Here is a 115,343-nt window from a genome sequence, read left to right as displayed (position 1 = left end):
AGCAATTGAAGCGGGGCTTTCGGCTCTTCAGCAGGAAAGTGGTTGCGCGTGTACTCCGCAGATTTTTTATTAGCCGAAGTTATAACTCATTGAAATAAATAACAGATTTATTGGAAAGGTTGTTAAAGTTTATGAATACATCAGTTCAGTCTCAACCCAAAAAACTAACAGAAAGCCATGTACTGATTACCGGCGGTACCGCGGGGGTGGGGCTTGCTACAGCGATCCAGTTTGCCGAAGCAGGCGTTAAAGGTATTGCCATCAATGGGCGCAACGAGGAAAGAGGTGAGAAAGCCCGTCAGGAGGTCTTGTCTCGCTGCCCGGATGCCAATGTAATTTTTATTGCCGGCGATTCAAACATTCCTGCCGAGGCTGAACGAGTTTGTAATTCTGCATGGGAGCAGTTTGGTAGCATTGAAATAGTTGTGAACTCCACAGTTGGCCCTTACGGTCCAACGTTGTTAAAAGATATCGACCCGAAAGAAATTGGAACTATTCTCGATAGCCAATTGCTGGCTCCACTTCTGATTAGCCGGATCATGCTGCCACTCATGACAAAAAATGGCGGCGGTGTGATTACCAACATTGCATCAGATGCTGGCAAGCATACGACGCCTGGCGAGACGGTGCTGGGCGCTGCAATGGCAGGCATTATGATGTTTACACGCGCCATGGCGATGGAGGTCAAGCGCAATGGTATTCGGGTGAATGTGATTACCCCATCTATCATTGAAGGAACTCTCACCAATCAGGCGGTAATGAATCAACCGTTTGGCCAAAAGTTGTTCAGCAAAGCGATAGAGGCCGCGCGACTGGGCGTTGTATTGCCTGAAGATATGGCCGATATGATCGTATTTCTTTCCAGTGAAAAAGCAGGAAAAGTAACCGGTCAGATGATCAGTGTGAATGGCGGCATTTCGGCATAAAAATCAGCAGCACGGACAGTTTTCAGGAATATAACGAATGAGTAGAAGAGAAGAAATTCTAGCCGTATTTTCTCAAGTGTCAGAAAATCCACTTCAGTATGCGGTGGAGTGGAAAGAAAAAAGTGGCAGACCTGTGGTAGGTGTATTGCCGATGAACTTCCCTTCGGAGATGGTGCATGCCGCGGGCGCACTGCCGATGGTGCTGCAAAATGACGAAGAGCCTATTACCGTAGGGCAAAGCAGAATTTTCAATTTCTACTGCGGTTATAACCGCAGCTTAGTCAATCAAACATTAAGTGATAAATTCAATTTTCTTGATGCGATTATGTTGGGCGATCACTGTGTGCAGCTTCTGGGTTCTGCCGACACTATGCGAAACCATATGCCTGATGTGCCGGTGTTGTACGACCAGCTTGTGTCCACCATCAACTCTCCATGGGCCTTCAGCGAAAGTCGACGGGTGCTTAACTTTCTTAAAGTGCAACTGCAGGATGCTTTAGGTGTTGAGATTACGGATGCGGCAATGATGAACAGCATCAAACTCTTTAACAAAAATCGTCAACTATTGCGACAGCTGTACGATATGAGGCAGAACGGCAAGCTGCATATGGCATCGTCGGATGTGCAGAGCATCGTTAAAGCTTGCATGATCATGGATGCCGAAGAGTTCACCCCGCTGTTGGAAGAGTTGATGGCGGAGTGTGTTAGCGGAGAAGCGGGCAAGCGTGGAAACATCCCACTCTATCTTTCTGGTCACATGTGCCACCCGCCCAAGCCTGAAATACTCAGTTTGATCGAAAGTTGTGGCGGTATGGTTGTTGCTGATGATCTTTATACGGGATATCGCTTTTTTTCCACAGATGCCAGTACCGAAGGCGATGCGCTGGATTCCCTGACTCAATGGTATCTTGATCGAAATAAAAATGTACCTTGCCCAACCCGGTCGGCGCGCGATTACGATTGGGATCAGTATCTTGCGGATTCTGTAAAAGCGTCCGGTGCTCAGGGTGTGATCATTCTGATGGTCAAATTTTGTGAGCCTCACATGTATTTTTATCCCGATATCAAGGATAAGTTTGATGAAGAGGGAATTCCCTATCTGCTGCTGGAAACAGAGCATGAAGAGATGCCGATTGAAGCGCTAAAAACGCGTCTCGAAACATTCATGGAAATTGCCGAGCGAAATGCTCTGGTTTAAAGCCGTAAGGTTGCAGCCGTGATTATGTTTGCTAATTTCGTTAGCTCACGGTATCTGTTATGAACAATAGCGCGCGAATATACACGCTTGATACCCAGAGTCTGGATTGTCCCGATCCGATGAGGCGTATACCTCAACAAGAGCGCTCCCGCAGAATGGTTGCCGCGATAGTCGAAGCCGGGTTAAAAATTTTGTGCGAGCACGGCCGGGAAGGGCTTTCGACGACTTCGTTGGAGCTGGTGTCCGGCGTGCCAAAATCTACAATTTACGAATACTTTCCCAACCTCGACGCGGTAGTGGCAGAGGTGTTTCACTTTGTTATTCGCCACTATCACGAGAATGGTTACAGTCTGTATCCTTTACAAGAACCACCAATGTTGCACGAGTTTATGGCGTCGATTGTGGACTGGGTTTTGATAAAACATAAAACCCTGTTGACGCTGGATCGAGGTTTTTATCTTCGTTACAGTCGTTTCTTTGATTTCTGGATGGAGTTTGATAAAAACTTTCTAGGAAAAGATTCTGTTGAAGACTTTTTAACTCGGCAATTGTGCTACTGTCGAGACTTTATATCGGGGCAGAATGATCGTGTTCTCGCACAAGCAACTGCTCACTCTCTATCACTAACAACCTATGTGATGATTCAGGAAACTCCTCGACTTATCGATGATTCTGAATTCCGGAAAATGCTTGTTCGGATGTGCATTGGAATTTGCGCGAAATAAACCCGAACACTGTGTGGTTATTCTATTTTTATTTAATAAAATCAATGAGTTGTTTTTATTTTAACCCGACCTGATGTTCGTTGTGGCACTGCATCCGTCTTGTTTAAATCCCAAGCTGATAACGTAACTGTTCAGTTAAATACAAAATTAATTTTGCAGTAAACGTTGTCTGAAATTTCTTTTTCTTAAAGAAAATTATAACAATGGGGAATTAAGCACGATGAAAATTATAGACAAAAAAATTGCCAGCGGTGGCATCCGTTGCGGCATGCTGGCGCTTGCCGTGTCTGCTGCATTGGCTCCGGTGACGACGTTCGCTGCCCAGCTTGAAGAAGTGATCGTGACGGCACAAAAACGCGCTCAATTGGCATCTGACACACCGCTGTCTCTTACGGCTCTGGACTCAGACATGATGGAGGCCAAGCAGATTAGCAGTATGTCCGATCTGCAAATGGTGTCCCCAGGGTTGCGAGTGGGCATGCAGAACGGGATTAACCGTTTGTTTATTCGTGGTATCGGTCTCTCATCATTTGCTTCCGGTGCCGATGCGAGTTCGGCGTTCCATGTCGATGGTGTTTATATTGGGCGGCCCAGCTTTCAGCTACAGTCATTCTTTGATGTTGATCGGGTGGAGGTTGTTCGCGGTCCTCAGGGTACGCTATATGGCCGAAATGCCACGGGTGGAGCGGTTAACGTGGTTACCAAACGCCCGACCGTAGACACAGAAGGCTACTTGAAATTCACAGCGGGTAATTATGATCTGATTGGAATCGAGGCGGCCGTTGGTGGCTCACTCAGTGGTGATGAGACAATAACTGGTCGACTGGCTGTGAAATCTCTCGATAGAGATGGTTACGGTGAAGACATTGCTCAAGGGTATGATGTCAACGATGCTGACCAAAAATCGATTCGCGCCTCACTTCGGTTTGAGCCTTCTGAATCGGTCAGTATTGATCTTCTTGCCGAGTATCATGAAGAAGACGATAACAACTATTTTACCATGGCTTTTGGTGCATACCCGGGAACCGGAGCTGTACTCACTGGCACAGTAGGGCCATCTGAACCCACTAACCCTGCAGGCCTTCCGGCTGGTATCGCTAAAACATTTTCTCATGATGCCGCCACGGCTTTGCCAAATGGCTCAAATGAGCGGGACTCTACGTCAGTTACGGCAATTGTGAATGTTGATCTCAGCGATGAATTGCAGTTTGAATCTATCACGGGCTGGCGCGATAACGAACGCCACAATAGCTCAAACTCTGATAATACCTCAGCTCCTTTCGGCAATACGTTTTATAACGAGTGGTCAGAGCAATTTTCTCAAGAATTTAAACTCACCTATCAGTCAGATGAGTGGACATTGATTGGCGGCTTGTATTATTACACCGAAGAGATAGAAAACTACGTGTCGGTTCCTTTCTTGCAATTTGGTGTAGGTCCTCTCTATTTCCAGGATGGAAAAATGGATATTGATGCCTACGCGGTATTCGGCGAAGCGACTTACTCGGTAAGCGACACCTTCCGGATAACTTTGGGCGGTCGTTATAGTGAAGAAGAACGTGATACCGAGGGTAATTTCAGCGGACCTTTCGGGCCGGTAGTTAATACGGATGGAAATGAAACCTGGGAATCCTTTACACCAAAACTGGGTCTCGAATACGACCTCTCCGAAGACACATTGATTTATGCTTCGGCAACGGAAGGTTTCAAAAGTGGTACCTTTAACATTGGCCAGGTCAACCCTGCGTTGGACCCGGAACTGGTGACTGCGTATGAAGTCGGTTTTAAATCAAGGCTTTGGGATAATCGTGTAGAAGTTACTGGTGCGGCTTTCTTCTATGATTATAAAGATTTGCAGGTTAACAAGGTTATTGGTTTGGCAACGGTCACCGTTAACGCTGCGGAAGCTGAAAACAAGGGATTTGAATTAGCGGTTCAGGCACAGGTAACCGATAACTTCCGGGTGGACTTTAATGCCACTTACCTCGACGCGGCTTTCACAGCCTTTGATTCAACGAACCCTGTAACCAGTGCTGTGGAAGACTTGACAGGTAATCAACTGCCGGGTGCTTCTGAAAAAGCGATGGGTCTAGGTCTTGAGTACAGCTTGCCGTTGTCTGATGGAGATGCCATTACTGCACGAGTCGATGCTTCTTATACTTCGGAAGTGTTTTTTACCGAGTTTAATGACGACTTTCAGAGAAGAGATGGTGTCACGGTTGTGAATGCCACTGTCCGTTACGATGCCCCGGATGATTCCTGGTATGTCAGTGCCTGGGGTAAGAATATTACGGACGAGTTTGTTGTCAGCAACATGATCGTGAGTGTCGCGTTGTGGGGCTACCCAGTATTTGGTGCGGTTGATCCACCTGCGACTTACGGTATAACGGCAGGTATGAACTTCTAACTTACCGAACCCGATGTCCCTCCCCTCAGGAGGTAAGGATTCCCAGGAGTCCTTGCCTCCTTTTTTAATGAGTGTTAATTATCAAGAAAAGTACGCCAGTTAGTTGTAATCATTTATTTTTATTTTCAATGAATTTTTCTATTGAGGCTCATTCATAAACTGCGCTACTCTGTCCGCTTTGCGGATTGAAAAGGAATATCCAGTTATGAAAATACAAGCTGCCGTCTCTCGTGGACCATCTACCGACTTCTCACTAGAAGATGTTAATCTCGACGAGCCTCGTGCCGATGAAGTGTTAGTGAGGATTGTTGGTGTAGGCATTTGTCATTCAGATATCGCTGCGCGTGACCAGCATATACCGGTTTCCATGCCTGCTGTACTGGGTCATGAAGGCGCGGGGATTGTTGAAAAGGTTGGTGAAGGTGTCACCGATCTGGAAGTAGGTGATCACGTTGTGCTGTCTTACATGTCGTGCGGAACGTGTGACAGGTGTGATGGCGGGATTCCAAGTTATTGTGCTGATCTGCCAGTCTTGAACTTTGTTCACTCCAGAGTCGATGGCAGCAGTCCTCTGAATAACGATAAGGAAGGTGAACTCACGCATTTCTTTGGCCAGTCATCTTTTGCGACTTATGCCATAGCTCATCGCGTGAACACCGTTAAAGTTCGTAAAGACGCACCGCTGGAAAAGCTGGGGCCGTTAGGCTGTGGGGTTCTTACCGGTGCGGGCAGTATCATGCGTGCCCTTAAATGTGAAGCGGGTAGCAGTCTTGCCATTATCGGTGGTGGTTCGCTAGGATTAAGTGCATTGTTGGGAGCGGTGGTTCAGGGGTGTGAGAAAATTGTTGTCGTTGAACCTGTGGCCGCGCGCCGAGATCTGGCGATGCAGTTGGGAGCAACGCATGTGATTGATCCCTTCGCTGTTGAAGATCTGACAGCCGAGCTTCGCTTGGCCGTGCCTGAAGGGCTGAATTACGTTTTCGATAATACGTGTGTTGAATCGGCACTTTCTGCGGCATTGGGAGCATTGGCTCCGAAAGGCACCTTGGCGCTAGCGGGTGTCCCCAAACCTGAGAGTTCTACTTTTTCTCTGGATTTGTTCGGGATGGTGTTGGGTGGATTACGAGTGGTCGGAATTTCTGAGGGGGAGTCTGCACCTCAAGAGTTCATCCCAGCCATGATTGATTTGTTTATGGAAGGGCGTTTTCCCTTCGATAAGTTGCTGAGTTTCTATTCTCTGGATCAAATCAACGAAGCCGTTAAAGCTCATTATGATGGTGCAGCGGTGAAGGTGGTTTTGACACCCTGAATGATGGCAGACAGTTGCTGCAGTTGATGGACCCTGAACCTCTGCTCAGAGGCATTCTTGGTTACCCCGGATCCCTCCGGGGTAATGCGTTCAATAAACGGCTGAGAACACTTTGTAAAAACTTGATGTGTCTTGAATGTCGATAGCCAAGTGAAGTTTTCTGGATATATCACTGGCAGAGAAGATACCTCTAATTTTGTGTGGACCCCTGTCAATTACCAGGCAGTGCTGCTGTCCATTATTTTTCAGCGCAGTAATAACATGAGAGATGGGTACACGGGAAACCTCTTCAATATCTAAAGCGAGCAAGTCTTTTTTTGCTGTCATCAAATCTTTCACCAACAACTCCTGCCTGCTGTAGCCCTCCGATATTTTTTGCACGATCTTTCTGTCAATAAGGTCTTCGGCGCAGATAATACCCAGAAATTGATCGTCTCTGTTGACGACAAACTTTAACCTGACGTGAGACTTTAACATCAATTGTTTAGCCTCAATTGCGGGTGTAGAGTCTTCAATAACCAGCGGTTCAGTGTTGATAAAATCGGTAAAGAATTTCAGAGCAGGTGTATCCAGGGAAAATTCCTGTTTCTCTTCTGGCCAGGCCAGCTCGTCTACATTTGACGTTCTGTAAAAATTGAGTTTTTTCATCGCATATATTCCTGATTGTGAGCTATACGCTTTATTGGATTAACAATGTGCGAAGTGATGGTGCACATGCTGGCGACAACAATTTTGCTGCTACTAGCTTGCTATCCCGGGGGTGCTCGTATGCGATGGTGTGATGTGCAGTGGAATACGCGGGAAGGAAAAGCCTGGGAAGTGATCTCTTGACCAGGCCCCCAGAAGCTGGCGATAACATAACGGGTAAGACATGCGTCTAAGTTGTCAGCCTCGTCATATTTGTTGTCACTATCCTGATCGATAGAGACAATGACTGTCGTATCTTTAGTGTCTGTGAAAGATGAGAGCCCGCGATCACCGTTTGCGATAGCGGTGAGCAGGAGGCTGAGGCATAAAAGTATTTTCAGCATGACAATGCTTTTAGACCATGGGTTCTTTAAAAGGGAGTGAAGCCAGCACTTCGCAACTCCAGATATCTGTCTGCTTTTGATTGTTCAGTTTGGCCTGAATATTTCTGACCACACATTAATGGGCTGCAAACTGTATGACAGTGTGTCAAGAATAATGTTCGCTTGGTTCGATCTTTCTTTTCCTTCACTACGGCTACACAGCTTTACTGCTTGGCCGTAGCTTACAAAGGTGCGCTTCAGCAGTTTACAAATCTTTCACATACAAAAAGTCGTAGCCCAGCCATATAAACAGGCTGCACAGAACCAGCGTGATCAACATGGCAGGAGTTCCTTTTCTGAACCAGAGACCCGGCGTGATAGCCAGTGCCGGATTCTGTTTTTCTCGCGCCAGCCGTTCGGAGATAGTCACGATATAAACATTTGCCGTAGACCCGATATGCGAGCCATTGCCGCCCATTCCTACGCCCATTGCCAGAGCCCACCACATCACACTGACATTCACGCCTTCATGCTGCAAGCCAGCCAGTACCGGGATCATGGCTGCGGTAAAGGGAATATTATCAATCAGCGCTGAAAGAATGGCTGCAGCCCAGAGCAACAGTAGAGCAGCCATCATCGGGTGTTCTATGATGACGGGCTTAAACGCTTCGCCAACCAGCTCTAGCAAACCTGATTGTTCAACACCACCAATCACAATAAACAGGGAAATAAAGAACATTAAAAGGGGCGTTTCAAGAGATTGGGTAACCGCTTCCAGCTCCACTTTCCGGGACATGAATACCAGTAGTGTCAGAGATGCGGCTGAAACCAGCCAGGGTTCCCAGCCAATCTGATGGTGTACAACAAATAACACCACCATTACAGCCATGACAAATAATGACTTTTTCCATAAACGTTTGTTTTTATACTGAGCGACCATATCAAAGGTATGTTCGACTTTTGCACTCAATTCCTTGCTAAACAAAAACTTCATGCCGACAAGAATGCCGAGCCAGGCAAGTATCACGGGAGGGGCCATGTGCAGGAAGAAGGTATTAAAATCAATACCGGCAGCAGAGCCAATCATCAAATTTGGTGGGTCACCTACCAGTGTGGCAACACCTCCGGTATCGGAGAGGAGGGCAGCGGCCAGCAGATAGGGGATCGGGGATACACCCATGGTCTGACAGATCATGATAATCAGTGGTCCAAAAATAATCACGGTTGTCACGTTATCCAGTAGCAGTGAAATCACTGTGACGGCTGTACCAAGCAGGGCAATAAGCCGGAATTGGGAACCACCACTCAATTGCGCAAGATACTGGGCTAGGTGTTCAAATCCGCCAGTGCTGATCATGATTGAGACGATGACCATCATGATGGCGAGTAGAAATACCACATTCCAGTCGATTGCTTCCAGCGCCAGTTCGGGAGAATAGAACCCGTAAAATTGTCCTGCAACAATAATTGCGCCAGCGCCAGCCATGGCAAATTTAGCTCTTTCAATACCGTGAAAGTGCTCAGAAAAGATTCCGATAAAGGTCAGGCAGAGAATCAGCCCTGACACCATCATTCCATCAGTGAGTTCCATTAGCTTCAGGTTCCTAAGGTTTAGTTAAAGGTTAAGGTTTTAAAAAAAATGGATGTTCCAAAACGTGAAGATCGGTTGTGTTGAAAAGCGGGGTTTTGACCTGCTGCCAGTCTATTCAGAACCATGAATATGCCTGGACGAAATGGATTTCGTCGCCAGGATTTGGTAGGGCAGTTGGTATTTACAGCAGGGAGCACGCTATCAAACTCGGATTTGGCTAAAAAGGGTAGCAGTTCGGTCAGGGCGCGGATTCTAACATTATAAAATAAACTGTATATAATTATATTTTTATGTTAATAGTATTAACATAATTAAACTTGTCCAAAGTCAAAGAATGCAAACGGCTTTGCATGGTCTGCCAACCATGCCCAGGCGGATGGGAAATAGATATTTTCATTCGTGTGACTTACGGTTTTAACTGGAGACTTTAAGTCATACAGGCTGTTGTTGCCGGACCTGGGAAGGCGGCAGTCACATGTTACAATGCTGCGCCCGAAAGCCATTAGGTAGATTGAATGGAAAAGAGAACCGCTAGGCTCACCTTGCTTGTTGACCCTAAAAAAAAGGAGGTGTTTGAAAAGCTCTGCAACGCTGAGGATGTCACACCTTCACAGAAAATTCGTCAGTTTATGCGTGAGTATATTGAAGTGCAGATGGGCAGTAACTGGCGTGAAGAAGTCTTTTCGGAGAATGAGGACTGATCCTGTCTCACTAGATGCATGCCTTCCCTGGCATCAACCTATTTTCCTGTGTTTCCGGGTAGTTTTAAATGAATCAGTAGCCGCCCTTCTTGCCATAACCGGCAAATATGAAATCCCACTCTAGATCAATGGGTTGCCACCATTGGTCCACTCCGCTCTCCCTGTCGGTATGCCGGAAAAATCCCGCACGTGGTGGCGGGTCAATGTGGTAACTCAAGTGATACCGGCCAGCGCCATCCAGCTTTATGTTTTGAGCATAGTGTGGGCCATCGGACGCCGCCATTGGCATAAAGGTGCCCACCGTTTGCCAGTCGGAACCCTGCTTGCTAATGGTATAACTGATGGTCAGGTAAGGAATCCAGGCGCCCTCTGGAAAACCGTTGGGGTTATTTTTGAGTGCTTTGATATCCGCTTCCAGATGGATATCTGCTGGCCCCATGCCGGGTAGCATGGGATCCATGGTAACGGGCTGAATATACACCGCAGCGATTTCCATGCCGTTTCTCTCAACACTGCCGATTTCCACGTCACCGGCATGGGTTGTTATGGCTGCTGCGAGAGCAAAGGTGCCTACTAATTGTTTAATCACGGGTGTTCTCCTTTAGTCGTTGTCGAATTTGTTTCATATCGCTGTCGTCCTGAAAATTTCATTTTTTGGCATTAACCACCAAACAGTGCTGGCCACCAAGCGGCGGCAACAATCGAACTTCCGGCAATGCCGGGTATCAGTGGCAGCCAGCGATCACCCTTGTCGATATGCTGGTGCCCCAGAATTCTGTACCCGAGAAAGATGCTCCACAGTAAACTCATGGCAAACAGGGTTAGCTTGACCGAACTGATTCCGAAATGGGTTAGTCCCAGTAACTGCAGGGGTTGAAAAAGCTCTGCCCCCAGCCCTATTACCAGCGATACCAGTGCTACGGGGGTGTATTGATAGCCGAGTTCTATGGCGCTCTTTTTTAAGCTTGTTTCTTCAAAAAACGCCGTGTTTGCCGAGCGCCTTGATTGCACTCTGGACAACCATGCGCTCAGATAAGTGCTCGTCCATAGCATGGCTGCGAGGGTCAGCGCGCAGAAGCTCATAAACCCCACAATCATGATGAAATCGAGCCAGGTAAATACTTCACGACGTTCGGGATGAACACTCATCAGCCACCAGGGTCCTGAGTCGCCAATCCAGAGCAGGTTGTTATCGATAAACCAGCCAGCCACAGTCAGTCTCAGTTGTTGATACAGGTCTAGCGATAGCCACAGAAAACCGCCTAAAGCTGTGCCCGTGCCCAAAAATAGAAACCAGATTTCTGCCGGGTTCGGGTTGTGCTGGCGAATATTTTCTATTTCCAAACCGGGGCGTCTTGCCGCCAGCTTCAAGCCACCTTTTGCCTTTGGGTTCACGCAGCGGAAGCACTCAATACAGTGGCGTGATTCGTTTTTCTGGCTGATGTTAATTAACGTGGGGCAGATGCCTTTTTCGGTGTAGTTCGTACGGCCAGTTTTTGGCCGTTTTGGAATAAACTGGATAGCGCCGATACGCGAGAATACCCCGAGCAATAAACCTATCGGGCAGGCATGTCGACACCATGCGCGTTTCCGGTTGCCAAACAGAAAGCCAATGGCGATGGCGGCCATTAATGTGCCACCAAACACCAGGGCAACTGCCTCCGGGTGGTCGCGAACGCCTAACGTCTGTCCCAGTATGGTGACCAGCAAAAAGCTGACAATGGGGGTGCCTTCCCATCGCAGCCAGCGCGGTATTCTTATTCGAGGCCCATATTTGTTTGCCCATTCTGAAGCCGCACCCATCGGGCATAGCAGCCCACACCAGCTTCGACCTGAAAAAATAACGGATAACAGTGTCAAGGGGAACCAGACGCCCCACAGAATATAGCTGGCAAATTCTGTAAAGTGGCTGAGAGGTGTTGCCTGCGCGGAAGGCTCAGATAAAAATAGCGGTAGAAACAACAGGGCCAGGAAACCCAGAAACATAACCATGTGAACCAGAAATAACCGGTGCCTCTGGGTGACAAAAAAATGCTCAATTTTCTGTACCAGTGATTCTCCCGAATCTTCGTCGATCGGCACAACTGGAATGCGTCGGTTGTTTGGAAAGGGCTCTGGTCTGTTCAAAGTGTCGTCTTGTATTCAATGATCGGGTTTTTATTTGTTTCCAGGCGCCATTATTTCTCGAATAAATACAAATGATAATGATTTGCATCAAGTTATGATGCTATTGATTATTATTTCGCATGGTTGGCAGTCCTTTCCCTGACGGCAGTTTTTCAGCAGTTCGATTATTGTTCTATTGTGATAAAATGCCGCAACCCTACATTCATCCCATGAAGTCCTTTGCGCCACATGAACAACCCCAAATCTGCCCGTATTGCCGAAGAATCCGCTCACTATCAAGTAGTGGAGTCGTATCTTGACCAGATTCACGAAGAGCCCAAATACACTGCTGAAGAGCAGGCGCATTACAAGGCCCGAATTCTTGAGCTGTTGAAAGAAAAGGATGCGGTCATAGTGGCGCATTACTACACCGATCCCGAGATTCAGCAGTTGGCAGAAGAAAGCGGCGGATTTGTTTCCGATTCACTGGAAATGGCCCGCTTTGGGAAAAACCACCCGGCTTCAACATTGCTTGTTGCAGGGGTGAAATTTATGGGCGAAACAGCAAAGATCCTGACGCCGGAGAAAAGGGTGTTGATGCCAACTCTGGAGGCAACGTGCTCTTTGGATCTGGGTTGTCCTGCTGATGACTTCAGTACTTTTTGTGACCAGCATCCGGACCGTACCGTTGTGGTTTACGCTAATACTTCCGCCGCGGTCAAGGCGAGAGCGGACTGGGTGGTGACATCAAGTATTGCTCTGGATGTTGTGGATTATCTCGATTCGATGGGTGAGAAAGTGCTCTGGGCTCCCGATAAGTATCTGGGTAGTTACGTTCAGAAACAGACTGGCGCCGACATGCTGTTATGGGATGGCAGTTGCATCGTTCACGAAGAATTCAAATCGCGTGGCGTGGCGAGCCTGAAGAAGGTTTACCCGGATGCGGCAGTTCTGGTACACCCTGAATCACCTGAGGCTGTGGTTGATATCGCTGATGCGGTGGGCTCCACATCGCAACTTATTCATGCGGCCCAGACACTGCCCAACAAGCAGTTTATTGTGGCAACAGACAGCGGTATTTTTTATAAGATGCAGCAAATGGCTCCAGACAAGGAGCTGATTATTGCGCCGACAGCCGGTGAAGGTGCGACCTGTCGCAGCTGTGCCCACTGCCCCTGGATGGCGATGAATCATCTGGAGAATATGGTAGAGGTGCTTGAACAGGGCTCCAACGAAGTGCTGGTTGATCCAGCTGTAGGGCAGCAGGCGATGATTTCTCTGCAGCGAATGCTGGATTTTCGTGAACAGCAACTGGCTGAGGCGGGTTAACACTCACTGACGAGTATTATGACCGCTTTTTATAACTTTGCAGACTTGTCTTCGAGGTCTTTCAAATCCCTCAGACGCTGACTGATAATAGCGCTTTGCTTGTGATCCTGTTTTGCCAGTCGTGCGGCGTAACCAAGCTGTTCACGCGCCTGATCAAATACACCGATGAGAATAAAATATTCTGCCCGGGCCTGATGTACACCGGAAATGTTGCCCGCGAGTCCACGTACTTCTGCGAGCTGAAACCAGACATTCGGGTCGTTTGGCCTGTCCTTGCTGAGTCTCTCCAAAATAATCTCTGACTGATCATAACGATTTGCTCGCAGGTGATTCTCAGCCTGAGAAAAGAGCAAGGGGTAGTAGGTGGTGTGCGTGGGCAGCAACAGGTCGGCTTTTTTTATGGCCGTGTTCAGGTTGCCTGATTCTCGCTCAAGAGCAATATCTGCCATCAGATAGGCGAGCTTATCGGGTTCTTGCGCCAATAGCTGATCCACTGACTGTCTGGCTTCTGGGAACTGTGATGCCGCAATTTGAGCCAGAGCCAATCCGTATAACGATGCATCTTTGGACAGGCTGTGTCCTTCCAGCTCGCTCTGGAAGCGTTTTATGGACTGCGTGGGGTTGCGGTCCATCGCCAGAAAGGCGCGCGCCTGCATTAAATAATAATCGGCATTGTGGGGGTAATGTCTCACCGGATATTTATTGGCTCTGCCTCGCGCGTCGGCAACGCGATTTTCGGTCAGCGGGTGGGTTAGAAGAAATTCGGGTGGTTTGTGGCCCGTGTAGCGAGTGGCCTGAAGCATTTGCTCGAACATTTCAGGTACTGCCGCAGGGTTCATGCCCGAGGCGTGAATCGTGTCCATGCCAAAGCGATCTGCCTCCTGTTCGTTTTGGCGGCTGTATCTGAGCGCATTTTCAAGCGATGCTGCCTGAGTTGCGGTCATGGCCGCTATGCCAGCATCGCCGCCCACCGTGGCGGCGAGAACCAGACTGGCTAACAGGCCCGCCATTGTGAGTTTTGAGTTTTTGCGTTGCTCGTCTACGCGACGGGCAAAATGTCGCTGACTAAGGTGGGCAATTTCGTGAGCCAGCACTGAAGCCAGTTGATCTTCTGATTTGGCATAACTGAACAGTCCGGTGTGAACCCCGATAACGCCGCCCGGAACAGCGAAGGCATTCATGGTGCGATTGTTAATAAGCAATAGCTCCAGGCGGAAATCGTTCAGTTCACTATTGCTCGCCAGCTTGAATGTCAGTTGCTCAAGATAGTGAAGCAGTTCGGGATCGTTGTGCAGTGGCACACGGCTGCGATACATTCGCAGCCAGCTGCGACCCAGCTCGTATTCCTGCTGTTGTGAAATAATACCAGAGGTGCTGTCTCCCAGAGACGGCAGCTGGACGTCAGCCGACTGTACGTAGGCTGGGGAGGTTACGGCGAGAGCAAACAGGCAAAGCAGGGCCGACAGGCTCTTGGGTAATCGAAACAGCACGATATGTCTTTCATCTCCATTTAATCAGTGCCTGAGCATCAAATTGCTGACCACAGGCAACCAAAAGTATTTGGCAGTCTTTATGACCACAGTAATTGGTAAAGGTGCAGGTGCCATTATGCGTATTTTATCCTTGAAGGCCCAGCAGTCATTCCGTACTCTTGCCAATCGGTAATCTTATAACAAATGCGACGGTAAATAATGATGTGGCAAGTGCTCAGTAGCTGGGTAAATCGTTACCTGGGGGATGAAGAGGCAGTATTGCTGGCTTTACTGTTGATAGCCGCATCGCTGGCGGTGCTGGCACTGGGTGATGTACTAGCGCCATTTCTGGTTGCGCTGGTTGTTGCCTTTCTCTTGCAGGGAGGGGTGGCCAGGCTCTGCCGACGCAAGGTTCCCCGGCTTGCGGCGGTGATTATCATGTTTGCCCTCTGGGTAGGTGCCTTTTTTGCCATGCTGTTGTTTATTGTGCCTTTGGTGGGGCGACAGGCGTCAAATCTGGTGGCCCAGATACCCCGTATGTTGAGTCAGTGGCGCGATACCTTGTCGTTACTGCCGGAAAAGTACCCGGAATTTATTTCTGAGAAACAACTCAGCGAGCTGATCAGTTATGCGTCGGCGGAAGCCGGACAGTTTGCCGAGCGAGCGCTGTCATTTTCAGTCAGCTCGTTTCCCAATGTGGTGGCTATCATGGTTTATTCCATCCTGGTGCCACTGTTGATTTTCTTCATGCTCAAAGATAAGGATGAGCTATTGGCGCTGTTATCGTCATTACTGCCAAGCGAGCGACCGGTTATGCGTCGCATTGGCGTGGAGATGAACGAGCAAATGGCAAACTATGTGCGCGGCAAAGCCATCGAGATCGTGGTGGTGGGTGTGACTACTTATCTGGCCTTCATTGTTCTCGGTATTCAGTACGCGGCATTACTGGCTCTGCTTGTCGGTTTGTCAGTCGTTGTTCCCTATATTGGTGCGGCCGTGGTAACGGTGCCGGTTGCCATGGTGGGCTATTTTCAGTGGGGCTGGACGGCACCATTTTTCTGGCTGATGTTTGTTTACAGTGTTATTCAGGCGCTCGATGGCAATGTTCTCGTACCTCTGCTGTTTTCTGAAGCGGTCAATTTGCATCCCATTGCCATTATCCTTTCGGTGCTGGTATTTGGAGGCCTGTGGGGTTTTTGGGGGGTATTCTTTGCCATTCCTCTGGCAACTCTGGTTAAGGCGCTTTATAACGCCTGGCCGCGAACTGATGACCCGGTATCAATGTCTGAATAAACTCCTTTAATTTATCATCCGAAGTTTTCTATGAAAAAAGTAATAAGATTTCTGTGGTTGTTTGTTTTGCTGGCGGGTTGCGGCACACTGGATAACCGGCGCAGCTTTACTCCTGTTATTCCTGAAACCGATAATCGTGCATACCGTTTCCTGCAACTTGAAAACGATTTACAGGTATTGCTGATCAGTGATGCAGAAGCAGATAAAGCGGCGGCTGCATTATCGGTTTCGGTTGGTAGCGCACAGGACCCTGTGCAGCGAGCTGGGTTGGCGCACTTCCTTGAGCATATGCTGTTTCTCGGTACCGACCAGTTTCCCGACCCCGGGGAATATCAGGCCTATATCAGTGCCCATGGGGGCGCCCATAATGCCTACACGGCATACGAAGAAACTAACTATTTTTTTGATATAGACGTCGGCTACCTTGACGGTGCATTGCAGCGATTTTCCCGTTTTTTTGTCGCGCCGCTGTTTAATGAACAGTATGTCGAGCGTGAGAAGAATGCCGTTCACTCCGAGTATATGGCGAAAATCAAGGACGATTACCGGCGTCGACAGGATGCCCTTCGCGAGATTGTTAACTCCTCGCACCCGGCTTCCCAGTTCAGTGTTGGCAGTCTGGACACGTTGGCCGACCGCCCTGAACGCACCGTCCGGCAAGACTTGCTGGATTTCTATCAGCGACACTACTCTGCGAATCGAATGACACTTGCGGTTATTGCTCCCTTTGATCTTGAGCAGCTTGAAGCCATGGTGAGAGATCGATTTTCGCTGATTCCAAATCATGAAACGCAGTTGCCGGATCAGACACAGCCATTTTTCAAATCCGGACAACTGCCCTTGTTATTGACGGTTCGCCCTGAGCAAGAGCTGCGGGAGCTGGAGGTTATGTTTGAATTACCCTCTGTGAAAGCGCTCTATCGGCGGAAGCCTTTGACTTATATCGGCGATCTTGTTGGCCACGAGGGGGCGGGCAGTTTACTGGCTCGTTTAAAAGGTAAGGGCTGGGCGGAAGGCCTCTCGGCAGGGACAGATCTGGACGATCGCCGCAATAGTCTGTTTCGGGTTGGGGTTATGTTGACGGCAGAGGGAATGGAGCACTGGCCGGAAGTTCTCGGCATGTTGTTTGACGAGATAACCCTGATCAAGCAACAGGGTGTCAATGACTGGCGATATGCCGAACAGAGCGCTCTGGCGGCGATGCAGTTTCGGTTCCGTGAGAAAACATCGCCAACACATTATGTCAGTCGGATCGCCTCAAATATGCATGATTATCCGGTTGACGATTTTCTGCGTGGCCCCTACCGGATGGACCAGTTTGATCAGCAGCTAATCAGTAGCTTACTGAACCGGATGACACTGGAAAATGCGGTAGTTGTGCTCAGTGGTCCGCAGGTCAAAGTGGATCGGGTAACAGAGATGTATGACGTTCCTTTCAGTGTAAAACCCCTGCTGCCGGAGTTGTCCGGACTGAACAATGGTGTTAACGATTCAGGTCTTACACTCCCTGAGCCAAATCCGTATGTGCCGGAAAATTTCGATCTGTTAACTGCAAATGCCGAATCATCGGAGCAGCCGACTCTGGTTAAGAACGGGCATTCGTACCGGCTCTGGCACTATCGAAGCGGAGCTGGCAGCCCTTACCCCGTTCCCAAAGCACATCTGTATCTGTCCATCAAAACTCCGGCGGTGACCACCGTGGAAGGGGCAGCCTTAACCGATCTTTATTTAAGACTGGTACAGGAGAACCTCAATGAAACAGGCTATCAGGCAATGCTGGCGGGGCTGGCATATTCTGTCAGCCGAAGTGCTGACGGTTTTGAAGTGCTGGTTGGCGGGTTTGACGACAAATTGCCAGGCTTTGCCGCTGTTGTTTCCAAAGCTGTGGCCTGCGGCTGCTGGCAGCCGAACGATTTCGAACGCGTTCGCCTGGAGCTTATCCGCCAGTTGAATAACAGCAAAAAAGATCCGCCATATCGACAAGTGTGGAGCGAGGTGCCGCAAATATTGGAAACCACCAGCTTCCCCGTTGAAGACTTATTACGCGTGCTGGAGAGTGCCAATGAGGAGAGGCTTAAGCAGTTTGTTGATGGGGTGTACATTGGTGCAGCAGTTGAAGTATTTGTGGGTGGTAATGTTTCAGAATCGGAGGCATCACAAATTGCAGACCGGTTGTACGCCATTTTTCCGCGTACCGGAACGGTTGCCGATATTTACCCCCGTCCGGTTATCAAACTGAACGACAGCCGTCCGCTGTTTAGCCAGCTGGCACTGGATCACCCGGATAATGCTGTGATTCGTTACTACCAGGGACGTAACGACAGTATTACTGAAAGGGCTCGGATGCTTCTGATGAGGCAGATTATCAAGGCGCCGTTTTTTCACAGTTTACGAACAGAGCAGCAACTGGGTTACATTGTGGCGGCAGTTGATTCTACCTTTCAGCGGGTACCGGGTATGGCGTTGCTGGTTCAATCCCCTGTGGCGGATAGTCGTCAGCTGATCGTTGCCATTGACGAATTTCTGGTTGAATTCGAGCAACAGATAGCAGAACTGTCCGACAGTGAATTCGAGCAGCACCGCTCGGGTCTGCTGGCTATTCTTCAGGAGAAACCCAAAAACCTTGCAGAGCAATCGGCCCGTTTCTGGGGCAGTATCGATTTGCGTGACTGGCAGTTTGATTCAAGAGATAAGCTGATAGAGCAGGTCAAACAACTGAAGCCGGAGGATATTCGCCAATTTTATAAAGCCGTGCTTCTCAGCCAGAAGTTCAGCTTGCAAGTGATCACTGGAGACGAACCAGTGTCGATAAAATCTCTTGATAATGCGGGTCGATATCTGTTGCCAGCATACCCGGTAGCAGGTAGTGATGAGTAAGGCAGCCGGTTCCTGATGTTTTATTGCACCTGAGTATCCCGGATTTCTTCATGAGAGGTCTTATGTATCAGGGGCGACTGTCGTATACTTCGAGAGATAGGGTGCGATGCCTAACTGTTTCGCAAACTGACTATATAAAAAACTAACTGTATAAAAATCTAACCATTTTTGAAGAGACGTTAATGAATAACGACACAGATCCTGTTGAAACCCGGGAATGGCTGGAATCGCTTGATGCTGTACTGAAACATCAGGGAGAAGAGCGGGCCGCTTTTTTGATTCAGGAACTTATCGACAGGGCAACAGGTTTTGGTGTCCCTATGCCGGAAGCAGTCAGAACACCGTTTCGGAACACCATCCCCTCCAATCGTGAACGACGAATGCCGGGCGATCTGTTTATGGAGAGACAAATCCGTTCGCTGGTTCGCTGGAACGCATTGGCAATGGTGATGCGGGCTAACAAAAAACCGGAAGAAGGTATCGGTGGCCACATTGCGTCTTTTGCCTCGGCAGCCACGCTTTACGATGTCGGGTTTAACTATTTTTTTCGTGGCAACGAGGGTGAGCAGCTCGGTGACTTGATCTATTTTCAGGGCCATAGTGCCCCTGGAATCTATGCACGCTCGTATCTGGAAGGGCGCTTTGACGAACACCACCTGGACAATTACCGTCGCGAAGTTGATGGTGGCGGGCTGTCGTCCTATCCCCACCCCTGGTTAATGCCCGATTATTGGCAGTTCCCGACTGTTTCCATGGGGCTCGGCCCCATTCAGGCAATTTATCAGGCGCACGTGATGCGTTACCTGTCTGCGCGGGATTTATCTCCCCGGGGGGAACGTAAAGTGTGGGCCTTTCTCGGTGATGGCGAATGTGATGAGCCGGAAACGCTGGGCGCTATTTCCCTCGCCGGGCGCGAGGGGCTGGAAAATCTGATCTTCGTTATCAACTGTAACTTGCAGCGTTTGGATGGTCCGGTGCGCGGTAACGGTAAAATTATTCAGGAGCTGGAAGGCGTGTTTCGTGGCGCTGGCTGGAATGTGCTCAAGGTTGTCTGGGGACGGTTGTGGGACCCGCTTTTTGAACGCGATAAAACCGGCCTCTTGCAGAAGCGTATGGATGAAGTCTGTGACGGGGAATTCCAGAACTACAAACATAATGGTGGCGCGTACGTTCGGGAGCATTTTTTTGGCAAATATCCCGAGCTGCTGGAGCTGGTTGCTGACCTCAGTGACAATGACATCATGTACCTCAATCGTGGTGGGCACGACCCCTACAAGGTTTATGCGGCCTATGCCGAGGCGATGCAGCACAAAGGGCAGCCCACAGTGATTCTTGCGCATACGGTAAAAGGTTATGGCATGGGAGCTGATGGGGGTGAGGCTGCCAATGATACTCACTCCATTAAAAAACTGGATCTCGAGAGCCTGAAAACTTTCAGGGATCGTTTTGGTGTGCCTATACCAGATGACAAGCTTGAAGAAGTCCCTTATTACCGGCCACCTGCTGACAGTCCGGAAATGACCTATATGCGCCGTCGCAGGGAAGCCCTCAACGGCCCGGTACCGTCTCGCAATCCCGATTTTGAGGCGCTGCAAGCGCCTGATTTGAGTAGCTTCAGCAAATTGCTGGAAGGCAGCGGGGACCGCCAGATATCAACGACCATGGCCTTTGTGCGCCAGTTAAATGCACTGGTAAAAGATAAGACTATTGGCGAAAGAATTGTGCCGATCGTGCCGGACGAGGCGCGCACTTTTGGCATGGAAGGCATGTTCCGGCAACTGGGCATTTACTCCTCTGCAGGACAGCAGTATGTGCCACAGGATCATGACCAGATCATGTATTACAAAGAGGACAAGAAAGGCCAGATTCTGGAAGAGGGCATTAACGAAGCGGGCGCCATGTCTGCCTGGATGGCGCTGGCCACATCCTACAGCAACAACCGCTGCCCGATGATTCCTTTTTACATCTACTATTCCATGTTCGGTTTTCAGCGTATTGGTGATCTGGCCTGGGCTGCGGGCGACATGCAAGCTCGCGGATTTTTGGTGGGCGCTACGTCCGGCAGAACCACGCTGAATGGTGAGGGCTTACAGCACCAGGATGGTCACAGCCATATTCTGGCTAATACCATACCGAATTGCATCAGTTATGATCCGGCATACGGGTATGAGCTGGTTGTGATTATTCAGGATGGTATCAGGCGTATGTTTCAGGAAAAACAGAACTGCTTTTATTACCTTACCACCATGAACGAGAACTATGTTCAGCCGGCGATGCTGGAGGGTGTTGAAGACGGTATTATTAAAGGCATGTACCTGTTGGAAGAGAATGGCGCCGACGAGTCAAAAGCCAAAGTGCAATTGATGGGGGCTGGCGCGATCCTCAATGAAGTTCGCAAAGCGGCGGCAATACTTGACGAAAAATACAGCGTTAGCGCCGATATCTGGAGTCTTACTAGCGTTAATCAGCTGGCAAGGGATGGGCAGGCCGCAGACCGTTGGAATCGGTTGCACCCCACAGATGTACCCAGAGAAGCATATCTGACACAACAGTTAAAGGGTCGACAGGGGCCGGTTGTGGTAGCGACTGATTATATGAAAAGCTACAGCGAACAACTGCGGGCTTATGTTCCAGCCAGTTACCACGTGTTGGGCACTGACGGATTTGGTCGCAGTGACAGCCGTGAACAGTTGCGCTACTTCTTTGAAGTAAATGCCGATTTTATTGTGATCACCGCATTGAAAGCGCTGGCCGACGAAGGGCAGATTGAGGCTGCTGTTGTTGCCGGTGCTATTAGCGATTTCGGCATCAACCCTGAAAAAACCAACCCGCTAGAGAGTTAGAGGAGAGCCTCCAGAGTGTCGATTGAAATCATCCATGTGCCCGATTTGGGGGGCGCAGACAGTGTCGAGGTGATTGAGTTGTCGGTCAGCCCGGGAGAATCTGTTGAGCCGGAGCAATCACTTGTTGTTCTGGAATCGGATAAAGCGACAATGGATATTCCTTGCCCGAAAGCGGGTATCGTAAAAAATCTGCTGGTGAATGTCGGCGACAAAGTGAGCGAAGGCTCGGCGATTGTTGAGATTGAAACAGCTGCCGCAGACACCGAGATTGAGCCAGCAGTTGCCAACAGTAGCGAGGGCGATGTTGCCGATAACCTGAAACAGGAGGCAGACCCTGTTGCCGAAAAGCCCGTGACGACTGTTGACGTTAGTCTGGCAGAGCAAACTGTTCAAGTGCCCGATATTGGCACGGATCAGGCAGTGGAAGTGGTGGAAATATCGGTTTCAGTGGGTGATCAGATTGCGGAAGGTGATGCATTGCTGGTGCTTGAAACCGACAAGGCGACAATGGATATTCCTTCACCTTTTTCCGGTGAGGTCGTAAAGCTCCTGGTGGGGGAAGGCGATAAGATCAAACAGTCAGATGATATTGCCGTGCTGCGGGTTTCCGCACAGATTGCCGCCGATACAACGACGACGCTTGATACCCCTGCAACAGATACGCTGTCAGAACAGACGCCTGCTGCAGTGTCTGTTGCGGTAGCGGGTGATTCATCTGATGTTTCTGATACGCCGGAAGCCAGCGCTGGACTAATGCCTGGCGCAGATGTTTACGCAGGCCCGGCGGCACGTCAGTTGGCTCGCGAGCTGGAATTGGATTTACGTCGAGTCACAGGCACAGGTCCGCGGGGCAGAATTCTTAAAGAAGATCTTAATGAATATTTAAAAAATGCGGTTGCCATTGCTGAGTCAAATGGCGGATCTGGCTCCGGCATTCCCTCAGTACCCGATATCGATTTCAGCAAGTTTGGTGATACAGAGGTAGTCCCTCTTACCAAAATTCAGAAGCTTACCGCGGCGAATATGCAGCGTAGTTGGCTCAATGTTCCCCATGTTACCCAGTTTGACGATGCGGATATTACCGAGCTGGAATCGTTTCGAAAATCCCTCAAACAGGAAGCCGAAAGCCGCGATACAAAAATTACCCCGCTGCCATTCCTGATCAAGGCCTGCGCTCATACATTAAAGGCGCATCCGGAATTTAATCGCTCTATCAGTAGCGACGGTGAGCATTTTATTCAGAAGCACTACATTAATATCGGCATGGCAGTTGATACTCCCAAAGGACTGGTCGTGCCAGTTATCCGTCACGCTGCCGAAAAAGGTATCTGGCAAATCGCCGAAGAAGTTAACGCTCTGGCGCTAAAAGCCAAAGAGGGAAAGCTGACAGCAGCAGATATGCAAGGTGGCTGTTTCACTATTTCCAGCCTGGGTGCTATCGGCGGAAACGGTTTTACACCCATCGTGAATACCCCGGAAGTGGCTATTCTGGGGGTGTCCAAATCGCAAACAAAGCCGGTTTGGAATGGCGAAGAATTTGTGCCAAGGTTGATGCTACCTCTAGCGCTGTCCTACGACCACCGCGCAATAAACGGTGCGGATGGCGGCAGGTTTTTCACTTTCCTGATTGCACAGTTGGCAGATTTGCGGCGACTGGCGCTATAACAGCGATTTAGCTATGTGTAGCTAAACCCGGGCGTCACATGTTGTGAGCGTACGCTGTGCTTGATCGAATACAGGTATGACTTCACAGTATGGTTACGGCAAACAAAAAACCGCATCTTATGATGCGGTTTTTTGTTTGCGCGGGCATGTTGCCGCGTGTCAGCCATTTCCCTTCAGCAGGTTGATATCTGCCACAGTTAGCGCCGTGGTATTGAGTATGCCTCGCTCTGATACAGAAGGAATCATGATGTGAGCCGGTTTCGTGAGGCCACTTAAATAGGGGCCGATAAGCCGGGCATTGGTCAGTGATCGGATCAGGCCCAGCGCGATACTGGCGGTATCCATGTTTGGCATGATCAGCAAGTTGGCCGCACCAGTAATGTTGTTGTTGGCGTTGATGCTGTTACGCAGTGTTTCGTTCATGGCAGAGAGGGAGTGCATTTCTCCATCAATTTCCAGCTCGGGCAGTTCATGGCGCAAGCGTGCAGAAGCTCGTTTCATTTTGTGTGCTTGTGGATCGTCGTAGGTGCCGAAGTTTGAATGTGATAGCAGGGCGACCTTGGGTGTTATGCCAAAGCGTTTGACAAACTCGATAGCATTTTTGGTTGTTGCAACTATTCGGTCTTCTGAAGGATCAACATTGATAAATGGGTCCGCCAAAAACAAAGGGCCGCTTTCGAGCAAGAGAGCGCACACGGAAGATAAGTGCCTTTTGTCGTCCACGGGTCGCAAGATGCTGATCAGGTCCCGCAAGTGTTTGTCAAAGCGGCCAACCTTGCCACAGATAAGCCCGTCGGCATCGCCCAGGGCTACCATGGTTGCTGCAATAACGGTGCTGTTGGTGCGCATGATCGTTTTGGCGGCTTCAACGGAAACACCGGAGCGACCGACACAATCGTGGAAATGTTTCCAGTAGTTGTCATGGTGATCGCCTTCTTCAGGGTTCAGTACTTCGTAGTCGTCGCCCGCCTTCAGACGCAGGTTCATCTCGATTATTTTGTTTTCAATAGCTGTGGGGCGCCCAACCAGAATCGGTTTGGCAACCTGTTCATCAACGACCGCCTGAATGGCTCTCAGGACATCGTCATTTTCACCTTCAGCATAAACAATGCGAGCGGGATGCTTTTTCGCTTGCTCAATCACTGGTTGCATGAACAGTCGGCTGCGGCTGACGTAGGAGTGCAGTTTGGTGCGATAAGCAGCCAGATCATCGATAGGGCGGGTGGCCACGCCGCTTTCCATTGCCGCCTTGACGACGGCAAGAGGTATTTCTTCAATCAGGCGCGGGTCAAAGGGTTTAGGGATGAGGTATTCCGGGCCAAATTTCAGTTCTTCATCATCGTACGCCTGGGCTACCACTGTTGTGGCTTCGCGGTGAGTCAGATCCGCAATTGCCTTGACGCAGGCCTGTTTCATGGCGTCGTTGATGACGGTTGCGCCGCAGTCCAGTGCGCCGCGAAAAATAAAGGGGAAGCACAGTACGTTGTTAACCTGATTCGGGTAGTCCGAGCGTCCGGTGGCAATAATGGCATCAGGGCGTGCGGCCTTGACCTCTTCCGGCATGATTTCCGGCACAGGATTGGACATTGCCAAGATGATGGGTTTGTTGGCCATCTTTTTGACCATATCGCCGGTGAGGATGCCTGGCCCGGAAAGCCCCATGAACAGGTCGCTGTTTTCAATGGCGTCGTCCAGGGTGCGGTCAGTGGTATCGACGGCGTATTTTTCTTTCCACTGGTTCATGCCTTCCTGGCGGCCTGCGTAAATAACGCCGGTGCGATCGAGCATGCGAACGTTATCGCGAGTGAGGCCCATACTCACCAGCAAATCAACGCAGGCAATGCTGGCAGCTCCTGCTCCGGTAACGGTGAGCTTGATGTCGCCAATATTCTTGTTGACGATTCGCAGGGCGTTGTAGACAGCCGCTGCGGCAACGATAGCGGTACCGTGCTGGTCGTCGTGAAACACGGGAATGCTCATGCGTTCACGCAGCTTTTGCTCCACAATAAAGCATTCGGGGGCCTTGATGTCTTCCAGATTGATGCCGCCAAAGGTGGGTTCTAGTGAGGCGATAACTTCAACCAGTTTGTCCGGGTCTGTTTCGCTAATCTCAATATCAAACACATCAATATTGGCAAATTTCTTGAACAGCACGGCCTTGCCTTCCATAACCGGTTTGGAGGCAAGAGGCCCTATTGCGCCAAGTCCGAGTACGGCTGTACCGTTTGTGACTACGCCAACCAGGTTGCCGCGAGAGGTGACGCTGGCAGCGCTGTTGGGATCTTCCACAATAAGCTCACAGGCATAGGCAACACCGGGAGAGTAAGCCAGTGACAGATCCCGTTTATTGGCCAGCGGTTTGGTCGGGCGAATTTCCAGTTTGCCGGGTGTCGGATCTGTATGGTAGCGAAGTGCGCTCTCTTTAAATGAATCGGCCATGGTGTTTCCTGAGTTATTGCTGATCAATTGGTCACTGTTTTGTGGTGCCGTATTCTAACGTGAGCTGATAACAAAAAACCATGTGTAAAAAGCGTTTAGTCGTTTTTAACGGGTGGCATGTCCGGGTTATGAGCTCCAGCCGCCTAATTCCTGCCAGCGATTAACGATGCCGCAAAACAGCTCGGCGGTTTTGTTGGCATCGTAGGCAGCAGAATGGGCGGATTTGTTGCTGAAGCTGATGCCGGCAACTTCGCAGGCTTTGGCCAGAACGGTCTGTCCGTAAGCGAGTCCTGAAAGTGTTGCGGTATCGAAGCAGGAGAATGGGTGAAAGGGGTTTCTTTTGATACCGTTTCTGGTCACGGCCGTGTTGACAAAGCCAAGGTCAAAGTGGGCATTGTGAGCCACCATGATGGCGCGATTACAATGACTTTCTTTTACTGCGGCCCTGATGGGCTGGAATAATTCCTTGAGCGCGATTTCCTCTTCTATCGCCATGCGGTTGGGATCATGCGGGTTGATCCCGGTGATATCGAGCGCCGCTTGTTCGATGTTGGCACCTTCAAAGGGAATAATCGCGTGGCAGTGGGTTTGATCCGGAAAGAGAAATCCATCATCGTCCATGGCCAGGGTTACTGCGGCTACTTCCAGCAAGGCGTCGGTTTCGGAATTAAAACCGCCGGTTTCAACGTCGACAACTACCGGCAGGAAGCCGCGAAAGCGATCGGATATAGGGGGATGCCAGGTCATTATTCGGCTACTGTCCAGTTCAGGGTTTCTCCGGCACAGAGCGGCACCATGTTGTCCGTGCCCAGCTTGACAGTCTGAGGTACTTGCCAGGGAGATCTTTGCAGGGTAATGGTGTCGCTATTGCGCGCCAGACCGTAAAAGTCGGCACCAAAATGGCTGGCAAAGCCTTCCAGCTTGTCCAGTGCATCAGCGCGTTCAAAGGCTTCAGCGTACAGCGCCATTGCTGCATGGTTGGAGTAGCAGCCAGCGCAACCACAAGCCGTTTCTTTGCTGCGTTGTGCGTGCGGCGCGGAATCGGTGCCAAGAAAAAATTGGCTGCTGCCGCTGGTTGCAGCCGTCATTAATGCTTGTTGATGTGTGTTGCGTTTCAGAATGGGTAGGCAGTAGTAGTGGGGCTTTATGCCTCCTGCCAGCATATGATTACGATTAAACAGCAGGTGCTGCGGTGTGATGGTGGCGGCAACATGGTCTGATGCGGATGCAACAAATTCTGCACCCTGCCGGGTGGTGATGTGCTCCAGAACAATTTTTAGCGCCGGGAAGGTTCCGGTCAATTCAGTCAGGTAACGGTCAATAAATACGGCTTCTCTGTCAAAGATATCAATGCCGGGTTCGGTCACTTCTCCATGCAGCAGTAAAGGCAGCCCCTGTTTTTCCATTTCGGCCAGTACCGGGAAGATTTTTTTCAGATCGGTCACGCCCGAATCAGAATTGGTGGTAGCTCCAGCGGGATAATATTTGCAGGCATACACACTACCCGAGCGTTTTGCCGTTGCTATTTCCTGTGGCGAGGTGTTATCCGTTAAGTACAGCACCATTAACGGCTGCCACTGGCTGGTGGCGGGCCTATTTTGGAGAATTCGGTCTCTGTAGTCGAGTGCCTGTTGTGTGGTGACGATCGGCGGCAGCAGATTTGGCATGATGATCGAGCGGCCAAAATCCTTTGCTGCATCGGCAACTGTGGATTTCAGTGCGTCGCCATCGCGCAGATGTACGTGCCAGTCGTCCGGGCGAGTAATAGTCAGTTCTTTCATGGGGCGAATGCTACCGGAAACTGCGCTGGCTTGACAGTAATTGCTGGTTATTAGCAGCAAATTAACATGATGTTTACTGTGCTTTTGCTGTTGAGCATATTAAAATATGCGCCCCAAAAAAATTCATCCAATATTTTCCCCCAGGAGTGCTTGTGTCGGATATTAAAAAAGTGGTGTTGGCTTATTCCGGTGGCCTTGATACGTCTGTAATTGTCCGTTGGTTGCAGGAAACCTATCAGTGTGAGGTTGTGACCTTTACCGCTGATATAGGTCAGGGAGAAGAGGTAGAGCCTGCTCGGGCCAAAGCGAAGGCTCTGGGGGTGAAGCAAATTTATATTGATGATTTGCAGGAAGAGTTTGTGCGTGACTATGTCTACCCGATGTTTCGTGCCAACGCTATTTACGAAGGGGAGTATCTGCTGGGTACGTCCATTGCCCGCCCTCTGATTGCCAAGAGAATGATTGAAATTGCCAATGAAACGGGTGCTGATGCCATCTCGCATGGCGCAACGGGTAAAGGTAATGATCAAGTGCGTTTTGAGTTGGGCGCTTATGCACTGAAGCCGGGTGTGAAGGTGATCGCGCCCTGGCGGGAGTGGAATCTCGGTTCACGGGAAACCCTGATGAACTATTGCGCCGAGCACAATATCCCGGTCGATTTTTCTGGTGGCAAGAAAAAATCACCGTATTCAATGGACGCGAACCTGTTGCATATTTCTTATGAGGGTGATTTGCTCGAAAACCCCTGGAATGAGCCTGAAGAAGATATGTGGCGCTGGAGTGTGTCGCCCGAGAATGCGCCTGATCAGGCGACCTATGTTGAGCTCACTTACAAAAAGGGCGATATCGTTGCTATTGATGATAGACCAATGACGCCAGCGGTTGTGCTTCGACACTTGAATGAAGTCGCTGGTGCCAATGGCATTGGTCGGCTCGATCTTGTTGAAAACCGTTATGTGGGTATGAAGTCCCGTGGCTGTTATGAAACGCCCGGTGGTACCGTGATGCTGAAAGCACACCGCGCTATCGAATCCATTACTCTGGACCGTGAGGTTGCGCACCTGAAAGACAGTCTGATGCCAAAATATGCGGAGCTGATTTACAACGGCTACTGGTGGTCTCCGGAGCGTGAAATGTTGCAGAAAATGATTGATGAATCCCAGCAGTTTGTTAACGGCAAGGTGCGATTGAAGCTCTATAAAGGGAATGTGGTTGTAGTGGGGCGCCAGTCCGAAGACAGCCTTTTCGACGAGAAAATTGCTACCTTCGAAGACGATGCTGGCGCTTACAATCAGAAAGACGCAGAGGGCTTTATCAAGCTGAATGCTTTGCGGTTGAGGATTGCAGCCAATAAAAATCGCAAATTAATTTAGCGGTTGTGGTTTGACTGCCGCTGATTTGATCTGTGTCATTTGCTGCCCGGCACAGAAATAAAATAATACGCGGGCTGAGTTTACTTGGCTCCTAAACAGGACTCTAATCTACGGGAATGCACAATGAGTAGTGATGTGATATCGACCGGTGAGCAGCCGGTGTACAACACAAAAGTCGTCAAGCAGTTCGCCATCATGACGGTGGTGTGGGGCATTGTTGGTATGTTGGTAGGGGTAATCCTTGCTGCCGAGCTGGTTTGGCCGGATATCAATATGCAGCTGCCATGGCTGCACTTTGGTCGCCTGAGACCCCTGCACACTAATGCTGTTATTTTTGCTTTTGGGGGTTGTGCACTGTTTGCGTCGGCTTACCACGTTGTTCAGAGAACCTGCCAGGCTACCCTGTTTGGCGGATTTTTACCGGCGTTCACCTTTTGGGGCTGGCAGCTGGTCATTGTGTCAGCGGCTGTAACATTACCGCTGGGCCTTACCAGCGCGAAAGAGTACGCTGAACTGGAATGGCCGATTGATATACTGATTACGCTGGTTTGGGTGTCCTACGCAGTGGTTTTCTTTGGGACTATCATGAAGCGTAAAACCAAGCATATTTATGTTGCCAACTGGTTTTTTGGTGCATTTATTATCACCGTTGCGGTCTTGCATCTGGGCAACAGTGCGGCAATACCGGTTACTTTCTGGAAATCCTATTCTGCTTACGCGGGAACCATGGATGCCATGGTGCAGTGGTGGTATGGCCACAATGCGGTCGGCTTCTTTCTGACGGCTGGTTTTCTGGGCATGATGTACTATTTCGTGCCAAAGCAGGCAGAACGCCCTGTTTATTCTTACCGCCTGTCGATCGTTCACTTCTGGGCATTGATTGCCGTTTATATCTGGGCAGGTCCGCACCATCTGATGTATTCAGCGCTGCCAGACTGGGCTCAGAGCCTGGGTATGGTGATGTCTCTGATTCTGTTGGCACCTTCCTGGGGCGGCATGATCAACGGCATGATGACGCTTTCAGGCGCCTGGCATAAGCTGCGTAACGACTCAACACTGAGATTTCTGGTGGTGTCGCTATCGTTCTACGGTATGTCCACGTTCGAAGGTCCGATGATGTCGATCAAGACTGTAAATTCGCTGTCGCATAACACTGACTGGACCATTGGCCACGTTCACTCCGGAGCTCTGGGCTGGGTAGCGATGGTTTCTATCGGCGCCATGTATAACCTGATTCCAGTACTGTTTAACCGTGCCAGGATGTACAGCGAAAACCTGATCAACCTGCATTTCTGGTTATCAACGATTGGAACGGTTCTCTATATCGCATCGATGTGGGTCAACGGTATTGCCCAGGGGCTGATGTGGCGCGCATTTAACACTGACGGCACATTGACCTACAGTTTTGTGGAATCTATTGAAGCCAGCTATCCCGGTTATTACGTCCGCTTGCTGGGGGGATCAATCTTCTTCGTCGGGATGTTAATCATGGGTTACAACGTTTGGCGTACCGTGAAGTCTGACAAGCAAGCGGCAAGCAACCCTGTTGCTGAAACAGCCTAAGGGAGATCATCACAGTGAAGCATGAGATTATTGAAAAAAATATCGGCCTGATGATAGTACTTATCGTTGTGGCTATCAGTTTTGGTGCGCTGGCTCAGGTGATCCCCCAGTTCTGGCAAAAGGAAACGACCGAGCCGATAACAGGCCTGAAACCGTTACCTGCGATCGCTCTTGAGGGACGTGATATCTATATTCGGGAAGGCTGTCACGTTTGTCATACCCAGATGGTGAGGCCAATGCGCGCGGAAACCGAGCGCTACGGACACTATTCAGTAGCAGGTGAGCATGTTTATGAACACCCGTTTTTGTGGGGCTCCAAACGCACAGGCCCGGATTTGGCCCGTGTTGGCGCCCGTTACAGTGATGACTGGCATCGTGCGCACTTGTACAACCCTCGTGACGTTGTACCTGAGTCGAATATGCCTGCGTTCCCCTGGTTATTCGAAAATACTGTTACTGGTGAACACACAGCCGCAAAAATGAAAGCCTTGCGTACAGTGGGTGTTCCCTATACGGATGATGATATTGCCTCGGCTGCAGAGCCCTTTGCCGGTGGTGATGTGAAAGAAATCGATGCCCTGGTTGTTTACTTGCAACAGCTCGGCACCTTGCTGAAGCAGAAACGCTAATGGACCAGGGTACTTTACAAGGTATCGGTACCATCATGGCGATGCTCGCTTTTTTGGGCATTTGCTGGTGGGCTTTCAGCAGCCATAAAAAGAAAGATTTTGAAGAGGCGGCGCAGTTGCCATTTGTTGATGGTCAGTCCGCGCCCCAGAAGGACAGTAAAAATAGGCAGAAAGAACTATGACGACTTTTTGGAGTATCTGGATCATCGTTATCACGTTGGGCACCATTGCTGGCTGTACCTGGCTGCTGTTTGCGACCCGTAAAACTCACCAAAGCGGTGATGACAATGGTGAGGCAAAAACAACCGGTCACATTTATGATGGCATTGAAGAGTTGGATAACCCTCTGCCAAAGTGGTGGTTTAACATGTTTGTGGGGACGGTAATTTTCGGATTGATCTATCTGGTACTGTACCCCGGGCTTGGCAGCTTCAAAGGTATTCTGGGTTGGTCTTCTGTTGGTCAGTGGCAGGAGCAGATTGACGAGGCCGATGCCAAGTACGGACCTATCTACGCCCAGTTTTCCAATATGTCAGCGGAAGAGTTGATTGCCAATCCAGAAGCCATGAAGATGGGCAGCAGATTGTTTAATAACAACTGTTCCCTGTGCCATGGGTCGGATGGTGGTGGCAGCTACGGTTTCCCGAATCTGACGGATAACGACTGGCTATACGGTGGTACTGCGGAGGCTATCAAGGCCAGTATTACCCATGGTCGCCAGGGCGCAATGCCTGCGTGGGGTGATGTTATTGGTGCGGAAGGTGTTGATAACGTAGCCGAATACGTGTTCAAACTCAGTGGTCGCGAGCATGATGCAGCAAAGGCGGAGCAAGGCGGCGAGGCCTATGCTACCTATTGTGCAGCTTGCCATGGCGCTGCCGGTAAAGGATTGCAGGCGTTGGGTGCGCCGAACTTGACAGATGGTACATGGCTCTATGGTGGTTCACCTGCTGCGGTCAGGCATTCCATTCGCAATGGCCGTAAAGGCGTGATGCCTGCGCAGGACAAGTTACTGCGCGAGGATAAAATTCACCTGCTGACCGGGTACGTATACAGCTTGTCTAAAAATCGCTAACAGAAGTAGAGGCGTCATCGTATGATGAAGGATGCTGGTGAATCCGCAGTACATGAGGTTGACCCTGCCAAAGCCAAAAATAGCGAAGAAACTATTCGGGTACTGGATCTTTACCAGACTCGTGAAAAGATTCAAACCCGGAAACTCCCCGGGTTTTTCCGGAATCTGCGGCGCTGGACATGGTTCCCCATGCTCGGCGCTTTTTTTCTGATTCCCTGGTTTAATCTTGATGGCCGTCAGTTGGTGTGGTTTGACTTGCCATCCCGTAAATTCTACGTATTCAATATCACTTTCTGGCCACAGGACTTCATGTTGCTCGCCTGGGCTTTGATCATCTGCGCTTTTGCCCTGTTTACGGTTACGGTACTTGTTGGTCGGGTCTGGTGTGGTTTTTCGTGCCCACAGACAGTCTGGACCATGCTGTTCATGAGCCTTGAAGACAAGTTTGAAGGTGATCGCAACCAGCGTATAAAACTCGATAAAGCGCCCTGGACGTTTAACAAAGTTCGCCGCCGGGGAGGAAAGTGGTTGAGCTGGGTTGCGCTGGCATTTCTGACCGGTGTCACATTCGTCGGTTATTTCAACCCGATCAGAGAACTGATTCCCAGCCTGTTTACATTCAGTGCACATCCCGCAGCCGCTTTCTGGACTTTATTGTTCTCGGTGATGACATTTATGAATGCCGGTTTTTTGCGCGAACAGGTTTGCATGTATATGTGCCCTTATGCTCGCTTTCAGTCGGTGATGTTTGATCACGACACGCTGGTCGTTTCTTACGACGAAGCCCGTGGTGAACCCAGAGGTGCCCGTAAAAAGGGGCAGGATCATCATGCCGAGGGCAAGGGAGACTGCGTTGATTGTTCGCTTTGTGTACAGGTTTGCCCAACGGGGATCGATATCAGGCATGGCCTTCAATATGAATGTATAGACTGCGGGTTATGCATTGACGCCTGTAATACCGTGATGGACAAGATGGGTTATGAGCGAGGGCTGATCTCTTTTACTACCGAACATGCTCTGGAGCATGGCAAAACCAATATCATACGTCCCAGAATGATTGGCTATCTGGCGGTGCTGGTCATCATGATACTGGCGTTCGATTACACCATTGTGACCAGAACACCTCTCGTCGTGGATATTATTCGTGATCGCAACGTCCTGTATCGGGAAAACCGTATGGGGCTGGTGGAAAATATCTATACCCTGAAAATCAATAATATGGATGTTGAAGATCACCGTTACCGTATTTCGGTTGAAGGTGAGTACGATTTCCAATACCGTGGTGCGGTGGAAGTAGACGTAGCAGAGGGTGAAGTGTTGAGTATGCCTGTGGGTGTACTACTTGACCCCGGATTGATGAACTCGCCCAATGCTGATGTTACTTTTGTGGTCGAGTCTGTTGACAGTCCGACACTGCGTGCAATCGAAGAAAACCGATTTATTGGTCCACACATGCGGCGTTAGCACATTATTCTCATGCGGGTTAACGTGCCAACCGGCTCTAATCGGGTGGGCTTGAACCCAGTACAAGCAACAGTTAGGTAACAAATTGAGTAAACTTTCAGATCTGGATACCCTTCCCTGGTATCGGCAATTCTGGCCCTGGTTTTTAATTGCATTGCCCGCCAGCATTGTTGTTGCCGGGATTGCAATGGTGTTTGTTGCCTTTGAAAATGCCGATACTCTGGTGAATGACAATTATTATCGTGAAGGCATGGCCATCAATCGTGTTCTGGAGCAGGATCACAAGGCGCGGGAGCTTGGGCTCAGTGCAGAGCTGGTGATTGATCAGCAAACCGGTGAAATCCTGGTGAAGGTTACCGGTCAGCTGACCGCTAATGGACCACTGACATTGTTGTTACTACATCCCACCGATGAAAAAAGAGACCAGCAGCTGGAACTCGGTACCGTGAGTAGTGGTTATTACCGTGCGGATCTGGAAGCACGCTTGAATAACCGCTATTACCTGCGGATTATGCCTCTGGATCAAAGCTGGCGACTTAATGGTGAGATAGACTTTTCTCAAGCCAATCAGGTGACGCTCGCGCCTCAATGAGCTGCTGGCTGATGATGCATACCTCATGAAAAGTGGTGACTGTTATCACTGCGGCTTGCCAATTACCGGTGGCGTTGATTACCCCGTCATTATTGACCAGCAAACACGGGCTATGTGTTGTCCGGGTTGCCAGGCAGTAGCGACTGCTATTCGGGATGGTGGTCTAGAGCAGTTTTATCAGTTTCGTTCCCGCCTTTCCGAGAGGCCGGAGCGTGATCAACAAGCGGCTCTGGAAGCCTATGACCTGGAAGAGGTACAACAGGAATTTGTTGTTATTCTGGACCAGGATCGCAGGCAAATTTCTGTTCAGGTACAAGGTATTACCTGTGCTGCCTGTGCCTGGCTTATTGAGCACCACCTTAAACAGATTCCGGGGGTGATCTCGGCAAGTGTCAATGTTACAACCCATCGGGCATTGCTCGAGTGGCGTTCGTCTGAAACAAAACTGAGTTGTCTGCTGTCAGCGTTCGAGCCTATTGGTTATCAGGCTCGCCCGGTAACCGACGAGCAGGCCGAAGCTATTCGAAGCAAAGAGAATCGTCGCTTTCTGCAACGGCTGGGTATTGCCGGTCTGGCGATGATGCAGGCTGGCATGATAGCGGTGGGTCTCTATGCTGGTTCTTTTCAGGGCATGGATGTGGAGTGGGAAAGCTACCTTCGCTGGGTGAGCCTGATTATTACCTCTCCGGTGGTCTTCTTTTCTGCAGCGCCTTTTTTTAAAGCGGCCATGCGGAGCTTGAAGATGCGTCATCTGACCATGGATGTTCCGGTGTCTATTGCGATAGGGCTGGCGTTCAGTGCCAGTGTCTGGGCTACCATTGCTGGCACGGGCGAAGTGTATTTTGATTCCGTGTCGATGTTCACTTTTTTCCTGTTACTCGGTCGCTATCTGGAAATGCGGGTCCGGCATCGTAATGAACTGAGTGCCGAGGGGCTGGGTCAGCTATTGCCGACGGTGGCAACCCGATTAAACGGAGATGATGTTGTTTCAGTGCCGGTAAAAAGCCTCAGACCGGGTGATCGGATCCGCGTTGCTGTGGGGGATACCATTCCTTGTGATGGTCAAATAGTCAGCGGTGAAAGTGCCGTGGTTGAGGCAGTGCTCACCGGTGAGTATTTGCCGGTGCACAAGCAAGGGGGTGACACGGTCAGCGCCGGGACGATTAACAGTGAGCATCCGTTGATCATTGACGTGGAGGCGGTCGGTACGCAAACCCGCCTTTCTGCGGTGTTGCACCTGGTGGAACGGGCCCAGGCCCAGAAACCATCGCAGGTGTTTTTGGCTGATCGGGTGGCGGGTTATTTTGTCGCGGTTGTGTTGCTGCTGTCATTAGCAGTGGGCTATTGGTGGTGGCAGCATGATCCCGGACGTATGCTCTGGGTGGTTCTTTCTGTGTTGGTGGTGACTTGTCCCTGCGCGCTTTCCCTGGCAACGCCCGCAGCGCTGGCAGTGGCTTCCGGTGAATTGCGACGCCGGGGGTTTCTGATTACTGATGGGCGGGCGCTCGAATCGCTGGCCAGTGTCAATCACGCCGTGTTTGACAAGACTGGCACCCTGACTTTGAGCAGTATGACGATTGCGACCGTTATGCCTCTGACTTCAAGCAGTGTCGAAAGGTTGCAGGCGGTAGCCGCCGCGCTCGAACAGGATTCCCGGCATCCCATAGCTCAGGCATTTCTCAATATTGGCAATATGCCTGTGGTTGAGAATGTCAGGCATCATGTAACCCAGGGTATCAGTGGTGAAATCGGCGGCGAAGAGTGGGCTATTGGTCGAGCAGAATTTGTTGCAGAAACCCTGCATCATGCGTTGCCCGCTGCTCCCGATCTGGTCGCCGGGCAAACGGCATTATTACTTGCCAGCCAGTCCTCGCTTCAAGGCTGGATTGTTCTGCAGGATCAGTTGCGGCCCAACACGCAAGAGGCGATTGCCAGTCTTGAAAAAACAGTCAATGTCTCGCTGTTCAGCGGTGATCGCAGCGCAGCGGTGGCAGTGATGGCGGAACAGTTATCGATACAACACTGGCGTGGTGACATGTCACCCGCAAGCAAGCTAACAGAGTTACAGGCACTGCAGTCCACCGGGCAACGTGTGGTAATGGTCGGTGACGGAATCAATGATGTGCCGGTATTAAGTGGTGCTGATGTGTCTGTTGCCATGGGGGGCGCCACGGATCTTGCCCGGATTCACGCCGACAGTATTTTATTGTCAGGTAACCTACAGACACTGGTAACGGCCTTGTATATGGCGCGTCGTACCAGACGGGTAATCCGGCAAAATCTCGGTTGGGCACTGCTGTATAATTTGACAGCCTTACCGTTGGCAGCGGCCGGCTGGGTGCCGCCCTGGGCTGCAGCGATAGGCATGTCCGGGAGTTCGTTGTTGGTTGTTATGAATGCATTGCGATTGAGGCGGAATATCATCTGAGGGTGATTTTATTAGACGTTTTGTCATTGGCGGCTGTTTTTCAGTCGGGGGGTATGAAGTGGGAAGTCTATATTTGTTGATACCGGTATCACTGATTTTCTGCGTGATTGCGTTGGTGGCTTATTTCTGGGCTGTTAACAGTGGCCAGTATGATGACCTTGATGGAGAGGGGGAGCGCCTGCTGTTTGATCATGATGACAAGCCACAGAAAGGCGAGCTGAAACAGAACGATAATAAAAAGAACCCTGACGAGCAGCGATAGGCGGACAAGCGGACAGTGATGAACCCTTCCGAAGCTCTTTCAATTGGTGCCATGGTTTTGATTGGTCTCATGGGCGCTGGACACTGCGCCGGCATGTGCGGCGGTATCGTGACTGCACTTGGATTTTCCGTGGAAAAAAGTACCACCGGGGAAAAAGTGGCTCGCTGGCCGATCCTGCTGAGTTATAACATTGGCCGCATTACGTCTTATGGGATGGCGGGAATGGCAGTTGGATGGTTAGGTCAGCTGGGCAGCCAGTATCTCGCACTTGGGCCTGTTTTGCGCAGTATTGCGGGTGTGTTACTTATTCTAATGGGTTGTTATCTGGCGGATTGGTGGAAAATTCTCACGCACCTTGAGTGGCTGGGAGCAAAACTCTGGCGAAAACTACAACCTGTAGCAAACGGGTTATTTCAGGTTCGAAGCACCGGCAAAGGGTTTGCTTTTGGTCTGTTGTGGGGGTGGCTGCCCTGTGGACTGGTGTACAGTGCGCTGGCTTATGCGGCGGCATCGGCTGACCCCGTGAGCGGCTTTTTTGTCATGGTGGCTTTTGGCATAGGTACCCTGCCTGCCATGTTGCTGGGGGGGCTTTTTTCTCAACAGTTGCGTTCGCTGCTGCAGAGGCGCTCTTTGCGCTGGCCTATGGCGTTGATTCTGGTTTTATTCGGTCTTTGGACACTCTGGTCTGTTTATTTTGTCGATCACAGTGGTCATACGAACCACGGTTGGCAAAATTCGGGTTCAGCAGAGCATCTACACATGATGCATAGTCATGAATGACAGCTTGATCGTGCCATATAGCGGGATGGATGCCACTGAAGTACAGGTGACGTGGAAACAATACGCCGATTTGATTCAAGTCAGTTGGAACGCGCTGCTGAAATGATATAAAGTTCAAAACGGTTTATCTATTACTGATAACTCACTCACATTAAAAGATAACTCATTTAAAATAAGTTACGGGAATTCATATGTTAGGTCACGCGATTGGGTTGTTGTATGACCCGCAAAAAACCTGGGATGATATTGCTAAATTAGGCTCCAAAGATGCCAGGAAATCTCTGCTTGGTTTTATTTTTATGGGCATGCTGCCAGCAATCGCCTTTTATATCGGTACGACCAAGGTCGGCTGGACCATTATTGGCGATGAACCTGTTCGCATAACGCCGGAAAGTGCCATTCCTCTGGCTGTATTGTTCTACTTTGCGTTAATGGGGGCTGTAGTCTGCGTGGGTGGCATGTTGTCCTGGATGTCCTCTACTTACCAGTCTGATGTGAAGTATTATGTGGGCGTGGCTTTTATGGGCTATTGCTGTACGCCAATATTTCTGGCCGGGATTGCCGCCGCCTATCCAATCTGGTGGCTGGATATACTGCTGGCAACATTGGCTTGCGGTTACGCCATTCGGCTGGTGTATATCGGCTTGCCAAAAGTGGTCAATATACCTGAGGATCAGGGTTTTTTATTCGCCAGTGCAGCGTTTGCGGTTGCTCTGGTTTATGTGGTGGTGGTGCTGACAGCTACCGTCATTCTGTGGGAGTATATTGCTACACCGGTATTTACCAATTAGTAGCATTCAGGATTGTAGAGGCCGGGCACATGCCCGGCCTTTTACTTGAGGCGTCGGGCAAGTTTTACCGGGTGAGTGGGGGAGAAAGCCATGCGCTTATTACATACGATGCTACGGGTGGTGGATCTCAATGCTTCCATTGCCTTCTACACGGATGTGCTGGGCATGACGTTACTGCGACGCAAGGATTATTCCGATGGCCGGTTTACCCTCGCATTTTTGGGGTATGGTCCAGAAGATGAAACCACGGTGCTGGAGCTCACCCACAATTGGGATATCAGTCGTTACCAGTTGGGTGACGCCTACGGTCATATCGCCATTGGTGTTGAAGATGTCTATGCTGCTTGCGAAAAAATCAGGCAAAGTGGCGGCAAAGTAGTGAGAGAGCCCGGTCCCGTGAAACACGGTTCAACTGTTTTGGCGTTTGTGGAAGATCCGGATGGTTATAAAGTGGAGCTATTGTCGGACTGAACGATCATTGTCCAGCCAGCGCTATGCAGTCAGTGTTGGGATAGATGATAAGAAAAGCAATGCTCGCTCGAGCGGTTGAGCCACGATAAAGCCATTCAAAAGGTGTTGTGACAGGTCTCTTGTATTGAACCCTATAGCTACCTATAGTTTCGGCTGTGTAAATTAGATGAGGACTTATGATGGGTCGAATGTCACCTGAAGTCATGATGAGTGAACTGAATCTGGTGTGGCAACACGTTTTCACGTGGGGTAGCTGGGCTATTGTTTTGGTGATGTTACTTGTCGCTTGGCGAATGGGCGTTAAGCAGCGTACCCCTTTTTATGTGCTTGCCTGTTTAGCTGCAGGGCTGGGGGCTTTTGTTGAGCCACTCTACGACGTTGCTTTCGATTTGTGGTTTTTCGATGTACATAATGGTCAGCCGGGGGCCATGTTCTCTCACTTCACTGCGTTCGGTATTGTGCAGCCAAACTGGTCACATAGCGGTTATATTATTCTTTATGCCACGGCTTGCCTGTATGCAGGGCGAATGATTTACGAAGGTCGGCTTTCTGCGAAAACTTTTTTCCTTGTTTGGCTGGCAGAAATTACAGCCTCTTGTGTTTTCGAGGTGATTGGTACCGGTGTAGGTGTTTACACTTATTATGGCCCCTATGTGATGAGGATCTGGAACTATCCTCTGGTGATCGGGGTGCTGGAAGGTACTCAAACCGTGCTGTTTACGCTTGTTGCGGTGTTGTGGTGGCGGCGAACGACCAGCCCTTCCGCTTTGATGGGATTGTTTTTGTTATTTCCCATTACCATGATGGGCGCAAACTGTGGTGTTGGTGGGCCGATTATCATTGCCTTGCACCTGTCCGAGGCTGAATTTAGCGAAGGCATCGTGTGGGCTGCGACAATGTTGACGCTGGTCATGTGTGCACTGGCGGTATACGGCGCATCGAAGTTCCTGCCTGATGTGCCTGTTCGAGCAGCGAAGCAGGTTGACCCTGCGACTGACTCCTATTCGGTTCCGGTGACCGCAGAGTAAGATAAAATTTCAATGAATGTATTGTAAAAGCAGCTGGCAGAGAAGGCTGATAACAAAAATACCCGTGATATTAAGCCATATCCCGGCCCTTGCCATTTGTGGAATCTGAATTAGCTTTGAGCCGAATACTATGGCATTGGGCGGCGTCGCTACCGGCAGCATAAAGGCGCAGCTGGCTGCAAGAGTAGCCGGAATAATGACGCTTAAGGGGTCTATACCCATACCAATAGCCATTGCTGAAAGAATCGGTACCAGTGAGGTGGTTGTCGCTGTATTACTGGTTATTTCAGTGAGAAAGATAATCAGTGTCACCACCAGCAAAGTCATTACGACGGGTTGTACGTTACCAAGTTGACTGAGCTGCAAGGCCAGTAGTTCGCTGATACCGAAACTGCTTATTGCACTGGCCAGCGCAATACCACCACTGAGTAGTAACAAAATCCCCCAGGGCAGACGTTCGACAGTTTGCCAGTCGACCAGAAACTGGCATTTTCGCCCGTTAGCGGGAAGGTTGGCTGGAATAACAAACAACAATAGTGCCGCAATAATGGCTATGCCACTGTCGGTGAGCCCACTCAACCCCGGTAGCTTTACCAGTAATGGGCGGGTGATCCAGGCAGCGGCAGTGAGTAAAAAAACAAGCAGGGTCAGTTTGCCTCCTGTTGACCAGTGAGTTGTGCTCAAGTCAAATTGAGACTCGGCAATGGGTTGCGATCCGGGTGGGTAAATAAACCGGGTCAGTAACAGCCAGGCTAACGGAACCATAACGATCACCATGGGTACACCAATCAGCATCCAGCGGGCAAAGCTGATTGGTGTACCCAGATGATCCGCTATGAAAGACGCGGTAAACATGTTGGGCACTGTACCGATCAGAGTTCCGATACCACCGATGGATGAGGCGTAGGCAATACCCAACAGCAGGCAGAGGGAGAAGTTCTGTTTGCTGTCGTCATCCGGGTGCAAATGAATAATGCTCAGTGCAATGGGTAACATCACCATAGTAGTGGCGGTATTGGTAATCCACATACTTAGCAGTGCGGAGACAAACATAAAGCCGCCGACAACTACTTTTGGCGTGGTACCAACTGTGCGGATGACTCTCAGGGCGAAGCGCTTGTGAAGCTCCCATCGCTCCAGTGCAAGCGCGAGAATAAAGCCGCCAAGAAACAGAAAAATCATCGGGTGAGCGTAACTGGCTGCAGTGACATGGATACTCTGTGCGCCACTAAGTGGCAGAATGGCCATTGGCAGTAGGGCGGTAGCGTATACCGGTATCGCCTCTGTGAGCCACCAGACAGCCATCCATGCAGTAAGGGCTGCAGTGACTTTGCTGGCAGTGCCAAACGCAATGGGTTTACCGTCAAGCCCTACACTCAGGTCGGGCACAAGGTGGTAGGCGAGCAGAGCGACAGCTGGCCCCAGTATCAGGTAGAACAACTGAAATTTTTGGTGTGACTTATTTTTGTGCTTGCCTGTTAAGGTCCTGGTCATTGAGGCCCTTACCCGTTGCTGGGAAAATGTCGAGGTGAGCTACTCTACGAGATATGCCCCGTGGTCCGCACCCGCTTGCTACCTTTTTCTACCGGTATCCTTTGAGCCAGTTGTCGTTGCTGAAGCCTGGTATCAATCACATTTTTCAGCGCGATCAGAAACCCGGTGACCAGGAATGCGCCTGGCGGTAAAATGATCACCAGAAAACTGTAGCCATCCCCGAACAGCTGTAACTTCCAACTCTCTGCCGTTGGCCCAAATATCAGATTCATATTGGCAAACAGTGTACCGCTGCCGATAATTTCACGGATAGCACCCACCACCAGTAATACGATGGCGAAGCCACTGCCCATCATCAGGCCATCCAGTGCCGATGCGGGCACAGTATTCTTGCTGGCAAAAGCTTCAGCACGGCCAAGAATGGTACAGTTGGTAACAATAAGTGGAATAAAGATACCGAGAATCAAGTAAAGCTCGTAGGTAAACGCTTTCATCAGCAGTTCTGTGCAAGTGGTAAAAGCAGCAATAATCATGACAAATGCCGGTATCTTAACGGCGTCGGAGACGCGTTTACGGATCAGCGAGACTGCAATATTCGAACCTGCCAGTACGGCCATGGTAGCCAGTCCCAGTCCCAGGGCGTTGACAACCGAACCGGTAACCGCCAGCAGTGGGCAAAGGCCCAGCAACTGAACGAGGGCAGGGTTGTTTTTCCACAAGCCGTTGTGGGTGATCTCGCGAACAGGGATCAGCTCAGCCATTGTCTGGCTCCTTTGTCTCAGCGTCGGGTTGGCTGGAGATTATTTCTCCGGGTTTGGGTAGATCAGTATCGGGTAGGGTGTTTTTACTCATCGCTTCCTTGATCAACCTCTGTTTGTCTTCCTGGAAATACTGGAGGACTTTGGCTATCTGTTGTACCACAGCACGGGGGGTGATGGTAGCGCCGGTAAACTGGTCGAACTCGCCGCCATCCTTTTTTACTTTCCATTTGTCGATCGTCGGGTTCGCAAGGGATTTTCCATTAAAACCCGTTACCCATTTGCTTTTATTCGTGTCGACTTTATCACCAAGTCCGGGTGTTTCCCGGTGTTCAACAATTCTGACACCGGCAATGGTGTTGTCGTCCAGGTTGATACCGATAATCATTTTTATATCGCCGTTATAGCCGTCGGGGGCTGTGGCAGGAACAATCATGGCAACAAGCTGATTGTCTTTGCGGGCAACCTTGATGTCGCCCGAGTCAATACCCAGCGTTGCCAGAAAATGGTCCGGAATGGTGAGGGTGTCCATCAACAGATCATTATCGTGGCGCTCTTTTGGGACAATTTCCAGCAGAGCCTTCTGTGCGACCTTGCGTTGTGCCTCCGCAATACGTTCTTTTGTGCCGAGATGAGTGCTTGCCAGAATGGAAGAAGTAACCAGTGCAAAAATACCCAGCATTATGCTATTGAAGCGGATTGAGCTAATCAGCATCGGGTTTCTCCGTGGCTTTGCGTCGTTGTTGGTGTCCATAGGTGCGAGGCAGAGTATAGTTGTCAATCAGCGGAGCTGCGAAATTCATTAATAACACCGCAAATGCCACAGCGTCGGGATAGCTTCCCCAGCTGCGAATCAGAAAAACCAGCAATCCTGTCAAGGCGCCATAAATCATTTTGCCGAGCTTGCTGGTAGCAGAGCTGACAGGATCTGTGACAATAAAGAAGGCGCCCAGCATGGTGGCGCCACTGAGTAAATGGAACGGTGGTGAACCGTGACTTGAAGAGCTGCCACCGTCGTAAAACAAGGCGGATATCAGGCTAAGTGATACCAACATGCTGACCGGCGCGTGCCAGGTAAATACACGGTTGTAGAGCAGGAAAATACCTCCTGCCAGAAAGCACAGGTTCACCCATTCCCAGCCTGCACCTGCATATTCTCCGGCAATAAATACCGGTTCGGTCTGGTAAAGCTGTTCAACTAGCAAGCCGGAATTATGCTTGAGTACTTCCAGTGGTGTTGCTGCCGTGAATGCGTCGATGGTGCTGTCACCCAGAAACGGAAAAACTATTTGTAGTGACTGCCATAGCCCCGGAGTAATGGTACCTTCTGGCAATAGTGCGGCAGGTGCAGGCCAGGCTGTCATTTGTACAGGAAATGAAATCAGCAGCACAACATAGCCAACCATAGCCGGGTTAAAGGGGTTGTAGCCCATGCCGCCGTAGAGTTGTTTGGCGATCACAATAGCAAAAGCCGAGCCGGTCACGACCACCCACCAGGGTGCCAGGGGAGGGAGTGCGAGTCCTAACAGTATAGCGGTGACCAATGCGCTGTAATCTTTCAGATAGAACAGTACCGGTCGGTTACGCAGGCGCATGATGGCCGCTTCACAGCTCAGAGCTGTGGTGCTGGCAATAACGATATTGATAAGCGTGCCCCAGCCAAAATGCCAGCTCAGGGCGGCAAAGCCGGGTAGTGTGGCGAGAATAACCAGTTGCATGAGGCGGGCAGTTTTCTGCGGGCCGTGGGCGTGAGGGGATGTAATCTTGAGCAGTGACATGACATTATTCCCCTTCTGTCACAGTGAGTTTTGTATGCTCGACGAGATTGGCTTTGGCTTCTTCAAACTTCAACCTGGCGGCTTCGACTTTATTCTGTGCCTGCTGCTTCTCTTCTTCAGTGCCAGTGCCTTCCAGCGTGATCAGCTTGTCTTCGGCTACTTTCAGGCGTTTTTCTGCACTGGCAGCCAGGCGTTCAAGTTTTGATTGCTGCTGCTCAGGGTTTAGCTCGGCTTTTTTAGGTGGCGGTGTTACTTCAGCCTGTTGTGTAACCTGCACCACAGGCTCATCATAAGCTTCCGATAACCCGGCCAGCTTGCTTCTCGCATCTTCAAGTTTCAGGCGCGCGGCTTCCACTTTGGCTTTGGCTTGTTCCTGTTGTTCGGGGCTGCCGTTCTGGTTCAGCTCCTGTAACTTGCTTGCAGCGACTTCTAGCCGGTTTTCTGCACTTTTTAACAAACGTTCCGCTTTTGCGCGTTGCTGTTCGGGTGTCTCAGCTGCTTTTTTCTCGGCAACTCTGGTGAGCGCAGCCTGAATCAGATCGTCGGCCTTGCCCGTATTGGTGCCTGCTTTTGCCTTGGCTTGCTGGGCCGCTTTGCGACGCTCTTCTTTCTTGGCAATTTTTTCTGCTTCGATGCGATCCTTGCGGGCTTGTTGAAATTCAAAACGTTGACGGGCACGATCGGATTTAATCACATCTTTCCGGTGCTGAATGATTTCACCCTTGGCTGCCCGGTAGTATTGCACCAGAGGAATACTGCTTGGACATACAAAAGAGCAGGCGCCACACTCAATACAGTCAAACAGGTTGTGAGCTTCCAGTTTTTCGTGATTTTGTGACTGCGCGTACCAGTAAAGTTGTTGTGGTAACAAACTAGCGGGGCAGGCCTCGGCACACAGGCCACAGCGAATACAGGCTTGAGCCGGTGGTGGTGCGGGCAGTTCTTCTGGTGTCGCTGCCAGCAGGCAGTTGGTAGTTTTGATCACGGGTACACGGGTATCTTCCAGAGTGAAACCCATCATGGGGCCGCCCATGACCAGTCGGCTACATTTTTCAGGCTGAAAGCCACTGTTTTTCAATACATGACTGACGGGTGTGCCAATGAGTGTGTGGTAATTACGCTGGGTCTGGCAGGCTTCTCCAACGACAGTAGTGATACGGGAAATCAGCGGCTCACCATGAGCAATGGCCCGATAAATAGCGTGGCAGGTGCCGACATTCTGGCAAACGATTCCCAGATCCATGGGTAGTCCACCGCTGGGCACTTCTTTGCCGGTTAATATCTGAATAAGCTGTTTCTCGCCACCGGAAGGGTAGCGTGTGGGGAATTCTACCAATTCAATACTGGAAGAACCCTCTAAGTGAGTTGCTAACGCTTCGTAGGCCTTTGGTTTGTTATCTTCAATGCCAATCAGAATGGTTTCTGGCTGGCCGAGAATGTGTGCCAGCAGCTTGATGCCTTCAATAATTTCTTCCGGGTATGTCTGCATGAGAATATCGTCAGCAGTAATATAAGGCTCACACTCGGTACCATTGATGATCAGTGTATGGATGGGTTTATTAGGCCCCAGTTTTACCGCAGAGGGAAAGCCTGCGCCACCCATTCCGGCGATACCCGCCTCGCGAATTTTTGCCAATAAAACGGAAGGCTCGGCTTGCAGGTAATTCCCAACACCCCGATGTTCTAGCCACTGGTCTTGGCCGTCACTTTTGATTGTGATGCAGGTTTGTGGCATACCTGAAGGGTGGGGAACCGGGTGCAAATCGATAGCAGTGACCGTTCCCGAAGTAGGGGCGTGTGCGGCGGCACTGACGAAGCCACCAGCTTCGGCAATCATCTGGCCTTTCAGTACTTGATCGCCTACAGAGACAACAGGTTTAGCGGGTGCGCCAATATGTTGTTGCATTGGGATCACAACTGCTTCTGGCAGTGGCAATTCACCAATACCTAGCTGCAATGACTGCGACTTGTTCTCTGGTGGATGTACGCCGCCGGTCAATGGATAAATCTTCCTCATGCCGCCTGCTCCTTGTTGGTGGGGCGACGATCGCTGGCAATCATTTCAACACTACTGGGAGGCAGCACCCATTTCCAGTCGCTGATAGAGGTTGCTACCGGAATCATATCGATGCAATCTACCGGGCAGGGTTCTACGCAGAGATCGCAGCCGGTACACTCATCGGCAATAACGGTATGCATTTGCTTGGCTGCACCGAGAATTGCATCAACAGGGCATGCCTGGATGCATTTGGTACAGCCAATACATTCATCTTCACGAATAAACGCAACCTTTTTAACGTCACTCTCTTCACCGTGTTCAGCATCCAGCTCAGGAGCTTCCACCCCCAGCAGGTCGGCAATAGCATTAATGGTCGCCTGGCCGCCGGGAGGACATTTGTTAATTTCCTCTCCATTGGCGATGCCTTCAGCATAGGGTCGACAACCGGGGTGTCCGCACTGTCCGCACTGGGTTTGCGGCAGCAGGTTGTCAATTTGTTCGACAATCGGGTCGCCTTCCACTTTGAACTTGATGGAGGCGAAGCCAAGTACCGCACCGAATACTACGGCCAGCCCGACCAATGCAAACAGGGCGGCTAATAGCGGTTGTTGAATGAGAAAATCCAGCAAAATTGGTCCTTAGCCCTAGACGAGGCCACTAAAGCCCATAAAGGCTAACGACATCAGGCCCGCGGTAATCATGCCAATGGCGGCACCCTTGAAGGGTGCGGGAATATCGGCAACGGCCAATCGCTCACGCATGGCTGCGAACAGAATCAAAACCAGTGAGAACCCCAGCGCGGCACCGGCACCAAAAAGGGTTGATTCAAACAGGTTGTGCGCCTTGGTGGTGTTGATCATGGCGACACCCAGTACCGCACAATTGGTGGTGATCAATGGCAGAAACACACCTAGCACGCGATAGAGCAGTGGGCTGCTCTTCTCGATAAACATTTTGGTGAACTGCACGACCACCGCAATCACCAGGATAAAAGAAATGGTTTTCAGATATTCAAGATCGAGTGGAATCAGAATCCAGGTGTTGACCAGATAGCTCGACATGGCTGCCAATGTGAGTACAAAGGTTGTCGCCCCGGCCATACCAATAGCGCCTTCCAGCTTATTGGAGACCCCCATAAACGGGCACAAACCAAGGAATTGAACCAACACAAAGTTGTTCACCAAAATGGTGCTGATCAAAATAACGGCAAATTCCTGCATGGTAGAACAGGTTCCTGTGCAGTATTTCTAATTAATGGTTCACTTGAGCGCCCGGTCAGGGCTAATTGCCAACGCGCTATTATCAGCCCGGAGGAATCTTAGTTCAACACCCGTTCGCGTTAACTTGGTGCTGGAGTCGCATTGATGGTTAAAAACCGGCTGCTGACCTGTATTCGGCCGGTTTAGTCTTATGGCGGGTGGATTTGCTACGCTGAGTCAGCCCCATGACCGAAGGGAATGTTTTGGGCCTTTGCGGAGAATACGCCGTTCAGGTCTAGCCGGGGGAATATGCTGGCACTCCTAGCCCGCGATGGCTTTGTTAAGGGTTTCTTTTCGAAAAAATATGCAAAAAATGCCCAAAACACCTCCAATAATTGCACCGCTGACATGGGCTACATAATTGATGTAGGAATCGTTCCCTGCTTGTTTCATTCCATAAATATCCCAACCTATATACCATGCAGCAAGGGATAGTGCAGGGATTCGAAATACCCTTATATAAACAAGAAACCAGAAAAAGCACCGGATTTTAATGGTTGGCAGCATGACGGCCAGTGCTGTCATGGCTGCCATTACTACGCCTGAAAGCCCGATGGTTGGCAGAGTACTCTCTATGCCAAACAGGGAATGGCTATATGCCAGACTGGTGCCCACAGAGGTGACTAAAACAAATATTGAGAAAACGAATCCTCCGACAATAATTTCAACTGATGCGGCAAAAATATAAAAAAATAGAAGGTTGCCAGCCAAATGAATGATATCTGCGTGAGAAAATGTTGAAGTCAGCATTTTTTTAAAACTTGGATTTTTCGGATCGTAAGCTAATGTGCTGGTCAGGCTTTTGGGGACGGTTGAATCGTATTGTTTAAACAGTTCCGTCAGTCGGTTGTGGACATATTTGAGATTGTCCGCGTTTGATGAAAATAGAGTGCTGGGTATTGCCTCTTTTGACAGTTCTTCAATTTTTAGCTGAGTGTTTGGCGCTGTGCGAATAGCCTGAAATATTTCCGGGCATTGATTGCCTGATTCTGTTCGGGCAATTTTGCGAAGGAAAGCAATCGCGCCCTTATCTATGTTGTCGTAGCAGAATTTTTCGACAGCTTTGCTGTGATCTTTGTCTATAGAGTACTGCTGCCAGTAAACAAATACACACAGAATACAAACCAGTAGGGTAAGAATTGGTAGCCTGTTTATGCTTGTATCAAGTTTATAGGGTAAAAAAATCACAACACTCCCTGTTGGTTATCGATTATTTTTTTAAAGCCTTGATCAGAGGCAGCCAGTAGCTGAACCCAAAAATCAGGGTTTGAAAAAACGATAGCTGGTTGCTGATTTCCGGTGCAGCCTTGGCTTTAACGGCGATGTACTCACCGGTGTGGGCAGTCAGAACGAAGATACCGAAACCAATGCAGTAGGTTGAGTAAGGGTCCGGGATGATTGATACCAACCCCAGAATCATTGCGATCATTGCGGCGATACAGCCAAATTTTGTGAAAATAATAGTCGCTTGAAATGCCATCGTGTCTACTCTCTTTACTGTAATGATATTTTTATCAATTTTGGTGTCGAATCATGCCAGAGTCGGGATGCACTTTGAACTGTTTCGGGGCCAGTAAACCAGCGTTCCTCAAATTAAGACCGTTGATGATGCCTCAATAAGCTGCTATATACCTATCTGAAAGGATTTGTTGATATAAAAACGCAAACAACAGCAGGATGCATGCTCCCAATATTTGTACTCCTGATATTACCCGAAATCACTTTAGAATGGCTGGTTGCTCATGAAAATACAGCATTTCATTTTTACAACTTTAATATCGTTAATGGCTGTTCAAATAGGCGCGTCCGAAACAGGTGAAACCGTTGTTCTTAATGCAACGATTCGTGATTTTTGTGGTGTGGGTTTTGATAAAAATACCTGTCCAAAAGGCTATATTCCACACCTGGATTTTGAACGCGCGATCAGTCGAGATCGAGGCCTGGTTGATAAGATTCTAGGCGAAGATGGCACCCCTAAACCTGTCGCCCGGTTCCCGACGGCGACGGTTCACAGTGACTGGTCATATGGTTTGTGGTTTCACGATAAACCCGGATTTAACAAATCCAGAAGTATGTCGTTAACTCTTTTGGAGACAACTCCCGGCAGTGGTATCTATGCTTATGAAAATAATAATTTTTTTCCGATTGATGGCCAGTTGTTAGGTAATCAGGGGCGCGAGCATAATTATTCGTTCACCATGTCTATACATAACACCTTTATATATCAGCCCGGGCAGGTATTCGAATTTACGGGCGACGATGATCTCTGGGTGTTTATTGATAAGCGTTTAGTGATTGATTTGGGTGGGGTGCATGCAGCTGAGACCGCCTCGGTTAACCTGGATACGCTGGTTTTAACACCAGGTCAGAAATATGATTTTGATATGTTTTACGCTGAAAGGCATACATCGGAATCCAACCTCAAATTCCAGACATCCATGGTTTTTGAATTACCAATTGGTGGTGGTGTCATCAATACGGTTTTACAAGAAGTGATTTGCGAGAACCTGACTTCGGGACAAAAAGTGACGATTAAAGATGTGGGTGAAAAAAGCACCTGGGATTGCAGTAGCGCAGGGCTGCTTACACAAGCAGGTGATCGGGTGAAAGAAACTTTGACGGGAACTGTCAAGTAAACAGCTATTCATTGTCGAGGGCCATTCAGCAACAGGGCCGAGAAGGTTGCAAGCAACAGGCGCTTGTCGGCGACCAGTCCTCCTGATTTGTGGGCCTTGATGATCCCTGAAGATAAGAGGCAGAGGAATGTGATCAGCGGTTGCCTAAAACGAAAGTGCTACACGAGGAAGCGCGTTGGCTGTTTTATCGATCTTGCCTGCGCAGGCAATCAGTTGTTTTGATTCAACACCTTCTTTTACCAGTGTTTGTTTAACGATTTCACCGCGTTGCCGGGCCAGGGTCAGCGCCTGTTCCCGTGTTTGCGCTTCGTTTAATTGCTCTGGTTGAGGCTGGGCTTCTCGGCCCATGATGTCCGTAGTTACAGCATAACCGCAAATGGTCACTTTTAATGACGGGCGTTTTATGAGCAGGTTTTTCAGGGCATCGAGTTTTTCCTGTTCCGTGCTGCCAACTTCGGCAGATGCGGCTGCAAACAGTATGGGTTTTAACTTCAGGCTGTCGGCAAAATCGAGTGTTTTCGAAGCAGCGGATATCACAGCCAGAGGGCCAAGCTGGGTTATCAATACGCTCTTGGTCGCGTTTAACAGGGCTTTATTGACGATACTGCCGATCTTGAGTTGAGGGTTATCCATGTCACCTTTTAGAGGCAGTGTAAGGGTAATGGTTTCATCACTGTCCCTTAACAGGCTCAGTGCAGTATTCAGAGGCATGCCCAGCTCGTCCAGTATCGAGCTGTCTGTGGTGTGATATTCCCCTCCCAGATACAATTGGTGGGCTTCGATTCTTACAGAAGCGTTTATGTTATCGGCCTCAATCTGAGTGTCGATATCAAGATTCAGGGCACCGCTATCGATATGGCGGCCAAGATAACGTTTGGCATAGCCGCTAAAGGGCACCAAATCGAGTTGATCGACTTTTACGGTGCCTTTGGTGTTCAGGGTTCTTGATTTATCCGGTTCGTTACTGGCTGAAAAACGGCCATTGATATTCAGGGAGCCGTATTCTCCGAGCTTGGTTTGCAGTATCAAGTGGGTGCCGTGTTCTGGTTGATGCAAGTAGAAACGATCTGTAGTCAGGGTTAACTCGGAAAACCTAATGTCTGCGGCTGGCTCAGTGGAGCTTTCGGTAAGGTGGATGTTTTTTGAGTTCAGCGTTAAACCCGCTAACGACAGCTGATTGACACGATACTGTATTTCCTCAGTGGTAATGTCAGCATCAATAATGACTGACAAATATTCAGAAAGCGCGGGCAGCTTCACTTCAGACAGGGCTACGGATATGTTATTCAGGACGATGTCGGGGATGCTGTCATTAAGGCTAATATTCATATTCGTTTTAAGCCGGATATCGCCTTTGGCTTCTTTGATGGATGAGGGCAAGGTGATGTCTGCGGCGGCGGCCGTGGGCAGCCATCGTTCAATTTTGAAATCGTGCAGCGAAACGGCACCATTAATTTTGAATCTGTCACCGAGCGTTGCTACCTGAATCGCTAAATCCAGCTCCGCCTCATGCGCCATCAGCAGCAAATTTATCGGTGTGCCCTTGTGCAACTGGCGAGAATCAATCGCACCTGTATTCAACTCATCCAGATTCAGTGGTATCTGATGGCCGTTAAGGTCCAGTTGTGCCGCAATATTATTCAGTCTTGCGCGTTCAAGGCGCCACACCAGTGGTTTGTCGGTGCCCCCTTTTGTTGTTTCGCTTTGGGGCTGCGCTGATGTAAGAGAGAGCGGGTTGATTCCCGCCAGGTAAAACTTGCCGTCCTTTATGGCTATGGGGAGGCTGGCCTCATCCACGCGGAAATTTTCAATAGCCAATTCACCCGATAACAGTGAACGCATATCGACATCAATAACCACTTCGGCGATTTTTGCTTGCGGCTGCTTATTTTTCATCTGCCCCAATGCAATGTCATTAACCTCAACAACCCCTTTAAACCAATGGATATTCACCTCTTCAACAGTGAATAAAATATCCCGTTCTTCAGCCTTATTCTTTATCAATTCAGGTAAAACAGAAGGAAGCAGCAGAGCAGCAAGCGCCATTACAGCAAAAATAATGACGACAATGATACCGATACCAATGCTTACGCGTTTAAACAGTAAATTCACAAGACTTACCTTTTATGATGGCCTGCAGGGTTGAAGATATTGAGTAATATGAGCCTGTACAGATTTTAGTTTCGCCAGATTATCAGATCGGCCCTGAAGGACCACACGATTATAGGGTAATTAAAAATAATTCCTGTTACAGCTTTGATGCTTTTATACTGGCTCACTTATACGCTTCAGATTAATTATTCGGGAATTTACATTAATTTATGGATTATATTTGGATTGCAGTTGCCTTTGTCTTCGGGTTTTTCGCTAAACAGATAACGTTACCACCTCTCATCGGCTACCTGGCAGCTGGATTTGGTCTTCATGCTCTTGGCGTTCAGCCTGATGACTCACTCCAGACTTTGTCCGATCTTGGCATTACCTTATTGCTCTTCACCATTGGTCTGAAGCTGAATATCCGCAGTTTGTTCAAAACGGAAATATGGGCCGGTGCTTCCGGTCATATGGCTGCCATCGTGTTATTAACCACGGTTAACAGTCTTGTGTTTGGCTATTTAGGGTTCAAGTACTTTGTTGACCTGAACTGGCAATCTGCGGCTTTAATCGGTTTTGCTGTGAGTTTCAGTAGTACTGTCTGCGCGATAAAAATTCTTGAAGAACGGGGTGAGTTGCGTGCGCGCCATGGACAAGTAGCCATTGGTATTCTTGTGATTCAGGATATTGCTGCAGTTATCTTTGTCACACTCGCTTCAGGCAAAGCACCATCAGCGTGGGCGCTTGTTTTGCTCGCTTTACCACTGTTGCGCCCGGTACTCGACAGAGTACTTATTCACTGCGGTCACGGTGAAATACTGACGTTGGCAGGCTTTTTCCTGGCTCTTTCATTTGGAGAGTTGTTTGAATTAGTCGGTTTAAAGGCACACTTGGGGGCGTTGGTGATCGGTGTGCTATTGAGCGGACACGAGAAAGCTGTAGAACTGTCAAAGTCTCTGCTCAGTTTTAAAGATATTTTCCTGATCGGCTTTTTCCTTTCCATTGGGTTTACGGCACTGCCAACGGTCGACATGCTCGGCGTCGCTTTGATTATGGCAATAGCGTTACCCATTAAGGCCGGTATGTTCTTTGTCTGGACAACGCGCCTGAAACTGCGAAGCCGCACCGCATTCCTGAGTGCTGTGAGCCTTGCAAATTACAGTGAATTCGGCCTGATCGTGTGCTCGGTCAGTGTCGGATACGGCCTGTTAGCCAAGGAGTGGCTGGTTATCATGGCGCTTGCTGTTTCCCTGTCGTTTGTATTTTCCGGCATTATTAATGCCAATGCCCACAGATTATACTCACGTCTGAACAGCTACATTAAGCATTTTGAACACCCTGAACGTTTGCCTGAAGACCCTTTTCCGGATGTTGGCAACGCCAGTGTTCTGGTCGTGGGTATGGGGCGTGTGGGCTCAGGTGCTTATGATGCCCTTCATGGGCATCTGCAAAAGAATGTATGTGGCATTGATGTTGACAAAGAGCGAATAGAGGAGCAGCGACAGGCTGGCCGTCGTGTCATTGTGGGCGATGCAGAAGACCCTGATTTCTGGGCAAGTATTAATCTCGAATCTATACGGTTGATTATCTTTTCAATGCCAAATTACCTTGATAGCATCGAGGCGGCAAAGCTGCTCCGTCAGGTTGGCTATCAGGGAAAAACGGCCAGCATAGCCAAGTATAAAGACCAAAAGGCCTTGCTGTTAGAAGCCGGTATTGATGAGGTGTTTAATTACTTCTCTGAAGTAGGTGCCGGACTTGCCGAGCAAAGTATCCACCTTGTTAACAGTTAAAATCAGCCAGATGTACCAGATGCCACCAGAGGCAATAGTGCCCTAAGTCACCCGTTGCCCGGGTTCCGCACCACTATCGGGCGACAACAGATAAATACCTTCGTCATCACCTGCCGCCAGTACCATACCTTCGGACATGCCAAAGCGCATTTTTCGCGGCGCGAGGTTGGCGACCATAACGGTCAGTCGTCCTTCCAGGTCTTCCGGTTGATAGCTGGATTTGATCCCCGAGAAGACATTGCGGGTTTCACCGCCAAGATCCAGAGTGAGTTGCAGCAGTTTGTCGGCACCATCCACATGGGCGGCGCTAATGATTTTGGCAACGCGTAAATCCACTTTGATAAAGTCGTCGAAGCCGATTTCATCAGCAATAGGTTCATCTGCCAGTGGTCCGCTGGCGGGTGCTGAGGCAGACTGAGTGCTGGCCGCTGTTTCTTCTTTTGACGCTTCTATCATGGCGGCTACCTTGTCCGGTTCGATACGCTGCATTAGCGGTTTGAAATTCTCAATTTTATGGTTCAACAGAGGCTGTAGCGGTGCAGTCCAGTCAAGGCTGTCATTCAGAAACAGTTCGGCTTTCTCTGTCATGGCCGGGAGTACGGGCTTCAGGAAGCGAATCAGTGCGCGGAACATGTTGATGCCCAGAGAGCAAACGTCAATCACTTCCGTTTGCTTGCCTTCTTCTTTGGCCAGTTTCCAGGGTTCTTTGGCGGCGATGTATTCGTTTGCGGCATCGGCCAACGCCATAATCTCCCGCATGGCTTTGGCAAATTCCAGATTTTCATAATGGTCTGCAATGCTTTGCTCTGCATCGATAAACCGTTGCCAGAGTTCAGGTTCGGCAATTTGTTCTGCCAGCATGCCGTCATTGAGTTTCTTTACAAACCCGGCACAGCGGCTGGCGATGTTGACTACTTTTCCCACCAGGTCGGAATTTACTTTTTGAATAAAGTCTTCCAGGTTCAGATCGATATCTTCAACCGTTCTGGAAAGCTTTGAGGCGTAGTAATACCGTAAATACTCTGGTTCCAGGTGATCGAGATACGTGCGGGTGTTGATAAAGGTGCCGCGGGATTTTGACATTTTTTTGCCGTTTACCGTGACAAAACCGTGTACGCATACTTTGGTTGGGGTGCGGAAATCCGCGCTTTCCAGCATGGCAGGCCAGAACAGGGCATGGAAATTAACAATGTCCTTGCCGATAAAGTGATACACCTCGGCGGTGCTGTCTTTGCTCCAGTAACTGTCGAAATCAACGCCTTCACGGTCGCAAAAGTTTTTAAAGCTGGCCATGTAGCCAATGGGTGCGTCGAGCCACACGTAGAAATATTTGCCCGGGGCATCGGGAATTTCAAAGCCGAAGTAGGGCGCGTCGCGGCTGATGTCCCATTCCTGCAAGCCGGTATCTAGCCATTCACTGAGTTTGTTCGCTATTTCGGGTTGTATATGGCCAGCGCGGGTCCAGGTTTTTAAAAAGTCGGTGAATTCCGGCAACTTGAAAAAGTAATGGGTCGATTCTTTTTCGACAGGCGTCGCACCGGAAATAGCTGAAACCGGGTTGATCAGATCGGTGGGCGAGTAGGTGGCACCGCAGGCTTCGCAGTTGTCGCCGTATTGATCTTCAGCTTTACATTTAGGACAGGTGCCTTTGATGTAGCGATCTGCCAGGAACAGATTTTTTTCAGGGTCATAGGCCTGGGTAATTTCTCGTTTTGCAATGTGATCATTGGCGACCAGTTTGTTGTAGATTAGCGCGGAGAGCTCGCGGTTCTCCTCGGAATGAGTGGAGTGATAGTTGTCCACACTGATCATGAAATCGCGAAAATCGTCCTCGTGGATCGTTTTCATGGCGGCAATATGTTCTTCCGGGCTGATGCCTTTTTCGTCCGCGCGCAGCATAATAGCTGTGCCGTGAGCATCGTCGGCGCTCATGTAGTAACATTCGTTGCCGCGCATTCTCTGAAAGCGCACCCAGATATCGGTTTGGGTGTATTCCAGCATATGGCCAAGGTGCAGAGCGGCATTGGCATAGGGGAGTGCGTTGGTAACAAGAATTTTGCGCGTTTCGGACATATTGAATAAGGCTCGGTTTGGGCTTGCGATGGGCTGTACGGTTTCGAGTAGCCTGTTCGATTTTTGTGTAAAAAAGTTCAGGTGGTAAGGGGCGCAACTATATAGGTTTTCCCTTTTTATTTCATTAGTTCACAGGGTTATAGAATGTCAGAGTCTCAAATGATTAACACATTGGCCAATGTTAAACATATTGTTGCGGTCGCCTCGGGTAAAGGTGGTGTCGGCAAATCAACAACGGCCATAAACCTGGCGCTGGCGCTGGCCAAAACCGGTGCAGCTGTGGGTATTCTCGATGCAGATATTTATGGCCCCAGCGTGCAGATGATGCTGGGGGTTGCCCCCGATACCAAGCCACAAGTTGAGAATGGCAGTTATTTTCGACCTATTGAAGCGCACGGTTTGAAATCCATGTCGATGGGCTATCTTGCCAGCGATCAAACGCCGATGGTTTGGCGAGGCCCCATGGCAGGCAGCGCTTTGGTGCAAATGTTAACGCAAACCCTGTGGGGCGAATTGGACTATCTGGTGGTGGATATGCCGCCAGGTACCGGCGATATTCAACTGAGCTTGTCGCAAAAAGCGAACCTTTCCGGTGCTGTCATTGTTACCACTCCGCAGGATATCGCGCTGCTGGATGCCCGTAAGGGGATTGAGATGTTTGCCAAGGTGAATGTTCCCATCATTGGCATTGTGGAGAATATGGCGACCCATACGTGCAGTAGCTGTGGTCATGAAGAGCATGTGTTTGGCGAGGGTGGTGGTGATAAGGTGGCAAAAGAGTACAAAACCACCTTGCTGGGTTCCCTGCCCTTAAAACGCGCCATTCGCGAGCAGGTGGGTAGTGGTTCACCGTCGGTTGTTGCCGACCCGGACTCCGCAGAAAGCCAGCGTTATTTGGAAATTGCCCAACGGGTGGCAGCGGTGTTGGAGCACGCTGGTGGCAATCAGATGCCACAGATAGAAATTAGCTAGGGCCTGAATTAGTCATCCTGTGTTTGATCGAGCACAGGATGATCGCGGTGCTTAACTAATCACCGGTTGTTCGGCGTTGCGGTGTCTTGCGCCGACGAATATCGAAAGGGCGCGCTATGGCTGTTCTTGTTGCTCAAGTTCAACCTGATGAATCATTTCGGCGCATTGTCCCATGAGCTTGTTGAGTAATAGCGGCAAAGCGTTCAGATCGATACCGTCGATCAGGTTTTTGATTTCCAGCCCCAGTTCGGTATCGCCCTCAATCCGCAAACGACGCTGAAAAAACAGCGTGTCGGGGTCGGCTTTACGCGCGGCGATAAGCACCAGATCGTTGAGGTTTGCCGAAAACCGCACATCGCTGCCGCAGCGTTGTTTTCGAATCATCAGCTTGTTTCTCACGTTGGTGAAATACCACCTTTGGCCCATATCCCGAACCTCCAGCTCCAGCCAGTATCCTTCAAGAAACTCAAAATCCCCGTCAGCCAGGGCTTCGGCAAACAGCGTGTGTAGTACATGGTCGAGTACGGCTTTGTGCGCAGTGAATGGCACTAGTTTGGCTGGCAGGCTGAACATGCGGGCGGCGTTGTTGACCAACGGACGGGCTAACACCATTGGTAAGGTTGTCGGTAGATTGATTGGCAGGGGCATAACGGTTTTATTTCACCAGAAAACAGGTTGGGTACAGGGTTGGGTGTCAGTATATCGACTTAAAAGTAATTGGAATTAACACAGGTCAAGGAGCCTCGATATAGTTGCCGCTTACAATGCCGAATCGCGGATTTTATTAAGACGTATTTTCATGGAACTCCTTTGTCCGGCAGGTAATCTTCCTGCCTTGCAGGTCGCCATCGATAGTGGTGCCGACGCCGTTTATCTCGGCATGAAAGATGACACCAATGCCCGCCATTTTCCCGGCTTGAACTTCAGCAGTCGAAAGTTGGAGAAAGCTGTGCAGTACGCCCATGATCGCGGTAAAAAAATTCATCTGGCGGTAAATACCTTCGCTCACCCCGGTGGTTGGAACCGATGGAAAAGTGCTATTGATACAGCGGCGGGTTGCGGTGTGGATGCGCTGATTATCTCTGACATAGCGGTGCTTGATTACGCCGCGAACCGATACCCGGATATCGAACGCCATGTGTCGGTACAAGCCTCGACGACCAACCTCAAAGCCATTGAATTTTTCAGTAGTAACTTTGCCGTTCAACGCGTGGTATTGCCACGCGTGCTTTCCATGAAACAGGTGAAATATCTGGCGAAAAATACCGACGTAGATCTGGAGGTTTTCGCTTTTGGCAGTTTGTGCATTATGGCAGAAGGCCGTTGTTATCTCTCATCCTATATGACCGGCGAATCGCCAAATACCGTGGGTGCCTGTTCGCCAGCCCAGTTTGTGCGCTGGGAGGAAACCGAGCGTGGTTTGGAATCGCGATTAAACGATGTGTTGATTGACTGTTACAGCAAAGATGAGAAGGCGGGATACCCAACCTTGTGCAAGGGGCGGTTTGAGGTGGATGGGCAGACCTATCATGCCTTGGAGGAACCAACCAGCTTAAATACGCTGGAGTTGATTCCCGAGCTGGCAGAATGTGGCGTGGTGTCAGTGAAAATCGAAGGGCGGCAGCGCTCGCCAGCGTACGTCGAGCAGGTTGCCAAAACCTGGCGTGCGGCGCTGGATGCGTACCGCTCAAACCCTGGCAGTTTCGCGACCAGGGATTCATGGATGACCACATTGGGCAACCTTTCCGAAGGCAGTCAGACAACACTGGGTGCCTATCATCGACAGTGGCAATAACCTGTCACTATCGAGCTTTCGTATTATCGCACTAGAGACTCAACCATGATGAAGTTTTCCCTTGGCCCTAACCTTTACTTCTGGCCCCGCCACCAGATTGAAGATTTTTACAATCAGGCCAAAAACGCCAGTGCCGATATTGTTTATTTGGGCGAAACGGTGTGCTCAAAAAGACGCGAGATCAGCCTTGATCAATGGCTTGAATTGGGAAGGGAATTGTCATCCGCGGGCAAACAGGTGGTGCTGTCTACGTTGACACTGCTGGAGGCCGCTTCGGAGCTGTCGCAACTGAAACGCTACTGCGATAACGGCGAGTTTATGATTGAAGCCAATGATCTGGGTGCGGTGCAGTTAATGAGCGAACGAAAACTGCCGTTTGTGGTGGGCCCAGCAATCAATTGTTACAACGTGCAAACGCTAAATATTCTGTTGCGTCAGGGAATGCAACGCTGGGTAATGCCTGTGGAGCTGTCAGGTGATTGGCTGAAGCGCTTGCTCGGTGAATGCGAAGATCAGGGCATTCGCGATCAGTTTGAAGTAGAAGTCTTTGCCTATGGCCATTTGCCGTTGGCTTATTCTGCCCGCTGCTTTACCGCGAGATCCGAAAACCGCCCAAAAGATCAGTGCGAGCTTTGCTGTATCAATTATCCGCAGGGCCGCACAGTAAAAAGTCAGGAAGGGCAAAAGGTGTTTGTGCTGAACGGTATTCAGACCCAGTCAGGCTATTGTTATAACCTGATTAACGAAGTACTGAAAATGCAGGGGTTGGTGAATGTCATCAGAATCAGTCCGGAATCTGTTGAAACACTTGAAGTGGTTGAAAAATTCAGAGCTGCGCTGACAACAGCGCCTGAAGTGGCACTGGACCCGGATCTGGAATGCAATGGATTTTGGAACCGCATTGAAGGTATGGCTATCGCTGATTCCGGGCATAAGCATGCCACGCAAGGCGAGATTTGATTAATTGTCGATGACGGTGTGTCTGAACCCTTTTTCCCGCTTGTGCAACAGGGTATGATTCCGCTCTTTCCGAGATAACAACTTGAGGTTAGCGAGCAGATGTCTATCAAATCCGATAAGTGGATTACCCGTATGTCGCAAGAGCACGGCATGATTGAGCCCTTTCAGGGCAGTCAGGTTCGCCAGCCTGACCCCAATGGTCAAAAAGTGATTTCCTACGGTGTTTCCAGTTACGGCTACGATGTACGTTGTGCTGATGAATTCAAAATTTTCACCAATATCCACTCCAAAACAGTTGATCCCAAAAATTTTGACAACGATGCTTTTGTTGATGTGAAAGGGGAATACTGCATTATTCCACCAAACTCTTTTGCACTGGCTCGCACCGTTGAGTACTTCCGGATTCCTCGCAGTGTTTTGACCATTTGCCTGGGTAAATCAACTTATGCCCGTTGCGGCATTATTGTTAACGTGACGCCGCTTGAACCCGAGTGGGAAGGGCATGTAACGCTGGAATTTTCCAATACGACTAACCTGCCAGCAAAAATCTATGCCAACGAAGGGGTGGCACAGATGCTGTTTTTTGAATCAGACGAAGTTTGCGAGATTTCCTATGCTGATCGAGGCGGGAAGTATCAGGGGCAAACGGGGGTTACTTTGCCTCAGGCCTGAATGATCGCGGCACTACCTGCGCATTACGGTGTTGTGCCCGTCATTGTTCGCTCCTCGCCTGGCTTATTGCTGTCTTATTGATAGGTCTCGGACTCTCATTCCAGATGCGTCTTGCGCCGTATCGAGTTATTGCACTATGGAATCGTCGCACTGATTGATAAAATCCTAGGCATTTTAAACCGGCTCTATATCGATCCCAGCCGGGTGACCGCTGCCCAGAGAATAAAACCGAATACGCTGATAGAAAGAAGCGCGAAGACCAGTTTTGACAAAGTGCTCTTCGCGTATTTCAGCGTCACCATACCCAGACCAATATACACCAGCAGCGCGACTACCTTGGCCGTCAACCAGTGATTCACAAAAGGGTATTGCCCGACAGCGATCATTAGATAAATGGCCGCCGACAGCAGCAGCGTGTCGTTGAGATGTGGCAACACTTTCAACCAGCGATTTTGCAGTAAAGGTGCTCCCATTATCGAGAGTGCGGCCCTGAAAACGAACAGGTTGATGCTGATCAGCGCGAAGCCGATATGGGCGTATTTGATAGTGAGATACATATTGTTTGCTGCCCTGGATAAATGAAATGCAGTTTACCGAACCTGTTCGTGGGCGAAAACCGTTGATTCAGGCGTGCTCTAAACGGTGGTAGACAGTCGAGCCTCCTTCCTTACCTGCTGCAGCCAAAGTAGATGGGGCGGCTCTTGCCATGAAAAAAGATATCGCGTTTAATCCAGTAAAGCCAAGAATCAAGCATGCCGCGGCTGTCGTGCAGTGCCAGTAAGACCCTCTAATTCAACCAGGGAAAGGGTTAATCAGCCATCGTTAAAGTCTGTATTTAAAAAATACCGTATCAGCACGCGTGCACCATTGTTTTTCCAAAAAAACAGGGAAGAGATATGAAAGGCCAGCTTAACAAAAACAAGCATATAGCCTACTTGTAAAAACGATTAATAATCAATTGGTTAAGTTGAAAATATGGGCCGCTCTAATATATTGCACGGGCCGCCCGGCAATCATTATTATGAGGCCGAAGGTCTCATTAACGGACTATTCATTGCTGCCAGGCAAAGGCACACAAATTTTTTAGCTGTATTCCAATGATCACCGTGAAAAAAACGGACAACCTAATACAGAAATAACCTACACAACAATAGGATAAGGATGATAGATAAGGAATACTTTTTCAGCTACCGTGACCCGCTGGCGCGGCAAAGATTTCCTGACTATCACTACCCCTTTGTCCGTTACAGCTGCAAGGTCAGTGTTCTTTACTACTGCTGCGAACGAGCTTAATAAGAACGAGATTGGAGTAAAGAAAATTATGGATGCCCACCCACCTTGCAATGAACAAGTCGCTGCAGACGGACATCGCAATCGCTTCGCTCAAGGCGATGCCGCTGAGCTAAATCGTTACGAATACGGAGCTAATTGAGAAAAATGGAGTTATGGATTTCCGTCAACTCAGCCATTATTGCCCTTTCAGCTTTGGGAGTGAGCATTTGGCAAGGGTACTTGCAAAGAAAGCACAACAAATTAAGTGTTTTGCCACACGTAACTGTGGAATTTGATACCCGGATAAACTCAGATATAGCTGTTTTAATTAAATCAGTGGGACTGGGTCCGGCCAAATTTCTAAATTATAAATGGGTAGTCAACGATAAAGAGTTTTATGTTCGAACCAAAAAAGACTATTGGGACCTTTTGAATGGATTAGGACTAGAAAACGAACGGGTAGAATTTTACTGCCCCCAATTGGAGTCGTTTCTTGCTCCAGGTTTTCAAGGGTTTTTGGTCAGATTTCCCGATAGCACTTCAAAGCCGCAGCATAATAAAATTGTGGCTGCGCTTTCGAAATCTAGGATTTATATCCTTTATGAGTCTATGTATGGGGACAAGGTTTATGATTGCCACGCTCAGGAAAATTCGTAAGAAAGCCATCAATTTGATGGCGCAGAAGACGCGCCACAAATTATGGCGACGCTAGGTTGAAAGTAGAGAGCGAGATAACTTTATGGCAATAAGTGAATTTGAAGAAAAAAGATGTGAGCGTGAAGTAAAGAAATTTATGGAAGCTAAGCGGCCTCCACCTCACGTAAGGAATCAGCTTGATTTTGGTTATCGTATCGAAAATCAGAGTGTCGAGATGTTCGAAATAAGGCCGGAATGGGGTAATCCAGAAAAAATAATGCAAATCCCGTTTGCCAAAGCCACTTATGTGAAAAAAGCAAAGATATGGAAGATTTACTGGCAGCGGCAAGATTTAAAATGGCATTCCTATCAGCCGGTTCCTGAAGTAGAGTTCTTAGAAGATTTTTTGGCTGTTGTGAGTGAGGACAAGCATGGGTGCTTCTTCGGATAGCAATCACATAACAAGCAACCACGATAGCCAGCAAAGCTGGCCGGGCCACCTCTCCGTTCCGGGTCGTATTTGCGGCGTCAGCTGAATACCCTCTGTTAATTGGGTGGATGTCCTTTCCGTCGACTTTTGCTATCGGTGTTAGAGATAAAAATTATGAGATGATTTTTATTTGTCAGATTGCTTGTTGTTCGAACAGGCTGCACGATGAGCTGGAAATCAGCCCTTTCAGGGCGTGATACTGACGCTGAATAAAAGGAGGTTTTGTGCCAAAAACGGCAATAACAGATGAGGAGATATTAAGCTGCTTTGATGTGATGGCGGAGCTTCGCCCACACCTTAAACGCGAAGAATTCCTGCGACAGGTTAGAGATATGGAAGCGGATGGCTATCAACTGGCTTATCTTAAAGGTGACGGGGCAGTTGTCGCTGTAGCCGGATATCGGGTTTCTTCAAATTTGTTTATGGGTAAGCATCTTTACGTAGATGATTTGGTCACTTCAAGTACCGTGCGTTCAAAAGGGTATGGAGAAGTAATGATGGCTTGGTTGCGAGACCAGGCTGTCAATGCAGCGTGCCATTACCTCCATCTGGATTCGGGTACGCATAGAGATCAGGCCCATAAATTTTATTTTAGGCAAGGCCTTACTATTGCTAGCTATCATTTCAGTGAAAAACTAAATGTTTTATAACAACGTGCAGCCATTTGTTTTGGGCTTATGGCCGTCCACTGAACCCTGTGGTCTGGCTGCGCGTGGCGTTAGGTACATGAGACAGTTTGGATGAGGCGTGGGGTGTGGGCGCAGTGGGCAAGCGCTTTAAAGAAAAATACTTACGCGCTTTATCTGGCGTCACGTCATCCAAAGGTATCAGCGTTGGCAAAAATCATGATTGTTATGGTGCTGGCGTACGCTTTAAGCCCCATCGACTTGATTCCAGATTTTATTCCGGTAATTGGGTATCTGGATGATATTCTATTGCTGCCAATAGGCATTTGGCTGGCAATAAGGCTTATCCCTCAAAATATTTGGCTGGAGTGCCAGAAGGCAGCACAGGAGCAAACCAGAGAGTTGCCGAAAAACCGGCTAGCCGCTGCCATTATTATCATTATTTGGCTTTTATTAGTGGTTGGCTTTATGGTTTGGCTGCTGCCGCTAATGGCTGGTGTCAACGGTACCTGGTAAACACAATCAGGGGAACGACTGTGGAGCCAGGATCTTGTTTTACCTGCGTTGTCGTCTGCTATTAGAGTGTTATGGCTCCACAGGAGCAGTATATTGAAATAGAGGCAAGCACTTTTATCAGGCCTGGCGGGAATCCTGGTGTTACTAGGTGTTCCAGCTTCCCGTCAGTGACTGTAAAGATTATCTTGCTCACTTCGTTGCTGTTGAAAAACAAGAATACGATTATCAGTTTAGGGCTTGTCCGTTCTTTTGCCATGAGGCATGCCCATACAGGGTAAGACATTGCTGGCCAGTCAATATTTTGAGCGACTTGGTTTTTCTGCCTGCAGTGGGATGATGTTCCGAGCGCGATATAAGGCATCCAGGCAGTTTAATGAGCCGTGTCCACCCACAGCCGTGGTTAGGGTGCTTGATTTATAAATGAATAGGGTCGAATCAGAGTCGCCGGTTTCCCGCTTTGAATTCAGGTAGACGTGTCAGCTACGGTCAAAGCGGTAGAAGAGGTTGGGTTCACTGATAATGAACAGGCTGCCCTGGTTATCGAGTGTAATTCCTTCCGGTTGGGGAATGTTTTCTGTCAGGCCTGAAGAATTTTTGTTGAGGGATATTTCTTCAATTAGATTACCGGTAGTGTCCACTTCATATACGCGTCTGGACTCTTCGCTCAATAATAGCAGGCTGTTTTTCTGGTTGTTAAAGTGCAGACCGGCAAAATCCCGACCATTGATTGCGCTGTCTTCCAGACGCCAGGGTTCGGAGACAGACAATTGCAAACTGTTGTCTATGAAACCGTCAATTTGCAGCAGCTGCCTGGGGGTTTTTTCGTTGACAATATAGAGGCGGTTGTTGACGCGATCTGCAGCAAGGCCTTCCAGCCCTTTGTTATTTCCGATTCCGGCAGGAGGAAGTGACAGACTTCTTTGGCTGTGGCGATCAATGGTGGAGGTGTCATCGTTAATGTTGATTAATACTACCGTGTTGCGGCGTTCTTCAATAATGGCAAACTGCTGATTGCCTAAATAAACGACGCCTTCAGTATCGTGAAAACCGACCAGAGCAATCTGGCGAAAAACATTGCCGTTGCGATCCAGCTCCAGTAATTTTTCGGGTGAGTTAATGACAACGAACAGCGTTTCGGTATCGGGGTTAAACGTGATGCCGGAAGCATTTTTGTCCACACCCTGGATATGAACGGGGTGTGTAGCCAGATGGTAGTTGTTGGTTATCCGGTTGCTATATCCGCCGGGCATTTGCAGGCTAATCTGGACGAAACCGAATGCGGCGCCGGGAATGAGCAGTGATAACCAGAGTTTCCCTTTTATTTTTGTTTGCCGAATACCTGAGGGGGTGTGTGCAAGCGTGATACCGAGGTGGTTGATCAGGCTGACTGCCAGAAGGAAGGTTGAACCCATGTTTATCACCACGGTTGTAACGATGGTGACAGGTTAAGCGTTGGTTATGAAATGGCTGTGTCAGAGGTATGACAGCAGGAAGACAGAGGTTCTGATCGTTCTGTCTTCCTGCTTGGTCAAGCCGCATTCATGAAACAGGTTGTGAGCAGGGTTTGTTTACTGGTCAGATTTTTGCCCGAGTGCGCCGCCTTTGCTTAATATCTGTGCGCGCAGTTCCTGTACTGCCTGTTGTATCTTTCGGGTGTTTTCTGGCCCCATACGAATCAGCAGTTTCTGTATAGGTGGCAATGACTCCAGTGTCGGATCAACAAAGGTGTAGGTGACGGATGTCAGTTTCAGTTGAGCCGGAGCATCCAGTTTTGGTGCTGCAAGAATCTGATCCATCGCGTTGATGACCACTTCGTCGAAAGTGCGATCGGGCACACCCAGCTCGCCGTATGCGGTTTCCATGAGTGGGTGGAGCAAGCGGTAGGTGTCAATCAGCCGGGCTTTATCAGCACTGGTAATCACATTCACCAGATATTCGTAACGCTGGTAGTTATCTTTGCTGATCCAGTACTGCGGTTCTGTCTTATCGCCAGCTTTAATTGCTGTTTTATCTGCACGGAACTGCCCTTTGGGGCCAGGAACTTTTAACAGTTTGCCGAGAATAACACCTTCCCCAAGTCCATTAGCAACAGTAACAGCGCGGCGAATAATATGTTCAATACCCAGCCAGGGTAACAGCTGGTGTGAAGGGTTAAGCTGGGTTATCTGTTCCTGTGCCAGAGCATCGCTGTCATCGAGGGAAGGCAGTACGATGGCTGGTGCAGCTGGTGGAGTTTCCTCAGGGGCCTGTTCGGGTATTTCGGGCTCTGGCGGCAGATGGCTGAGAACCTCATCGTACCAGCCTTCCTTCAACTGACTTTCCGGTACGTCTTCGGGCTCCTCATCGGGTTTCATGAAAGCGAAAATTACCGTGCCGATTAGCGCTACAACGATCAGGGAGGCAATCACCAGACTGCCTTTGCGAGCCTGTTTTTCAGGTTCAGCCATGTTTTTATCGAAGTTGTTCATATACAGGTACCTGTTTAGAAGCAAAGAGTAGTTTATTGCAGCAGTTGCGACTGTTATGGGTTGAACTGGCAGTGAGTACCATCGCAAAGTGGCTGGTTTGGCGTCTGTTTGCAAGTACAGAAAGCGACTTTACCGTTTTTTTCTGCCACCCACTCAAGAGGAGAAAAGTGGCTTCCTTTATGAGAACCATCACAAAAGGGTTGTTTTTTACTTTGCCCGCAGCTGCACCACCAGTAGGATTTATTTGCTTTGACTTCAACCTCAATGGGCTCTCGACCGGCGAGGCAGGGTTGTGGTCTGGTGTCTTCGGTGTCTGCAATTGACTGATCAGTAAACTCGGTCATAACTTTCCCCCATTACTGGTTGTTTGTCTTACCGGTGATTTGTCTTGCGAGTGATTTATTTTACGGCTATTTTTTCATAATTCATTGATTTAGATAATTTATTTAGGTGTTCTGTCAGTGAAATACCCTGGCTGTTACCGTCTTTAATCGATATTTCATATTCTTCTCCATCTTTCTCTCGTTGCCACAGTTTGACCAGTAAATAATCCAGGTCAGGAGCAAACCAGAGAGCAGTTTGTCGGTCATCGTCTTCCCGAATCCGGTCAACGCGAATGGCCCTCACTGCTCCCAGTGGGGTTTCCAGGATTTCCTCACCGGCTTTTTCAAAGAGATAGGTTTTGAGTCGTCCCCGGCTGATAACCTGATATTCGAGTTGTTTGGCACCACTGGCAAGATCACGGCGCAGTTGTACCTGATAGCTCAACCGATTCAGGTAATCTCTCTCGAGTGAAACTTGGCGCGTTTTCTTGTCGCTGGTGTAGGTGGCCGTATTGTTGGCGTGATCATACACAAGATCTTCGGTTTTCTTTTTGCCAAAAACACTGCGTTTGTATTGGTAACCGTAGTTGCGGATACTGCCATTTTTATCAATGCCGAAGGTGCCTTGCTCGCGAATGCTGGCCAGAAAGTTGCTCGCAGTGGTCGCCAGTTCCCACGAGCCGTCAGGCCGTTGTTGCAGCTGCCTGTCGGCATCAATTGGCATGCCGTTATAGGAAGCGCGGTAGATCAGCTGATAAGGCGTTAGTTGGAAGTCTGAGGCGGGGGAGTGGAGACTGATCAGGCATGAAACAGCCAATAGCAGGAGATGAGAAAACCAGCGCGACATACTCTTTCCCTTGGGTGTGCGTGATAAAGTATTTGATGGGTTCAGTCTGTTGGTCACAGCCGGACCTCGTCTTATTATAAATCAGATGTCGGGTTCTTGGACGAATCTTTGGCGGGATCGTTCAATCGCTAAAGCAGATGATGTTCGTGTCGATTTACGCCTGTCCGACTCTGTTTGGGGACGGATTAAGCATAGCTGCAACCATTGGTGGGTAGCCTTTTTCCATCCAGCGTGACGCCTGACGTTGTTAATTCGAGACGACCCTGGCAGAACCACTCGGCCGCCATGGGATAGATCTTGTGCTCTTCCAGCAGTACTCTGGCGGCGAGACTATCGACGTTATCACCCGGTATTACAGGTACGCGCGCTTGCACGATAATGGGGCCGCCGTCGAGTTCCGGCGTGACAAAATGTACGGTGGTTCCGGCTTCCTTATCGCCAGCCTCAATAGCCCGCTGATGGGTGTTGAGGCCTTGATATTTGGGCAACAAAGAGGGGTGTATGTTGAGCATTTTGCCCAGAAAGCGATTGACGAACCCCGGCGTCAAAATACGCATAAACCCTGCAAGAATGACCAGGTCAGGCTGGTAACGCTCAATGCAATCGGCGAGCTGTGCATCGAAACTTTCACGGCTTTCGTATGCGCGATGATCAATAACCTCGGTGGGAATGCCTGCGCTATTGGCGCGCTGCAGGCCTTTGACGCCGTTCTTATTGCTGATAACGGCAGAAATTTCAGCATGTAGCGAGCCGTTTGCTATAGCATCAATAAATGCCTGCAGATTAGTGCCACTACCAGAAATAAGAACCACGATGCGAGGTTTATCCTGTAGTGAAGTCGCTGTCTTCATGGTGCTTTACAAACCTTGCAGAATAACCTGTTCTTCATCAGGTTTTGCGTGCTCAATAGAGCCGATAATAAAGGCTTTTTCACCTGTCAGTTTGAATACTTCCAGGGCCGTTTCTGCGACATTGGCAGGTACGCAGACAATCATGCCTACGCCGCAGTTAAACGTACGGTACATTTCTGTGGCATCTACATTGCCCTTTTCCTGCAACCAGTTAAATACGTCAGGTTGCTGCCAGGACGTGACATCGATAACCGCTTTGGCATTTTCGGGCAGAACACGGGGAATATTCTCCAGTAGGCCTCCGCCAGTAATATGAGCAATGGCGTGAACTGGCACGTGGGCGTGACCGATCAGCGCTTGCAGGGACTTTACGTAAATCCGGGTTGGTGCCAGCAAAGCTTCTGCCAAGGAAGTATCGCCGAGTTTTTCGCTGTGAATATCTGTGCCTGAAATTTCAATGATTTTACGTATCAGTGAATAACCGTTCGAGTGAGGGCCGCTTGAGCCAAGACCTATCAGGGTATCGCCCACATGAACAGCACTGCCGTCAATCAATTCGGATTTTTCCACGATTCCTACGCAGAATCCGGCCAGATCATAGTCGTCGCCTTCGTACATGCCAGGCATTTCAGCGGTTTCGCCGCCTACCAGCGAGCAGCCAGACAACTGGCACCCAGCGCCAATGCCTTCAACGACGGCCGCAGCCATATCGACATTGAGCTTGCCGGTTGCATAATAGTCGAGGAAAAACAGTGGTTCGGCACCGCAGACAATAAGATCATTAACACACATGGCGACGAGATCAATGCCAATGGTGTTGTGTATACCCAGTTCCATCGCCAGTCGCAACTTGGTGCCAACACCATCGGTACCCGATACCAATACGGGCTCTTTATAGCCGGTGGGCAAGTTAAACAGAGCGCCAAAGCCACCCAGTCCTGCCATCACTTCAGGGCGGCGAGTTTTAGCGGCTACGTTTTTTATACGGTCAACAAGGGCGTTACCCGCGTCAATATCAACACCTGCGTCTTTATAGCTTAAGGAAGCAGCAGGTGAAGATTTTCGAGAAGGGGCATTTGCTGTATTTGAAGGAGAGTTGTCAGACATATCAAGGTCAAAGTTGGCAGTTAATGTAAGGTCGGCTATTGATGCGCCGGGAAAGGCGCGTATTCTAGCCCGACTGATCGACAAAAGCACACAATCTCCCACTATTTTGAAAGCTGCTGTTACAATCCGCCTATGATTCCTGATAAATTATTTTCCATGACAAAACTTTTATTCAGCAGACTGTCACAAGTGGCTGTGTTGTTGATTTTCATGATCCCGATGATGGGCTATAGCGTGCAGGTTGAGGATATTTATCTTGCACAGGTGCCTGTGTCTGACCAAAGCGAGGCGGCTCGAGACATGGCCGTGAAAGAAGGCTTATCGCAAGTGCTGGTCAAAGTTTCAGGCAGCAGCCTTGTTTTACAACAGGCCGGGGTTCAGAAAGCCCTTGCCAGGGCCCGGCGCTATGTTTCCGAAGTAGGGTACAGCAAAATTGTGGTGCCGGGTTCTGACCAGCCGGTGTCTGCGTTATCGGTCCGATATGCGCAGCCACAGGTAGACAGGTTGCTGAGGCGAGAGCAACTGCAGGTATGGCCTGCTTCGCGGCCGGAGCTGCTGGTCTGGCTGGTGATTGATACTGCTGATGCAGGCAAACACTTTCTTGAGGCAGAACAATACCCTGAAATGGCCCGGAATCTGGAGTTCCATATGGCGCGCCGCAGTGCGCCACTCCGATGGCCACTGCTGGACTTGCAGGACCGGCTGGCAGTGCCGGTGGATCAGGCATGGCAATTCAATGACGAAGTATTAAAGAGCGCTGCCGCGCGCTACGAATCGGAAAACTGGTTGGTTATCCGGCTCTATCAGACATCGCAGGGTGAGTGGCGTGGCACAAGCTGGCTAAACAGTATGGGCAAGACACGGCTACAAGGCTTTGCCGAACCGGAAGTAGAGGCGCTGATCGCCAGAGCAGTTGATCACGCGGTGGATAATATGGCAGCCAATTACGCATTCATTCCCCAGCTTCGTGACGAGCCGGTAGTGTTGTTGCTGGAAAATATTGTGTCATTTAACGACTTCAACAATGTCAGGGCCTATCTTGAGGCGCTCGAGGTGGTGCGAGAAGTGAAGATCCAGTCTGTTGAGAGTGACCGCCTGTCATTACAGTTACTGGTTGACGGAGACGTGCAATTACTACTCGATACACTGCTGCGCGACCCCCGGTTTTCAGAGGTCGAGTCCTACGGTGTGACAGCTGTTAACCAGTATCGGTTTCGCTGGAGTTCAAGGTAATGGCTAATGGTCTGTCTGGCGCTGAACCTCAGCAGTTAAGCCTGCCTGTGCGTCTTAATGATCAGGCGACGTTTGATAATTTTTGTTGTGTCGAGAGTCATCTCCACCAGCAGATTATTGAGTTGCTTAAAGGTGGCAACGTGCCACTGAGTGAGCGTTCTGTTTTATTGTGGGGTAAACCGGGAAGCGGTGTTTCCCATCTGTTGCAGGCAGCCTGTCAGCATGCCAGAAGCCGGGAGCGCCAGGCTCAATATCTTCCTCTCAGAGACCTGCTGGAGTTCCCGCCGCAGCCATTGTTTGACAACCTGGAACAACTGGACCTGATTTGTCTTGACGACATACAGAGTCTGGCGGGTGACACTCAGTGGCAGCAGGCAGTATTTGATCTTTATAACCGGGTTCGCGACAGTGGCGGTCAATTACTGATGGGTGCCGAAAATCCGCCGAATCATCTGGGGCTGACACTTGCCGATCTGGAGTCGCGTTTGGGCTGGGGGCCGGTCTTCCAGCTACCCGAACTGGATGATGATCAGAAAGCCATCGTCATCCAGTTCCGGGCTGCGCGCCGAGGTATGGAGTTTGCCGATGAGCCAGTCAGATATTTAATCACACATTCTGGCAGGGGTATGAGCGAACTGATGAGTAAGCTCGATACATTGGAACAGTTGGCCATACATGAAAAGCGCAAGCTGACAATACCGTTTTTAAAGAAGACGTTTGGGTGGTGAAAGAGAGCGTGTTTACTTAGCATTTTTACTCCGCGTCTGAATGTCGTCTTATATTTTTCAATTTGCGATTCATCGTCGAGAGCGTGCGTCATGGCATCAACGTCTGCATCCATAGTCCCTATGTAAGACTCTAATGGTTCAAGTGACACCACATCAATTAAAAATATTCGTTTAGATTCTTGCCGTTTCTGTCTATGTGCGCAGTCATTCACTGCCAACTGAACACTACCCATAATTTTAGTGGTTGCTATTGGCTATCTGCCAGTGGCTTTCCTCGACATGATGGTTTTTTGTCAACGACTGGCAACGTTATTGGATCCAATAGTCTATTCAGTTGTCATCATCCTTAGACGCGTTCTTTAAGACTGCTGCGAAGCAGAAAGTAACCGACCAGCCCCGAGGCCAGTGAACCGAGGATAATGCCCAGTCTTTCGTCGAAGAACAGGTTGACGCCGGTTTCTTCGAATGCCAGTGAACCGATAAATAAACTCATGGTAAAGCCAATGCCGCAAAGGGCTGCTGTGCCGTAGAGCGAGCGCCAGTTCATCCCGTTTGGGAGACGGGTAAGGTTAAGTTTTATGGTTAGCCAGCAGAGTCCAAAAACACCAATTTGCTTGCCAAAGAACAACCCTAGAGCGATGCCTATTGGCACACCGTGTAAAACCTGATCGGCAGTTAAACCGGTGAAGTTGATGCCTGCATTGGCAAAGGCAAATACAGGCAATACAAAGAAGGCGACAATGGGGTGCAGGTCGTGTTCAAGATATTTCAGCGGGGAGATACTGGCATCATTTTTATCGCGTATGGGGATAAACATGGCGAGTACGACGCCGGCGAGGGTGGCATGCACGCCTGATTTCAGTGTGGCGATCCACATAACGATGCCAATCAGTATATAAGGGCTTTTGGAAACGACATTGCGGCGGTTAAATTGTGCCAGGATGGGGATACACAAGGCCACGATAACTAATGCGGTAACGGAAATTTTAGAGGTGTAAAAAAAGGCGATGATGATAATTGCGCCGATGTCATCGAAGATAGCCAGGGAGGTGAGAAAAATCTTAAGTGATACGGGTACTCTGGAACCCAAAAGCGATAACACACCCAGCGCAAAAGCGATATCGGTTGCTGCAGGAATTGCCCAGCCTTTTTGCGCAACGCTATTCTCGCTATTGAAGTAGAGGTAAATCAGGGCGGGGGCCAACATGCCGCCGATGGCACCAACGCCTGGTAAAATGATATTGCGTTTATCGGCCAGCTCGCCTTCTACCAGTTCTCTTTTCAGTTCAAGGCCAACGAGGAAGAAAAACAGCGCCATCAGACCATCGTTTACCCACAGTAGCAGGGGTTTGGCAATTTCCAATGCGCCAACACGTATTTCTACAGGTGTTGACAGCAACAGTTCGTAGTAGGCGACGAGCGGGGTGTTGGCGCAGATTAATGCCAGCACAGCTGATATAAAAAGGAGAATGCCGCCAGCACTCTCCATTTTTTGAAAATCCCTTAAAAACTCCGAGATAGGTGAACCGGTCTGATTTTGCATGGTTTTGATGATTTTCCGTTATTGGTCAGCGCATTCATAACACTGCAAATATAACCCTCTCGGGTCGTTTAGTTTCGAGAACAGTTGCAATGCCTGTTCAATGGACTTGGAGGTGGACTGTAACGGCCACACCCAGGATTGCGGCAACCACTGTCGGGTCAAGTTCATGGCCGTGATGCTGACTTCACTTTTTGACAAGGCCTCAATCAGTTGTTCCTGAAAACTGAGTGGAGGCTTGATCGTGCGTACATTGTAGTCACTGGTGCCAGCAAGCCTGGCAGCGGCTGCTATTGCGTCTTTCATACTGCCCAGGTTGTCTACCAGCCCGATTTCTTTGGCTTTTTCGCCGGTCCACACCCGCCCCTGGGCGATGGCGTGAATGTTTTCGGGCGAGCTGTTTCGTGCGTCGGAGACCAACCTCAGAAAGCGTTCATAAATGTTTTCCACGCTTTGCTGCACAATGGCTTTTGCCTGGTCAGACATAGGCCGGTCAAGGCGATAAAAATCGGCCAGCACGGTGGTGCCAACGCCATCACTGTGGATGCCCAGTGATTCAAGTGAGTTTTCCAGTGTCGGGATAATGCCGAATACACCGATAGAGCCAGTTATGGTGGTGGGAGTGGCCCATATTTCACTGGCGGCAGTGGCTATCCAATAGCCCCCGGAAGCGGCAACTGAGCCCATTGAGACAACGACAGGTATACCGCTATTGCGGGTCAGTTCGATTTCGTTGCGAATCACCTCGGAGGCGAAGGCACTACCGCCGGGACTGTCGATACGAATGACCAGTGCGGCAGGGTTTTCATCGCGTGCCTGGCGCAGCAGCGCGCTGAAGTCATCGCTGCCAATACTGCCGTCCCGGTCAAACCCGTCGATAATAGTGCCTTTGGCGACCACAACGCCAATGGTGGGCTTCGATGGATTTTCCGGGGTGAGGGCGTTGGCAGACATCGTCAGTGAGCGGTGAATGTTCAGGTAGTGCTTGTAATCAATGTGCTGATAGCCCTTGTCGTGGTCGCTGCCTGCTACTTGTTGCAGCCGTTTGAGCATTTCGGGACGTGTGGCAATATGATCTACCAGCCCGGTTTCAAGGGCTAACGCGGCTGTGTCGCCATTATTGGCGGCGAGTTTGGTAGCGAAATTATTGACGTAGTCGTCGATGGCATCGGTGGGCAGATTGCGGGACAGCTCAACTCGACTGGTGTAAACATTCCAGAGACTGTTAAGCCATTCCGAGGTATGTTCGCGGGAAGCTTCGGACATACTGTTGCGGGTGAAAGGTTCGATGGCGTCCTTGTAGGTGCCGACCTTGAAAACATGGACATTGACCTTCAGTTTGTCGAGCGCATCTTTCAGGTAGCTCGGGTAGCTGCCATAGCCGGTGAGTAACACTGTGCCCATCGGGTTCAGGTAGATTTCGTCGGCAAAACTGGCCAGTAAGTATTGCTCCTGGCTGAAGTTGTCACCCACGGCAATAATGGGTTTTCCGCTGGTCTTGAACATGTTCAGTGCCGCGCCGATTTCTTCCAGTTTGCTGATGCCTCCGCCCGCCAGATAATCCAGCTCCAGAACCAGAGAGGTAATCCGGTCATCAGTTGCCGCTTTTTCTATGGCTTTGATCAGGTCGCTGACCAGGGTTTCCGAGTCCACAGGGTTATCCGGGTTCATCAGCTGGGCCAGTGGTGGCAAGTGGGTTTTTTCGTCCACCAGTACTCCGCCAAGTGCCAGTCTCAATGCTGCCTTTTCCGGCAGTGGTTGTGCTGTTTCCTGAAAGAAACTTGCAATGATAATCAGAAAGACAATCAGAAAGATCAGATTGAACAGGGTTCGAATACCACTGGCTATCTTGCCAATCAGGGAAAATATGCGTCGAATTACACCGGGTTTTTCACTCATGTTAGTTTCCTTTAACGTTTCCCTTCAGTTTTCAATCTTGCTTCGTCGCGTCGCTTGTTTGGTAGAGCGAATATTGTTTCCAGCGGCTGAATAACATGGCTGCGTTAAATAACACAACGATGAGTACTGTTTCGACAATATCAAACGAGCTTCGGGTTGGGGAAAATAAATTGGTCACTGCAACAATAAAGTAGAGCAGTGTCACAAAACACAGCATGGAGAGACTTTTGTAATGTTCCCTGATGATTCCGGGTATAAAAATCAGCAACGGCAAAAGTGTTATGACGAGCAGTGTCAGGCTGCCAGTCAATTCCAGTGATTGCGTTGTGTAGAGGCTGTTGGCAATCAGAGCGAGAATCAGCAACACAAAACTGGCCCGTGTTACGAGGCGGGCGGTGTTAAGCTTCTGGTATAGATTGGTAATATGTTTCATTGAATAACCGCGCAGCAGGCAAAGCCTAGCCTAGTTTTTTTGCCAGCTCGGCAATTCGGCTGCCGGTAGCGTGGCAGAGTTCTATTTCATCGCCTGACAGCATTGTTGCGGTATCGCCTTCACCTTTGGCAACATGCGTTGGCCCGTAGGGGCTGCCGCCAGTGGTGGTGCGGTGCAGCGCCTGTTCACTGTACGGTAGTCCGGCGATCACCATGCCGTGATGAAGCAGCGGCAACATCATGGACAGCAGGGTCGTTTCCTGGCCGCCATGAAGGGAACTGGTGGATGTAAATACCGAGGCAGGTTTGCCAATCAGATTGCCATTTAGCCACTGGCTTCCTGTGCCATCGATAAAAAATTTCATGGGTGCAGCCATGTTGCCAAACCGGGTAGGGCTGCCGAGAATCAGGCCGCTGCAATGCGTCAGGTCATCTTCTGTACAGTAGATATCACCGGTTTCAGGAATGAGGGGTTCGCAGGCTTCATTGTTAGGTGATACTGCAGGTACCGTGCGGAGCCTACTTTCCATTCCGGCTCTTTCTATACCGGTGGCAATGTGTTCGGCCATGTTGCGCACGCTGCCTGTGCGCGAGTAGTAAAGAACGAGCACGTAGGGCGAGGCCATCAAAATAACTCCAGTACCATTTCCGGGGGCCGACCAATAGCCGCTTTATTGCCGTTGACGACGATAGGGCGTTCAATCAGTTTTGGGTGCTTGACCATGGCGTTAATCAGATCTGTTTCGCTGAGGGTTTTGTCGCCAAGGTTGTTCTCTTTGTAGGCGTCCTCTCCGGTGCGTAACAGCTGGCGCGCAGAAATGCCCAATTTGCCGAGAAGGTCTTTTAACGTTTTGGCGTTGGGTGGCGTTTCAAGATACAGAAGAACCTCGGGCTGGATATTATTATCCTCCAGCAGTTGTAGGGTCTGGCGGGATTTCGAACAGCGTGGGTTGTGATAAATAGTGGCCATGGTCTCGGTATGTCATACAATGTTGGGAAGGGTGCCATTCTAGCCGGAATATTGTCTTCGAATAAAGGTGAGGCAGAATATTAAGGTGGTAGGGAGCCAACAACAGAGACTAATGACAGAGAACAGGTACAGGGTAAACCGTATGGATGCAAAACAGCAGCTATCCGCTGCGGGACATTTTTTACAGCATTTGTGGCGAGGTTTTATCGCCGATGATTGCCGTCAGAGCGCCGCTGCATTGACCTATATGAGCTTGTTTGCGGTTGTACCGATTATGACATTGATGTATTCGATGTTCTCGCTGGTGCCTGCGTTTCAGGGGTTGGGTGTTCAGGTTCAGGAGTTGATCTTCAGTAACTTTGTACCGCAAAGTGGCGCAGAGATTCAGCAGTACCTGTCCGAATTTTCCAATCAGGCTCGCAAACTGTCTGCGCTGGGAGCGGTTATTCTGGTGCTAACGTCTTACTTGATGCTGGCAAATATCGAAAAGACATTTAACACCATCTGGAGTGCTTCGGGCGGTCGCAAGGGACTCTCAGCCTTCTTGCTTTACTGGGGTATCCTCAGCCTTGGCCCGTTGCTGCTGGGTATGGGGCTGATGATGAGAACCTACCTGGTTTCATTTCAGTTGATAGTGGATGAAGTTGACAGTCTTGGACTTGTTGCACTGGTATTCGAGTATTTGCCCCTGTTGTTGACCTGGCTGGCATTCACCCTGTTGTTTATGGCCGTGCCAAACTGCAAGGTATCACTGCGTTACGCTGTGGTCGGCGGTTTTGTCACCATGGTGTTTTTCGAGTTGGCAAAACTGGCGTTCGGTATGCTAATAGCAAATTCCAGCTACGCCAATGTGTATGGAGCCTTTGCTGTAGTGCCGGTTTTTCTGATATGGATTTATTGTATGTGGATTATTGTGCTGGCGGGAGCGGAGCTGGTCAGGGCCATGGAAACATTCAAGGGTGCCTGGCGGGGGTATGATTATCCGGATTTGATTGCTGTGCTGGTGGTGCTATGGGAATGCTGGCAGCGGCAACAGCAGGGGTTGTCGGTTGCTGACAAGGATATGTTTGATGAGGGCATTGAACAACAGCACTGGCGCCAGATACGCGATATGTTGCTGAAGCAGAATGTGCTGGTGGCAACCAGTTCGGGTCGATATGTGTTGACCCGTGATCCGGGTCAGTTGAAATTGATTGATGTGATGTCATTCGCCGGTCTGGGCACATTTGAACAGCCCGGTTTGAAGGCTACCGAGTCACTACAGAAATATCCCTGGAGCAGCCGTGTGATTCAGCTGATGAAAAATGCTGACCAGAATTTGAATGAACTGTTTTCACCGACCCTGGCAGAATTGTTTGGTGGTTTGAACCCGTCACGGGTAAATGAACAGGAGGTGCAATAATGAGCTTCTGTAAAAAACGGGCGGGCACACTGTTTCTGAGCGTCCTGTTGCTGGCAGCAGTGGCCTGCACGCCTGACGAGGAGCCGCCACCGGGCTATGAGACACTTGACGGCAGTCGTATCGACTTTTCCCGGCTGTTGGGCAAGGTTGTGCTGATTAATTATTGGGCCGAGTGGTGCACGCCCTGCCGCCAGGAAATTCCGGCTTTGAATGCGCTGCAGGAAGAGTTTTCAGGTCAGGTGGTGGTACTCGGTGTTAACTTTGACGGTGTAACGGGTGATGAACTTCGTGAGCAGGCTGACAAGATGGGTATTACCTTTGCCCAGCTGACGCAGGACCCTCGGGCTGTTTTTGATGCAACCCCTAGCGGAGTATTGCCGGAAACACTGGTAATTGACCGGAGAGGAAAATTCCAGCAAGTGTTGCTTGGGCCACAGTCAGTGCGGAGCCTAAGGCATGTGGTCGCCAGCTTGCCGGAAGAAATGGCTGTTGGCGAATAGTGGTTAAGGGCAGCAAATCATGATGAAAGATTGTCGCCAGTTTTATATTGATGGTGGCTGGGTTGAGCCGCTGTCTGCGGTTGACTTTGAAGTGGAAAATCCGTCTTCAGAGGAAAAGGTCGGTTTGATCTCCATTGGCTCGGTGGCAGATGCTGACCGAGCCGTTGCTGCTGCTCGTAATGCCTTTGAGTGTTATTCACAAAGCAGTCGAGAGCAGCGTCTTCAGTTGCTCGAAAGACTGCTGGTTATTTATCAATCGCGTTATGACGAGATGGCCGAGCTTATTTCCGTCGAGATGGGCGCGCCAATCACTTTCGCGCGATCGACCCAGGCTGCCCGGGGGGTTGCGCACCTGCAGCAGGCCATTGATGTTCTGAGTCGTTATGAGTTTGAGTCTCAGCTGGGCAATACCACGCTACTGAAAGAACCGGTTGGCGTCTGCGCCCTGATTACACCCTGGAATTGGCCCATCAATCAGGTGGCCTGTAAAGTGATTCCGGCGTTGGCCACCGGTTGCACCGTTGTACTGAAGCCCAGTGAACTGGCGCCTTTGAGCGCACACCTGTTTGCCGAGATGGTTGATGAAGCGGATTTTCCTGCCGGGGTGTTCAATCTTGTTGACGGGGCGGGTGCTGTTGTGGGCGAGGCGCTGGCGGTACACCCGGGTGTGGATATGATCTCGATTACCGGCTCCACCAGAGCGGGTGTTGCTGTGGCCAAGGCTGCTGCCGACTCGGTGAAGCGGGTAACCCAGGAGCTGGGTGGCAAATCAGCCAACATTATTCTTGATGATGCTGATTTGTTAAAAGCAGTCACGCACGGCGTTCGCAGTTGTTTTGCCAATAGCGGGCAGTCATGCAATTCTCCAACGCGAATGCTGGTGCCGGTAAGCTGTTACGAGCGGGCAATAGACATTGCCAGGAATGTAGCCGAGTCAACGGTTGTCGGGCATTCCTCGGATGAAGGAACCCATATTGGTCCAGTTGTCAGCAGGCAACAGTTTGAAAAAATTCAGTCGCTGATTGCGCAGGGTATTGATGAAGGTGCCCGCTTGATTGCAGGTGGTATGGGAAAGCCGGAAGGTATGGTTCAGGGGCATTTCGTTCGGCCTACCATTTTTGCCGACGTTGATAACCGAATGACCATTGCACGCGAGGAAATTTTCGGGCCGGTGCTTTCGATGATTTCCTATGGTGAGGAAGAGGAGGCCATTCGTATTGCCAACGATACGCCCTATGGTTTGGCAAGTTATATTCAATCAGGGAGCCTCGAACGGGCGCATCGTGTGGCTCGTAAGCTGAAGACGGGCATGGTTTATATCAACGGGGCATTACAGGCCATAGATGCCCCGTTTGGCGGCTACAAGCAGTCTGGCAATGGCCGGGAGTGGGGGCGTTTTGGATTCGAGGAGTACCTCGAGATCAAGGCCATTGCCAATCCGGTTGGTTGAAACGAGAAAGTAAAGGCTGAATGTATGAATACGGCCGTTAATCAAGTGAAAATATAGTGTGAAGTTATCTCAATTTGGTGAAAAATTTGCGGGGCGCTCCGGTATTGTGGAGCTAATGGATGACCTGTCGTATGCGCTCAGTGAAAACCCGCAAATGATTTTTATGGGCGGTGGTAACCCGGCCCGGCTTGCGGCGGTTGAAGAGGTTTTTCAGCGCAGACTGCAGGAAGTTCTCGATGATCCCGAGCAACGCCACCAGCTGTTTGGTGTCTATCAGTCACCCAAAGGGGAGTCCGAATTTTGCCGACAGGTTGCAGAGCTGTTGAGGCGCGAGTTTGGTTGGCAGCTCTCTGAGCGCAATGTTGCCGTGTCCAATGGCAGTCAGAGTGCTTTTTTTGTGTTGTTTAATATGTTTGCGGGCAAGCAGACTGACGGTTCGAACAAAACCATCCATTTGCCTGTGACACCTGAGTATATCGGGTACAGCGATATTGGTGTGGAGGCGGGTATGTTCTCTGCCAGCAGACCGACGATTGAAAAAATAGAACATCATCTTTTCAAGTATCACGTGGACTTTTCAAATCTGAAACTGACTTCTGGTATCGCAGCGCTGGCGGCATCGAGGCCGACAAATCCGACGGGTAATGTACTGACAGATGACGAAATTGCCAGTCTTGATACGCTGGCTCGAGAACATGATATTCCATTTATTCTTGATGGCGCCTATGGGCTGCCGTTCCCTGGTATTCTGTTTAACGATGCAACGCCGTTCTGGAATGAAAATACGATACTTGTTTTGAGTCTGTCCAAACTGGGCTTGCCAGGCACCCGAACGGGAATCATCGTGGCCAGCGAAGAAATTGTTGAGGCTTACAGCCGTGCCAATACGGTATTGAGTCTCGCCTGCGGCAATTTTGGCCCCGCTATTGCGAAGCAATTGTTTGCCAGCGGCGAAATTCTCACAATAGGGCGTAAAACGCTGGCAGCGTTTTACCAGGAGCGTGCGTGGCAGACACTTAACTGGTTTCGCGATGCAATGAGTGATTTGCCCTGCCGCATTCACACGCCAGAGGGGGCGATATTCCTGTGGCTCTGGTTTGAGGGTATGCCCATTTCCAGTATGGAGCTTTATGAACGCCTTAAAAGTAGAGGTGTGCTGGTCGTGCCTGGCTGTCAGTTTTTCCCGGGGCTTGAGGATGATTGGCAGCATAGGCAGGAGTGTATCCGGGTCTCTTATGCTCAAGACCCGGGGAGCATAAAAAAAGGGGTGCAGATTATTGCTGACGAAGTAAGGGCTGCTTTCCTCCGAGGGTGACTTGCCAACGGTTGAGCCGCCATTGTCGACAGTGGGTGGCCATGCCTTTTATGATTCGGATATTGCCTGGTAACCGGATATTAAAAAAGCTTAGAAGCTATAAGAAACCGTTGCGCCAAATGTATCCGGTGAGGTTTTGTCCATTACCGGTGTGGTGGCTGCAGTTTCGAAGTTTAAATTCTGATCTTCCCTGGCAGGTGTAAATAAAAACAGACGGGTATTCCCGGTTTTACTATCGAAAGAGTTGATCATTATACCCAGCTCGGAACCTATGCCAGTCGCCTTTATTGTGCCATAGAAGCCGGTTATCAGTTGTGTATAAATAGCGGCGAACTCCTCTTCACTCGCAGGGGGGATGCCTTTGTTGATGTTTTTACGGACTTCCAGAAACCTTTTTGCTATTGCTGCTTTTTCTTCCATGCTCTATGCCTTCCTTAAACGTAAGATGTACACCTTTTCTGATTCTGAGGATACCGGCAAAAATCTGACGGGCGATGAGTCATACTGATGACGGAATACCTGATAATCTCATCTGCCAGACCTTAATAGATAGCCCAGTTTGCACGAATTTGCCAGCATCGAATGAATTTTTTTATCGCTTCATTGAGAAATGGCTTGATCATACTTCCAGCAGTGAGTGTCGAACCGGTTATAAGTTGCCTACTTCAAGTATCCGAGATGCTTTTGTACGACTTGAAGCGTCGGCTTGAAAAGCTTTGGTGTGGCGGAGACGATATTGCCACTCTCCATATAATGGTCACCACCCTGGAAATCACTTACCAGGCCACCCGCTTCCTTGACCAGCAGGAGTCCTGCGGCGATATCCCAGGGTTTCAGGCTCATTTCCCAGAATGTATCCAATCTACCGGCAGCCAGATATGCCAGATCCAGCGAAGCAACCCCCAACCGACGAATGCCTGAAGACTGGCTTGCCAGTTCAGTCAGGCATTTCAGGTAAGGTTCCATGTGATCAATCGACGGGCTGTTAAACGGAATGCCGGTGCCAACGATGGCGCCAGCCATTTTTGAGTGGCCGCTCACCCGAATACGCTTGCCGTTCAGATAGGCTCCTCGACCGCGGCTGGCGGTAAACTCTTCCTGGCGCATGGGATCCAGTACAACGGCGTGCTCCAGCCGACCCTTGTATACACAGCCTATTGAGACGGCGAAATGAGGGATCCCGTGGATGAAATTGGTTGTTCCATCCAACGGATCAATAATCCATTCGTAGTCGCTGTTTTCGCCTTTCAGAAAACCTGACTCCTCACCGGTGATGCAGTGGTCCGGATAGGCCTTTCGGAGGTGGTAAATCACCTCCTTTTCCGAGGCTCGGTCAATTTCTGTGACGTAGTCATTCAGGCCTTTCTCATCGATTTTAATCAAATCGGTGCGATCGGAGGCGCGGGCGATCATCTCACCAGCCTTGCGTGCAGCGCGCAGGGCGATATTTACCATGGGTTCCATTGTCAGCCTGATTCCTGAAAGGTTGTGAGCGTATATTGCCGTATCAAAGTTGCCGTAGTTGTAGCCGAGGCAAGAAGCGCGGCATTGTAACAGAGTGATTTTGTGCATGGGAGAGCTTTTGTGTTCGCATCCTGATAAAATCCGCGGCCTTTTACGCTTGCTGTTACGGCAGTATCCGATCAGGAAAACCTGCTTCGGTATAAACAATCGTTTTAATATTGGTTTAAGGTCTCGGTAGTATGGGTAGTTTTGACAATATTCGAGTTGTGCTGGTGAATACGTCGCATCCGGGTAATATTGGTGGTGCTGCCCGGGCAATGAAAAATATGGGGTTGTCCCGTTTGTACCTGGTAGCACCTAAAGAGTACCCCGCTGATCGTGCGGTGTGGCGTGCTGCGAGTGCACTGGATGTGTTGGATAATGCGATAGTCGTAGAGACGCTGGATGAAGCCATTGGTGATTGCGGAATGGTGGTTGGCACCAGTGCCAGAGGGCGCCGCATACCCTGGCCGCTTATGCATCCTCGGGCGTGTGGTGAACGGGTCTGGCAGGAATCGGCCGAGCACGACGTTGCCATTATCTTTGGCCGTGAAGATCGGGGTTTAACCAACGATGAATTGCACAAATGCACCTATCATGTGCATATTCCATCAAATCCTGAATACAGCTCATTGAATCTGGCGGCGGCGGTTCAGGTGTTATGTTATGAAACGCGAATGGCTTCCCTTGCCGATGCTGATGGAAAGTTGCCTTCGCTAAATGATTGGGATGTGCCGCCAGCCAAGGTTCAGGATTTGGAAATGTTTTACCAGCATCTTGAGGAAGCCCTGGTGGATATCGGTTTTCACGACAAGGATAACCCGCGTCAAACTATGACCCGGCTGCGTCGTTTGTTCGGGCGAATTCGGCTCGATGAAATGGAGCTGTCTATTCTCAGAGGCGTGCTGACATCGGTAAAAAATGCGGCCAGAAAACTCAAAGACCTGTGACCGGCAGGGTTGCAGGGAAATGCTGCGTGAGCTTCAAAACCGTGTATTTCTTGCTGAAACATATTACTTGACTAAAATACTAGGTTTTTACCATAATAGGGTATGTGACAATATTTAGAAGTCAGAGAGAAAGCGCAATGCGATTGACAACTCGTGGACGATACGCTGTAACGGCAATGCTTGATCTGGCCCTGCATGTGGATGAGGGACCGATTAGTTTGGCCGATATTTCTGCCCGGCAAGAGATATCTCTTTCCTACCTGGAGCAGCTGTTTTCAAAACTGCGCCAGCGCAAACTGGTCAATAGTGTTCGGGGGCCTGGTGGTGGTTATCGGCTTGAACGCGACAGTGATGCGATCAGTGTGGCGGAAATTATCGACGCTGTGAATGAATCAGTGGACGCCACCAGTTGCGCGGGTAAGGGTGATTGCAATAATGGCGAAATCTGTCTTACACACCATCTTTGGGATGACTTGAGTCGGCAGATTCACCGTTTTCTTAATGAAATAACACTGCACAGCCTGATGAACAAGCATGAGGTGAAACTGGTGGCTCTGAGGCAAAATGAGCTGGTTAATAAAACCGCTTTACAGGCCCCCGCTGTATCCTGAATTAACTGGAGTATTTGATGAAACTGCCAATTTATCTTGATTATTCTGCAACTACCCCGGTTGATCCCCGGGTGGCGGACGTCATGTCGAAATGCTTGACTGCCGATGGCAACTTTGGCAATCCTGCTTCTCGCTCTCACAGCTTTGGCTGGCAGGCGGAAGAAGCAGTTGAAACGGCTCGTCGACAGGTTGCCGACCTGTTGAATGCAGATCCCCGGGAAATTGTCTGGACATCTGGTGCCACCGAAGCAAACAACCTTGCCATCAAGGGTTGTGCGCACTTTAATCAGAAAAAAGGCAAACATCTGATTACTTCCAAAATTGAACACAAGGCTGTTCTGGATACCTGTCGACAGCTGGAGAGGGAAGGATTTGAGGTGACTTACCTTGATCCCGGCAGTGACGGCATCATCCAGCCGGAAGCCGTTGCTGCGGCGATACGGGAAGATACTACGCTTGTTTCACTGATGCATGTCAATAACGAGATTGGTACCATTAATGACATAACTGCAATTGGTGAAATTTGTCGGGAACACAAGGTGTTTTTCCATGTTGATGCGGCCCAGAGCGCGGGCAAGGTAGAGATTGATATGGAAGCCATGAAAGTGGATTTGATGTCATTGTCCGCCCACAAAATCTACGGCCCAAAAGGTATTGGCGCACTGTATGTGCGTCGCAAGCCGCGGGTTCGAATAGAAGCGCAGACCCACGGTGGTGGTCATGAGCGGGGAATGCGTTCGGGCACTCTCGCGACGCATCAGATTGTTGGCATGGGTGAAGCGTTTCGTATAGCCAAACAAGAAATGGCTGAAGAAAATGCACGCTTGCTGAAGCTTCGCAACAAGCTGTGGGATGGTGTGCGGGAGATGGAAGAGGTTCACCTGAACGGTTCCCTGAGTCAGAGAGTAGCCAGCAATCTGAATGTCAGTTTTGCTTTTGTCGAAGGTGAATCGCTGATTATGGCGTTAAAGGATCTGGCGGTTTCTTCGGGCTCTGCCTGCACATCGGCAAGTCTTGAGCCTTCGTATGTACTTCGCGCTCTGGGCCTGGATGATGAATTGGCGCACAGTTCAATACGGTTTTCGATTGGCCGTTTTACAACGGAAGAGGAGATTGATTATACGGTTTCCATTATCCGGGATGCGGTGAATAAGTTGCGCGAACTGTCGCCGCTGTGGGATATGTTTAAAGACGGCGTTGACTTGAGCCAGGTAGAGTGGGCGGCCCACTAAACAGTGAGTTGGTTGAGAGACATTATAGTCGGCTTTCGATGAGAGAGTGGCTGAGGAGAAGCGAAAATGGCATATAGCGAAAAAGTTCTGGATCACTATGAGAATCCACGTAACGTAGGCAAGTTGGATGATAAATCCGATAGCGTCGGTACGGGCATGGTTGGTGCTCCCGCCTGTGGTGATGTTATGCGCCTGCAAATTCAGGTAAACGAAGATGGTGTTATCGAAGATGCCAAATTCAAGACTTACGGCTGCGGTTCAGCGATTGCATCCAGCTCACTGCTGACGGAGTGGGTAAAGGGTAAAACCCTCGATGAAGCGGCAAAAATCAAAAATACCGAGTTAGCTGAGGAGTTGGCTTTGCCGCCGGTGAAGATTCATTGCTCGGTGCTAGCTGAAGATGCGATCAAGGCGGCTGTCAAGGATATCCGTCAGAAGCGCGGTCAATAGCAAAAAAGCAACGAAACAGAAAACAGGTAGTAGCAGCGTTTTAACGCGCTGTATGGAGTAATCAGGTACAGCAGGAGACAGTTATGGCCATTACCATGACCCCGGCAGCACAAGAACATGTTGTAAGGCATCTCGTTAACCGTGGTTCAGGCGTTGGCATACGCCTGGGCATAAAAACCACTGGCTGTTCGGGGCTTTCTTATGTGCTGGAGTTCGTGGATTCGAAAGAGCCGGAAGATACTGTTTTCGAGTGCGGCGAAACAAAATTGTTTGTCGACCCGAAAAGCCTTGCTTACCTCGATGGCACAGAGCTGGATTTTGTTAAAGAGGGCCTGAATGAAGGTTTTCAGTTCAACAATCCAAATATGAAAGAAGAGTGTGGTTGTGGTGAAAGCTTTCATGTTTGAGCCGGGTCTGCAGTATTGAGTGGTCGCGCAGAAAAACCGGTAGTTGATGGTGGTTAGTCCGCAGAATTTTTATGAAATGTTTGAGTTGCCGGTTTCCTATGAAGTGGACCTGCGGCTGTTGAATGAACGCTATCTGAAGCTGCAGCAGCAACTTCATCCTGACCATTTTGCTGGTAGCTCCGGGGCTGAGCAGCGTCTTGCCGTGCAATACACCGCTGATCTCAATCAGGCTTACTCGGTACTGAAATCTCCTCTGGCGAGAGCACAATACCTGCTTGAATTGAAGGGTATAGATAGTTCGGGAAACACCACAGTAACTTCTGATATGGATTTTCTGATGCAGCAAATGGAGCTGCGTGAAGCGCTGTCAGAAGTTGAGCAGGCTGAAGACCCCTTTCAGGCGCTCAGTGTTATAGATCAGCAAGTAAATGATCATTTTGACAGGTTGCAAGTGGTGTTTGCTGACAGTTACCAGCAGGCCGATTATGAATCGGCCAGAGAAACTGTAGCCCGGCTTCAGTTTTACAGTAAGTTGCTTGCGGAGATTGAACAGCGGGAACATGATCTGGATGATTGTTAGCCGGATTCCAAAACAGAGTATTTAACGTGGTTTTATTACAAATATCAGAGCCGGGGCAATCACCGGAGCCCCACCAGCGTCGCCGGGCAGTCGGTATCGATCTGGGAACAACCAACTCGCTGGTCGCCTCTGTGAGGAGCGGTACACCGGAAACCTTGCCTGACGAGGAAAACAGACACCTGTTGCCGTCTGTTGTGCACGTGAAAAGCGATGAGCGATTCAATGTTGGCTATGAGGCGCGCGCAATTGCGGCTGAAGACCCGCTCAATACCCTGATATCGGTAAAACGCTTGCTTGGGCGAGGCATTAACGATGTGAAACTGTTGGGTTCTGAGCTGCCTTATGAGTTAGATGCCGATGATGGCGGTATGCCCAGTTTCAGGACTGTGGCGGGCAATATCAGTCCGGTCCAGGCCTCTGCCGAGATTCTCAAGGTGTTGGTTGCCCGTGGTGAAAAGGCACTTGCCGGACCTCTGGACGGTGCGGTTATTACTGTGCCCGCCTATTTTGATGAGTCTCAGCGGCAGGCGACAAAGGATGCAGCCACCCTTGCGGGGATCAAAGTGTTGCGCTTGCTCAATGAGCCAACTGCTGCGGCAATTGCCTATGGTCTGGACCGGAAGCACAGTCGAGAAGCTGGCGACGAAAGCGTTATTGCGGTTTATGACCTGGGTGGAGGCACTTTTGATATTTCCATATTGCGTCTTTCCCGAGGCGTGTTTCAGGTGCTGGCCACCGGGGGTGACTCTGCACTCGGCGGAGATGATTTTGATCGAGCCATTGCTGAATGGATCCGAGCTGAAGCCGGGCTGAATACAGATTTATCACCTCGGCAGCAGCGCCGGTTACTGAATGTGGCGACGGAAGCCAAACATGCACTTACGGATCGTGAAGCGGTGGTGGTTGAATTTGATGGTTGGAGTGGCAGTTTAACCCGAAGCAAATTGGCCGAGCTGATTGATCCGCTGATTAACAAAACACTGCGTGCCTGCAAAAGGGCTCTGAGGGATGCGGGAGTAGATACGGAAGCGGTGGATAATGTTGTCATGGTAGGAGGTTCCACCCGTTCCGTTCGTGTGGCCGAGAAGGTCGCGGAGCTGTTTGGGAAACCACCTTTGCTCAATATCGATCCAGACCGTGTGGTGGCGCTCGGCGCTGCACTGCAGGCAGACGTGCTGGTTGGCAATAAGCCGGACAGTGAAATGCTGCTGCTGGATGTGATTCCGCTGTCTCTGGGGCTGGAGACCATGGGTGGTCTTACCGAGAAACTTATTCATCGCAATACCACGATTCCTGTAGCCAAGGCGCAGGAGTTCACTACTTTCAAGGATGGTCAGACGGCGATGGTTATTCATGTGTTGCAGGGAGAGAGAGAGTTGGTCTCGGATTGCCGTTCGTTAGCCCGCTTCGAATTGCGTGGTATTCCGCCGATGGTGGCGGGAGCGGCTAAAGTGCGCGTGACTTTCCGGGTCGATGCAGACGGATTGCTGAATGTTTCTGCAAAAGAGCTTAACAGCAATGTAGAGGCGCATGTCGAAGTCAAACCGTCTTACGGGTTGAGCGATGAGCAGGTCACAGACATGCTAAAGGCTTCATATGAACACGCCAAAGAAGATATGCAGGCGAGGGCATTGCGTGAGCAGCAAGTAGAAGCTGATAGAATCATTGAAGACCTTTCGGCAGCAATGATGAAAGATGGCCGCGCCCTTCTCGACGAGAAAGAGTACCATTGCCTGGAAGTGGCGCTGGATGATCTCAAAGCCATTCGCGAAAATACAATGGAGCACCGCAAAATCGCCCGACAAATTGATGTGGTTGCTAAAACCAGTGAAGAATTTGCAGCACGCCGAATGAATGCCAGTATCAAAAAAGCGTTGGCAGGTCATAGCCTCGATGAAATTGAGAGAGACATGTAATGCCCAGGATCATTTTTTTACCGCATGAAACTATCTGCCCTGAAGGTGCTGTAGTCGAGGCGGAAACAGGAGAAAGCATTTGCGATGTTGCACTGCGCAGCGATATTGACATAGAGCATGCCTGTGAGAAGTCCTGTGCCTGTACAACCTGCCATGTTTACGTAAGAGAGGGGTTTGACTCCCTGGAAGAAGCGGATGAGCTGGAGGAAGATTTTCTCGATAAGGCCTGGGGTGTTGATCCGGAGTCGCGTCTGAGCTGTCAGGCGCTGGTTGCTGGCGAAGATCTGGTGGTCGAAATTCCCAAGTACACAATAAACATGGTTTCCGAAAAGCATTAGAATTGCCGGGTGAATATTAGCCTCATGGGAGGAGTTGATCTATGGAGTTGAAGTGGACAGATGTGCTGGATATTGCCATAGAATTATCTGAAAAGTATGATGACGTGGATCCGCGTCAGGTGAACTTTGTTGATCTCCGTAACTGGGTGCTGCAACTGGATGATTTTAATGATGATCCCAACCGTTGTGGCGAGAAAATTCTTGAAGCAATACAGATGGCATGGATTGAAGAAGTCGATTAGAATGTCGGCAGGGACAGGGGAATAAACACAATAAGGGGTAGCAATGAGCTCTAAAGAAGAGCTTTACAAACTGCTGGTCGATAAAGCACCCTACGGCACCCTGTTCTTTGCATACGGGGTCTGCATTGACTCCAACCCTCGCGCCCTCAGCATCCTTGATTGCCAGCAAAATCAACTGGTTGGCGCATCTCTTGATGAAATCACAGGCAATGAATCAACTGCGCTTGTCGATCTTAAACTACAGCTAAAAAAAGCTGTTCGCGATGGTAAAACTGAGCTGAATTGGCAGTGTCCTGTCGATCGCGGTGATAGAACTTCGATCGATTTGACGGTCATTTACGCCAGCGCTGATGCCAAGGAAATGATAGTAACCCTCCAACCGCAGGGTCAGCCGCTTGAGATGTCAGCCTCCGAGTCGAATCAGTTGCAGCCTCCGGTCAGAGGTGCTTCGTCTGGGATGACGGTTAATTTGGCTCCAGATGAGCCGTTGTCCGTTACGCCCTCTCCGGATTCGCCAGCAACTGCGGGCAAAACGCTTACGGATGATATTCCATCCTTTATCAACGTCCCTGAAGATACAAAAAAAAAGTCAGAATATCCTGAGCTAGACGCGGAGTTTGGGACAGCACAGAATGGCCTCGCTACTGCGGACGAAATTTTTGCTCCCGGCTCCTTTACTGATGAAACGATGGCGGATATGGCTCTGTCGGAGCTGGCGTCTCCCTCTGAAACCCTGGAGATTGTCACATCGCATGACCGGATGGAGGCGGAACTCAATCCGCCGATTTTAACGGAAGAGGTTTCTGCTCAGTCTTCTTCTGAGCGTCAGAACAGCCCGAATGTGGAGACATCCCCCGCGCGAGATTATCACTTTGACAGCCTGACTGAGCTGCCCAGTCGTCAGAAACTGCTTGAAACAATTGGTGACTATCTCAGTGCCGGATCAAGTGGAGAAATCTGTGGCGCCGCTTTAATGGTTGATCTGGATAACTTCAAGGATATTAATGATTCCTGGGGACACAGTGTTGGAGATCAGGTAATTAAAAAGGTTGGGCGGGCAATATCTGCTCTGGTCACCGGGAGGAACATTCTCGCTCGTATGAGTGGTGATGAGTTTGTCCTGTTTATTCCTGATATTTCGGACAGTATATCCCAGGCAGCCTGGGATGCTCAGGACATAGCAGAGCGAGTAAGGGAAGTTGTTGCGGCGCCGGTTTTTCTTGACGGGCACGAGGTCATTCTGACAGCAAGCATCGGTATAGCTCTGATCAGTGATAGCAAGTTGAGTGCGGAGCGAGTGCTGCAATTTGCCGATACTGCCATGTACGAGGCCAAGCGCAAGGGGCGAAACAGTATTGCGTTTTTTGATCCCTGTATCACGGAAAAAGCGCAGCGTCAGATTGGTATGAATACCCGTCTTCGCAAGGCCATTGATAATCAGGAATTCGCGCTTTATATCCAGCCGCAGATCTGTATCGAAACCGGTGAGTTGCGAGGCGGGGAAGCGCTGCTTCGCTGGATTAATTCTGACAAGATTACCAACATGCCCGCAGAGTTTATCCCCGTTCTCGAGTCATCCGGATTGATTATTGACGTTGGGCACTGGGTGATTCGCACAGCATGTGAATATATTCGCAGTTTTATTGATGATGGCATCTGGAAAGACCATATGCGTCTGGGAATTAATATCAGCCCCCGCCAGTTCCGCGATCCTCAGCTGTTGGAGGTTGTTGATCACAGCCTGAAAAGCTACAACATTGATCCGCGATATCTGAATTTTGAGATCACCGAGAATCTGGTGATTGACGATGTGGATGAAGCTATCCATAAAATGGAGCTTATTAAAAAACTGGGGTCGACCTTTTCAATAGATGATTTTGGTATTGGCTATTCGTCAATGATCTATCTGAAGCGCCTGCCCTTTGACCAATTAAAAATAGATCGAGAATTCATTCGCAATATCTACAGGGATCAGGAAAGTCGCGGTATGGTGGAGGCTATTATGGCGGTGTCACGTCAATATGGTCTGAGCGTGACAGCGGAAGGTGTTGAAAACAAAGAGGCGCTGGATGTATTGCGCAGGGTAGGTTGTGACGCCTATCAAGGCGCACATTTCAGCATGCCTGTTCCTGTTGACCGGTTCAGGCGAATGCTTGCAGCCTGAAGCCTTTGAATCATTCATAATCTCTTTGAGAGTTCCTTGTAACTCTTTGTCTTTAGAAGTAAAATCCCGGCGCTTTGATGTGTAAGCCTGATCCTTTGTGCGATCTTGCTATGAATGACCCGCCGAACTTTATGGAGACCCCTTAATGGCTATTGAAAGAACGCTTTCCATTATTAAGCCCGATGCTGTTGCAAAAAATGTAATTGGCCAGATTTACAGCCGCTTTGAAAGTGCTGGACTGAAAATTGTTAAAGCAAAAATGCAGCAGTTGACGACGGAACAGGCAGGCGGGTTTTATGCTGAACACAAAGAGCGGCCATTTTATCCGGCCCTGATCGAATTCATGACTTCTGGTCCGGTTATGATTCAGGTGCTGGAAGGTGAAGGCGCAGTGTTAAAAAACCGCGAACTGATGGGCGCTACAAATCCGCAGGAAGCCGAAGCAGGCACTATTCGTGCTGATTTTGCAGAGTCAATTGATGCCAACGCTGTCCATGGCTCCGACTCAACTGCATCCGCTGCCCGCGAAGTAGATTACTTTTTTGGTGCAGATGGCGTCTGCGCCTGAGACGGTGGTGGACACTGATAACAGTGCCTGTTTTATGACTGGAAGCCTATGACCGAATTTGTCGAGTCGCAACAGTTGGCAGAGCCCCAGAAGGATAAAGTTAATCTTCTGGGGCTTTCTGCTGAAAAGCTGGTGGAATTTTTTGCCGGAATAGGGGAGAAACCGTTCCGTGCAACCCAGGTGCTCAAGTGGATACACCAGCTGGGCGCTGAAGATTTCAGTCAGATGACCAATCTTTCCAAGTCTCTTCGGGAAAAGCTCACAGACGTTGCCGAAATCAGTGCTCCGGAAATTGTCAGTCGGCATGATTCTGCGGATGGCACCCGTAAATGGCTAATTCGTGTTTCCGGTGGCGATGTGATTGAAACCGTGTTTATTCCGGAAAAAGAGCGGGGCACGCTCTGCGTGTCTTCCCAGGTGGGCTGCTCTCTGGATTGCAGCTTTTGTGCAACGGGTAAACAGGGCTTTAGCCGTGACCTTACTGCGGCTGAAATCATTGGTCAGGTCTGGATTGCTGCGAAATCGTTTGATTCACTGGCTCCCAAGGCTGATCGTGTGATCAGTAATGTGGTGATGATGGGGATGGGGGAACCGCTGCTGAATTTCGATAATGTGGTCGATGCCATGAGCCTGATGCTGCACGATTCGGCATATGGGCTGTCAAAACGCAGAGTGACATTGAGCACATCAGGTGTTGTGCCTGCACTGGATAGGCTGGGTGATATCATTGATGTGTCCCTGGCTATTTCCCTGCATGCGCCGAATGATGCAATTCGCAACGAACTGGTGCCTGTTAACAAGCGCTACCCGATTGCGATGTTGCTGGCATCGGCGAAGAACTATTTGGACAAAATGCCGGACAATCGCCGCAAGCTGACCGTGGAATATACGTTGATTGATCACGTTAATGATCGCCGTGAACATGCCGAAGAGCTGGCTGAATTACTCAGCGATATTCCCTGCAAGATTAATTTGATTCCTTTTAATCCGATTGCAAACTCTGATTACAAGACTGTCTCGAATAATGCTCTGCACCGGTTTCGGGAAATTCTGCAAAAAGCCGGGCATACTGTTACCGTCCGGACCACGCGTGGTGACGACATTCAGGCTGCTTGCGGTCAACTGGCCGGACAGGTTAATGACAGAACCCGGCGCAGTGAGCGCTACCGCCTTCGTGGTGACGGGCAGCAGGTAATTAAATTTGTGCATCAACAGGGAGCATAGAAAGTGGCGCTTATGACAGGATCTTTGATTCGTTTCTTCTCTATGCTGCTGCTAGTCAGTATGGTAGGCGGCTGTACCAGTACGGCAAAAACTAATCAGGTAAGCGTCAGCAGGGATGAGCAGTTGCAAAACCGTCTGCAGCTTGCCGTTAACTATATGCGTTCTGGCAACCATGAACGAGCACGGGAACACCTTGCCCGTGCTGAGGAAATTGATAGTCGTTCTCCAGAGGTTCACGATCTTTATGCGCTGCTTTATCAGCGTGAGCGGGAGTTTGATATTGCTGAAAAACACTATAAAAAAGCACTGGGCTACGATCCCGGGTTCACCAGGGGCAGAAATAACTATGGTTCGTTTCTTTTAAGACAAGGGCGGGCTGAAGAAGCCTGCGAGCAGTTCAAAAAAGGCGCCGAAGACCTTAGCTATGTACGCCGCTTTGAGTTGTTTTACAAAATTGGCCTGTGTGCAACACGTACCGGTGATAATCGGGCGGCAATTGAAGCATTGCTAAAATCGCTGGCGCTAAATCAACAGTTTTCCCCAGCCTCGCTGGAGTTGGCTTCAATATCCTTCTCGGAAAAAGAATATGCAAAAGCGAAACAGTATTTGAACCACTATAACAGTCATCGTGATCGGCCTACACCGAGAGGCTTGTGGTTGGGAGTACAGCTGGAGCACATGTTTGGCAACAAGGACGCTCGGGATAGTCAGGGGTTGGCACTGAAAAACCTGTTCCCTGATTCTGAAGAAAACCTGCGCTATCAGAACTGGTTGAAAAATGGGTACAAAGAATAGCTCTGGTCAACAGCTGGCTAATAGTAAGCCCGGGTCACAGACACCGGGAGAAATGTTGCGTCGCATCCGAATTGACAGAGGGATGCAGATTGAAGATGTTGCTATGCAGCTCGGTCTGACCAACAGTCGCGTTACTGCACTGGAAGAAAATAATTACGAACAGTTGCCCTCGCGGGTCTATGTGAGAGGCTACATCAAGCGGTATTGCTCAATACTGGATATTGCGCCGGAGCCTGTTGTCGCCGGTTATGAAATACTTGCCGAAAATCATGGGGATAGCCTCCCGGCAGCTGTACCGGTAGAAGATATTTCACTAGTTGAAGCTGGTCGCCGGTGGATTGCAAATCGACACAGATTGATATTGATAACGGCTATTGTGCTGGCTCTATTGTTGATGTGGGTTATTCAACCGGGTGACGCCAGGCAGGTGTACCAGCCTGGCGCTGAAGAGGGCAATGATGGAGTCGGATTGATTGAGGTTCCTCAGACCGAGCTAATCAGCGAGAGTGAATTGATGGAGGGGGAGCTGATTGACGGTACGATAGTCCAGCAAACCGCGAAAGAGCCGGAGACGGACACCATAGCCATTACGATGTTGCCTGTTGAAGAGGTTATGCCTGTTATACAGACACTCGTTGTGACCCTGGGTAAAGACAGCTGGGTTGAGGTTGTGGATGCTCATCACGATGTTCTGCTGGCGGATCTGAAGCCGGCTGGCAGTGTTATCGAACTGCAGGGCAAAGCGCCTTTTGAAGTCTTGCTGGGCAACGCGATGGATGCGCGGGTAAGTTATCAGGGGAGCCCTGTTCCTGTGCCGGTTAGTCAGCAAGATCATGTTGCACGCTGGGTGGTTGGAAAGTAAGCCGGATTTTGTTTGCCAGTCAGTTGTAGTGAACCTGGTAGTTGATGTGATAGCCGGAAACAGTTTAAGTCAGAAATAGTGGGAATCAGAAAAAACATGCATTTCGAGTCGCCAATTCAGCGCAGAAAATCACGCCAGATAATGGTTGGCGATGTAGCCGTGGGTGGTGATGCGCCTATTTCCATCCAGAGCATGACGAATACAGAGACCACTGATGTTGCAGCAACGGTGGCTCAGATTCGGAAAATACAGGATGCTGGTGCGGATATTGTGCGGGTATCGGTTCCTTCCATGGAGGCAGCTGAAGCGTTTGGTTTGATTCGCAAACAGGTGAATGTACCGCTGGTGGCGGATATCCACTTTGATTACCGGATTGCCTTGCGAGTTGCCGATCTTGGTGTTGATTGTCTGCGTATTAATCCCGGGAATATTGGCCGTGAAAAGCGTATTCAGGCGGTAGTTGACAAGGCGCGAGACCTGAATATACCCATTCGTATCGGCGTCAATGCCGGGTCGCTGGAAAAAGATCTGCAGAAAAAGTATGGCGAGCCAACCCCTGATGCACTGGTTGAATCTGCAATGCGGCATGTGGAAATTCTCGACAGTCTCAACTTCAGCAACTTCAAACTCAGTCTGAAGGCTTCGGATATCTTTATGGCGGTTGCTGCGTATCGAAAAATAGCCAATATGATTGATAATCCGCTACACCTGGGAATTACCGAAGCGGGTGGGTTACGTGGCGGCACTGTTAAATCTTCAATAGGGCTTGGTTTACTGCTGATGGACGGTATTGGCGATACCCTGCGGGTGTCGCTGGCCGCTGACCCGGTACAAGAGGTGAAAGTAGGCTGGGATATGCTGAAGAGCCTCAAACTGCGCAGCAAGGGAATTAATTTTATCGCCTGTCCCAGTTGCTCGCGCCAGAATTTCGATGTCATTGATACCATGAATCAACTGGAAATACGCCTGGAAGACATTACTGTGCCAATGGATGTGGCAGTGATTGGCTGTATTGTGAATGGTCCGGGTGAGGCAAAGGAAGTAGATCTGGGGTTGACGGGAGGAACTCCCAATAATCTGATTTACATCGATGGGCAGCCACATACAAAACTGCCCAAAGAAAATCTGGTGGACCGGCTCGAGGAGCTGATCCGTGACAAAGCCGCGCAAAAGGCGGCAGAGCAGGAAAACCTGATAGCCAAAGCCTGATTTCAAGTCGGGACGAATTTTCTGTAACTGACGAATAACTTAAACAGCTGGAATAATAATCTTGAAAAAAATTCAGTCCATACGGGGCATGAACGATTTGCTCCCTGACGACTCACCACTTTGGCAATACCTGGAATCGTCCGTATCGTTATTACTTGGACGGTACGGTTATCGGGAAATTCGGTTTCCTGTGCTCGAATCAACAGAACTGTTCAAGCGCTCTATCGGTGAGGTTACCGATATTGTTGAAAAGGAAATGTACACTTTTGATGATCGCAATGGTGACAGTGTTACCCTGCGTCCGGAAGGGACCGCAGGCTGTGTACGCGCCTGTGAGGAAAATGGCCTGACTTACAACCAGATTCAGCGTCTCTGGTATTGCGGTCCGATGTTTCGTTATGAGCGCCCACAAAAGGGGCGTTTGCGCCAGTTTCATCAGATTGGCGCTGAAGTGTTTGGTCTTGATGGGCCGGATATCGATGCAGAAATACTGTTGATGACGTCGCGTTTGTGGCAGGAACTGGGTGTTGATCATGCGGTAACACTGCAGATTAATTCTCTGGGAACGGCGGCGTCCCGCGCCCGCTATCGCGATGCCCTGGTGGTGTTTCTTCAGGAACGGGTTGATGAACTGGACATTGATAGCCAGAGGCGAATGGAAACAAACCCGTTGCGGATTCTGGACAGTAAAAACCCGCAGACCCAGATGGTGCTGGAAAGTGCTCCTTTGCTGGCAGATTTTCTCGATGATGACTCCCGGTTGCATTTCGCAAGGTTGCGTGAGTTGCTGGATGCAACAGGACTTGATTATGAGGTGAATCCCCGCCTGGTCCGGGGGCTGGATTATTACGGCAAAACGGTTTTTGAATGGGTGACGGATGCCTTAGGTGCTCAGGGAACTGTCTGCGCGGGCGGTCGCTATAACGGACTTGTGGAACAGCTGGGAGGCAAACCGACACCCGCTGTTGGTTTTGCCATGGGGCTGGAGCGACTGGTTTTGCTGCTTGACGCGGTTGGCGCAGTACCGGATAGTATCGCCCGTCAGGTAGATGCCTATCTGGTTGCGGTTGGCGATGTTGAAGTCGAGGCGATGCGAACAGCGGAAATTATTCGCAGTAGTTGCAAAAAGTTGCGATTACAGAATCACTGCGGTGGTGGCAGCTTCAAGAATCAGATGAAGAAAGCGGATAAAAGCGGCGCCAGCGTTTGTTTGATTATCGGTGAAAATGAGGCTGCTTGTGGAACCGTTACAGTCAAGTTTCTGCGCAGTGATCAAACACAGCAAACATTACCGTTAGAGCAAGCTGTTGAACTACTCCGCAATATAAGTGTTACTTGAATTAATTTTCCTAACTTGATTAAGGACTGGATGTGGCAGAACATCTTTCAGATGAAGAACAACTCGAGGCGCTAAAGCGCTGGTGGAAAGAATCCGGACGGCAGACTCTTGCTGTCATTGCCATTGCTCTATTGGGGTATTTCGGCTGGAACGGCTGGCAGGATCACCAACAACAGCAGGCGGAAAAAGCCTCTGCGCTTTATGATCAAATGATGGAAGCGGCCAGCGTCACTCCCGGTAATAGCCTGAATGATGAGCAGAGTGCTCAGGTTACCTACCTGGCGGTCAGTCTGCAGGATCAGCATGCGGGCAGTCAGTATGCGCATTATGCGGCGTTGATGCTGGCAAAACTCGCGGTAGAAAAAGACGATCTCGATACGGCAGCCAGCGAACTGCACGGGGTCATGGATGATGCCAGTGAAGGACTTTCACTGATTGCCCGACTTCGGTTGGCCAAGGTTGAGGCGGCCAGAGAAAACTACGACAAAGCCATCGATCTGCTTCAGGCTGCTGATACCAAAGCTATGGCGGCAGCCTATGCGGAAGCGCTTGGCGATATCTACTATCAGCAGGGCAAATCCGGGCAGGCTTACAAGTTCTATCAGGATGCCCTGGCAGCAACCGCGGCAGACGATCGCACGCGCCCGATACTTGAGCTGAAAATTAACCAGGTTCTGCCGCGCCAGGATGTGCAGCTGGAAACTGAATCATCTGAAGGGGATGACTGATGAAACGTCTTTTTTTGGGGCTATTATGTTGTAGCTCATTATTTTTGTCCGGTTGTAGCTGGCTGGATTTCAGTACCGATGGAAAGACGGAGATCGAACCGGCGGAACTGGTAGATTTTGATGAAGAAGTAGAGATTGACAAACTCTGGTCCAGTGGCGGAGTTGGCAGTATTGAAGGTATAGGCAGCAATTTATTGCCAGCGCTGTACGAAGGAAAAATTTATGCGGCTGATAGCGATGGCAATGTTATTGCCGTCAATACTGCTAACGGCAAGAAGCTTTGGGACACCGAGCTGGAGGCAACACTGACCGGCGGTGTGGGTGCCGGTTATGGTAGTGTCTTTGTCGGTAGCGCTGAAGGCGATATTTTTGCTCTTGATGCCGAGACAGGAAACTTACAATGGCAAGCCTCTACGTCCAGTGAAGTGCTGTCTGCCCCAGCCAGCAATGGTTCTATTGTGGCGGTGCAATCCCAAGACGCAAAATTGCTGGGGCTTAATGCAGCAACTGGTGAGCAGGTGTGGCAGTTCAGAATTGATTCACCAGTGTTGACACTGCGTGGTTCCAGTGCCCCGCTGATGGTCGGCAGCACGGTAATTGCTGCGTTTGCCAATGGTAAAATTTATGGTTTGTCTGCGGATAGCGGTACCCAGCTGTGGGAAAACCGTATCGCCGTCCCGCAGGGTCGCACCGAGCTGGAACGTATGGTGGATATCGACGGTCAACCACTTTTGGAAGGTGATGTTCTTTACGTTGGGAGCTTTCAGGGGCGGCTGACAGCTGTTAGCCGCGGCACCGGTCGTAATCTGTGGTTTCAGGACAGTTCCAGTCACCGTGGTCCGGCCCATGGACTCGGGCAGGTTTATATGGTGGAAGAGGGTGATACCGTTCGTGCTTTCAGAGCCAGTAGCGGGCAGGTACTTTGGACGAATGATCAGCTTTTGTATCGAAAATTGAGTGCCCCGACAGTTGCGGGAGGCTATTTGGCTGTAGCTGATAGCGAAGGTTATCTGCATCTTTTGTCACAGACTGACGGTCACTTTGTTGCTCGCGCCAAGGTTGACGGTAGTGGTGTTAACGCGCCAATGGTGACTGATGGTGAACGGTTATATGTGCTTGCAAATGATGGCTCGATAACGGCTTATGCTTTTGAGAAACGTTAGTCCGGTGTAATAAAGTCAGCGCCAGTTGTTGCGTTTAATGTAGAATGCCGCCTTTGTAAGGCGGCATTTTTGCATATCTACTTAATCAATCACGTTAATTACGAGCTTTCATGATTCCTGTAATTGCCCTGGTGGGCAGGCCCAATGTGGGCAAATCGACACTGTTTAATCGCTTGACTAAATCGCGGGACGCTTTGGTTGCCAACTTTCCGGGGCTCACTCGTGATCGCAAATACGGCGAAGCAGAATTTGCTGGCCATCGCTTTATGTTGATCGATACCGGTGGTATTACCGGTGAAGAAGAAGGTATTGATGAGGCGATGGCTGCCCAGTCATTGCAGGCTATTGATGAAGCGGATGCTGTACTGTTTGTTGTGGATTGTCGCGATGGTTTAACGGCAACTGATCGACAGTTGGCAGCTCATCTCAGAGAGCAGCAGCGCAAGGTATTTCTGGTTGCCAACAAAGTGGACGGGATTAACCCGGACGTTGCTATAGCAGAATTTTTCGAACTGGGTTATGAGCAGATTTTTCCGATCACCGCGACTCACGGCCGCGGGGTAAAAAGTCTGATGGAAGAGGTGCTTGCCAGTTATCCGCCTAACATCGAAGACGGAGCCTCTGGCGATATTGATGAAGATGCCCCCCGGGCTACCAGAATAGCCATTATCGGTCGGCCCAACGTGGGAAAGTCAACGCTGGTTAATCGTATGCTCGGTGAGGATCGGGTTGTTGTGTTTGATCTGCCGGGAACCACGCGCGACAGTATCTATATTGATTACGAGCGCGATGGCAAACCCTATACCATTATTGATACTGCCGGAATTCGCCGTCGCAAAAATGTCAAACTGACCGTTGAAAAGTTCTCTATTGTGAAAACACTTCAGGCCATTGACGATGCCAATGTTGTGGTATTGCTGATGGATGCTCAGGAGGGATTGGTCGAGCAGGATATGCACCTGATGGGCAGTGTTGTGGAAGCAGGTAGAGCTTTGGTTCTGGTCATCAACAAGTGGGATGGTCTGGACAGTGACAAAAAAGAGTGGATGAAAACGGAACTGAATCGCCGTTTGAGATTTGTGGATTTTGCCGATGTACACTTTATTTCGGCTCTGCATGGCAGTGGTGTCGGCAAGCTTTATGGTTCAATCGAAAAAGCATTTGCAGCGGCAACAGATAAACTCAGTACCAATCACCTGACTCGTATTCTTGAAGATGCTACTGCCGATCACCAGCCGCCATTGGTTCGCGGTCGTCGCATCAAACTGCGTTACGCCCATGCCGGGGGCAAGAACCCGCCCATTATTGTGATTCACGGTAATCAGACCAGTGAAGTGCCAAGTCATTACACCCGTTATCTGGAAAAAACCTTTCGCAAGGCACTGGATCTTCATGGAACACCCGTGCGGATCGAATATCGCACGAGTGATAATCCCTTTGCCGGCAGGAAGAACAAACTGACAAATCGTCAGGTCGCCAAAAAACGCCGTATGATGAAGCACGTAAAGAAGAAAAAGTAGTGTCGCTAAGAGAAATAATGTTGGTCTTTAATCAATGTAATTAGCGCGCTTCTACTGTGAAGGTTAAAAATTTTATAAATTTTCTTTAAGTAATTCTCAATGGTGTATTCGGAGAGTTTCAGGCTATAAGCAATCTGCTTATTACTTTTCCCTTTGAGGAGTTCGCATACTACCTGAAACTGCCGGTTAGTGAGTATTTCGTCTAGAGCAGCCAGTTTTTCAGACTCTTCTTGGTCACTAATTTTCGAGAGCGTTTTTGTGATAGAGAAATGAATAACGGATTCCCGGCATTCATCCAACCAGTTCTCCATATCCGGCTGCGATTTTTCAATACAAAGATGTCGGCGTGTTCCAAGCGAATGCAGTCCAATTATCAAGAAAAGATTCTTTGATATCGAGCTGAAGCTAACGGCGGTCTCATTAAAGCCAAGCCTTGAAAAATATTTCCAGTAAGGTTTTGTTTGAGCATTATTTTGATAGAACGCTTGCTGGCCCTGGGTGCTGGACCATAGCCCGATACCGGTAAATTGTGAACAATTCCGATATATCGATCCCTCTCTCGGAATCAGTGGGTCGTAACGATAAAGGCCTTGAGCATATCTCTGCAAAGCTTCTTGAGAGACGTGTTTATGAAACAGGAAAGATATTGGGTTTGCAGAACCCTCACTGTTATCCAAAATAAACAGTGAAAGACCGTTGGCGCCAGACTTGGTCAGTATTTGGCGAGAATATGATCTGTTCATCAGCTCAAAATTATGGATCATCTGTTAACCCCACTGGATACCCAAGCTGGAAAAACCGGCTGACGCAACTATTTTTTATCCCCTATGAAAGGGCGTTTTTTAATATCAGCTATGAAATGTGTTGAAGCTGACCTATGGATTAGCTCCGTGGCAGGTTAGGCCATGAGTATTTTTCTGTCAATTCGGCACGTTGGTGCACATCCCCAAGTTAAGTTGTTTTCAGTATTTATAAAGTGACGGAAATCCGTCTATTTCTGTAAGCCCATTAGATCGTTAACCTTCTGCGCATTGGCTGTCTGATTCTTTTGAGTTTCCAAATAACAAAGACAGTCATTAAAGGGGTTGGGGGTGATTGGTGCATCAACAGCACTTGCTTACGGGCCCTTTATATGAAAACAACTATTGAGGGGTAGTAGGTATGCGAATCAAAAAACTAAATGCATTGGTTACACTTTGTTCCGCTGTAATGGCTTCCAGTATGGCGCATGCGGCGCTGGAAGAAATCGTGGTAACGGCAAATAAGCGTTCGGAAAGTGCCAATGATGTGGGTATGGCAATTTCTGCAGTGTCTGGCGAGATTTTGGCTGAACAGAAACTGACGTCTTTGGAGGACATCGCTTCAACGGTGCCAGGGTTGGTGTTCTCTCCGAGCACAACCAATACGCCCATATTTACGCTGCGTGGTGTCGGTTTTAATGAAAGCTCGTTAGGCGTGTATCCGGCAGCGAGCTTGTATATTGATGAAGCGCCATTGCCATTTCCGGTAATGGCGAGCCACTCCGCTTATGACCTTGAGCGAGTGGAGGTGCTCAAGGGGCCACAGGGAACGCTGTTCGGCCAGAACTCAACGGCTGGTGCTATCAACTTTATCGCTGCGCGGCCAACAGATACTTTTTCTGCTGGTGGGGATATTAGTTACAGCCGGTTTAACAAGAAAGAGGTCAATGGATTTGTCAGCGGCCCTCTGGCTGAAGACCTGCTGGGACGTGTTGCGTTTACCGGGGTGAAGTCAGACGAGTGGCAGAAGAGCTACACACGGGATGATGAAAATGGGAAAGAGGATTATTACGCGGGGCGACTGTTACTCGAGTATGAACCCAGCGATGCTGTTCGCTTGAAGATGAACGTTAATGGCTGGAAAGATAAATCTGACCCTCAGGCACAGCAATTAATAGGTTTTCATCCTACTGTCCCAGGCGCATTTGCAGACCCGAATACCAATGCGCAAGCGCAATTGACTACGCCTTTTTCGCCTGAAGACCCGCGTGCTGCAGACTGGACGCCTGAAAGCGCACCAAAAGGAGACCGTACTTTCTATCAGCTCGTACTGCGCGGTGACTTTGATTTGAATGATGAGCTGACATTGACGGTAATGACGTCTTATGCTGACTTTGAGCAGGATCAGGTAACCGATGGTGACGGATCTGATCTGATCCTGTTTGACCTGCGTAAAAGTGAGGGGGAACTGGATACCTGGAATACCGAAGTTCGCTTGGCAAATTCACCGGATAGTACATTTCGCTGGGTAGCAGGTGTGAATTATGAAAAGAGCAATACGTTTGAAGATCAGGTGTTGTTCTTTGAAGATAACACCAATAACAGCGCACAAAACCTGTTTATTAATAACGACAGTAATGTGTTGCTCGATCAGGAGATTGAAAACTACGCTGTTTTCTTCAGTACCGAGACAGATATTGCTGAAGACATTACTTTAAGGGCAGGAGTTCGGTATACCGATTCAAGTATTGATGCCGAAGTCTGCCCTTATGCTGCGGGCGAATTGCGTACAGCTAACCTGTTTAACTTTTTAGGCAACCTGCCTGCACCGAACCCCTTTAATCCAAACAATCTTCCCTTCGACCCTGTTGGCGGCTTGCCGGATTGTTATGCATTTAACAACCAAGGTATTCCAGGTGAGCCGTTTATTGATTCACTGGAAGAGGATAATGTTTCCTGGCGTGTGGGGGCAGATTTCCACCTGAACGAGGATTCATTGTTATATGTCAATGTTTCCGAGGGGTATAAGACAGGCAGTTATCCCGCTTTGGCGGCCGCCAATCATACGGCACTTGAGCCGGTCGTTGCTGAATCGGTTTTGGCGTATGAGCTAGGTATCAAGTCAACACTGGCGGATGGCTCAGTGCAGCTTAACGCTGCAGTGTTTTATAACGACTACACGGACAAACAGTTGCGAGGTAAATATCCCGATCCATCATTCGGGATTCTGGATACTTTAGTCAACGTACCTGAATCAAAAATTGCCGGTATTGAAGCTGATATGATTTACCAGGTAACGGATTCGTTAACTATTTCCGCGGCTGTCACTTATCTGGATTCAGAGATCACCGAATACGAAGGCACTAACTTGTTGGGTGACGCAAACGACTTCTCCGGAGATCGCATACCATTTACCCCCGAGCTGACCTATAACCTGGATATTGATTATCGTATCCCGTTGAGTAGTGGCGGAGAGTTGTTTATGGGAGTAAGGGCCACGGGTCAAACAGATTCTGATGCGGCAATAGGTGCTGACCGTATCGTTTGGCCAACAGGTCCCTATAGCAGAGCGGTTGATTCTCACCCTTATGAACTTGATGGATTTACAACCATTGATGCTCGTTTGGGCTACGAAACAGAAGATGGTAAATGGAGAGTCATGCTCTGGGGCAAGAATATTACGGACGAGTATTACTGGACAACTATTATTCCCTCCTCGGATGATATTGCCCGATTTGCTGGGCGACCCGCGACTTACGGTATTACCGTTGGGTATACCTACTAAAATAGGTCGATAGATTCTTTGAAACAAGAATCAACCTCAGGAGAAGTCGGCAGAACCTCAGGCCGGTTTCTCTTGGGGTGGGGATTTTCGTAGATAACTGTTAGGGTTTAGACTGCCAAGTTTGTATTTATGGTGGTACATTTGTTGTACCCGTTACGGCAATAACAAGACTTTCAAGAGCCAGAGCATGAATAAAAACAGATGCGCTTTGTTGGAACCACGGATCAATTACATCTATGAGCGCAAGCTCAGAAACCGCAGTAACGGGCCCTACACCCCGAAAAGCAGCGAAGAGATCGAAGCCGGATTGCACCGGCTTTTTGAAAGTATGGGGTTTACCAATATTGTTATTTCGGATGTCGGGCGTATGTCTGGTGGGGCTTCCAAAGAGCAATTTGCTTTCTCGCTCAAGCACGAGGCGCTGCCTGTCGCCGAGCGCTTTGTTCTGCGAATGGACCCTCTGGAGGGTATTGTAGAAACCTGTCGGTTGCGAGAAGCGGAGTTGATTGCCGCATTGCAGGGTGTCATTCCCTTGCCTGCGGTCCTGGCTGTTGATGCCGAGGGTGATTTTTTGGGTCGCCCCGGCGTGATTTGCAGTCTGGTGAGCGGCGTGACCGCGCCAACTGCTGAGAGTGGCAAGGGCGTCTCTGGAATTGGCATCGGTTACGGGAGCTATGCTAACAAAATTGCCCCTCAGTTCGTTGACCTGCTTGCCAAAATTCATGCATGGGACGGCTCAGGTGCCGAATTACCCAGCTATGTAAAGCCTGTTGAAGGGACAACTGAAGCAGCGGTCTATCAGATCAACTACTGGGCGAAAGCCTGGGCGATCGATAAAGTGGAGCCAGTGCCCCTTATCACTTATACCGAAACCTGGTTGCGCGAGAACGCCCCTGTTTGTGATACTCCTTGCCTGCTGCACTGTGATTATCGAATTGGCAATTTTCTGTTTGAAGAGCCTTCCGGAAAAATCACGGCAATTCTCGATTGGGAGTTGGCGCATTTTGGCGATTTCCATGAAGATCTGGCCTGGAGTCTTCACCCGTTTTTTGGCACCAAGAGTGATGAGGGTGAATTCTTGGTGTGTGGATTAATGCCCCGAGCGCAATTCATAGCAGAATATCAGCGGTTGTCCGGCCGCGTGATCGACACCAGAGTACTCAAATACTACGAAGTGATGAATGCCTGGAAATGTGCACTTATGGGCTTTAGCAGCGCAATAATGGCGGCAAAAAATGGCAATAACCATCAGGATTTGTTGATCACCTGGCTGGGTTCAGCAGGCGGTGTTCACATGAGTCACATGGTCTCGTTGATCAAAGAATACGACGCTATGTGTCATGACGGTTGAGCACGTTACTGTGACTCGACAGGCTGTACGCCGAATGAGCGGAAGAGGCTAAAGGCTAGAGAACAGAGGCTAAAAACAATGTTACCGGATATATCGCTGCGAATTGAAAACCTGATAAAAGCGATGGAGACCATCGTACAACCTGCGGTTGACCCCGCGAATGATTTGGCTCGGGAGCAGGCGCAGTTAATTATTGGTCATTTGAAACTGTTGAACAGCCAGTGGGATATGGCCTATCTCTATGAGATGCGCGCTCTGGAGGAGTCCGTTGCACTTGCCAATGCGCTCATTGCTGCGGCTGAAGGTGGGTCTGAAACTGACACTGCGACAAGTGCATTGATTGTCGTAGTCGGTGATGTACCGGAGCAGATGCCTCATACCGCAGAGGCTGTTAATCACTACACGGCTGCCATAGGTGAAGCGATTGATGTACTGATCTATGCCTGTCATGAGGATGGCTCACAAAGCTTCAGAGAGAAACTTCACCCGATTATGCTCGAAGCGGGTGAAAAGCAGATTATGCGTGAGCGTGTCTGGTTTCAGGCCACAGGACTCGATCCAGAACAGGATCAGCTCCCTTCCATACAAGAGATGTTGCTGAACGGGTGATCTGTGGATTGTCGTTCCAGTTTTAAAATTATTCAAAAGAGTATTATTTGTTATGCCGACACAAACTCAGGAGTTCGCTGATTTTCCCATTGAAAACGCCTATCGACACAAACTTGAAGCCAATAGTCGCGAGTCACTGGCGCATATCGTATTGATGCCCGAGCACGAAATGGCCGGCTTTATATACCCCAGTATGTTGGGTAATGGTGAAGGCAAGGCTATTGCCTGCTTTTTCGGGCCAGATTTTCCCGAGCAGGTGGTTGAACAGATTGAGGGGCCGGTGCCGGATGACATGGATTTTGATGACTGGCGCCACGGGCCGTTGCATATGCAAGTGGTTGAGCCCTATAAGCGTGTTGATATTCAGTGGGCCGGTGAACGAATCAAATTCAATGGTCAGATCACCATGAATCATCCTGCGTATCCGTTCAGTATGCACCCGAAAGGCAACCCGGCCTATTTCGGCGACAATCGTACCGAGCAGCATGGCAGTCTGGTGGCCGATCTGGAAATTGACGGAAAAGCCATTCATCACGAAGGTTTTCTGATTCGTGACCACAGTTGGGGGCCGCGCGTCTGGGGGTTGAACCAGCATTACAAGTGGGTGCATGCCACAACGGGGGAAAGCTCCATGCACTTTTTTGAGATGCAGGGTTTTGGGCGTACCGAGTTAAGGGGATTTTTGTATAAAGATGGCATCATGCGTCATATCGCATCTATCGATTATGACTTCACTTATGGTGATGACATGGTGCAAAAAACGTTTCAGGTAAAGGTCACCGATACAGAAGGCCGAAACTCGCAGATTGATTACACCATGTTCGGGGTTTTACAGTCGTCTCATGACCCGAAAACACTGATTAACACCGGTTGTGCAAGATTGGTATTTGATGGCGTGCCGGGAGTGGGTGTGTGTGAATTCAGCTGGAATAAGGATTATTTTGATTTCGCCAAGCAATATGTGGCGCAATTTGGATAATTCGGTGCTGAATACAGCAAATTCGCGCGCGACTACTGTTGATCACCATTATTCAGGAAGGGTGCCAGGGATGGGTAGCCATTAAACTCGGCTTTCAGCACCAGGTTGAACGTATAAACGCCACTCAGCTTGCGCATCATAAACATAAAATCCAGCGGTGGCAGTTTGAAGTAGGATGACAGCGAAGCCTTGCCCGCTGTTTTTGCTGCCCGCTTGGGCAGCTTGCTGGCGTGCCAGCGGTACTCACCCTGACTGTTTAGAGCCATCTGTGGTGTGTCGCTGTGATCCTGTTTCAAAGGTTCAGCTACTTCAAAGCCCAGTTCAGCGAAGTTGTCGAGTACCGTGTCGGGGTAATGGCTTTGCATGAAGTTCATGGCAATAGCGTTGCGGACAAACATATCTCTGTCATGCAAATGCGCGCCAATAATCATGCCGCGAAATTGTTGGAGAAAATCGTCTGGAAATTCCCGCATGGCACCAAAATCCAGCAGTACCAGTTGATCAGACTCGCTTTCGGTATCGATACGTAAGCGATAATTGCCGAAATTGGGGTCTGTCTGCATCTCACCCCATTCAAAAAGCTCGATAAAAAACAGATCAAGCATGGCTTGTCCAATATGGTTTCTCCGCTTTAGTGGCAGTTCCTGTGCGGCGGTGTCATTAACCGAGATACCGGATTCAAAGGATGTTGTTAAAACGGTTTTACATGAGTAGCGGGAGAATACTTCAGGCACCACAAAACGATTGTCAGCAGCCAGCTGTTCACGTACGCGGTTGGTTTTCTGTGCTTCGTAACAGTAGTCCACTTCCTGATGCAGGGTAGTACGTATTTCAGTTAGCCACTGGTGCATATCGGTGGTGATATCGATTAACTTGGCCAGGCCGAGCAGTCGGATAACGGCATTGAAATCGGTATCGATCGATTTAGCGACGCCAGGATACTGCACTTTAATACAGAGCGCCTGGCCATCACTGATTCTGCTGGCTTTGTGGACCTGTCCCATTGAAGCTGCAGCAAGGGGAACCGGATCAATTTCAAGTTCGGCGAGGATATCGTCGCCAAGGGCTTCCCGCAGGGCCGTCTCTATGCCAGGCCAGCTCACGGCGACTGTTTGCTCTTCCAGTGTCGAGAGCGCTTCGATGACTTCATCAGGTAGTACGTATCTGCCATACAGAGCCATCATCTGACCGATTTTGACAACACTGCCCTTCAGTTTACTGATCTCGCTAACGAAATAATGAGCCTGCTCGGAAAGCATTTTTTTCTTGCGTTGTTCGCGCTTCTCGGTGGAGTAAAACAGGTTTCCCGCCGAATGGGTGAGCGCGCGAGTGCCGGAAAAAACACCGGCCCGGGCAAGCTCCATGCGACGTTCCAGAAACCCGGTTTTCACACGCTTGATGGTCTTTACAGGTTTCTTGTTGCTCATAGATACTCGCGATACGGCAAAAGAGCAAGCAGGTAAGCGGCTGTTTCGCTAAGGCCTGCCGGTTCGGAATGGCGTGTCAGCCCTTACTTTTTTTGATCAAGAATGGCTTCAACCTGATCCATCAAACGGTTCATACGGTGTATAACCGCTTCGTAAACTTCCGCTGATGCCATGTCCACACCGGCCTTCAGCAGAATGTCATAAGGGTATTGCGAACCGCCCGCGCGAAGTATATCCAGATACTGCTGCTGGGCTTCTTCACCGTCAGCCAGGATCCGGTCGGTTAAATAATAGGCGGCAGAAATAGAGGTTGCGTACTGATAGACATAAAAATTGCGGTAGAAGTGGGGCACATAAGCCCACTCGACGGTATAGGCATCATCCACGATCATCACGCCCTGATCATGGCCGTAGTACCGTTTCAGAATGTCACCATACATCAGGTTGAGCTTGTCGCCGGATAACGCACCGCCACTTTCAACCTGTTCGTGAATGGCCAGCTCAAATTCTGCGAACTGGGTCTGCCGAAAGAAAGTGCCCCGCAATCGGGAGAGTTCCTTGAAGATGAAATAGAGCTTTTCCTGATCACTTTTTGCATGCTCCCGTAAATAATCAAACAGTAGTACTTCGTTTGCAGTGGATGCTATTTCCGCGGTAAAGGTGGCGTAGTCTGCCTTGGTAAAAGGCTGATTTTCGTTTGCCAGCAGTGAATGCATGGCATGCCCCCACTCATGGGCAAAGGTGCTGACCGACTCAATATCGTCAGTGTGATTGAGCAGTACATAAGGGTGTACGTCATAGGCTGCCCCCATGACATAAGCGCCACTTCGTTTGCCTTCTGAGGGGTAAACATGCATCCAGTCCTGCGATACGGCATCGCGGAATTTGTTGAGGTATTCTTCACCAAGAGGATGCAGGGCGGCCAGTGTCAAATCTCTGGTTTCCTCGATGCTGTATGTTTGATCCAGGGATATTACGGAAGGGTAGATATCGTAGTAGTGTGTGCTTTCCAGCTTCAGCATGCGCTGGCGCAGGGATATAAAGCGGTGTAGCGTATCAAGATTCTCATTGACGGTGCTGACCAGTGTGCGATAGACCGCTTCCGGTATATTGTCGGCGGCCAGAGCCTGATGGAGAGCAGAGTCGTAACCGCGCAGTTTTGCGGTGAGAACATGATTGTTCACTTCACCTTCCAGTGTAATAGCCAGCGTTTGGCGGTAGTCCTGAAAGGTTTTCCAGAATGCATCAAATACCCGTTTGCGGTCATCGCGATTGCCTTCAGCACGATATTTGGCATAGCCTTGGGAATTGAGCAATACTTCTGACCCGTCGGAAAGTGTTGCGGTTGGCCAGGGGATCTCTGCGTTAGTGAGCACATCGTAGACATTGGTGGCGGTGCCCAAGGCATCGCTGGCGGCGGCCAGAATCCTCTCTTCCTGGGGAGACAGGATGTGTTCACTCATACGCAGTGTATTGAGAATATAAAAATCGTGCGGTTTCAAACCTTTCGATTTTTTCAAAAAACGTTTCAGTTTCCTTTCGCCAATTTCAACCAGTTCCGGATCAATAAAGCTGACGGCTTCGCTGAATTGTGTGAATAGGCTCTGTGCCATTGATGCGCGCTCACGGTATTCGGAATTTCCCAGATCAATGTCTTTGGCGAGAAAGGTATAGACATAGAGGCGCAGTAATGTGCGGTACATATCACTGGCAGAGTCGAGGCATGCACTCAGAATTTTCTCGGAATTACCCAGTTTCCCTCTGCAAACGTCCAGTTCGGCAAACCCTTCTATCAGCGCATCTTTTTCTGCTTCCCAGCTTGCCACATCGGGGTAGAGGTCGGATAAATCCCACTCAACACTTGCTTCCTCAACCGGTTTTTCGGTGGCTGGAAGGGCGCTATCGGTATTGGCATGGCCGCTGGTGGAACAGGTCAGTAATAGTAAAACCCAACTGATCAGTGTTAAGCGATATGTGTTGTGCATAGGGCTATTCCAGAGTGATTTTTTCGACATGGCACCGCATTGTGCCATCAGATATACGAGCGGTTATTTTATCGCCAGGGTTGACGGAGGCAACCTTGCGAATAATTTGTCTGTTTTCATCGCTGATAATGGCGTATCCACGCTCCAGTGTCTGTAACGGACTGACACTATTGAGCAGCTGCGCGGTTGCTTGCCACCTGGAGCGTTTTTGTAAGAATAGTTGTTTGACCGCCCGATTCAAGCGTTGTTGCAGGGCAATGGTCAGCTGCTGTGATTGTTTCAACCGCTCACCCGGGTGGTGACGGTTGAGTCTGGCGCCGAGCTGACTGAGCTGATGGTGTCGCAAGTGCAATTGCATGCTGAATACCTGATTCAGACGGGCTGTCGTGTGCATCAGTTGCTGCTGTTGCTGACGGATTCGTTCTCCGGGATGGCGCAGTCGCTGAGACAGTAAATCCAGTTGCTGCTGCTGGTTGTGAAGTTTGCGCAAAACCGCTTGCTTGAGTTGTTTTTCAAGCATGGAAAAACGGGCCTGGAATTCAATGGTATCGGGGCTGACCAGCTCTGCTGCCGCCGAGGGTGTCGGTGCGCGCACGTCGGCAACAAAATCGGCAATCGTAAAATCGGTTTCATGCCCCACGGCGCTGACAATGGGAATTTCACTAGCATGGATAGCCCGCGCAACAGATTCTTCATTGAACGCCCATAAATCCTCTAGTGAGCCGCCACCACGACCAACAATTAACACCTCACAACGACCGCGGTTGTTGGCTTCTGCTATGGCCTGTACTATCTGGCCTGCCGCGGCCGCACCTTGCACTGCGCAGGGGTATACGCTGACAGGGATGGCCGGGAAACGGCGTTTCAGCACATTGAGAATATCTTCAATTGCCGCGCCAGTTGGTGACGTAATCACACCGATCCGTTTTGGCAGCCAGGGAAGCTTTCGCTTATGCGCATCATCAAACAGCCCTTCTGCTGCCAGCTGTACTTTGAGCGCTTCAAACTGGCGCTGCAGGGCTCCATGGCCGGCTTCTTCCATATGCTCGGCAATCAGTTGGAAATCACCGCGGTTTTCATACAAACCAACCCGACAGCGGATCAGCACCTGCATGCCGTGTTCGGGCCGGAATAAAACCCGGCTATTACTGCCGCGGAACATGGCGCAGCGTACCTGTGCCAGGTCATCTTTCAGCGTAAAGTACCAGTGTCCGGAAGAGGGACAGCTGAAATTCGAGATTTCGCCTTCAACCCAGAGCAGCGGAAACTGCGTTTCCAGTAATTGACGCACTCGTCGATTTAGCTGGGATACGCTGAAAATTTGTCGCTGATTGGGGCCTTTGGTGGTGTTGTCGGTGTTCATTGTCTGACTTTGTTGAAGCAAGGATGTATTATGGCATATTGCCAATCTGACAGGTGATTTTGTTAGCATATGCCGGTTTACCCATGTTCAGCAAAACCTTATAATGCGCCGCCTGTTCAATTTGATGGATACGGCCACCCATGCTGAGAATCACACAAGAAGCGCTTACCTTTGATGACGTTTTACTGGTGCCTGGTTATTCGGAGGTCACCGCCAAGGATGTGTCGCTTCAAACCCGCCTGACACGCGAAATCAATTTGCATATTCCGCTGGTATCCGCCGCAATGGATACCGTTACTGATTCACGGCTGGCTATTGCCCTGGCGCAGGAAGGCGGTATCGGCATTATCCATAAAAGCATGACGGTCGAGCAGCAGGCGATGGAAGTGCGCGCTGTGAAAAAATTTGAAAGTGGGGTGGTAAAGGATCCTATCACTATTGATGCTGACGCTACGATTCAGGATCTGGTGGCGCTGACCCGTGAACACAATATCTCCGGTGTGCCGGTGCTTAAAAACGGCGAACTGGTGGGTATTGTGACCCGGCGTGATGTCCGTTTTGAGCCCAGCTCTGATGCCCCTGTTTCCAGCATCATGACTCCCAAGGAGAAGCTGGTGACGGCCTTTGAAGGCGCCAGTCCCGATGAAGTGCGCTCGCTACTGCACAAGAACCGTATCGAGAAAGTGCTGGTGGTGGATGAGCATTTTGATCTGCGCGGCCTGATTACGGTTAAGGATATTGATAAAGCAGAAAAATACCCGAATGCCTGCAAAGATGATCAAGGGCGTTTACGGGTGGGTGCTTCCGTTGGCACCAGCCCGGATACCGATCGCCGTGTGGCCGCTCTGGTGGAAGCCGGTGTCGACGTGCTGGTGGTCGATACTGCTCACGGACATTCTCGCAATGTGTTGGAACGGGTATCCTTGATCAAACAGCAGTACCCCCAGATTCAGGTAATCGGTGGCAATATTGCTACTGCAGAGGCTGCGCTGGCACTGGCAGAGGCCGGTGCAGACGCCGTGAAGGTCGGCATCGGCCCTGGTTCAATCTGTACCACACGTATTGTAACGGGCATTGGCGTGCCGCAGATTTCAGCGATCGCTAATGTTGTGGATGCCTTGAAAGAAAAAGACATCCCAGTGATTGCTGACGGCGGTGTTCGTTTCTCTGGAGATATAGCCAAAGCGATTGCAGCAGGTGCTCACGCGGTGATGATGGGGTCCATGTTCGCCGGTACTGAAGAATCTCCCGGTGAGATAGAGCTGTATCAGGGACGTACTTACAAATCCTACCGGGGCATGGGTTCTCTGGGTGCGATGTCGCAAACACAGGGTTCCAGTGATCGTTATTTTCAGGACGCCAGTAAAGGTGCAGAGAAACTGGTGCCTGAAGGTATTGAAGGGCGGGTTCCCTATAAAGGTCCGATTTCTGTGATTATCCATCAGATGATGGGAGGCCTTCGCTCGGCGATGGGATATACCGGCAGTGTTGATATTGAAGTGATGCGCACAAAGCCGAACTTTGTCCGGGTGACGTCGGCGGGTATGGGCGAATCGCACGTACACGATGTTTCTATCACCAAAGAAGCTCCGAACTATCCGGTGGGCGGCCGCTGAGTACTGTGGATTCCGTATCGGGGCTGCTATAAAGCAGCCCCTTTTGATTAAGGGGTCGTTAAGACTCCAGACAATATTTAACTTGCAACACGCAGTTCGAGAAACGTTATGGCAGACATTCATGCCCAGAAAATCCTGATTCTGGACTTCGGTTCACAGTACACCCAGTTGATCGCCCGCCGGGTTCGTGAGGTCGGGGTGTATTCCGAGATCCGTGCTTTTGATATGAGCGAAACGGAAATTCGTGAATACCAGCCGTCCGGCATTATTCTGGCGGGTGGGCCGGAATCGGTTACTGCCGGGGAGTCTCCTCGCGCCCCGGGTATTGTCTTCGAGCTCGGTGTCCCCGTGCTGGGCATCTGTTATGGCATGCAGACCATGTCTGAGCAGCTGGGTGGGAAAGTGGAGGGATCCCGTCTGCAGGAATTCGGTTATGCCCAAATCAAGGTGCGCGGTAACAGCCGCTTGCTACACGATGTGGTTGACCATGTAGATCATGACGGTAGCACGTTACTGGATGTGTGGATGAGTCACGGCGACAAGGTTACAGCCATGCCGGAAGGTTTTGAGTTGATGGCTTCCACCGAATCCTGCCCCATTGCTGGCATGTACTGCGAAGCCAAACAGTTTTACGGCGTGCAGTTCCACCCTGAAGTGACACACACGTTGCAGGGTATGCGGATATTCGAACACTTTGTACTGGAAATTTGTCATTGTGACGCACTCTGGACACCGGCCAAAATTATTGAAGATGCCATTGCCCGCGTGCGCGAAGAGGTAGGTGGCGATAAAGTATTGCTAGGTCTTTCCGGTGGTGTTGACTCATCTGTGGTTGCTGCGTTACTGCACAAGGCGATTGGCGATCAACTGACCTGCGTGTTTGTTGATAACGGGCTGCTTCGAAAACATGAAGGCGACCAGGTGATGGAAATGTTCGCCAAGAATATGGGGGTAAAGGTTATTCGCGCTGATGCCGAAGAACTGTTCCTCGGCAAGCTGCAGGGTGCGTCAGACCCTGAGCAAAAGCGTAAAATTATTGGTAATACCTTTATCGAAGTATTCGACGAAGAAGCACACAAGCTGACGGATGTGAACTGGCTGGCGCAAGGCACAATCTACCCCGATGTGATCGAGTCGGCCGCAGCCAAAACCGGCAAGGCCCATGTCATCAAGTCGCATCACAACGTGGGTGGTTTGCCGGAGGACATGAAAATGTCACTGGTGGAGCCACTGCGAGAGCTTTTTAAAGATGAAGTCCGCAAGATCGGTCTGGAGCTCGGTTTGCCCTACGATATGGTCTATCGTCATCCGTTCCCCGGCCCCGGCCTAGGCGTGCGGATTCTTGGTGAAGTTAAAAAAGAATACGCCGACCTGCTGCGCGAAGCCGATGCCATCTTCATTGAAGAGTTGCACAACTCCGGCTGGTATCACAAAACCAGTCAGGCCTTTGCTGTATTTCTGCCAGTGAAATCGGTTGGCGTCGTCGGCGATGCCCGCCGTTACGAGTACGTTATTGCCCTGCGTGCGGTAGAAACTGTTGATTTTATGACGGCCCGTTGGGCGCATTTGCCCTACGAACTTCTTGAAAAAGTCTCCAACCGTATCATCAATGAAATTAGCGGTGTATCGCGGGTGACTTATGATGTTTCCAGCAAGCCACCCGCGACCATT

103 protein-coding genes are annotated in these 115,343 nt (G+C 49.8%); 65 read left to right on the top strand and 38 right to left on the bottom strand.

From position 1 onward, the window contains the following. Positions 1 to 131 precede the first annotated feature (131 nt). The 5 genes from H7A02_13060 to H7A02_13040 all read left to right on the top strand — a co-directional run bounded on the left by H7A02_13060 (position 132) and on the right by H7A02_13040 (position 6,565). Positions 132 to 926, top strand: coding sequence for an SDR family oxidoreductase (locus H7A02_13060; GenBank protein ID MCP5173188.1), 795 nt, complete (start codon positions 132 to 134; stop codon positions 924 to 926). 37 nt (positions 927 to 963) lie between these two features. Then, positions 964 to 2,124 (top strand): 2-hydroxyacyl-CoA dehydratase, encoded by a 1,161-nt coding sequence (locus H7A02_13055; GenBank protein MCP5173187.1) that lies wholly within the window; start codon positions 964 to 966, stop codon positions 2,122 to 2,124. Positions 2,125 to 2,183: 59 nt separating this feature from the next. Beyond that, the gene (locus H7A02_13050; GenBank protein ID MCP5173186.1) at positions 2,184 to 2,849 is read left to right on the top strand and encodes a TetR/AcrR family transcriptional regulator; all 666 of its coding nucleotides are present in this window, start codon (positions 2,184 to 2,186) and stop codon (positions 2,847 to 2,849) included. A 220-nt stretch (positions 2,850 to 3,069) separates the two neighbouring features. Next, positions 3,070 to 5,256 carry a TonB-dependent receptor gene (locus H7A02_13045; GenBank protein MCP5173185.1) on the top strand — a complete coding sequence of 729 codons (2,187 nt, stop codon included), beginning with the start codon at positions 3,070 to 3,072 and terminating at the stop codon, positions 5,254 to 5,256. Positions 5,257 to 5,461: 205 nt separating this feature from the next. Next, positions 5,462 to 6,565 carry an NAD(P)-dependent alcohol dehydrogenase gene (locus H7A02_13040; GenBank protein MCP5173184.1) on the top strand — a complete coding sequence of 368 codons (1,104 nt, stop codon included), beginning with the start codon at positions 5,462 to 5,464 and terminating at the stop codon, positions 6,563 to 6,565. A 90-nt stretch (positions 6,566 to 6,655) separates the two neighbouring features. Here H7A02_13040 and H7A02_13035 read toward each other — a convergent pair whose 3' ends face one another. Further along, positions 6,656 to 7,213: a CBS domain-containing protein gene (locus H7A02_13035; GenBank protein MCP5173183.1), complete on the bottom strand. Its 558-nt coding sequence runs from the start codon at positions 7,211 to 7,213 to the stop codon at positions 6,656 to 6,658. A gap of 627 nt (positions 7,214 to 7,840) precedes the next feature. Continuing rightward, positions 7,841 to 9,148, bottom strand: coding sequence for an arsenic transporter (locus tag H7A02_13030; GenBank protein MCP5173182.1), 1,308 nt, complete (start codon positions 9,146 to 9,148; stop codon positions 7,841 to 7,843). A 533-nt stretch (positions 9,149 to 9,681) separates the two neighbouring features. Between H7A02_13030 and H7A02_13025 the strand changes: the two genes are divergently transcribed. Beyond that, positions 9,682 to 9,867, top strand: coding sequence for a CopG family transcriptional regulator (locus tag H7A02_13025; protein ID MCP5173181.1), 186 nt, complete (start codon positions 9,682 to 9,684; stop codon positions 9,865 to 9,867). 73 nt (positions 9,868 to 9,940) lie between these two features. On the opposite strand, the gene H7A02_13020 is transcribed toward H7A02_13025, so the two are convergent. Both H7A02_13020 and H7A02_13015 read right to left on the bottom strand, forming a co-directional pair. Beyond that, positions 9,941 to 10,363: an iron transporter gene (locus H7A02_13020; protein MCP5173180.1), complete on the bottom strand. Its 423-nt coding sequence runs from the start codon at positions 10,361 to 10,363 to the stop codon at positions 9,941 to 9,943. A gap of 164 nt (positions 10,364 to 10,527) precedes the next feature. Further along, positions 10,528 to 11,859 carry a 4Fe-4S binding protein gene (locus tag H7A02_13015; GenBank protein MCP5173179.1) on the bottom strand — a complete coding sequence of 444 codons (1,332 nt, stop codon included), beginning with the start codon at positions 11,857 to 11,859 and terminating at the stop codon, positions 10,528 to 10,530. 363 nt (positions 11,860 to 12,222) lie between these two features. On the opposite strand from H7A02_13015, the gene nadA reads away from it, so the two are divergent. Continuing rightward, positions 12,223 to 13,302, top strand: coding sequence for a quinolinate synthase NadA (gene nadA / locus H7A02_13010; protein ID MCP5173178.1), 1,080 nt, complete (start codon positions 12,223 to 12,225; stop codon positions 13,300 to 13,302). Between the two features lie 29 nt (positions 13,303 to 13,331). Here the strand turns inward: nadA and H7A02_13005 are convergent, their stop codons facing one another. Next, a complete protein-coding gene (locus tag H7A02_13005; GenBank protein ID MCP5173177.1) occupies positions 13,332 to 14,666 on the bottom strand; it encodes a M48 family metallopeptidase in 1,335 nt (444 codons plus the stop codon). Between the two features lie 330 nt (positions 14,667 to 14,996). Between H7A02_13005 and H7A02_13000 the strand changes: the two genes are divergently transcribed. The 4 genes from H7A02_13000 (at position 14,997) to H7A02_12985 (ending at position 23,452) form a co-directional block, all read left to right on the top strand. Beyond that, positions 14,997 to 16,067 (top strand): AI-2E family transporter, encoded by a 1,071-nt coding sequence (locus tag H7A02_13000; protein ID MCP5173176.1) that lies wholly within the window; start codon positions 14,997 to 14,999, stop codon positions 16,065 to 16,067. Between the two features lie 30 nt (positions 16,068 to 16,097). Then, complete coding sequence (locus tag H7A02_12995; GenBank protein MCP5173175.1) at positions 16,098 to 18,944, top strand: insulinase family protein; 2,847 nt, start codon at positions 16,098 to 16,100, stop codon at positions 18,942 to 18,944. 182 nt (positions 18,945 to 19,126) lie between these two features. Beyond that, positions 19,127 to 21,787, top strand: coding sequence for a pyruvate dehydrogenase (acetyl-transferring), homodimeric type (gene aceE / locus H7A02_12990; protein MCP5173174.1), 2,661 nt, complete (start codon positions 19,127 to 19,129; stop codon positions 21,785 to 21,787). A 15-nt stretch (positions 21,788 to 21,802) separates the two neighbouring features. Then, on the top strand, positions 21,803 to 23,452 hold the full coding sequence (locus H7A02_12985; protein MCP5173173.1) for a dihydrolipoyllysine-residue acetyltransferase: 1,650 nt from the start codon (positions 21,803 to 21,805) through the stop codon (positions 23,450 to 23,452). Positions 23,453 to 23,611: 159 nt separating this feature from the next. On the opposite strand, the gene H7A02_12980 is transcribed toward H7A02_12985, so the two are convergent. From H7A02_12980 to pyrC, 3 genes are all read right to left on the bottom strand, one after another. Continuing rightward, entirely contained in the window at positions 23,612 to 25,891 is a 2,280-nt protein-coding gene (locus H7A02_12980; protein ID MCP5173172.1) for an NADP-dependent malic enzyme, read from the bottom strand. A gap of 126 nt (positions 25,892 to 26,017) precedes the next feature. Next, the gene (rnt, locus tag H7A02_12975) at positions 26,018 to 26,638 is read right to left on the bottom strand and encodes a ribonuclease T (protein ID MCP5173171.1); all 621 of its coding nucleotides are present in this window, start codon (positions 26,636 to 26,638) and stop codon (positions 26,018 to 26,020) included. Further along, positions 26,638 to 27,672, bottom strand: coding sequence for a dihydroorotase (gene pyrC / locus H7A02_12970; protein MCP5173170.1), 1,035 nt, complete (start codon positions 27,670 to 27,672; stop codon positions 26,638 to 26,640). The genes rnt and pyrC overlap by 1 nt, the downstream gene beginning before the upstream one ends. Positions 27,673 to 27,824: 152 nt before the next feature. On the opposite strand from pyrC, the gene H7A02_12965 reads away from it, so the two are divergent. From H7A02_12965 to H7A02_12905, 13 genes are all read left to right on the top strand, one after another. Then, positions 27,825 to 29,045, top strand: a complete 1,221-nt coding sequence (locus tag H7A02_12965) for an argininosuccinate synthase (GenBank protein MCP5173169.1) — start codon at positions 27,825 to 27,827, stop codon at positions 29,043 to 29,045. A 123-nt stretch (positions 29,046 to 29,168) separates the two neighbouring features. After that, positions 29,169 to 30,608 (top strand): cytochrome-c oxidase, cbb3-type subunit I, encoded by a 1,440-nt coding sequence (gene ccoN / locus H7A02_12960; GenBank protein ID MCP5173168.1) that lies wholly within the window; start codon positions 29,169 to 29,171, stop codon positions 30,606 to 30,608. A 14-nt stretch (positions 30,609 to 30,622) separates the two neighbouring features. Further along, on the top strand, positions 30,623 to 31,237 hold the full coding sequence (gene ccoO, locus H7A02_12955) for a cytochrome-c oxidase, cbb3-type subunit II (GenBank protein ID MCP5173167.1): 615 nt from the start codon (positions 30,623 to 30,625) through the stop codon (positions 31,235 to 31,237). Next, positions 31,237 to 31,419: a cbb3-type cytochrome c oxidase subunit 3 gene (locus H7A02_12950; GenBank protein MCP5173166.1), complete on the top strand. Its 183-nt coding sequence runs from the start codon at positions 31,237 to 31,239 to the stop codon at positions 31,417 to 31,419. The genes ccoO and H7A02_12950 overlap by 1 nt, the downstream gene beginning before the upstream one ends. Continuing rightward, on the top strand, positions 31,416 to 32,312 hold the full coding sequence (gene ccoP / locus H7A02_12945) for a cytochrome-c oxidase, cbb3-type subunit III (protein ID MCP5173165.1): 897 nt from the start codon (positions 31,416 to 31,418) through the stop codon (positions 32,310 to 32,312). Before H7A02_12950 ends, ccoP begins: the two co-directional genes overlap by 4 nt. A 24-nt stretch (positions 32,313 to 32,336) precedes the next feature. Further along, positions 32,337 to 33,776 carry a cytochrome c oxidase accessory protein CcoG gene (gene ccoG, locus H7A02_12940; GenBank protein ID MCP5173164.1) on the top strand — a complete coding sequence of 480 codons (1,440 nt, stop codon included), beginning with the start codon at positions 32,337 to 32,339 and terminating at the stop codon, positions 33,774 to 33,776. Positions 33,777 to 33,861: 85 nt separating this feature from the next. Further along, positions 33,862 to 34,368, top strand: coding sequence for a FixH family protein (locus tag H7A02_12935; protein MCP5173163.1), 507 nt, complete (start codon positions 33,862 to 33,864; stop codon positions 34,366 to 34,368). A gap of 25 nt (positions 34,369 to 34,393) precedes the next feature. Then, on the top strand, positions 34,394 to 36,796 hold the full coding sequence (gene cadA / locus H7A02_12930) for a cadmium-translocating P-type ATPase (GenBank protein MCP5173162.1): 2,403 nt from the start codon (positions 34,394 to 34,396) through the stop codon (positions 36,794 to 36,796). Between the two features lie 58 nt (positions 36,797 to 36,854). Then, positions 36,855 to 37,058, top strand: a complete 204-nt coding sequence (ccoS, locus tag H7A02_12925) for a cbb3-type cytochrome oxidase assembly protein CcoS (protein MCP5173161.1) — start codon at positions 36,855 to 36,857, stop codon at positions 37,056 to 37,058. A 51-nt stretch (positions 37,059 to 37,109) separates the two neighbouring features. Then, on the top strand, positions 37,110 to 37,838 hold the full coding sequence (locus H7A02_12920) for a sulfite exporter TauE/SafE family protein (GenBank protein MCP5173160.1): 729 nt from the start codon (positions 37,110 to 37,112) through the stop codon (positions 37,836 to 37,838). 191 nt (positions 37,839 to 38,029) lie between these two features. After that, positions 38,030 to 38,629 carry a DUF1282 family protein gene (locus tag H7A02_12915; GenBank protein ID MCP5173159.1) on the top strand — a complete coding sequence of 200 codons (600 nt, stop codon included), beginning with the start codon at positions 38,030 to 38,032 and terminating at the stop codon, positions 38,627 to 38,629. 90 nt (positions 38,630 to 38,719) lie between these two features. After that, complete coding sequence (gene gloA / locus H7A02_12910; protein ID MCP5173158.1) at positions 38,720 to 39,100, top strand: lactoylglutathione lyase; 381 nt, start codon at positions 38,720 to 38,722, stop codon at positions 39,098 to 39,100. A 179-nt stretch (positions 39,101 to 39,279) separates the two neighbouring features. Beyond that, positions 39,280 to 40,128, top strand: a complete 849-nt coding sequence (locus tag H7A02_12905) for a hypothetical protein (GenBank protein ID MCP5173157.1) — start codon at positions 39,280 to 39,282, stop codon at positions 40,126 to 40,128. 9 nt (positions 40,129 to 40,137) lie between these two features. Here H7A02_12905 and H7A02_12900 read toward each other — a convergent pair whose 3' ends face one another. The 9 genes from H7A02_12900 to H7A02_12860 form a co-directional block, all read right to left on the bottom strand. Beyond that, positions 40,138 to 41,622, bottom strand: a complete 1,485-nt coding sequence (locus H7A02_12900; protein MCP5173156.1) for an SLC13/DASS family transporter — start codon at positions 41,620 to 41,622, stop codon at positions 40,138 to 40,140. A 44-nt stretch (positions 41,623 to 41,666) separates the two neighbouring features. Beyond that, on the bottom strand, positions 41,667 to 42,383 hold the full coding sequence (locus H7A02_12895; GenBank protein ID MCP5173155.1) for an electron transport complex subunit E: 717 nt from the start codon (positions 42,381 to 42,383) through the stop codon (positions 41,667 to 41,669). Further along, on the bottom strand, positions 42,376 to 43,095 hold the full coding sequence (gene rsxG / locus H7A02_12890) for an electron transport complex subunit RsxG (GenBank protein ID MCP5173154.1): 720 nt from the start codon (positions 43,093 to 43,095) through the stop codon (positions 42,376 to 42,378). The genes H7A02_12895 and rsxG overlap by 8 nt, the downstream gene beginning before the upstream one ends. After that, on the bottom strand, positions 43,085 to 44,158 hold the full coding sequence (rsxD, locus tag H7A02_12885) for an electron transport complex subunit RsxD (GenBank protein MCP5173153.1): 1,074 nt from the start codon (positions 44,156 to 44,158) through the stop codon (positions 43,085 to 43,087). Before rsxD ends, rsxG begins: the two co-directional genes overlap by 11 nt. A 4-nt stretch (positions 44,159 to 44,162) precedes the next feature. Then, positions 44,163 to 46,175, bottom strand: a complete 2,013-nt coding sequence (rsxC, locus tag H7A02_12880) for an electron transport complex subunit RsxC (protein ID MCP5173152.1) — start codon at positions 46,173 to 46,175, stop codon at positions 44,163 to 44,165. Next, entirely contained in the window at positions 46,172 to 46,786 is a 615-nt protein-coding gene (rsxB, locus tag H7A02_12875; GenBank protein ID MCP5173151.1) for an electron transport complex subunit RsxB, read from the bottom strand. Before rsxB ends, rsxC begins: the two co-directional genes overlap by 4 nt. A gap of 15 nt (positions 46,787 to 46,801) precedes the next feature. Next, positions 46,802 to 47,377 carry an electron transport complex subunit RsxA gene (gene rsxA / locus H7A02_12870; protein MCP5173150.1) on the bottom strand — a complete coding sequence of 192 codons (576 nt, stop codon included), beginning with the start codon at positions 47,375 to 47,377 and terminating at the stop codon, positions 46,802 to 46,804. 300 nt (positions 47,378 to 47,677) lie between these two features. Further along, positions 47,678 to 48,604 (bottom strand): rhomboid family intramembrane serine protease, encoded by a 927-nt coding sequence (locus H7A02_12865; GenBank protein MCP5173149.1) that lies wholly within the window; start codon positions 48,602 to 48,604, stop codon positions 47,678 to 47,680. Positions 48,605 to 48,626: 22 nt separating this feature from the next. After that, positions 48,627 to 48,896: a hypothetical protein gene (locus H7A02_12860; GenBank protein ID MCP5173148.1), complete on the bottom strand. Its 270-nt coding sequence runs from the start codon at positions 48,894 to 48,896 to the stop codon at positions 48,627 to 48,629. A 379-nt stretch (positions 48,897 to 49,275) separates the two neighbouring features. Between H7A02_12860 and H7A02_12855 the strand changes: the two genes are divergently transcribed. Further along, positions 49,276 to 50,052 carry a fibro-slime domain-containing protein gene (locus H7A02_12855; GenBank protein ID MCP5173147.1) on the top strand — a complete coding sequence of 259 codons (777 nt, stop codon included), beginning with the start codon at positions 49,276 to 49,278 and terminating at the stop codon, positions 50,050 to 50,052. A gap of 144 nt (positions 50,053 to 50,196) precedes the next feature. On the opposite strand, the gene H7A02_12850 is transcribed toward H7A02_12855, so the two are convergent. Next, positions 50,197 to 52,164, bottom strand: coding sequence for a DUF748 domain-containing protein (locus H7A02_12850; protein ID MCP5173146.1), 1,968 nt, complete (start codon positions 52,162 to 52,164; stop codon positions 50,197 to 50,199). 209 nt (positions 52,165 to 52,373) lie between these two features. On the opposite strand from H7A02_12850, the gene H7A02_12845 reads away from it, so the two are divergent. Further along, entirely contained in the window at positions 52,374 to 53,939 is a 1,566-nt protein-coding gene (locus H7A02_12845; protein ID MCP5173145.1) for a cation:proton antiporter, read from the top strand. A 42-nt stretch (positions 53,940 to 53,981) separates the two neighbouring features. On the opposite strand, the gene metG is transcribed toward H7A02_12845, so the two are convergent. Continuing rightward, positions 53,982 to 56,012, bottom strand: coding sequence for a methionine--tRNA ligase (gene metG / locus H7A02_12840; GenBank protein ID MCP5173144.1), 2,031 nt, complete (start codon positions 56,010 to 56,012; stop codon positions 53,982 to 53,984). A 144-nt stretch (positions 56,013 to 56,156) separates the two neighbouring features. Between metG and apbC the strand changes: the two genes are divergently transcribed. Next, positions 56,157 to 56,984 (top strand): iron-sulfur cluster carrier protein ApbC, encoded by an 828-nt coding sequence (gene apbC / locus H7A02_12835; protein ID MCP5173143.1) that lies wholly within the window; start codon positions 56,157 to 56,159, stop codon positions 56,982 to 56,984. Between the two features lie 114 nt (positions 56,985 to 57,098). On the opposite strand, the gene H7A02_12830 is transcribed toward apbC, so the two are convergent. Next, complete coding sequence (locus H7A02_12830) at positions 57,099 to 57,596, bottom strand: SCP2 sterol-binding domain-containing protein (GenBank protein MCP5173142.1); 498 nt, start codon at positions 57,594 to 57,596, stop codon at positions 57,099 to 57,101. A gap of 187 nt (positions 57,597 to 57,783) precedes the next feature. Between H7A02_12830 and H7A02_12825 the strand changes: the two genes are divergently transcribed. The 3 genes from H7A02_12825 (at position 57,784) to H7A02_12815 (ending at position 60,411) form a co-directional block, all read left to right on the top strand. After that, entirely contained in the window at positions 57,784 to 58,779 is a 996-nt protein-coding gene (locus H7A02_12825) for a U32 family peptidase (GenBank protein MCP5173141.1), read from the top strand. A gap of 48 nt (positions 58,780 to 58,827) precedes the next feature. Beyond that, positions 58,828 to 59,739, top strand: coding sequence for a U32 family peptidase (locus H7A02_12820; protein ID MCP5173140.1), 912 nt, complete (start codon positions 58,828 to 58,830; stop codon positions 59,737 to 59,739). Between the two features lie 99 nt (positions 59,740 to 59,838). Next, positions 59,839 to 60,411 carry a dCTP deaminase gene (locus tag H7A02_12815; GenBank protein ID MCP5173139.1) on the top strand — a complete coding sequence of 191 codons (573 nt, stop codon included), beginning with the start codon at positions 59,839 to 59,841 and terminating at the stop codon, positions 60,409 to 60,411. A 185-nt stretch (positions 60,412 to 60,596) separates the two neighbouring features. Here the strand turns inward: H7A02_12815 and H7A02_12810 are convergent, their stop codons facing one another. After that, positions 60,597 to 60,968, bottom strand: coding sequence for a SirB2 family protein (locus H7A02_12810; protein MCP5173138.1), 372 nt, complete (start codon positions 60,966 to 60,968; stop codon positions 60,597 to 60,599). 880 nt (positions 60,969 to 61,848) lie between these two features. Between H7A02_12810 and H7A02_12805 the strand changes: the two genes are divergently transcribed. From H7A02_12805 to H7A02_12790, 4 genes are all read left to right on the top strand, one after another. Beyond that, on the top strand, positions 61,849 to 62,340 hold the full coding sequence (locus tag H7A02_12805; protein ID MCP5173137.1) for a hypothetical protein: 492 nt from the start codon (positions 61,849 to 61,851) through the stop codon (positions 62,338 to 62,340). Positions 62,341 to 62,422: 82 nt separating this feature from the next. Next, positions 62,423 to 62,770, top strand: a complete 348-nt coding sequence (locus tag H7A02_12800) for a DUF3024 domain-containing protein (GenBank protein ID MCP5173136.1) — start codon at positions 62,423 to 62,425, stop codon at positions 62,768 to 62,770. Positions 62,771 to 63,084: 314 nt separating this feature from the next. Beyond that, complete coding sequence (locus tag H7A02_12795; GenBank protein MCP5173135.1) at positions 63,085 to 63,459, top strand: GNAT family N-acetyltransferase; 375 nt, start codon at positions 63,085 to 63,087, stop codon at positions 63,457 to 63,459. Positions 63,460 to 63,549: 90 nt separating this feature from the next. Further along, positions 63,550 to 63,951 (top strand): DUF1232 domain-containing protein, encoded by a 402-nt coding sequence (locus H7A02_12790; protein ID MCP5173134.1) that lies wholly within the window; start codon positions 63,550 to 63,552, stop codon positions 63,949 to 63,951. 476 nt (positions 63,952 to 64,427) lie between these two features. On the opposite strand, the gene H7A02_12785 is transcribed toward H7A02_12790, so the two are convergent. The 6 genes from H7A02_12785 to purM form a co-directional block, all read right to left on the bottom strand. Further along, positions 64,428 to 65,363 carry an SdiA-regulated domain-containing protein gene (locus tag H7A02_12785; protein ID MCP5173133.1) on the bottom strand — a complete coding sequence of 312 codons (936 nt, stop codon included), beginning with the start codon at positions 65,361 to 65,363 and terminating at the stop codon, positions 64,428 to 64,430. A 156-nt stretch (positions 65,364 to 65,519) separates the two neighbouring features. Continuing rightward, on the bottom strand, positions 65,520 to 66,419 hold the full coding sequence (locus H7A02_12780; protein MCP5173132.1) for a DUF3014 domain-containing protein: 900 nt from the start codon (positions 66,417 to 66,419) through the stop codon (positions 65,520 to 65,522). A 53-nt stretch (positions 66,420 to 66,472) separates the two neighbouring features. Then, positions 66,473 to 66,763 (bottom strand): CDGSH iron-sulfur domain-containing protein, encoded by a 291-nt coding sequence (locus tag H7A02_12775; protein MCP5173131.1) that lies wholly within the window; start codon positions 66,761 to 66,763, stop codon positions 66,473 to 66,475. A gap of 55 nt (positions 66,764 to 66,818) precedes the next feature. Beyond that, complete coding sequence (locus H7A02_12770) at positions 66,819 to 67,589, bottom strand: DUF3108 domain-containing protein (protein MCP5173130.1); 771 nt, start codon at positions 67,587 to 67,589, stop codon at positions 66,819 to 66,821. A 185-nt stretch (positions 67,590 to 67,774) separates the two neighbouring features. Continuing rightward, complete coding sequence (gene purN, locus H7A02_12765) at positions 67,775 to 68,440, bottom strand: phosphoribosylglycinamide formyltransferase (GenBank protein MCP5173129.1); 666 nt, start codon at positions 68,438 to 68,440, stop codon at positions 67,775 to 67,777. A gap of 6 nt (positions 68,441 to 68,446) precedes the next feature. Beyond that, the gene (purM, locus tag H7A02_12760; protein ID MCP5173128.1) at positions 68,447 to 69,547 is read right to left on the bottom strand and encodes a phosphoribosylformylglycinamidine cyclo-ligase; all 1,101 of its coding nucleotides are present in this window, start codon (positions 69,545 to 69,547) and stop codon (positions 68,447 to 68,449) included. A 156-nt stretch (positions 69,548 to 69,703) separates the two neighbouring features. Between purM and H7A02_12755 the strand changes: the two genes are divergently transcribed. Continuing rightward, positions 69,704 to 70,780 carry a DUF2066 domain-containing protein gene (locus tag H7A02_12755; protein MCP5173127.1) on the top strand — a complete coding sequence of 359 codons (1,077 nt, stop codon included), beginning with the start codon at positions 69,704 to 69,706 and terminating at the stop codon, positions 70,778 to 70,780. Further along, a complete protein-coding gene (gene hda / locus H7A02_12750; GenBank protein ID MCP5173126.1) occupies positions 70,780 to 71,508 on the top strand; it encodes a DnaA regulatory inactivator Hda in 729 nt (242 codons plus the stop codon). Before H7A02_12755 ends, hda begins: the two co-directional genes overlap by 1 nt. A gap of 346 nt (positions 71,509 to 71,854) precedes the next feature. Here hda and nhaA read toward each other — a convergent pair whose 3' ends face one another. Genes nhaA through arsC form a run of 5 tightly spaced genes read right to left on the bottom strand, consistent with a single transcriptional unit; the run spans position 71,855 to position 76,349 of the window. Continuing rightward, positions 71,855 to 73,051 carry a Na+/H+ antiporter NhaA gene (nhaA, locus tag H7A02_12745; GenBank protein MCP5173125.1) on the bottom strand — a complete coding sequence of 399 codons (1,197 nt, stop codon included), beginning with the start codon at positions 73,049 to 73,051 and terminating at the stop codon, positions 71,855 to 71,857. A gap of 18 nt (positions 73,052 to 73,069) precedes the next feature. Beyond that, positions 73,070 to 74,947, bottom strand: coding sequence for a signal peptide peptidase SppA (gene sppA / locus H7A02_12740; protein ID MCP5173124.1), 1,878 nt, complete (start codon positions 74,945 to 74,947; stop codon positions 73,070 to 73,072). Positions 74,948 to 74,978: 31 nt separating this feature from the next. Continuing rightward, on the bottom strand, positions 74,979 to 75,380 hold the full coding sequence (locus H7A02_12735; GenBank protein ID MCP5173123.1) for a DUF2069 domain-containing protein: 402 nt from the start codon (positions 75,378 to 75,380) through the stop codon (positions 74,979 to 74,981). Positions 75,381 to 75,405: 25 nt separating this feature from the next. Further along, complete coding sequence (wrbA, locus tag H7A02_12730) at positions 75,406 to 76,005, bottom strand: NAD(P)H:quinone oxidoreductase (protein ID MCP5173122.1); 600 nt, start codon at positions 76,003 to 76,005, stop codon at positions 75,406 to 75,408. Next, positions 76,005 to 76,349, bottom strand: coding sequence for an arsenate reductase (glutaredoxin) (gene arsC, locus H7A02_12725; GenBank protein MCP5173121.1), 345 nt, complete (start codon positions 76,347 to 76,349; stop codon positions 76,005 to 76,007). The genes wrbA and arsC overlap by 1 nt, the downstream gene beginning before the upstream one ends. Positions 76,350 to 76,461: 112 nt before the next feature. Here arsC and H7A02_12720 point away from each other — a divergent pair, with 112 nt between their 5' ends. From H7A02_12720 to H7A02_12705, 4 genes are read left to right on the top strand one after another with little or no spacing between them, the layout of a single operon-like run. Beyond that, positions 76,462 to 77,751 carry a YihY family inner membrane protein gene (locus H7A02_12720; protein MCP5173120.1) on the top strand — a complete coding sequence of 430 codons (1,290 nt, stop codon included), beginning with the start codon at positions 76,462 to 76,464 and terminating at the stop codon, positions 77,749 to 77,751. After that, positions 77,751 to 78,251, top strand: coding sequence for a TlpA family protein disulfide reductase (locus H7A02_12715; protein MCP5173119.1), 501 nt, complete (start codon positions 77,751 to 77,753; stop codon positions 78,249 to 78,251). Before H7A02_12720 ends, H7A02_12715 begins: the two co-directional genes overlap by 1 nt. A gap of 22 nt (positions 78,252 to 78,273) precedes the next feature. Continuing rightward, positions 78,274 to 79,701 carry an aldehyde dehydrogenase family protein gene (locus tag H7A02_12710; GenBank protein MCP5173118.1) on the top strand — a complete coding sequence of 476 codons (1,428 nt, stop codon included), beginning with the start codon at positions 78,274 to 78,276 and terminating at the stop codon, positions 79,699 to 79,701. Positions 79,702 to 79,759: 58 nt separating this feature from the next. Further along, the gene (locus H7A02_12705; GenBank protein ID MCP5173117.1) at positions 79,760 to 81,016 is read left to right on the top strand and encodes a valine--pyruvate transaminase; all 1,257 of its coding nucleotides are present in this window, start codon (positions 79,760 to 79,762) and stop codon (positions 81,014 to 81,016) included. A gap of 90 nt (positions 81,017 to 81,106) precedes the next feature. On the opposite strand, the gene H7A02_12700 is transcribed toward H7A02_12705, so the two are convergent. Continuing rightward, entirely contained in the window at positions 81,107 to 81,436 is a 330-nt protein-coding gene (locus H7A02_12700; GenBank protein MCP5173116.1) for a hypothetical protein, read from the bottom strand. A gap of 240 nt (positions 81,437 to 81,676) precedes the next feature. After that, positions 81,677 to 82,480, bottom strand: coding sequence for an inositol monophosphatase (locus H7A02_12695; protein MCP5173115.1), 804 nt, complete (start codon positions 82,478 to 82,480; stop codon positions 81,677 to 81,679). A 239-nt stretch (positions 82,481 to 82,719) separates the two neighbouring features. Here H7A02_12695 and trmJ point away from each other — a divergent pair, with 239 nt between their 5' ends. The 19 genes from trmJ to der all read left to right on the top strand — a co-directional run bounded on the left by trmJ (position 82,720) and on the right by der (position 100,817). After that, positions 82,720 to 83,469, top strand: coding sequence for a tRNA (cytosine(32)/uridine(32)-2'-O)-methyltransferase TrmJ (gene trmJ, locus H7A02_12690; protein ID MCP5173114.1), 750 nt, complete (start codon positions 82,720 to 82,722; stop codon positions 83,467 to 83,469). A gap of 137 nt (positions 83,470 to 83,606) precedes the next feature. Further along, the gene (iscR, locus tag H7A02_12685; protein MCP5173113.1) at positions 83,607 to 84,080 is read left to right on the top strand and encodes a Fe-S cluster assembly transcriptional regulator IscR; all 474 of its coding nucleotides are present in this window, start codon (positions 83,607 to 83,609) and stop codon (positions 84,078 to 84,080) included. 17 nt (positions 84,081 to 84,097) lie between these two features. After that, positions 84,098 to 85,312 carry an IscS subfamily cysteine desulfurase gene (locus tag H7A02_12680; GenBank protein MCP5173112.1) on the top strand — a complete coding sequence of 405 codons (1,215 nt, stop codon included), beginning with the start codon at positions 84,098 to 84,100 and terminating at the stop codon, positions 85,310 to 85,312. A 66-nt stretch (positions 85,313 to 85,378) separates the two neighbouring features. After that, positions 85,379 to 85,762 (top strand): Fe-S cluster assembly scaffold IscU, encoded by a 384-nt coding sequence (gene iscU, locus H7A02_12675; GenBank protein MCP5173111.1) that lies wholly within the window; start codon positions 85,379 to 85,381, stop codon positions 85,760 to 85,762. Between the two features lie 83 nt (positions 85,763 to 85,845). Beyond that, positions 85,846 to 86,169 (top strand): iron-sulfur cluster assembly protein IscA, encoded by a 324-nt coding sequence (iscA, locus tag H7A02_12670; protein ID MCP5173110.1) that lies wholly within the window; start codon positions 85,846 to 85,848, stop codon positions 86,167 to 86,169. Between the two features lie 46 nt (positions 86,170 to 86,215). After that, positions 86,216 to 86,749 (top strand): Fe-S protein assembly co-chaperone HscB, encoded by a 534-nt coding sequence (gene hscB / locus H7A02_12665; GenBank protein ID MCP5173109.1) that lies wholly within the window; start codon positions 86,216 to 86,218, stop codon positions 86,747 to 86,749. Positions 86,750 to 86,775: 26 nt separating this feature from the next. Next, positions 86,776 to 88,665, top strand: a complete 1,890-nt coding sequence (gene hscA, locus H7A02_12660; protein MCP5173108.1) for a Fe-S protein assembly chaperone HscA — start codon at positions 86,776 to 86,778, stop codon at positions 88,663 to 88,665. Further along, complete coding sequence (fdx, locus tag H7A02_12655) at positions 88,665 to 89,003, top strand: ISC system 2Fe-2S type ferredoxin (GenBank protein MCP5173107.1); 339 nt, start codon at positions 88,665 to 88,667, stop codon at positions 89,001 to 89,003. Before hscA ends, fdx begins: the two co-directional genes overlap by 1 nt. Positions 89,004 to 89,044: 41 nt before the next feature. Further along, positions 89,045 to 89,245: a Fe-S cluster assembly protein IscX gene (gene iscX, locus H7A02_12650; protein ID MCP5173106.1), complete on the top strand. Its 201-nt coding sequence runs from the start codon at positions 89,045 to 89,047 to the stop codon at positions 89,243 to 89,245. A gap of 43 nt (positions 89,246 to 89,288) precedes the next feature. Next, positions 89,289 to 91,409: a bifunctional diguanylate cyclase/phosphodiesterase gene (locus tag H7A02_12645; GenBank protein ID MCP5173105.1), complete on the top strand. Its 2,121-nt coding sequence runs from the start codon at positions 89,289 to 89,291 to the stop codon at positions 91,407 to 91,409. 145 nt (positions 91,410 to 91,554) lie between these two features. Then, the gene (gene ndk / locus H7A02_12640) at positions 91,555 to 91,977 is read left to right on the top strand and encodes a nucleoside-diphosphate kinase (GenBank protein ID MCP5173104.1); all 423 of its coding nucleotides are present in this window, start codon (positions 91,555 to 91,557) and stop codon (positions 91,975 to 91,977) included. A gap of 48 nt (positions 91,978 to 92,025) precedes the next feature. Next, positions 92,026 to 93,201 (top strand): 23S rRNA (adenine(2503)-C(2))-methyltransferase RlmN, encoded by a 1,176-nt coding sequence (gene rlmN, locus H7A02_12635; GenBank protein ID MCP5173103.1) that lies wholly within the window; start codon positions 92,026 to 92,028, stop codon positions 93,199 to 93,201. A gap of 12 nt (positions 93,202 to 93,213) precedes the next feature. Next, complete coding sequence (gene pilW / locus H7A02_12630) at positions 93,214 to 93,996, top strand: type IV pilus biogenesis/stability protein PilW (GenBank protein MCP5173102.1); 783 nt, start codon at positions 93,214 to 93,216, stop codon at positions 93,994 to 93,996. Then, entirely contained in the window at positions 93,980 to 94,858 is an 879-nt protein-coding gene (locus H7A02_12625; GenBank protein ID MCP5173101.1) for a helix-turn-helix domain-containing protein, read from the top strand. The genes pilW and H7A02_12625 overlap by 17 nt, the downstream gene beginning before the upstream one ends. Before the next feature lie 96 nt (positions 94,859 to 94,954). After that, positions 94,955 to 96,067, top strand: a complete 1,113-nt coding sequence (ispG, locus tag H7A02_12620) for a flavodoxin-dependent (E)-4-hydroxy-3-methylbut-2-enyl-diphosphate synthase (protein MCP5173100.1) — start codon at positions 94,955 to 94,957, stop codon at positions 96,065 to 96,067. A gap of 61 nt (positions 96,068 to 96,128) precedes the next feature. Then, a complete protein-coding gene (gene hisS / locus H7A02_12615; protein MCP5173099.1) occupies positions 96,129 to 97,406 on the top strand; it encodes a histidine--tRNA ligase in 1,278 nt (425 codons plus the stop codon). Positions 97,407 to 97,438: 32 nt separating this feature from the next. Next, positions 97,439 to 98,134, top strand: a complete 696-nt coding sequence (locus H7A02_12610) for a tetratricopeptide repeat protein (GenBank protein ID MCP5173098.1) — start codon at positions 97,439 to 97,441, stop codon at positions 98,132 to 98,134. Then, positions 98,134 to 99,297 carry an outer membrane protein assembly factor BamB gene (bamB, locus tag H7A02_12605; protein ID MCP5173097.1) on the top strand — a complete coding sequence of 388 codons (1,164 nt, stop codon included), beginning with the start codon at positions 98,134 to 98,136 and terminating at the stop codon, positions 99,295 to 99,297. Before H7A02_12610 ends, bamB begins: the two co-directional genes overlap by 1 nt. A 110-nt stretch (positions 99,298 to 99,407) precedes the next feature. Next, on the top strand, positions 99,408 to 100,817 hold the full coding sequence (der, locus tag H7A02_12600) for a ribosome biogenesis GTPase Der (GenBank protein MCP5173096.1): 1,410 nt from the start codon (positions 99,408 to 99,410) through the stop codon (positions 100,815 to 100,817). A gap of 5 nt (positions 100,818 to 100,822) precedes the next feature. Here der and H7A02_12595 read toward each other — a convergent pair whose 3' ends face one another. Next, on the bottom strand, positions 100,823 to 101,581 hold the full coding sequence (locus H7A02_12595) for a response regulator transcription factor (protein MCP5173095.1): 759 nt from the start codon (positions 101,579 to 101,581) through the stop codon (positions 100,823 to 100,825). A 397-nt stretch (positions 101,582 to 101,978) separates the two neighbouring features. Here H7A02_12595 and H7A02_12590 point away from each other — a divergent pair, with 397 nt between their 5' ends. The 4 genes from H7A02_12590 (at position 101,979) to H7A02_12575 (ending at position 107,281) form a co-directional block, all read left to right on the top strand. Continuing rightward, positions 101,979 to 104,342 carry a TonB-dependent receptor gene (locus tag H7A02_12590; protein MCP5173094.1) on the top strand — a complete coding sequence of 788 codons (2,364 nt, stop codon included), beginning with the start codon at positions 101,979 to 101,981 and terminating at the stop codon, positions 104,340 to 104,342. Between the two features lie 187 nt (positions 104,343 to 104,529). Beyond that, positions 104,530 to 105,693 (top strand): phosphotransferase family protein, encoded by a 1,164-nt coding sequence (locus H7A02_12585; GenBank protein MCP5173093.1) that lies wholly within the window; start codon positions 104,530 to 104,532, stop codon positions 105,691 to 105,693. A gap of 78 nt (positions 105,694 to 105,771) precedes the next feature. Further along, positions 105,772 to 106,302, top strand: a complete 531-nt coding sequence (locus tag H7A02_12580; protein ID MCP5173092.1) for a hypothetical protein — start codon at positions 105,772 to 105,774, stop codon at positions 106,300 to 106,302. Positions 106,303 to 106,354: 52 nt separating this feature from the next. Then, positions 106,355 to 107,281 carry a hypothetical protein gene (locus tag H7A02_12575; protein ID MCP5173091.1) on the top strand — a complete coding sequence of 309 codons (927 nt, stop codon included), beginning with the start codon at positions 106,355 to 106,357 and terminating at the stop codon, positions 107,279 to 107,281. A 32-nt stretch (positions 107,282 to 107,313) separates the two neighbouring features. Here H7A02_12575 and H7A02_12570 read toward each other — a convergent pair whose 3' ends face one another. From H7A02_12570 to xseA, 3 genes are all read right to left on the bottom strand, one after another. Further along, the gene (locus H7A02_12570) at positions 107,314 to 108,708 is read right to left on the bottom strand and encodes an AarF/ABC1/UbiB kinase family protein (protein ID MCP5173090.1); all 1,395 of its coding nucleotides are present in this window, start codon (positions 108,706 to 108,708) and stop codon (positions 107,314 to 107,316) included. 83 nt (positions 108,709 to 108,791) lie between these two features. Continuing rightward, the gene (gene pepF, locus H7A02_12565; protein ID MCP5173089.1) at positions 108,792 to 110,693 is read right to left on the bottom strand and encodes an oligoendopeptidase F; all 1,902 of its coding nucleotides are present in this window, start codon (positions 110,691 to 110,693) and stop codon (positions 108,792 to 108,794) included. Positions 110,694 to 110,697: 4 nt separating this feature from the next. Beyond that, positions 110,698 to 112,056 (bottom strand): exodeoxyribonuclease VII large subunit, encoded by a 1,359-nt coding sequence (gene xseA, locus H7A02_12560; protein MCP5173088.1) that lies wholly within the window; start codon positions 112,054 to 112,056, stop codon positions 110,698 to 110,700. Positions 112,057 to 112,196: 140 nt separating this feature from the next. Between xseA and guaB the strand changes: the two genes are divergently transcribed. Together guaB and guaA are read left to right on the top strand one after the other, a co-directional pair. Continuing rightward, the gene (guaB, locus tag H7A02_12555) at positions 112,197 to 113,672 is read left to right on the top strand and encodes an IMP dehydrogenase (GenBank protein MCP5173087.1); all 1,476 of its coding nucleotides are present in this window, start codon (positions 112,197 to 112,199) and stop codon (positions 113,670 to 113,672) included. 108 nt (positions 113,673 to 113,780) lie between these two features. Next, the coding region (gene guaA, locus H7A02_12550) for a glutamine-hydrolyzing GMP synthase (GenBank protein MCP5173086.1) at positions 113,781 to 115,343 on the top strand (1,563 nt) is incomplete at its 3' end.

The organism is Pseudomonadales bacterium, from assembly GCA_024234435.1.
Lineage (GTDB): Bacteria > Pseudomonadota > Gammaproteobacteria > Pseudomonadales > Porticoccaceae > JACKOF01.
The sequence above is the reverse complement of the archived record's forward strand: the minus strand, read 5'-3'. Positions and strand labels throughout refer to the sequence as shown.

Excerpts from the sequence above, each read along its gene's own strand:
- rsxA (MCP5173150.1), bottom strand. The coding sequence starts at position 47,377 with ATGCAGGAATTTGCCGTTATTTTGATCAGCACCATTTTGGTGAACAAC.
- H7A02_12625 (MCP5173101.1), top strand. The coding sequence starts at position 93,980 with ATGGGTACAAAGAATAGCTCTGGTCAACAGCTGGCTAATAGTAAGCCC.
- pyrC (MCP5173170.1), bottom strand. The coding sequence starts at position 27,672 with ATGAAAGAACTGACTATTACTCGCCCGGACGACTGGCACGTACATCTG.
- nhaA (MCP5173125.1), bottom strand. The coding sequence starts at position 73,051 with ATGCAAAATCAGACCGGTTCACCTATCTCGGAGTTTTTAAGGGATTTT.
- H7A02_12920 (MCP5173160.1), top strand. The coding sequence starts at position 37,110 with ATGGTTTTGATTGGTCTCATGGGCGCTGGACACTGCGCCGGCATGTGC.
- H7A02_12590 (MCP5173094.1), top strand. The coding sequence starts at position 101,979 with ATGCGAATCAAAAAACTAAATGCATTGGTTACACTTTGTTCCGCTGTA.
- rsxG (MCP5173154.1), bottom strand. The coding sequence starts at position 43,095 with ATGCTGATTAGCTCAATCCGCTTCAATAGCATAATGCTGGGTATTTTT.
- ndk (MCP5173104.1), top strand. The coding sequence starts at position 91,555 with ATGGCTATTGAAAGAACGCTTTCCATTATTAAGCCCGATGCTGTTGCA.
- H7A02_12775 (MCP5173131.1), bottom strand. The coding sequence starts at position 66,763 with ATGACCGAGTTTACTGATCAGTCAATTGCAGACACCGAAGACACCAGA.
- H7A02_13060 (MCP5173188.1), top strand. The coding sequence starts at position 132 with ATGAATACATCAGTTCAGTCTCAACCCAAAAAACTAACAGAAAGCCAT.
- H7A02_13045 (MCP5173185.1), top strand. The coding sequence starts at position 3,070 with ATGAAAATTATAGACAAAAAAATTGCCAGCGGTGGCATCCGTTGCGGC.
- hscB (MCP5173109.1), top strand. The coding sequence starts at position 86,216 with ATGGTGGTTAGTCCGCAGAATTTTTATGAAATGTTTGAGTTGCCGGTT.
- H7A02_13050 (MCP5173186.1), top strand. The coding sequence starts at position 2,184 with ATGAACAATAGCGCGCGAATATACACGCTTGATACCCAGAGTCTGGAT.
- rlmN (MCP5173103.1), top strand. The coding sequence starts at position 92,026 with ATGACCGAATTTGTCGAGTCGCAACAGTTGGCAGAGCCCCAGAAGGAT.
- H7A02_12800 (MCP5173136.1), top strand. The coding sequence starts at position 62,423 with ATGGCAATAAGTGAATTTGAAGAAAAAAGATGTGAGCGTGAAGTAAAG.
- H7A02_12585 (MCP5173093.1), top strand. The coding sequence starts at position 104,530 with ATGAATAAAAACAGATGCGCTTTGTTGGAACCACGGATCAATTACATC.
- H7A02_12785 (MCP5173133.1), bottom strand. The coding sequence starts at position 65,363 with ATGGGTTCAACCTTCCTTCTGGCAGTCAGCCTGATCAACCACCTCGGT.
- ccoP (MCP5173165.1), top strand. The coding sequence starts at position 31,416 with ATGACGACTTTTTGGAGTATCTGGATCATCGTTATCACGTTGGGCACC.
- iscA (MCP5173110.1), top strand. The coding sequence starts at position 85,846 with ATGGCCATTACCATGACCCCGGCAGCACAAGAACATGTTGTAAGGCAT.
- H7A02_12860 (MCP5173148.1), bottom strand. The coding sequence starts at position 48,896 with ATGGCATTTCAAGCGACTATTATTTTCACAAAATTTGGCTGTATCGCC.
- iscR (MCP5173113.1), top strand. The coding sequence starts at position 83,607 with ATGCGATTGACAACTCGTGGACGATACGCTGTAACGGCAATGCTTGAT.
- H7A02_12790 (MCP5173134.1), top strand. The coding sequence starts at position 63,550 with ATGAGGCGTGGGGTGTGGGCGCAGTGGGCAAGCGCTTTAAAGAAAAAT.
- apbC (MCP5173143.1), top strand. The coding sequence starts at position 56,157 with ATGTCAGAGTCTCAAATGATTAACACATTGGCCAATGTTAAACATATT.
- der (MCP5173096.1), top strand. The coding sequence starts at position 99,408 with ATGATTCCTGTAATTGCCCTGGTGGGCAGGCCCAATGTGGGCAAATCG.
- H7A02_12895 (MCP5173155.1), bottom strand. The coding sequence starts at position 42,383 with ATGGCTGAGCTGATCCCTGTTCGCGAGATCACCCACAACGGCTTGTGG.
- H7A02_12580 (MCP5173092.1), top strand. The coding sequence starts at position 105,772 with ATGTTACCGGATATATCGCTGCGAATTGAAAACCTGATAAAAGCGATG.
- H7A02_12830 (MCP5173142.1), bottom strand. The coding sequence starts at position 57,596 with ATGGTGTTAGCCCGTCCGTTGGTCAACAACGCCGCCCGCATGTTCAGC.
- H7A02_12915 (MCP5173159.1), top strand. The coding sequence starts at position 38,030 with ATGTTAGGTCACGCGATTGGGTTGTTGTATGACCCGCAAAAAACCTGG.
- xseA (MCP5173088.1), bottom strand. The coding sequence starts at position 112,056 with ATGAACACCGACAACACCACCAAAGGCCCCAATCAGCGACAAATTTTC.
- H7A02_12995 (MCP5173175.1), top strand. The coding sequence starts at position 16,098 with ATGAAAAAAGTAATAAGATTTCTGTGGTTGTTTGTTTTGCTGGCGGGT.
- H7A02_12715 (MCP5173119.1), top strand. The coding sequence starts at position 77,751 with ATGAGCTTCTGTAAAAAACGGGCGGGCACACTGTTTCTGAGCGTCCTG.
- H7A02_12695 (MCP5173115.1), bottom strand. The coding sequence starts at position 82,480 with ATGGAACCCATGGTAAATATCGCCCTGCGCGCTGCACGCAAGGCTGGT.
- wrbA (MCP5173122.1), bottom strand. The coding sequence starts at position 76,005 with ATGGCCTCGCCCTACGTGCTCGTTCTTTACTACTCGCGCACAGGCAGC.
- H7A02_12980 (MCP5173172.1), bottom strand. The coding sequence starts at position 25,891 with ATGGCCGATTCATTTAAAGAGAGCGCACTTCGCTACCATACAGATCCG.
- purN (MCP5173129.1), bottom strand. The coding sequence starts at position 68,440 with ATGAAGACAGCGACTTCACTACAGGATAAACCTCGCATCGTGGTTCTT.
- H7A02_12815 (MCP5173139.1), top strand. The coding sequence starts at position 59,839 with ATGTCTATCAAATCCGATAAGTGGATTACCCGTATGTCGCAAGAGCAC.
- iscX (MCP5173106.1), top strand. The coding sequence starts at position 89,045 with ATGGAGTTGAAGTGGACAGATGTGCTGGATATTGCCATAGAATTATCT.
- H7A02_13030 (MCP5173182.1), bottom strand. The coding sequence starts at position 9,148 with ATGATGGTGTCAGGGCTGATTCTCTGCCTGACCTTTATCGGAATCTTT.
- ccoG (MCP5173164.1), top strand. The coding sequence starts at position 32,337 with ATGAAGGATGCTGGTGAATCCGCAGTACATGAGGTTGACCCTGCCAAA.
- H7A02_13040 (MCP5173184.1), top strand. The coding sequence starts at position 5,462 with ATGAAAATACAAGCTGCCGTCTCTCGTGGACCATCTACCGACTTCTCA.
- H7A02_13035 (MCP5173183.1), bottom strand. The coding sequence starts at position 7,213 with ATGAAAAAACTCAATTTTTACAGAACGTCAAATGTAGACGAGCTGGCC.
- arsC (MCP5173121.1), bottom strand. The coding sequence starts at position 76,349 with ATGGCCACTATTTATCACAACCCACGCTGTTCGAAATCCCGCCAGACC.
- hda (MCP5173126.1), top strand. The coding sequence starts at position 70,780 with ATGGCTAATGGTCTGTCTGGCGCTGAACCTCAGCAGTTAAGCCTGCCT.
- H7A02_13025 (MCP5173181.1), top strand. The coding sequence starts at position 9,682 with ATGGAAAAGAGAACCGCTAGGCTCACCTTGCTTGTTGACCCTAAAAAA.
- aceE (MCP5173174.1), top strand. The coding sequence starts at position 19,127 with ATGAATAACGACACAGATCCTGTTGAAACCCGGGAATGGCTGGAATCG.
- fdx (MCP5173107.1), top strand. The coding sequence starts at position 88,665 with ATGCCCAGGATCATTTTTTTACCGCATGAAACTATCTGCCCTGAAGGT.
- bamB (MCP5173097.1), top strand. The coding sequence starts at position 98,134 with ATGAAACGTCTTTTTTTGGGGCTATTATGTTGTAGCTCATTATTTTTG.
- H7A02_12735 (MCP5173123.1), bottom strand. The coding sequence starts at position 75,380 with ATGAAACATATTACCAATCTATACCAGAAGCTTAACACCGCCCGCCTC.
- H7A02_12755 (MCP5173127.1), top strand. The coding sequence starts at position 69,704 with ATGACAAAACTTTTATTCAGCAGACTGTCACAAGTGGCTGTGTTGTTG.
- H7A02_13015 (MCP5173179.1), bottom strand. The coding sequence starts at position 11,859 with ATGGTTATGTTTCTGGGTTTCCTGGCCCTGTTGTTTCTACCGCTATTT.
- iscU (MCP5173111.1), top strand. The coding sequence starts at position 85,379 with ATGGCATATAGCGAAAAAGTTCTGGATCACTATGAGAATCCACGTAAC.
- pepF (MCP5173089.1), bottom strand. The coding sequence starts at position 110,693 with ATGCACAACACATATCGCTTAACACTGATCAGTTGGGTTTTACTATTA.
- H7A02_12700 (MCP5173116.1), bottom strand. The coding sequence starts at position 81,436 with ATGGAAGAAAAAGCAGCAATAGCAAAAAGGTTTCTGGAAGTCCGTAAA.
- H7A02_12575 (MCP5173091.1), top strand. The coding sequence starts at position 106,355 with ATGCCGACACAAACTCAGGAGTTCGCTGATTTTCCCATTGAAAACGCC.
- metG (MCP5173144.1), bottom strand. The coding sequence starts at position 56,012 with ATGTCCGAAACGCGCAAAATTCTTGTTACCAACGCACTCCCCTATGCC.
- H7A02_12905 (MCP5173157.1), top strand. The coding sequence starts at position 39,280 with ATGGGTCGAATGTCACCTGAAGTCATGATGAGTGAACTGAATCTGGTG.
- H7A02_12595 (MCP5173095.1), bottom strand. The coding sequence starts at position 101,581 with ATGATCCATAATTTTGAGCTGATGAACAGATCATATTCTCGCCAAATA.
- rnt (MCP5173171.1), bottom strand. The coding sequence starts at position 26,638 with ATGACCTGGCATCCCCCTATATCCGATCGCTTTCGCGGCTTCCTGCCG.
- ispG (MCP5173100.1), top strand. The coding sequence starts at position 94,955 with ATGCATTTCGAGTCGCCAATTCAGCGCAGAAAATCACGCCAGATAATG.
- trmJ (MCP5173114.1), top strand. The coding sequence starts at position 82,720 with ATGGGTAGTTTTGACAATATTCGAGTTGTGCTGGTGAATACGTCGCAT.
- H7A02_12720 (MCP5173120.1), top strand. The coding sequence starts at position 76,462 with ATGACAGAGAACAGGTACAGGGTAAACCGTATGGATGCAAAACAGCAG.
- gloA (MCP5173158.1), top strand. The coding sequence starts at position 38,720 with ATGCGCTTATTACATACGATGCTACGGGTGGTGGATCTCAATGCTTCC.
- cadA (MCP5173162.1), top strand. The coding sequence starts at position 34,394 with ATGAAAAGTGGTGACTGTTATCACTGCGGCTTGCCAATTACCGGTGGC.
- H7A02_12825 (MCP5173141.1), top strand. The coding sequence starts at position 57,784 with ATGGAACTCCTTTGTCCGGCAGGTAATCTTCCTGCCTTGCAGGTCGCC.
- sppA (MCP5173124.1), bottom strand. The coding sequence starts at position 74,947 with ATGAGTGAAAAACCCGGTGTAATTCGACGCATATTTTCCCTGATTGGC.
- H7A02_12950 (MCP5173166.1), top strand. The coding sequence starts at position 31,237 with ATGGACCAGGGTACTTTACAAGGTATCGGTACCATCATGGCGATGCTC.
- H7A02_12820 (MCP5173140.1), top strand. The coding sequence starts at position 58,828 with ATGAAGTTTTCCCTTGGCCCTAACCTTTACTTCTGGCCCCGCCACCAG.
- H7A02_12805 (MCP5173137.1), top strand. The coding sequence starts at position 61,849 with ATGGAGTTATGGATTTCCGTCAACTCAGCCATTATTGCCCTTTCAGCT.
- rsxC (MCP5173152.1), bottom strand. The coding sequence starts at position 46,175 with ATGAGGAAGATTTATCCATTGACCGGCGGCGTACATCCACCAGAGAAC.
- H7A02_13055 (MCP5173187.1), top strand. The coding sequence starts at position 964 with ATGAGTAGAAGAGAAGAAATTCTAGCCGTATTTTCTCAAGTGTCAGAA.
- H7A02_12570 (MCP5173090.1), bottom strand. The coding sequence starts at position 108,708 with ATGAGCAACAAGAAACCTGTAAAGACCATCAAGCGTGTGAAAACCGGG.
- H7A02_13000 (MCP5173176.1), top strand. The coding sequence starts at position 14,997 with ATGTGGCAAGTGCTCAGTAGCTGGGTAAATCGTTACCTGGGGGATGAA.
- purM (MCP5173128.1), bottom strand. The coding sequence starts at position 69,547 with ATGTCTGACAACTCTCCTTCAAATACAGCAAATGCCCCTTCTCGAAAA.
- H7A02_12680 (MCP5173112.1), top strand. The coding sequence starts at position 84,098 with ATGAAACTGCCAATTTATCTTGATTATTCTGCAACTACCCCGGTTGAT.
- H7A02_12780 (MCP5173132.1), bottom strand. The coding sequence starts at position 66,419 with ATGAACAACTTCGATAAAAACATGGCTGAACCTGAAAAACAGGCTCGC.
- H7A02_12770 (MCP5173130.1), bottom strand. The coding sequence starts at position 67,589 with ATGTCGCGCTGGTTTTCTCATCTCCTGCTATTGGCTGTTTCATGCCTG.
- H7A02_12900 (MCP5173156.1), bottom strand. The coding sequence starts at position 41,622 with ATGACCAGGACCTTAACAGGCAAGCACAAAAATAAGTCACACCAAAAA.
- nadA (MCP5173178.1), top strand. The coding sequence starts at position 12,223 with ATGAACAACCCCAAATCTGCCCGTATTGCCGAAGAATCCGCTCACTAT.
- H7A02_12845 (MCP5173145.1), top strand. The coding sequence starts at position 52,374 with ATGGATTATATTTGGATTGCAGTTGCCTTTGTCTTCGGGTTTTTCGCT.
- ccoN (MCP5173168.1), top strand. The coding sequence starts at position 29,169 with ATGAGTAGTGATGTGATATCGACCGGTGAGCAGCCGGTGTACAACACA.
- H7A02_12645 (MCP5173105.1), top strand. The coding sequence starts at position 89,289 with ATGAGCTCTAAAGAAGAGCTTTACAAACTGCTGGTCGATAAAGCACCC.
- rsxD (MCP5173153.1), bottom strand. The coding sequence starts at position 44,158 with ATGTCACTGCTCAAGATTACATCCCCTCACGCCCACGGCCCGCAGAAA.
- H7A02_13020 (MCP5173180.1), bottom strand. The coding sequence starts at position 10,363 with ATGGAAATCGCTGCGGTGTATATTCAGCCCGTTACCATGGATCCCATG.
- H7A02_12795 (MCP5173135.1), top strand. The coding sequence starts at position 63,085 with ATGGCGGAGCTTCGCCCACACCTTAAACGCGAAGAATTCCTGCGACAG.
- pilW (MCP5173102.1), top strand. The coding sequence starts at position 93,214 with ATGACAGGATCTTTGATTCGTTTCTTCTCTATGCTGCTGCTAGTCAGT.
- H7A02_12810 (MCP5173138.1), bottom strand. The coding sequence starts at position 60,968 with ATGTATCTCACTATCAAATACGCCCATATCGGCTTCGCGCTGATCAGC.
- guaB (MCP5173087.1), top strand. The coding sequence starts at position 112,197 with ATGCTGAGAATCACACAAGAAGCGCTTACCTTTGATGACGTTTTACTG.
- H7A02_12710 (MCP5173118.1), top strand. The coding sequence starts at position 78,274 with ATGAAAGATTGTCGCCAGTTTTATATTGATGGTGGCTGGGTTGAGCCG.